The organism is uncultured Bradyrhizobium sp., from assembly GCF_964252615.1.
GTDB lineage: Bacteria > Pseudomonadota > Alphaproteobacteria > Rhizobiales > Xanthobacteraceae > Bradyrhizobium.
This window is the reverse complement of record NZ_CAXUNQ010000014.1, coordinates 1-89714: the sequence shown is the minus strand read 5'-3', so window position 1 is coordinate 89714 and position 89714 is coordinate 1. Positions and strand designations below refer to the sequence as shown.

Annotated in this window: 76 protein-coding genes, 1 tRNA gene, 1 other RNA gene and 1 pseudogene; 51 read left to right on the top strand and 28 right to left on the bottom strand. The window is 61.5% G+C overall.

Going from position 1 to position 89714, the window contains the following annotated elements:
• Positions 1–1045: 1045 nt before the first annotated feature.
• Complete coding sequence (locus ACFE72_RS10430) at positions 1046–2356, bottom strand: tyrosine-type recombinase/integrase (RefSeq protein WP_375413011.1); 1311 nt, start codon at positions 2354–2356, stop codon at positions 1046–1048.
• A gap of 313 nt (positions 2357–2669) precedes the next feature.
• Between ACFE72_RS10430 and mobC the strand changes: the two genes are divergently transcribed.
• Together mobC and ACFE72_RS10420 are read left to right on the top strand one after the other, a co-directional pair.
• Positions 2670–3122 (top strand): plasmid mobilization relaxosome protein MobC, encoded by a 453-nt coding sequence (gene mobC, locus ACFE72_RS10425; RefSeq protein WP_375413010.1) that lies wholly within the window; start codon positions 2670–2672, stop codon positions 3120–3122.
• A complete protein-coding gene (locus ACFE72_RS10420) occupies positions 3119–4390 on the top strand; it encodes a relaxase/mobilization nuclease domain-containing protein (RefSeq protein WP_375413009.1) in 1272 nt (423 codons plus the stop codon). The genes mobC and ACFE72_RS10420 overlap by 4 nt, the downstream gene beginning before the upstream one ends.
• 217 nt (positions 4391–4607) lie before the next feature.
• On the opposite strand, the gene ACFE72_RS10415 is transcribed toward ACFE72_RS10420, so the two are convergent.
• Complete coding sequence (locus ACFE72_RS10415) at positions 4608–4979, bottom strand: hypothetical protein (protein ID WP_375413008.1); 372 nt, start codon at positions 4977–4979, stop codon at positions 4608–4610.
• A gap of 535 nt (positions 4980–5514) precedes the next feature.
• Here ACFE72_RS10415 and ACFE72_RS10410 point away from each other — a divergent pair.
• Both ACFE72_RS10410 and ACFE72_RS10405 read left to right on the top strand, forming a co-directional pair.
• On the top strand, positions 5515–6840 hold the full coding sequence (locus tag ACFE72_RS10410; RefSeq protein WP_375413007.1) for a type IV secretory system conjugative DNA transfer family protein: 1326 nt from the start codon (positions 5515–5517) through the stop codon (positions 6838–6840).
• 57 nt (positions 6841–6897) lie between these two features.
• On the top strand, positions 6898–7752 hold the full coding sequence (locus tag ACFE72_RS10405) for a hypothetical protein (protein ID WP_375413006.1): 855 nt from the start codon (positions 6898–6900) through the stop codon (positions 7750–7752).
• A 457-nt stretch (positions 7753–8209) separates the two neighbouring features.
• Here the strand turns inward: ACFE72_RS10405 and ACFE72_RS10400 are convergent, their stop codons facing one another.
• Positions 8210–8335, bottom strand: a complete 126-nt coding sequence (locus ACFE72_RS10400; protein WP_375413005.1) for a hypothetical protein — start codon at positions 8333–8335, stop codon at positions 8210–8212.
• Positions 8336–8704: 369 nt separating this feature from the next.
• Positions 8705–9301, bottom strand: a complete 597-nt coding sequence (locus ACFE72_RS10395; RefSeq protein ID WP_375413004.1) for a tyrosine-type recombinase/integrase — start codon at positions 9299–9301, stop codon at positions 8705–8707.
• Positions 9302–9585: 284 nt separating this feature from the next.
• On the opposite strand from ACFE72_RS10395, the gene ACFE72_RS10390 reads away from it, so the two are divergent.
• Complete coding sequence (locus ACFE72_RS10390) at positions 9586–10359, top strand: outer membrane protein (protein ID WP_375413003.1); 774 nt, start codon at positions 9586–9588, stop codon at positions 10357–10359.
• A 78-nt stretch (positions 10360–10437) separates the two neighbouring features.
• Here the strand turns inward: ACFE72_RS10390 and ACFE72_RS10385 are convergent, their stop codons facing one another.
• The 5 genes from ACFE72_RS10385 to ACFE72_RS10365 all read right to left on the bottom strand — a co-directional run bounded on the left by ACFE72_RS10385 (position 10438) and on the right by ACFE72_RS10365 (position 20684).
• On the bottom strand, positions 10438–13410 hold the full coding sequence (locus ACFE72_RS10385) for a type III restriction-modification system endonuclease (protein WP_375413002.1): 2973 nt from the start codon (positions 13408–13410) through the stop codon (positions 10438–10440).
• A gap of 10 nt (positions 13411–13420) precedes the next feature.
• Positions 13421–15424: a site-specific DNA-methyltransferase gene (locus ACFE72_RS10380; RefSeq protein ID WP_375413001.1), complete on the bottom strand. Its 2004-nt coding sequence runs from the start codon at positions 15422–15424 to the stop codon at positions 13421–13423.
• Positions 15425–15433: 9 nt separating this feature from the next.
• Positions 15434–16189 (bottom strand): DUF4391 domain-containing protein, encoded by a 756-nt coding sequence (locus tag ACFE72_RS10375; protein WP_375413000.1) that lies wholly within the window; start codon positions 16187–16189, stop codon positions 15434–15436.
• Positions 16186–19401 carry a helicase-related protein gene (locus ACFE72_RS10370; protein WP_375412999.1) on the bottom strand — a complete coding sequence of 1072 codons (3216 nt, stop codon included), beginning with the start codon at positions 19399–19401 and terminating at the stop codon, positions 16186–16188. Before ACFE72_RS10370 ends, ACFE72_RS10375 begins: the two co-directional genes overlap by 4 nt.
• A 683-nt stretch (positions 19402–20084) precedes the next feature.
• Positions 20085–20684 carry a hypothetical protein gene (locus ACFE72_RS10365; RefSeq protein ID WP_375412998.1) on the bottom strand — a complete coding sequence of 200 codons (600 nt, stop codon included), beginning with the start codon at positions 20682–20684 and terminating at the stop codon, positions 20085–20087.
• A 306-nt stretch (positions 20685–20990) separates the two neighbouring features.
• Here ACFE72_RS10365 and ACFE72_RS10360 point away from each other — a divergent pair, with 306 nt between their 5' ends.
• The gene (locus ACFE72_RS10360) at positions 20991–21335 is read left to right on the top strand and encodes a hypothetical protein (protein WP_375412997.1); all 345 of its coding nucleotides are present in this window, start codon (positions 20991–20993) and stop codon (positions 21333–21335) included.
• Positions 21332–22330, top strand: a pseudogene (locus tag ACFE72_RS10355) (recombinase family protein); the annotation flags it as partial. The gene ACFE72_RS10360 and the pseudogene ACFE72_RS10355, both read left to right, overlap by 4 nt.
• 541 nt (positions 22331–22871) lie before the next feature.
• Here ACFE72_RS10355 and ACFE72_RS10350 read toward each other — a convergent pair.
• Together ACFE72_RS10350 and ACFE72_RS10345 are read right to left on the bottom strand one after the other, a co-directional pair.
• Positions 22872–22948, bottom strand: a tRNA-Arg gene (locus tag ACFE72_RS10350).
• A gap of 201 nt (positions 22949–23149) precedes the next feature.
• Complete coding sequence (locus ACFE72_RS10345; protein ID WP_375412996.1) at positions 23150–24613, bottom strand: ATP-binding protein; 1464 nt, start codon at positions 24611–24613, stop codon at positions 23150–23152.
• 388 nt (positions 24614–25001) lie between these two features.
• On the opposite strand from ACFE72_RS10345, the gene rpmH reads away from it, so the two are divergent.
• From rpmH to dapE, 10 genes are all read left to right on the top strand, one after another.
• Entirely contained in the window at positions 25002–25136 is a 135-nt protein-coding gene (gene rpmH, locus ACFE72_RS10340; protein ID WP_006609582.1) for a 50S ribosomal protein L34, read from the top strand.
• A 24-nt stretch (positions 25137–25160) separates the two neighbouring features.
• Positions 25161–25523 (top strand): ribonuclease P protein component, encoded by a 363-nt coding sequence (gene rnpA / locus ACFE72_RS10335; protein ID WP_375412995.1) that lies wholly within the window; start codon positions 25161–25163, stop codon positions 25521–25523.
• Between the two features lie 17 nt (positions 25524–25540).
• Entirely contained in the window at positions 25541–27415 is a 1875-nt protein-coding gene (gene yidC, locus ACFE72_RS10330) for a membrane protein insertase YidC (RefSeq protein ID WP_375412994.1), read from the top strand.
• A gap of 156 nt (positions 27416–27571) precedes the next feature.
• Positions 27572–28222, top strand: coding sequence for a ribosome biogenesis GTP-binding protein YihA/YsxC (gene yihA, locus ACFE72_RS10325; protein WP_375413014.1), 651 nt, complete (start codon positions 27572–27574; stop codon positions 28220–28222).
• A complete protein-coding gene (locus ACFE72_RS10320; RefSeq protein WP_375412993.1) occupies positions 28222–28608 on the top strand; it encodes a DUF423 domain-containing protein in 387 nt (128 codons plus the stop codon). Before yihA ends, ACFE72_RS10320 begins: the two co-directional genes overlap by 1 nt.
• Before the next feature lie 65 nt (positions 28609–28673).
• Entirely contained in the window at positions 28674–29570 is an 897-nt protein-coding gene (argB, locus tag ACFE72_RS10315; protein ID WP_375412992.1) for an acetylglutamate kinase, read from the top strand.
• Between the two features lie 29 nt (positions 29571–29599).
• Positions 29600–30697, top strand: a complete 1098-nt coding sequence (locus tag ACFE72_RS10310; RefSeq protein ID WP_375412991.1) for a DUF1036 domain-containing protein — start codon at positions 29600–29602, stop codon at positions 30695–30697.
• 61 nt (positions 30698–30758) lie between these two features.
• A complete protein-coding gene (locus ACFE72_RS10305; RefSeq protein ID WP_375412990.1) occupies positions 30759–31457 on the top strand; it encodes a pyrimidine 5'-nucleotidase in 699 nt (232 codons plus the stop codon).
• A gap of 212 nt (positions 31458–31669) precedes the next feature.
• Complete coding sequence (gene dapD, locus ACFE72_RS10300; protein ID WP_375412989.1) at positions 31670–32515, top strand: 2,3,4,5-tetrahydropyridine-2,6-dicarboxylate N-succinyltransferase; 846 nt, start codon at positions 31670–31672, stop codon at positions 32513–32515.
• 14 nt (positions 32516–32529) lie between these two features.
• A complete protein-coding gene (dapE, locus tag ACFE72_RS10295; RefSeq protein WP_375412988.1) occupies positions 32530–33684 on the top strand; it encodes a succinyl-diaminopimelate desuccinylase in 1155 nt (384 codons plus the stop codon).
• A 47-nt stretch (positions 33685–33731) separates the two neighbouring features.
• Here dapE and truA read toward each other — a convergent pair whose 3' ends face one another.
• From truA to def, 3 genes are all read right to left on the bottom strand, one after another.
• The gene (gene truA, locus ACFE72_RS10290) at positions 33732–34469 is read right to left on the bottom strand and encodes a tRNA pseudouridine(38-40) synthase TruA (protein WP_375412987.1); all 738 of its coding nucleotides are present in this window, start codon (positions 34467–34469) and stop codon (positions 33732–33734) included.
• A gap of 122 nt (positions 34470–34591) precedes the next feature.
• On the bottom strand, positions 34592–35521 hold the full coding sequence (gene fmt, locus ACFE72_RS10285; protein WP_375412986.1) for a methionyl-tRNA formyltransferase: 930 nt from the start codon (positions 35519–35521) through the stop codon (positions 34592–34594).
• A gap of 136 nt (positions 35522–35657) precedes the next feature.
• A complete protein-coding gene (gene def / locus ACFE72_RS10280) occupies positions 35658–36185 on the bottom strand; it encodes a peptide deformylase (RefSeq protein ID WP_375412985.1) in 528 nt (175 codons plus the stop codon).
• A gap of 196 nt (positions 36186–36381) precedes the next feature.
• On the opposite strand from def, the gene ACFE72_RS10275 reads away from it, so the two are divergent.
• Complete coding sequence (locus ACFE72_RS10275) at positions 36382–37590, top strand: DNA recombination protein RmuC (protein ID WP_375412984.1); 1209 nt, start codon at positions 36382–36384, stop codon at positions 37588–37590.
• Between the two features lie 44 nt (positions 37591–37634).
• Here the strand turns inward: ACFE72_RS10275 and polA are convergent, their stop codons facing one another.
• The 3 genes from polA to ACFE72_RS10260 all read right to left on the bottom strand — a co-directional run bounded on the left by polA (position 37635) and on the right by ACFE72_RS10260 (position 43021).
• The gene (gene polA, locus ACFE72_RS10270; RefSeq protein ID WP_375412983.1) at positions 37635–40700 is read right to left on the bottom strand and encodes a DNA polymerase I; all 3066 of its coding nucleotides are present in this window, start codon (positions 40698–40700) and stop codon (positions 37635–37637) included.
• A gap of 181 nt (positions 40701–40881) precedes the next feature.
• Positions 40882–41493, bottom strand: a complete 612-nt coding sequence (locus ACFE72_RS10265) for a recombinase family protein (protein WP_375412982.1) — start codon at positions 41491–41493, stop codon at positions 40882–40884.
• A gap of 466 nt (positions 41494–41959) precedes the next feature.
• The gene (locus ACFE72_RS10260; RefSeq protein ID WP_375413013.1) at positions 41960–43021 is read right to left on the bottom strand and encodes an acyltransferase family protein; all 1062 of its coding nucleotides are present in this window, start codon (positions 43019–43021) and stop codon (positions 41960–41962) included.
• Between the two features lie 313 nt (positions 43022–43334).
• Here ACFE72_RS10260 and ACFE72_RS10255 point away from each other — a divergent pair, with 313 nt between their 5' ends.
• The 4 genes from ACFE72_RS10255 to ACFE72_RS10240 all read left to right on the top strand — a co-directional run bounded on the left by ACFE72_RS10255 (position 43335) and on the right by ACFE72_RS10240 (position 49847).
• On the top strand, positions 43335–44645 hold the full coding sequence (locus ACFE72_RS10255; protein ID WP_375412981.1) for a UDP-glucose dehydrogenase family protein: 1311 nt from the start codon (positions 43335–43337) through the stop codon (positions 44643–44645).
• Between the two features lie 166 nt (positions 44646–44811).
• Positions 44812–47289 carry an ATP-dependent helicase HrpB gene (gene hrpB / locus ACFE72_RS10250; RefSeq protein WP_375412980.1) on the top strand — a complete coding sequence of 826 codons (2478 nt, stop codon included), beginning with the start codon at positions 44812–44814 and terminating at the stop codon, positions 47287–47289.
• Between the two features lie 210 nt (positions 47290–47499).
• Positions 47500–48012: a TIGR02281 family clan AA aspartic protease gene (locus ACFE72_RS10245; protein ID WP_375412979.1), complete on the top strand. Its 513-nt coding sequence runs from the start codon at positions 47500–47502 to the stop codon at positions 48010–48012.
• A 335-nt stretch (positions 48013–48347) separates the two neighbouring features.
• Positions 48348–49847: a phosphomannomutase/phosphoglucomutase gene (locus ACFE72_RS10240; protein ID WP_375412978.1), complete on the top strand. Its 1500-nt coding sequence runs from the start codon at positions 48348–48350 to the stop codon at positions 49845–49847.
• Between the two features lie 30 nt (positions 49848–49877).
• On the opposite strand, the gene ACFE72_RS10235 is transcribed toward ACFE72_RS10240, so the two are convergent.
• From ACFE72_RS10235 to ACFE72_RS10220, 4 genes are all read right to left on the bottom strand, one after another.
• On the bottom strand, positions 49878–50384 hold the full coding sequence (locus ACFE72_RS10235) for an Lrp/AsnC family transcriptional regulator (RefSeq protein ID WP_375412977.1): 507 nt from the start codon (positions 50382–50384) through the stop codon (positions 49878–49880).
• Positions 50385–50445: 61 nt separating this feature from the next.
• Positions 50446–51414, bottom strand: coding sequence for a sugar kinase (locus tag ACFE72_RS10230; RefSeq protein WP_375412976.1), 969 nt, complete (start codon positions 51412–51414; stop codon positions 50446–50448).
• A gap of 82 nt (positions 51415–51496) precedes the next feature.
• Positions 51497–52447 (bottom strand): NAD(+) diphosphatase, encoded by a 951-nt coding sequence (gene nudC, locus ACFE72_RS10225; protein WP_375412975.1) that lies wholly within the window; start codon positions 52445–52447, stop codon positions 51497–51499.
• Positions 52448–52450: 3 nt separating this feature from the next.
• Positions 52451–52867 carry an HIT domain-containing protein gene (locus ACFE72_RS10220; protein WP_375412974.1) on the bottom strand — a complete coding sequence of 139 codons (417 nt, stop codon included), beginning with the start codon at positions 52865–52867 and terminating at the stop codon, positions 52451–52453.
• A gap of 192 nt (positions 52868–53059) precedes the next feature.
• On the opposite strand from ACFE72_RS10220, the gene ffs reads away from it, so the two are divergent.
• The 5 genes from ffs (at position 53060) to ACFE72_RS10195 (ending at position 56564) form a co-directional block, all read left to right on the top strand.
• An RNA gene (ffs, locus tag ACFE72_RS10215) (signal recognition particle sRNA small type) lies at positions 53060–53156 on the top strand.
• A 159-nt stretch (positions 53157–53315) separates the two neighbouring features.
• A complete protein-coding gene (locus tag ACFE72_RS10210; protein WP_375412973.1) occupies positions 53316–55163 on the top strand; it encodes a DNA polymerase III subunit gamma/tau in 1848 nt (615 codons plus the stop codon).
• Positions 55164–55184: 21 nt separating this feature from the next.
• Positions 55185–55505, top strand: a complete 321-nt coding sequence (locus ACFE72_RS10205) for a YbaB/EbfC family nucleoid-associated protein (protein WP_375412972.1) — start codon at positions 55185–55187, stop codon at positions 55503–55505.
• A gap of 1 nt (position 55506) precedes the next feature.
• The gene (gene recR, locus ACFE72_RS10200; protein WP_375412971.1) at positions 55507–56112 is read left to right on the top strand and encodes a recombination mediator RecR; all 606 of its coding nucleotides are present in this window, start codon (positions 55507–55509) and stop codon (positions 56110–56112) included.
• Between the two features lie 20 nt (positions 56113–56132).
• Positions 56133–56564: a hypothetical protein gene (locus tag ACFE72_RS10195; RefSeq protein ID WP_375412970.1), complete on the top strand. Its 432-nt coding sequence runs from the start codon at positions 56133–56135 to the stop codon at positions 56562–56564.
• A 192-nt stretch (positions 56565–56756) separates the two neighbouring features.
• On the opposite strand, the gene ACFE72_RS10190 is transcribed toward ACFE72_RS10195, so the two are convergent.
• Positions 56757–58118 carry an MFS transporter gene (locus ACFE72_RS10190; protein ID WP_375412969.1) on the bottom strand — a complete coding sequence of 454 codons (1362 nt, stop codon included), beginning with the start codon at positions 58116–58118 and terminating at the stop codon, positions 56757–56759.
• A gap of 188 nt (positions 58119–58306) precedes the next feature.
• Positions 58307–58930 carry a glutathione S-transferase family protein gene (locus tag ACFE72_RS10185; protein ID WP_375412968.1) on the bottom strand — a complete coding sequence of 208 codons (624 nt, stop codon included), beginning with the start codon at positions 58928–58930 and terminating at the stop codon, positions 58307–58309.
• Positions 58931–59112: 182 nt separating this feature from the next.
• Here ACFE72_RS10185 and pyrE point away from each other — a divergent pair, with 182 nt between their 5' ends.
• Positions 59113–59676 (top strand): orotate phosphoribosyltransferase, encoded by a 564-nt coding sequence (gene pyrE, locus ACFE72_RS10180; RefSeq protein WP_375412967.1) that lies wholly within the window; start codon positions 59113–59115, stop codon positions 59674–59676.
• A 307-nt stretch (positions 59677–59983) separates the two neighbouring features.
• Positions 59984–60751: a DUF2865 domain-containing protein gene (locus ACFE72_RS10175; RefSeq protein WP_375412966.1), complete on the top strand. Its 768-nt coding sequence runs from the start codon at positions 59984–59986 to the stop codon at positions 60749–60751.
• Positions 60752–60791: 40 nt separating this feature from the next.
• Here the strand turns inward: ACFE72_RS10175 and ACFE72_RS10170 are convergent, their stop codons facing one another.
• On the bottom strand, positions 60792–61223 hold the full coding sequence (locus ACFE72_RS10170; RefSeq protein ID WP_375412965.1) for a hypothetical protein: 432 nt from the start codon (positions 61221–61223) through the stop codon (positions 60792–60794).
• A 490-nt stretch (positions 61224–61713) separates the two neighbouring features.
• On the opposite strand from ACFE72_RS10170, the gene ACFE72_RS10165 reads away from it, so the two are divergent.
• Together ACFE72_RS10165 and ACFE72_RS10160 are read left to right on the top strand one after the other, a co-directional pair.
• Positions 61714–64230 (top strand): glycogen/starch/alpha-glucan phosphorylase, encoded by a 2517-nt coding sequence (locus ACFE72_RS10165; RefSeq protein WP_375412964.1) that lies wholly within the window; start codon positions 61714–61716, stop codon positions 64228–64230.
• A 176-nt stretch (positions 64231–64406) separates the two neighbouring features.
• Positions 64407–65231: an acyl-CoA thioesterase gene (locus tag ACFE72_RS10160; protein ID WP_375412963.1), complete on the top strand. Its 825-nt coding sequence runs from the start codon at positions 64407–64409 to the stop codon at positions 65229–65231.
• A gap of 110 nt (positions 65232–65341) precedes the next feature.
• On the opposite strand, the gene ACFE72_RS10155 is transcribed toward ACFE72_RS10160, so the two are convergent.
• Complete coding sequence (locus tag ACFE72_RS10155) at positions 65342–66958, bottom strand: phosphoenolpyruvate carboxykinase (protein WP_375412962.1); 1617 nt, start codon at positions 66956–66958, stop codon at positions 65342–65344.
• Between the two features lie 181 nt (positions 66959–67139).
• Complete coding sequence (locus ACFE72_RS10150) at positions 67140–67880, bottom strand: HugZ family protein (RefSeq protein WP_375412961.1); 741 nt, start codon at positions 67878–67880, stop codon at positions 67140–67142.
• Positions 67881–68091: 211 nt separating this feature from the next.
• Here ACFE72_RS10150 and ACFE72_RS10145 point away from each other — a divergent pair, with 211 nt between their 5' ends.
• The 5 genes from ACFE72_RS10145 (at position 68092) to ACFE72_RS10125 (ending at position 72075) form a co-directional block, all read left to right on the top strand.
• Positions 68092–68793: a response regulator transcription factor gene (locus ACFE72_RS10145; RefSeq protein ID WP_029587720.1), complete on the top strand. Its 702-nt coding sequence runs from the start codon at positions 68092–68094 to the stop codon at positions 68791–68793.
• Positions 68794–68887: 94 nt separating this feature from the next.
• Positions 68888–70708: a stimulus-sensing domain-containing protein gene (locus ACFE72_RS10140; protein ID WP_375412960.1), complete on the top strand. Its 1821-nt coding sequence runs from the start codon at positions 68888–68890 to the stop codon at positions 70706–70708.
• Positions 70705–71211: an HPr kinase/phosphorylase gene (locus tag ACFE72_RS10135; RefSeq protein ID WP_375412959.1), complete on the top strand. Its 507-nt coding sequence runs from the start codon at positions 70705–70707 to the stop codon at positions 71209–71211. The genes ACFE72_RS10140 and ACFE72_RS10135 overlap by 4 nt, the downstream gene beginning before the upstream one ends.
• Positions 71212–71341: 130 nt before the next feature.
• Positions 71342–71743, top strand: coding sequence for a PTS sugar transporter subunit IIA (locus tag ACFE72_RS10130; RefSeq protein WP_327566872.1), 402 nt, complete (start codon positions 71342–71344; stop codon positions 71741–71743).
• Positions 71740–72075, top strand: coding sequence for an HPr family phosphocarrier protein (locus ACFE72_RS10125; RefSeq protein ID WP_375412958.1), 336 nt, complete (start codon positions 71740–71742; stop codon positions 72073–72075). Before ACFE72_RS10130 ends, ACFE72_RS10125 begins: the two co-directional genes overlap by 4 nt.
• A 132-nt stretch (positions 72076–72207) precedes the next feature.
• Here ACFE72_RS10125 and ACFE72_RS10120 read toward each other — a convergent pair whose 3' ends face one another.
• The gene (locus ACFE72_RS10120) at positions 72208–73818 is read right to left on the bottom strand and encodes a glycosyltransferase family 39 protein (protein ID WP_375412957.1); all 1611 of its coding nucleotides are present in this window, start codon (positions 73816–73818) and stop codon (positions 72208–72210) included.
• A gap of 114 nt (positions 73819–73932) precedes the next feature.
• On the opposite strand from ACFE72_RS10120, the gene lepA reads away from it, so the two are divergent.
• From lepA to modC, 10 genes are all read left to right on the top strand, one after another.
• Positions 73933–75738, top strand: coding sequence for a translation elongation factor 4 (lepA, locus tag ACFE72_RS10115; protein ID WP_375412956.1), 1806 nt, complete (start codon positions 73933–73935; stop codon positions 75736–75738).
• A 538-nt stretch (positions 75739–76276) separates the two neighbouring features.
• Positions 76277–76486, top strand: a complete 210-nt coding sequence (locus ACFE72_RS10110; protein ID WP_375412955.1) for a DUF2283 domain-containing protein — start codon at positions 76277–76279, stop codon at positions 76484–76486.
• A 256-nt stretch (positions 76487–76742) separates the two neighbouring features.
• Positions 76743–77921 carry an acyl-CoA dehydrogenase family protein gene (locus ACFE72_RS10105; RefSeq protein WP_375412954.1) on the top strand — a complete coding sequence of 393 codons (1179 nt, stop codon included), beginning with the start codon at positions 76743–76745 and terminating at the stop codon, positions 77919–77921.
• A gap of 116 nt (positions 77922–78037) precedes the next feature.
• Entirely contained in the window at positions 78038–78388 is a 351-nt protein-coding gene (locus ACFE72_RS10100; protein WP_375412953.1) for a plasmid stabilization protein, read from the top strand.
• A gap of 234 nt (positions 78389–78622) precedes the next feature.
• On the top strand, positions 78623–79576 hold the full coding sequence (gene mepA / locus ACFE72_RS10095; protein WP_375412952.1) for a penicillin-insensitive murein endopeptidase: 954 nt from the start codon (positions 78623–78625) through the stop codon (positions 79574–79576).
• Between the two features lie 277 nt (positions 79577–79853).
• On the top strand, positions 79854–80063 hold the full coding sequence (locus ACFE72_RS10090) for a molybdopterin-binding protein (protein WP_375412951.1): 210 nt from the start codon (positions 79854–79856) through the stop codon (positions 80061–80063).
• A 2-nt stretch (positions 80064–80065) separates the two neighbouring features.
• A complete protein-coding gene (locus ACFE72_RS10085) occupies positions 80066–80569 on the top strand; it encodes a hypothetical protein (RefSeq protein ID WP_375412950.1) in 504 nt (167 codons plus the stop codon).
• A gap of 189 nt (positions 80570–80758) precedes the next feature.
• Positions 80759–81544: a molybdate ABC transporter substrate-binding protein gene (gene modA / locus ACFE72_RS10080; protein ID WP_375412949.1), complete on the top strand. Its 786-nt coding sequence runs from the start codon at positions 80759–80761 to the stop codon at positions 81542–81544.
• Positions 81545–81693: 149 nt separating this feature from the next.
• The gene (modB, locus tag ACFE72_RS10075) at positions 81694–82389 is read left to right on the top strand and encodes a molybdate ABC transporter permease subunit (protein ID WP_375412948.1); all 696 of its coding nucleotides are present in this window, start codon (positions 81694–81696) and stop codon (positions 82387–82389) included.
• A 2-nt stretch (positions 82390–82391) separates the two neighbouring features.
• Positions 82392–83075: a molybdenum ABC transporter ATP-binding protein gene (gene modC / locus ACFE72_RS10070; RefSeq protein WP_375412947.1), complete on the top strand. Its 684-nt coding sequence runs from the start codon at positions 82392–82394 to the stop codon at positions 83073–83075.
• Positions 83076–83099: 24 nt separating this feature from the next.
• On the opposite strand, the gene ACFE72_RS10065 is transcribed toward modC, so the two are convergent.
• Positions 83100–84896 (bottom strand): potassium/proton antiporter, encoded by a 1797-nt coding sequence (locus ACFE72_RS10065; protein ID WP_375412946.1) that lies wholly within the window; start codon positions 84894–84896, stop codon positions 83100–83102.
• A 324-nt stretch (positions 84897–85220) separates the two neighbouring features.
• On the opposite strand from ACFE72_RS10065, the gene ACFE72_RS10060 reads away from it, so the two are divergent.
• The 5 genes from ACFE72_RS10060 to ACFE72_RS10040 all read left to right on the top strand — a co-directional run bounded on the left by ACFE72_RS10060 (position 85221) and on the right by ACFE72_RS10040 (position 89475).
• Complete coding sequence (locus tag ACFE72_RS10060; RefSeq protein WP_375413012.1) at positions 85221–86531, top strand: mechanosensitive ion channel family protein; 1311 nt, start codon at positions 85221–85223, stop codon at positions 86529–86531.
• Between the two features lie 155 nt (positions 86532–86686).
• Positions 86687–87076, top strand: a complete 390-nt coding sequence (locus tag ACFE72_RS10055; RefSeq protein ID WP_375412945.1) for an avidin/streptavidin family protein — start codon at positions 86687–86689, stop codon at positions 87074–87076.
• Positions 87077–87309: 233 nt separating this feature from the next.
• Positions 87310–88131, top strand: coding sequence for a type I methionyl aminopeptidase (map, locus tag ACFE72_RS10050; protein ID WP_375412944.1), 822 nt, complete (start codon positions 87310–87312; stop codon positions 88129–88131).
• A gap of 189 nt (positions 88132–88320) precedes the next feature.
• Entirely contained in the window at positions 88321–89031 is a 711-nt protein-coding gene (gene radC / locus ACFE72_RS10045; protein WP_375412943.1) for a DNA repair protein RadC, read from the top strand.
• Positions 89032–89121: 90 nt separating this feature from the next.
• Positions 89122–89475: a hypothetical protein gene (locus ACFE72_RS10040; protein ID WP_375412942.1), complete on the top strand. Its 354-nt coding sequence runs from the start codon at positions 89122–89124 to the stop codon at positions 89473–89475.
• Positions 89476–89714 lie beyond the last annotated feature (239 nt).

Here is an 89714-nt window from a genome sequence, read left to right as displayed (position 1 = left end):
ATCGAGATGGAGCTAAAAGCAGCTTAAACATGTCCACTTTTTCGGGGGAAGATCAGTATTTGTCGTGTCCAAAGTGCCCACTAATCCGAATGCTCCTTTAACCGATACGCGTTCGGAAGGATTGGCCCGTTCTGAACCAAAAAAATCCTATCGTATTCCTAAGGCTGACCAGAAGGCAGTGTCCGCACGTGCGCCTGGGACGATACAAGAGATAAACCTTAAAGGTGACGATCTCAGTCATGATGATCTGGATCATGTGATAATCTCGCCGACGCACGCGGCGCGGGAGTTATTTGGACCACGGCGGCTTCTTGATCCAACTCTGCGGCATTTGCTCAATCCAAATAATGAATAGTTGCGAGCGAAAAGATTACTCGCTTGCCAGAGGGTCAGCGGCGCGTTGAGCGTGGGCGACAGCGGTGACGATTGAGCGCGTGTCTGCTTTCAGATGTCACGCGCGTGCGCAAGGCCGCGCACGGCGCATCGCTTAAGTCCAGCCCGGCGCAGAGGAACCGCGCGAAATTCGGCGACCAACTCTTCCATGGCATACCATTTCGTCGCAAAACATTTCTGATCAAAGCTGCGGTCGAACTGGGCCGTCTCGCAGCGAATACTCCGAATGCTCCGAGTCTATCATGTGCGCGTTCCTCCCTAACGCGAACGCAGCAGACGGTAAGCGTATCGAAAAATGCTCGTAATCAAATTTGCAGTAGTGCACCGGATAGACGGTGGCATAACTTGCTTGAGCTCTTTCGTCGCGGAATCTTTGCGAAGCTGTGTTTACAGATTGAAATCCACTCTGTTGCTGTGCCGACGATAGATCATTTTACGAGGGACAATTAATTGACGACTGACTCATGGCTATACGAGAATCACGGGGTCTTAAACCTATTGAGCGCACAGAACGTGCATTGCTGCTTCTCGCGTATTTCATCGACTTGGACGGCGACGTTCACCTTCCAATGTTCGAAAAATTCGAAGCCGAACTAGCCGAACTCAAACAGGCGGAGACGGCGCGCCAGCGAGCACGCCGTCTACTAGACGCTTACAGTCGTGACGGAGGCCGAAAGGCGGTCGCCGACAAGAACTTGAGCTTTAATTCAAGCGACGGTCCCTTGCCATATTTGGGTTTGCCGGTGCGGTGACCCATAAGGCTGTCGATCAGACTGTCGGGGGCCTCGGCGGCAATCAAGCGATCTTTGAAGCTGTGCCGGAGCGAATACAGCGAGTGTTGTTTTGTAGGACGCAGGCCGTGCCCCTCAAAATACTTGTTTACCAACGCCGAGAATGATGCCGACCTGTCCCGATAATGAGGGAATCCGCTTGGCCTTAACTTCATGGCGGCCAACGCAGCGCCGACAAGAGGAATCTCGCGCTTGGAATCTTCCGTCTTGAGCACTCGACCGTCCGGAAGGATTTCCACGTATGGGATAGGCGCATCCAAGTGGATCGCGTTAGGCTGAAGGTTCAAGGCTTCGGAGGGCCGCAAACCGGTGTCGGCAAGCACATAGATGATCAAGCGCGCGTCCTCGTTCAATCCCTCGAGCGCTCCATCAGCAAGCAGACTATTTTGAATGAACGACGGTTCGAAGGGGCTTCTCACATTATCGACCTCGCCCTTAAGCCGAAGTCCTTTAAAGATATCAGGCAGATTTTGACGGCGGCGGATGCTCATCTCCTTCAGCATCCGGCTCAGCATGCCCATCGATTTGTTGGCGGACTTTGCGGTGCACTCCCCTGTTACGACGCGCTCTCGCCACCATTCGCTGTAGTCGATCGCATCGTCATGAGTGAGTTCGGCGATGGGTTTGTCGCCGACCAGATCGACCAGCTCACCCACCACGCGCCTGCGGCCGCCCCGCCAGACCCGTAGCTGGTTGCGCGAGAAGTTTTTCGTTTCATCCTTAGTGGTCGTTTCGTATTCATCAAACAGTTTCGAGAGCAAGATCGAGGGCCGCTGCGTCGTGCCAAGCAGCGCAGTGCGCGCTCCCTTATCGTTTTCCAGACCATTTGCGAGAATGGCTTCCAGACGCTCGACACGCTTCTCCCATGGCGCCAACAGGAGCTGCGGATTGTCGAGATATTCGAACCCGAGGGATCGGGCACGCCGCCGGGCCTCGTCGTAGGTTCTGATCGCCTCGTCGCACCCGTTCCCGGCAAGCTCGCGCCAATGGGCCTCAAGCTCGCTATTCAATCGATCGGCAACCCGCGTCGCCCTTCGGCCTGTTCGATCGTTTGCAACGCGAACCTTGGTTGAGTGCCGAACAATCCCGCGCCGGTCGAACTCTGCGAACTCGACGGGAACGCGGCGAACGAAATGCCAAGTGCCATCGCGCCTTGTGAGGAAATCAGGCATGACCCCCTCCCAGGTTGGACGTTTTGTTAGACGTTTTGTTGGACGGACGGGCGGGCAGCGGTGCTCTCCAAGCCGAATTGCTCGGCCGGATTTTACCCCTGCGCTCCTGCTGACAGGCCGTAATTCTTGATATTTTCAACTTTTGTGCCTCCGGTTGGAGGCACTTCGGGCGGCGGTTGCTCAAACCGAATGGCGGAGGGGATGAGCATCGAATGGCGCACTCAGAAGATGAGTGTTCGAACCTTTTCCAGGCGTTAGAGGACTGGAACCATCAGCTCAAGCAGGCGAAAAAAGACTTCGGAGGATTGCATTTATGAGCAATCCCCCATCAGGACGGCGGGAGCGCTCTGCGCCGCTGTCTATCCGTTTCACGGAAACCGAAAAGGCCCGCCTTCAAGATAAGGCCGGTAGCGTCCCACTCGGAACGTTCATCCGCCAGACGATGCTGGACGACGGTATGACGCCGCCGCGTTGGTCCCGGCGGTCATACCCCGTGAAGGACGGCGAGGCCCTGGGTCGGCTTCTCGGGCTGCTGGGTCAATCCCGCATTGCCAACAACCTGAACCAACTAGCCAAGGCCGCGAACCTTGGAACCTTGCCGGTTCTCAAGGAGACGGAAGACAGCCTGAACGCCGCCTGCGCCGGGGTGCTGGAGATGCGGCGGTTGCTGCTGACGGCGCTCGGCATCGTCATCATGGATCAGGCACGAAGCGGTAAACCGTTGTCCGCTTCCTTTGCCGAGAAAGCCGACGGGAGCCGGTCGTGATTCTGGTCGGCTCCCAACGCGGCGGCGCGCGGCAGCTCGCCGCGCACCTGCTCAACGACCGCGATAACGACCACGTCACGCTGCATGAGCTGCGCGGCTTCATGGCGGACGATCTGCAAGGGGCGGTAGATGAAATCCGCGCCGTCGCCAAGGGCACCCGCTGTACGCAAGTCCTGTTCTCCCTGAGCCTGAGCCCGCCCAAGGACGCTGCGGCGGGAATCGACGACCTGGTCGATGCGGCCGACCGCGCCGAACAGGCGCTTGGTTTGGCTGGTCAACCGCGTGCTTTGGTAATTCATGAGAAAAACGGCAGACGGCACGCGCATGCCGTCTGGTCGCGCATCGATGCAGCAGAAATGAAGGCGGTCAACCTGCCGTTCTTCAAGACCCGGCTCAATGAGCTCTCACGGGAATTGTATCTCGAACACGGCTGGGAATTGCCGGACGGGCATAAGACCAACGGGTGGAAGAATCCGCTTAATTTCACGCTTGCGGAATGGCAGCAGGCAAAGCGCATCAGTCTCGACCCGCGCGAGATCAAGCAGCTATTCCAAGAGGCTTGGCAGCAATCGGACAATCTGCCGAGCTTCAAGAACGCGCTGGAAGATCGCGGCTACTTCCTCGCCAAAGGTGACCGGCGCGGATTCGTGGCGCTCGACATTCACGGCGAAGTCTTCGCGGTGGCGCGCTGGGCCGGGATCAAGATCAAGGACGTGCGCGCCAGACTCGGCGAGCCGGACTGTCTGCCTGATGTCGATGCCCGGCGCGACGAAACCCGCAAGCGCCTGAACGCAACCCTGCGCTCCCATTTGGCAAAGGACAAGCACGCCAAACAGGCGGAGGTAGGGTCTCTGTTGAGAGCAAAGCAGGCCATCGTCGTCGCGCAGCGCAACGAACGCCTTAGACTGGATAAAGGCCTACGCGACCGCCACCAACGAGAGACCAAAGAGCGAGCCGGCCGTTTCAAGCGGGGATTGGGCGCGGTGATGGATTTCCTGACGGGCAAGACCGCAGCGACAAAGCGCGCAAACGAAGCGGAAGCCTATCGCAGCTTCGTCCGGGATAAAGCCCAGCGCGAAGCGCTGTTCGGCGCACAGATGAAAGAGCGACAGGCGCTGCAACAGTGTCTTGACCAGACCTGCGCCCGGCATAGTCAGGAACGGATGCGGTTAACGCGGCAGATTACACACGTGCTCAAGGCACCCATACGATACGAACAGGAAGCCCAGCGATCGAACCACTTGCGCGGATTTGAGATGGATCATTAGCAACGGTGAAGGAAGATGAAGATAAACATTCTCGTTCTGATGATTTCAACGATGCCACAACCTCCTCAGACCCGCATAGTCGATCGTCCGTTCGGCACTGCGCTTGGCAATCCGGCATGCGCTGCCAACCCCCTATCATCATGGCGATCCTGATCAGATTCGATAGAGAATAAAGCTTATATATTCTTTTTGAACTATAGCGGAGCCGTCGTAACGCTCACATTTCGAAATCGTCACCTAGTTCTTTGGACTTCTTTGCGTATTTACCCATCAAAAGCTTCTGCGCATCATACTTCTCGTTGCGTGCGAGCTGGCAAGATTCCTCTTTGGCTATCTGCGCTTTCGCCTCCTTCAATGGAGTAGGTTCCAGCCGATCAAACTCTTTAGGCTTTACTTTTTCGGGAGTGATGTTTCGTAAACTTTTCGTCGGTGGACGAGGTGGATTAAAGGAACTTTGCGTCCCCATTCCCATAGTAGGAGCGGCAATGCCCCGAGGCGTCGCATCTCTGCGGGCCGCGAATGAAGGTTTAGGGTCGTGACCGGCGTTTCCATGGAGTTGCTTCCCGTTTTCAGGATCATCCTCCGGCATGCTTACGTTCCTATACTAGGTCCTAATTGCCTTAGCGCTAGGAACTCTCAACATACCATTGTACGAGCTAGATGCAAGTTCTAGTCGCCTTCGGGAATGGCCTCTGGCATCCAGTCTGGACGGGGTAACCCCTCATTTTCCCGATGCTCTACTGCCCAATGTACCCACCAAGCTAACGCGTTCGAAAGAGGGGTATCCCCGCGCATTAAGTCGCAGTCTACGATGTATGCTTCTACATCAGCACCTCGATCAGCCAGCCAATCGAGGTAGTCCCAATAAATATGCCAGAGCACAACGATTTCCGCCTGACCAAGAGCGTTCTTGACCGTACGGCCTACAAAGGCTTCACTCTCTGTCACTCCCAAAGCTTCCACATTTCAGTTTATCACGCTTTTTCATCGGTTCGCAACTTACGGGGTGATCTATGAGTGTGCCCTTTCCCCCTCGTGGCAGCGGTGATCCCGCCAGGCAAGAAACGGCACCCGCGGAAATCTGGGGGCATCCAGGTTCGTTAGGAGCGAGTTGGAATTGGCGTTTGGGAAAACTTCTTCTCGGCTGCCATGAAGATAGGCTCATCGGCGACCCCGACAGAAAAGACTTTTCGGGGAAGGTTGGAGAGGGCGATGATCGTCACGTGGTTACAGTCGCTGGCTCTCGATCTGGAAAATCATCGACAGTCTTAATCCCGAACCTGCTTCGATATCCGGGCTCTGTGATCGTCATCGATCCCAAGGGCGAGTTGGCAACACGGACGGCACAAGCAAGAGCCTCTATGGGTCAACAAGTCTTCGTTCTTGATCCGTATGAAACGTCAGGCTTCCGTTCAGGAAACTACAACCCGCTAGACGAACTCGACCAATCTTCGGCGACATTTATCGATGACGCGGCCCTTGTCGCTGACGCGCTGATTATTGGCAACGAAAAGGACCCTTACTGGACAGATGCGGCCCGAAATCTAATAGACGCATCCATTCTTTACATGGCGGCGACCAAGGGGGAGCTTTCACTTCCACGACTCCGGCGTTTGTTGCTGGGCGGAGAGGGAACACTTGGACGCCCCGAGTCGGATCGGGACAATCCCGACGACTACTTGTTTGTTCGCATGGCCGTGATGGATGCGTTTGACGGATTGCTCGCTCTTTTAGGCCGCGCTCTATTGCAAAAAACAGAAAAGGAGATGGGTTCCATCCTGTCGACGGCTCGTGAGCAGCTTAAATTTCTTGATTCGCCATTAATGGGCGCGGTTCTCAAATCATCGGATTTGCGAATACAATCTATCAAGCATTGCCCGACAACTGTGTATCTCTGCCTGCCCGCCAGTCGGCTTGCAACTCACTTCCGATGGCTTCGACTTGTTGTCACGCTTGCGCTCATCGAACTCGAACGGGACCCCACAGTGCCGGTGCACCCGGTATTGTTTCTGTTAGAAGAATTTGCTGCCTTGGAATATATGCGTCCCATTGAACGCGCTGTGGGTTTCTTGGCCGGCCATGGTGTTCGCCTTTGGGCTGTCTTGCAGGATTTATCTCAGCTTCGGACCGCCTATCCAAAGTCCTGGGAAACATTTCTGGGAAATGCTGGCGTACTGCAGGCGTTCGGCAATTCGGACCTTACTACGACTGAGTACTTGTCGAGGCGCCTCGGTCAGACGCAGTATCTTCACATGGAACGAGGCCGCACCTCCTCGGCAGGAATTGCCTCTGGAAACATGGGATACAATGAATCTTTACGCGACGCACCGTTACTGGCTTCCTCAGAAATAACGTTCCATCTTGCACGCGAGACAAACAGACAAATGTTGCTCGTACCCGGACGTCCTCCGATCTACTGTGATAGGCTTAGGGCGGAAACAATCTCATAATTCGAATATACCTGAAGGTGCCTTGTGACCGTCGCTCCGTGGACAACAGGAATCTCTATGACTGGTATTGGCACGAATGGGCCTGAGCTAGGAAGCGGGCAGCGGACCGGTAAGATCGTCATAGTCGGGTCGGCGCTTACTGTTCTAATCATAGGAATATTTCTAGACCCGATCCTGGTGTTGATCGTGCTTCCTTTCGCACTGGTAGCAACTTCGTATTTTAGCCATTTTGCAGGGTGGCCGCTGCTACAGAAAATCTGCGCTTTGGTCGCCGCAGTAATTCCGATTGTGCTGGCATCAGTTATATTTTTCAGAACCGGAAAATTTCCGTTTCTGCCATTGCTTTTAACCTCTCTAATTTCCTGGGGATGTGGCGTTTTAGCTTATAAGCCTGAAATATTACAACATTTCACCGGCAAATTAGCATTCGCAATGAAAGCTCTTCTGTTTCGAGAGGATCAATCAAAAACTGCCTCTGGTTCACGGAACAATTTTACTCACCACATTACCTCGCCCAAGCTTGATCCAAACCCATCCTACAGGCCTGTTTTTGCAAACACTTCACGTCACGCTATTGAAGGTGTCGGGACCGTTTTCAGTGTTTCATGGACGGACTTTTCGCAGTTACGTTTCGCAGATCGCTACCACCTGTTGCCTATTTCACTTGTTTCCAGCGGGTATGCATTGGTTGTCGGCCTTCCATCAGCCATGTACTTCGGCATTACTATGCAGAGCGTATTTATCGCGATTATAGTCGCGACAATAGGATTATGGACTTACAAATTTGTTCATGAACGCTATCGCTTCAGCTCCAGATCAATTTCGTTTTTCCCCGACGGATCAATTTCGTTCCGCAACCCTCCTTCTTATCAGGCGGGACGAACTGTGAATGGCAAAGATTTCAACATCTAGGATGGATTGAAGCGGATCACTTCGATCGAATATACGAAAACAACAGATTGGCTTTGGGTTGAAGCCGACCGCGTATTCGGGATCGATCACTGGTACGAAGTACATATTTTTCTGGGAGATGAATGGAGAATCTCCGTCTCCCGTAATCTTGGGTCTAGAGATCATGCTCATCAGGTTACTGCCCATCTAAACAAGCTTTATTCTCATATTACACGCCCGCAGCCACGGGCGGCCGGGCCATCTAATCGGGTTGTCGATTAGCTCAGCACTTTAGGGGGTGTTGGCAACGCGTTGACAGATATTCTGCACCTCGCTTCGTCTTCTCGCGTCAGGTCCGGAAGTTAAAGTTAGCCATAAGAGGGTCATTGATGCCCACCTGTCTCAGACATCTGGTTCCTGCCCGGAATTCTGCGCATGCTGACTCGGCCTGCGATCGGATAGGCATCAAACCGGAGGTTCATGCCCTGCCGTCCTTGTTGGCCCAGCCCGCGCCGACGCGAATCCATTTCGCGGTCTCGCCTTCGCCGATCACCTGCCAGATCAGGTGGGTGGGTTGGCGTCCGGAAGTGTTCTTGCTGGTCATCGGTGTCTCCTTGCTTCGGTTTGCTCGGCAGGCCCTTTGCCCGTCCTTGATGGGGGCCACTAAAGCCGGGACCAATGGCCGGGCGTCACACGCTTGCGCGTCAGCGCAACCGCAAGGGGCGGAGCTGCACAAGGCGTAAGCCGCGGAAGCGAGCCGCGTTGACGGACGGACGGTCCCGGCTAGGACCGCATCCTGAAGGGACGGACCAGGGACGATCGGGGCCGATTCGAAGACGCCGTGTTAACTGCGACTACTTGCGCCAATACAATCTGGATTCTTTTCATGGCAGATGGCGACAGCAAGACGTTCGATCCTGAGTGCCTGGCGATCTACATCACGCAGCGCCGGTTCGGACTGCAAATCCATCCATCAGTCCGCCCACATTCTGATAGCGATTTGACGTTCCTCTTCGCCCATGGCCTGGAGATAGATGGCGGTCGTTTCCATGCGCGCATGGCCGAGCCAGCGCTGGACGAGATTGAGCGGCACGCCCGACCGGATCGCGTGAAGGCCAAAACCGTGCCGCAGGCCCTTGGGCGTCGCATGCAGGCCGTGCGTGATGCCCGCGTCGTTCATGACGCCCTTGATCAGTCGCCACGCGCGGCAGCGCGAATAGGGCCACAATCGCGCCTCTCGGCTCGCCGCGTCCAGGCCGTGGACCCGGTAAAGACATGCGATCAACGCGTCCGGCACCGGGATCTCGCGGATTACGATCGCCCTGGTCCGCTTCTTCAAGGAGCGGATCGCGATGAACCCGGCCGACGCTTCGACGGACTCTCCCGTCAGTGCCAGCGCCTCGGAGATACGCGCGCCGGTATAGGCCAGGGTAAGACAAAGGGTCATCACGTCCTGGCGTTCGCAACGGCGCGCGGCTTCCACGAATCGCGTCCGTTCGTCCTGGGTCAGGTATTTGCGCCGGCCTGATCCGCCGTAAAGGCTGCCCGCGCGCAGAGCATTCGCGGTCATGGCCGTCTCTCCGGCGGCACTGACGCACCGCATTGTAGCGAAACACTTCTCGTTATTCTGTCACCTTGGTTGCAGCCCTTCGTCTGCAAGGAGTTTGCCGGTGTGTCTTTTGGCGCACATCGGCTCCCATGCCCCGATTGGGTCAGAAAACCCTATAAAAGCCAACATGTTAAACAGAATAACGAGAAGCGTTTACCGTCCGTCCTGCATTGGCTTCGGGACGAACAACCGATTTCCGGTCTCCCGATTGAGCCTTTTCTGTTGGCAAGATAGGGGACTGAAGGATGACGATGATCTCGAAAAACAGGCGTCTGCGCGTGGGCCTGGTGTTCGCCGCGGTCGCGGGATGCGGGCAGGCGCAAGCCGCTGACATGCAGGCGGCGCGGCCCTACGCCAAGGCGCCGGTCGCCGTGAGCACCGTGTATGATTGGAGCGGCTTCTACCTGGGCGGCATGGTCGGCGGCCTTGGCGAGCGCAACGAGGCGACGACGCCCAATGGCGAAGTCACCGGCACCTTGCGCAACTATGCAGCCCGTTTTACAGGCGGCGGCTATGCCGGCTACAATGTCCAGTACGGCGGGCTGGTCCTCGGCGTCGAGGGCGACATCGCAGGCATTCTCGGCGGTCGGGCAGTCTCCTCCGTGCAGCCGACGATCGTTCCGGGCTTCACCGCATCGACCGCCTCCGATCCGCAATGGATCGCGACCGTCACCGGCAGGGCCGGTTTCGCGATCGACCGTTGGCTGGTCTACGGCAAGGGCGGCGGAGCCTGGGAAGGCACCCGCTACACCGGCAACGTCATCGATGGGGGCGGCGCGCTTTTCGCGACCCAGACACTGTCCACAACGCGCAGCGGCTGGCTGGCCGGCGGAGGCGTTGAATACGCCTGGAACCAGAACTGGCTGTCGCGGATCGAATACAACTACGTGGATTTCGGCACGAAGCGGGTTAATTACACCCTCGTCGGCGTCAACAACGTCGATTACCGCAACACCAGCCACATCGTGAAGGCGGGTCTTTCTTACAAGTTTGGAGGCTCTCCAGTACCGCAGTTTTGAGCGGCTGACGGACGGACCGGAAGGCAGAGGCCTGCGGCGGGGGCCTCTGCCTTCTATTTTTTGTTCGAAGCGGGCCTACTAGTTCTTCAGCACATCGTCAAGTGACGTTGCGACCACGTAACGCGCGGGATTATCGTTCACGGCCAGCGCTTTAAAATGCGCCTTGCCGCAGGCGATTTTCGCGCCTTCCTTATCGCGTAGGTCGTCCTTGAACAGGCTGCCTTTAGTCTCGACCACGAAGTAGAGACGTTCGACCCCATCCTTCTCGATGAGCACGGCCCAATCGGGGTTGTACGTCCCGAGCGGCGTCGGCACTTTGAACCAGCCCGGCAGTTTCGCGTAGACTTTGACGGCTTCGTTTTTCTCAAGCTGCTCGGCGAAGCCTTGCTCTATTCCCGCCGAGTCATAGACGACGCGCTCAAATACGCTCTTCGAAACCTCAAGGCTTTGCTTGAGGTAGCCCATCAGCTCTTCGGTCTGAAACAACTCTTGCGCATAGTAGTGCTCGTCGCCGATCCGCTGATACTTAATGCCATCCACAAATGCGAGGCGCTTGCTGCGATTGATGGTTTCCGCCGCGAGCTCAATGAAGTCCTGCGGATTGCGCTTGAAATCGTCCAGGCGCGTGCTGTCTTTGAGAATGCGCACAATGCTGCGCCGCGTGAGTTGTGTCTTGTCCTGAAGGTCGGTCAAAAGGTCCGGCAGCTCGATGTCAGCTTCATCGAGCGTAATGGGCGCGGCGCCGCCGATCTCCTTCGCCTGGACGCCAGCTTTACCAATGGAGAGATCGGCCTTGCGAACGTGCACACGGGTCTTCGCGATGACAGGGCCATCCTTCAGCGTCTTGACACAATCGGCGATCAGCTTCTCGTTGTCGAAAGCAACACGGTACGTCGTCTTGTGCTTGATGCGCTCCCATAGCGCTTTGAAGCCTTCGCTTTCCAGCACAGCCTGGCGGGTCTGAATGCGCACGCGGTCATCGGCGTTCTTGATTTCAAGTCGCCCAGCCAGCTTGCGCAGAATCTCGGTAATCTGCGCCGCCTGCGCGGCATATTTCCCGGGGATCTTGAGCTTGCCATCCTTGAGGGCAGTGCGCAGCGTGTCCTGCACCTTGCCCTTGGCATCCACGTAGCCCTCGGCCTTGAGGTGCTGCCAAAGCGACTGCGATTCCTCGAACCCTAATGGCTTCGCGACGCCCGTGTCATCAGTGACCGATACGCCCGCAAACTGGTGCTCCTCGACGATGCCAAAGCGGATGCCCGTCTCGTCCTCGATCTCCTTCTGGAGTTTTTCGGCGAACTCTTCGTAGTCCTCATTGGCGACGACGGTAAGCGTGTTGATATCGAACCCGCGCAGCCGCTCGCCGTCTTGGTTGACGCACAATCGCAGACCGCGCCCGATGGTTTGCCGGCGCTCGCGCTCGGTGCCGATTTCGCGCAAAGCGCAAATCTGGAACACGTTCGGATTATCCCAGCCCTCGCGCAGCGCAGAGTGCGAGAAGATGAATTTGAGCTTGGTATCGAAGCTGAGGAGCAACTCCTTGTCCTTCATGATGAGATTATAGGCGCGTTCGGCGTTGTCGCGGTTGCCTTGATTGTTCTCCGCCGTGTCGCTCCAGGTGCCTTTCTTGTCGATTGAGAAATAGCCGTTGTGAACCTCGGCCGCATCGCTCTCCACATCCACTTCCTTGAACAAGACCTGATAGTCTGGATGTTTCGCGAGCCGCCGGTACTCCTCTTCGAACATCAGCGCATACTTGCCCTTCACGGGCTGCCCGTCCGCCGTGTAGCTGCGATAATTGGCAACTTCGTCAATGAAGAAAAGACTCAAGACCTTGATCTTGAGGGGAGCCAGACGCTTTTCCTTGTCGAGGTGTTCCTTGATAGTGCGGCGGATCATCAGCCGCTTGAGCGCGTCGGCGTCGACATCGCCGACGGCCTGTCCGGGGCGCAACCACTCCTCGCTGCCTGGGACTTTCAGCTCGACCAATTGATCGCTCTTGGCAGCCCGGATTTCACCGATGCGCATATCCTTGTAGAGGGCGCGCTCGGTGACTTGTTCCAGATCGTCACCGTCCTGCACATTCTTCGGCAAGCGCCGCACGCCCGACGCCGTCTGAACATCCACCTCGACCTTGGCCGTAATCGCACCGCGCCTGTTGCTGACCGAAATGAGCCGCAAATACGGCTTGTTGTGCGCGCCATCGACGGTCATGGATGCCACTTCAATCTGCTTCACAAGCTTCCGCTCATAGGCATCGACGGCGTCCAGCCGGTACAACATATGATGCTTGTCAGCGTGAGTGGCGGAGTAACGCAAGGTGCATAATGGGTTCATAGCCTCTAACGCAGCCTTCCCGGACCCGGAAAGACCACCGTCCACGCTCTGCGGCTCATCCACGATGACAATCGGGCGCGTCGCGCGGATGAGATCGATTGGTCTTTCGCCACCCGTCTGTTCGTTTGCGCCTTTCCCATAGATGTTGTTCACATCCTTCTTGTTGATGGCGCCGACAGTCATCACCATGATCTGAATAATCGAACTAGTAGCAAAATTGCGCACCTGACCGAGTTTGCTGGAGTCGTACAAGAAGAACTCAAAGGGTGCATTGGCGTAGATGCTGCGAAAATGATCTTCGGTGATCTGAAGTGTCTTGTAGACGCCCTCCTTGATCGCGACCGATGGGACGACGATGACAAACTTCCTGAACCCGTAATCTCGATTCAGTTCGAATATTGTGCGGAGATAGACGTAAGTCTTGCCCGTGCCCGTCTCCATTTCGACGGTGAAATCTCCGGACGCCAAATCTTCTGATGGCTTGAGGCCGTTCCGGAGCTGAACGTCCCTAAGGTTGGTCAACAGCTCGTCATCAAGTAGCGCCAACCGGTTACCGATACCCAGGTCGCTGTCGAAAGCCTCCATCTGCATGCCGAGCGCATTGCGCGTAACGGTGAACTCAGTTCTGCAAATCTCCTGACCTCGAAAAAGATCGGCGACGGCATCGATGGCCTGGCGTTGGAAGTCGAGATCGGGTTCGAAGTGCAACTTCATTGCGCGGTGCTCATAGACTACGCACGGTTTCGAGGCCGTGCTGCTGGAGGATCGCCGTCATGTTGGTCTTGGCAACATCATCCGCGAATGCACTATCCCGGAACACGATCTGGCTCTCGCCAGCCGGAGCGAGTGCCTTGTGCCAATTCGCAACGCCAAGCGCGAGCGGCTCAACATCCTTGGCATCGATCTTCTCCGCGAGACAGGCCAGCAAAACGCCAGCACCGATGCTGTGAACCGCCTTACCAGCTACCTTCCTCGTCTCGATGGGGACGGTGAGGTCCAACCCGAGCTTTAACAGAAGCTCGAAAAGGATGTCCTGTCCCGTGCGGTCGGTCTTCAGATGCTCCGCCGCTTCGTCAAGAGTCTCCGCAATGTCATCCCTATTTGGGTCCCACATATGAATATTGCTTGTGTCCAGCTTGAATACGCGAAATCCAACGTCGCCTTTGAAAAGACTGTTCTCCTCACGAACCCTCTGTGCCGATCTACGAAGTCTCTCTTTTGTAATTTCAGCAATATTCGTCGGACGCCCTAGCTTAGTCAGAAAGTTGAATCCGATGGTTTGGTCTTTATTGTCCGCAAGTATCGGCTCTGGAAGCTGAACAAGAATGAAACGTCTCTTTCCCAAATCTACTGCATTCTGCGCCATGGTCGCGTGGCCGGTGGTTCCAGATCCAGCGAAGAAGTCCAGGATAATATCGTTATCAGATGTGAAGTACCTTATGAGTCGAGCAATATCGTTCCAGTTCTTTGGGTTCTCAAAAACTCGTTCGCCCATCAGCTGGACAAAGTTCATGGTCGCTGTTTGAGCATAGCTGTAGAACACGGAGGGCATCACCTGTCCTTCGCCTTCGAACAGATAGCGAATTTGTCGAGGCAGAGTGCTTTCATCCTGACCAAAAACCACTCGGCCGGAATCATAGGCGGCCCAGAATTTCTCTTTCGTGGGGTAGACCCAGCCGCCTGCAGGTACTTTGCAATGCTTCTTGGTTTGTGGATGGAGCACTTCATATTTCGGGCCGCCACCGCCGGGCCACGAAATATCACCGTCGTCGCGAAAAGGGCCGCGAGGACCGACTTTCGTAAAGCGGCCAAGCTTCTTCCGTGGATCGTCTTCGTCTATCTCTGCGAAATGAGCGCGCCAAGACTCTTTGATTTTGATCCAGTCGTCTGAAAATTGTAAGCGCAGTGAGGTGAATAATTCTCTAGCCTCGTCGATCCCTTCCTTCGGCTCCCTTAACTTCAGGTCCATCTCGCGCAATAGCGAGCGATCTTTCGCATATACAAGCATGTACTCATGACCAACAGAGAATAACTTAGCGTCGTTCTTTCGGTTGCGATCCCAGACAAGAGTTGCAACATGGTTCTCTTCGCCAAATATACTGTCGAGTACGTGGGCGAGGTTTTTACATTCTTCGTCATCCACGCTGACAGCAATGAAACCATCTGGACACATGAGATCACGCGCGAGCCTCAGGCGCGGATAGATCATGCTTAACCACTGCGTATGGAAGCGCCCCGAAGACTCGGTATTCGAACTTACGCGTCTGTCGCCCTCTAGTTGACCCGTTAGCTCGAGGTAATTCTTGATGTTGTCACGAAAGTCATCCGGATAGACGAAATCGCTTCCTGTATTGTAGGGGGGGTCGACATAGATGAATTTGACCTTGGCGGCATAACTTTTCTGAAGAAGCTTCAAGACCTCCAAGTTGTCTCCTTCAATCATCAGGTTCTGCGTCGTCCCCCAATCTACACTGTCTTCAGGTGATGGCCGAAGTGTTCCGGCAGAGGGCGTGAGTGCCAGCTGACGAGCTTTGCGCTTCCCATGCCAACTCAGACCATATTTCTCCTCGCGCTCGTCGAGCGCGGCACCTAGAAGTTGCTTCAACGTCTCAAAATCGATTCGGTCTTCGGTGACAATTTCCGGAAACAACGCCTTCAGTTGTGCGATGTTGTCCGCAACAACGTCGGCGCTCTGTGCGATGGAGTCCGCCTCGTCAATCTTCTTCATATCGCCCCCTTAGAGCTTCTTTGTCGCAACGTGTAACTCATCCTCCAGCCGTTGAATGGCGAGGTTGATATCCACGCGGCGGTTGATCTGTTTTTCCTTGGCGGCCTTCGCCCGCATCCCGGCAATTTCACGCGTAATTCTGGCGTAATCGTCGAGCGCCTTTTGCCGGGCGACCGCCTCAGCCATAGTTTGTGTCAGCATGTACTGACCCGTCAAGCGGGACGCCGCGACAGCTTGCAACCGTTCGATCCAGCCGGTGTAAAGGGCCTGAAGGTCACTGTTTGGCTGGTCGGCGAGCCTCAGGCTGTCAACAAAGGCGGCCTGATTCTCTGGCGATTCACTGCCCATTGAAACTTCAATTACAGCCCCGTCGAGGACAACGGCTATGGCTTCCGCTTGTGATGCCCGCTTATGGGCCACTGAAAGCCCGACACTGCCTGCGTGCTCGGCGACAAGAAGCAACGGATACGGGATCGCGCGATGTATCAGTTCAACCAGTCGAGTCACTTTAGCGGGCACACGGAACGACGCGATGAGCACCGCGATTTCCAGATATTCCCGCGCGTCATTCTTGAATGTGGGCACCCCGCAATTGGTAGGCTTGAGCGCCGCAACCCACATCACCTCTTCGATGCCGTCCTGGATTGCGCGCTTGTCTGCCGCCGTGGGCGCACCTTGTTCCAGAAAGAGCTTCTTCGGCACACGCTGATCGACGCGGGCGTCTGGCGGTAATGCCAGCGCAGCAATGATGTCTTGCGCCTTCACGCCGCCGTCCCGGTCTGGATGGCGGGCAGAACAACAAGATAAGCCACCACCTCGAAATCGTTGATCCCCGCGAATTCACCTTTCTGTGCGTGCGTGCCGCCGGGGGTGAACAGGCTCGCGACCGCGCGCTCTTCTTTCTTGCCGGTGATGGACGCGACCGCAGCTGCCAGTTGCTTCTGCACTGCGCCCATGTTCTCGCCGTTGCGCGTCGCCGCGTCGAAGCGTGCGCTGGCATCTTGGTTCACGGCGTCTGTGTCGATGCAAAGCTTCTTCAAGCGATCGAGGACGTGCTTGGCCTGTGTGTAGGACAACAGCACAGCTCCATCATCGCCGATGTGGAGGAGATAGTGCGGGCTCAGCGGATAGCCCGGTTCAATGCCTTTTATAGCGGTGTCACTCGCTGCCCGCAGACAGAAGATGGCACCAGGGGGTACAATGGCGGGGCCTGTCTGGCTATCTGCGGTGGTGATTGCAAAGGTTCCGAACGGAAGCGTTTCCAATTGGGTCGGATGCTCTTTGATGTATCCGGCGAGGTCAATGCGGAAATCATTGAGCGTGAGATCAGCAATGGATACGCCGCTCGACAAGTCCTCCAGATCGATGACGGCTTCCTGAAGTTTCATGAGCTGTTGGCGGCGATATTCCAGATCGTTCATCGGGTCGCCGGACTGTTGCTCGATAAGGTTCTCCTCTCCGGTAGCCGAGATATCGAGCAGCACCATGCGTCCGCTCACGCGCTGTTCAAGATTGATGTATTCCTCTAGCTCAATGTTCGGCCAAAAATTGACCAATTGAATGGCGTCGTTAGGGGAGCCGATACGGTCAATTCGTCCAAAGCGCTGAATAATCCGGACCGGGTTCCAGTGGATGTCATAGTTGATGAGGTAGTCGCAATCCTGGAGGTTCTGTCCCTCTGATATGCAATCTGTCGCGATCAGAAGCTCGATATCGCCTTCCGCCGCCATTTCAGGCGGACGCTCCTTGGAGCGTGGCGAGAACGCCGTCAGGATGCTGCCAAGGTCCGTGCGCAGCCCGGGCAGCGTCGTCTTGTTGCGGCCCGCGCCGGTTACAAGGGCGGTGTGCAGCCCGAGCGCGGACTGCATCCAGCCGGAGAGCTGCTGATACAGATATCCGGCGGTGTCCGCAAAAGCGGTGAATACGATGATCTTGCGGTTGCCCGGATTGATGGGATTGCGCACCTTCTCTTCGATCAACGCCTTCAGCCGTTCAAGTTTGTCGTCGCGCGCCGGTAATACCTGCCGCGCGGCGTTGAGCAATGTTTCGAGCCGGTCGCGATCTTCCACGAGGTCCTGACGCCAGCGGACGCGGTCCACATCCTGCAATAGTACTTTGACATTGCGGCCTACCAGCAACGTTTCGAAAGACGGGTCATCGACTTCGATGTCGTCGATGGAGATTTCTTGGATTGGGTCTGAATGGGTGTCGATCTTGTCCAGCACTTCGATAACGTCGGAGAGCTGCCGCTCAAGCGTCAGCGCGAAGGAGGTGACTGCGCTCTCCATCCGCTTGAGTATGTTCACGCGCAATAAATGGATGAGGCTTTGCTCGCGATCTGCCTGTTTGAAGACCCGCTCGCCGCCATGCAGTTTTGTGCTGTATTTCTCGTCATACGCCGCCTGCTTGTGCGGTAGGACGTATTTCAGAGGCGCGTAAGCGCTGAGATTCAAGCGCCTGATCTCATTGTTGATGTCGCGGATCGAGCGGAATTCGCCCGCACGGTCCACGTCCGCTTTGACGTTGATCGGTGCGAGCCTCTGCGGGAATTTCCCCGTTTCTTTGATGCCGTAGTACTTTTCGATGTGCTTGCGCGACCGTGCTATGGTCAGGAGATCGAGCAGCTTGAAGTAATCGAAACCCAGCATGTCGATGAGCCGAGCGGGTTTGCGTTCATCCTCATCGAAGGTAAGCCATCGATTGAACTGCGCCTGCGCAAGTCGCGTCGTCGCCTCAATGCTGGGAATGTTGTGTTCGGCGAGGGCAGTGTCCACGCCCTCTGTAACGAAGGCGATCTGGTTCTTCAGGTCAGCCAGGCGGTTGTTCACTGGAGTAGCCGAGAGCATTAGCACACGCGTCTTCACACCGGCCTTGATGATGCGCTGCATCAGGCGGTCGTACCGCGTCTCACGGCCCTTGTGCGCCGACTTGTTTCGGAAGTTGTGTGACTCGTCGATAACGACGAGGTCATAGTTTCCCCAATTGACGTGCGAGAGGTCGATGTCGCCCGATATCCCAGCATCGCGCGACAAGTCAGTGTGATTGAGCACATCGTAGTGCAAGCGGTCGCCGGCTAGACTGTTGCGGCGGTCGTTGGATTTGTAGAGCGTCCAGTTGTCCCGCAAGCGTTTGGGACACAAGACGAGAACCCTGTCATTGCGTAGTTCGTAATACTTGATGACCGCGAGGGCCTCGAACGTCTTACCAAGGCCCACGCTATCGGCGATGATACAGCCGCCGTGCCGCTCCAGCTTGTCGATGGCGCCGATGACACCGTCCCGCTGGAACTTGAAGAGCTTCTTCCAAACAATGCTCTCGCGGATGCCAGTCGCCGACTTGACGATCTTGTCTTCATCCATTTGCTCGCCGAGGTCGCGGAACAGATGTAACAGCATGAGGAAGTAAACGAGATTGGGAGGCTTGTGCGCCGCGAGCGCGTTCAGTCTTTCGAGGAGCTGCGCTTTAGCGGCATTCGATTCAGGCAAGCTCGCCCAAAGCTGATCGAACCACGCGCCCAGCGTGGCGCTCTCATCCGTTGTTTCGGCACATTGAATAAGGGCGAGCTGATCGCTTGGCGTTAGACCGAGACCGTCTGTCGTAAACGGGCAATTGCCCGTAATGACGCGTTGGCTCGCACCGTTTGAAAGTGCCACGAAGGATTGTGGAAGCGCTTTTGCCGTGGATCTCGCTTGGACTTTCGCTTCGATCCAATTTGCGAATTGCAGTGCCAATGCACGCGTGCCTAGCCGATTCCTAAAGGGGCGTTCCGACTCGGCCCCGAGTAGCCCCGCATCAATAATGGCTCCTTCTGACAGTACAAGACGGCACCTCGCTACGTTGGCTAGTGGTTTTGCAAGCTCTCCGAATGCGTGAAGAGATAGCGATGATGCAACCATGTTCATGGCCGTGCCTGCCATGAGCGCGTTTCGCAGCTCATCGATCACTCTGTCATTGCCGCTATTCTTGATAAGCTTCATGCGTCCTCGGCTAACCCAATGAACATGCTATATAAATTCCTTGTCTACAACTGGAGAATCCTTATCCCTGCGAGGCTAGGCGTTCGTTTTGCTGGAGCGGAAAAACTCCGCGACTTGCTCGTGGGTGCCGAGGCGGCGAAACGCTCTTCGGTCGATGGGGGCAGGGAGAGCGAAGTCTCCCGCGCGCGGTTCGGCGGTAAGCCGCTGACTTGGGGACTCGGGGTGCACGGAGCTTCCGAGCGCGATCGAACGGCGGACGTTCGTCCATGGTGCGGTGCAGGTGGAGAGGAAATATCTCCACGCCCTGCTCGTGGGTGCCGAGGGGCGGCGAGACGCTCCTCGTGTCGATGGGTGCAGGGAGTGAAATCTCCCGCGCGTAGTTAGGCGGCAAGATGCTGACCATGGGGTCTCGGGGAGCATGGAGGCTCCCTGACGTGGTGATGAAACGGCCAGACGTTTCGTTGGCGCGGTGATGGCTCGATGCCATGAACCGCGCCATGAGCCGGGGGGATGCAACGGGGGCGCGCCAGCGGGCCCCCCTTGCCAAGATGGTGCGGTCGTATGACCGCACACATCTTGCGATCAGCGCGAAGCGCGCCGGTTTGCTATTTCCCTGCAATCAGATGCTCTGGTGGTGCGGCAGCCTCCGACTTTGGCACGCCAAGCGGCATAGCTTTTGCAAGTCAGTCGGCATCGGGTTCGGGTAGTTCAACGTGCAAGGCTTCGTCCAGGCCAGCCCTTAGTTCCGGATTGGCAAAGCCCGGCGCATTGCGCAGAAACCACAGTATCTTCTGATCGACAAGCCGCGCGATGACGCGGCTGCGCGCAGCCGGATTTTTGGGGTGGCGGCCGATCGGCCCGGCCACGCGAATGATCGCCAGCAACTGCGCGACCATCATGTCATAGACGGAATCGGACGGACGCTCCCGCAGGATCATCGCAAAATCGAAACGCCACCAGCTCTCGGCGAGATGATAGTTCGGCGCGCCGGGTGTTTCGCGGACGCCGCGTCGGCTGCGCAACCGATTGCGGTGAAACCTGAGAAGGGTGCGTTCGAAATCTTTATGGTCGTCCGGATCGTAGCGTGCCGGGCCGGCGCCGCCGTAAAAATTCATGAACAGGCCGGCGTCGTAGAAATATATCCGAATCTTGCGGTAGAGATCGTTGACGCTGTTCACGCTTAGGCCGGTCATCCGTGCCGTCTCGGTGGCCGTGTGATCGCGCACGAAACAGGCGAGCACCTTGCGGAAGCGGTAATCGCTGATCTTGGCCGCGTGCTGCAAGCGGCTTCCGCCGCGTCGTTTTTTGGAAACGGCGCGCGTCATGAGACAGCCGATCTTCGCTGCAATCTCAACATCATGCACCGTGCGCGATGATCGAAATCGCGCCGTTTGCTTGGAAAGACCCGCGCGTCCGGCCTCGCTTCGCTTCCATTTCCGAGATTACATAATGGGAGAGCGTCGCGCGCGATACCCAAACTTAAGACAGATAAAAGTTGCAAATCTAGGAATAATGTCCTATCGTGAAGGCGTTCATTGCGCTTCGTCACGGCGAGCGGGACAGGTCAACCGCCGAACAGAAAAGGACCCATGGCGATGCACCCCACAGACGATTCATTGCCGGTCTCCGGCGACACCGCGGCATTTGCCGCCCTGAGCTTCAATCCCGCAGAATTCGCGGCGTACGTCGCAGACTTCGATTTGAGCGAAGCGCAGCAGCGCGAGCTGCTCGAAACCGTGTGGACGATGATGGTCGGCTTCGTCGATCTGGGTTTCCGTATTCATCCGGTTCAGCAGGTGCTGCCTGAGGATGACGTGAAGATTTCCCTTCAAGTGAATACCGCGCCGGCATTAGAATCCGATCATTCGACATCAACGAACACATCGATCCTCGGAGACCGCTTCGAGCGCGTCGCGGGAAGGACGGATTCATGAACAAATGGCTCGGCAATACAAGTCTCAAAGCGCATCCGATCCAGGCGGTGCTGTATTGCCGCATCTCGGACAAGGCCCAGGAGCGGCGCGGCAGCGGTCTCGCATCGCAGGAAGCGACGTGCCAGGAATATGCGCGCTTCAAGGGCTATCAGGTTGTCGAGGTTTTTCGCGAGGTGCTGACCGGCGGCGAGCAGAACCGGCCGGTCATGACATCGCTGTTGGCGTATCTGTCCAAGCACAAGAAGGAAGGCCGTGTCGTCATCATCGATGATATCAGCCGCTTCGCGCGGGACGTGCCGGGCCATTGGTTTCTGCGCGAGCAGTTGAAAGCGGCAGGCGGCATTCTCGAAAGCCCGCGTATCGAATTCGGCGACGATGCCGACTCGGTCTTCCGTGAGAATATTCTTGCAAGCTCCGCACAGCACCAGCGGCAGAAAAACGCCGAGCAGACCAAGTCACGAATGCGCGCAAGAATCGTCAACGGCCACTGGCCTTTCCCTCCGCCGGCCGGATATCGGCATGAAAGACGTTCAGGTGAAGGAATGGTGCTGGTCTGCGACGAACCCGCCGCATCCGTCATCAAGGAAGCCCTGGAGGGCTTCGCGTCCGGCCGCTTCCGTTCGCAGGCCGAGGTCTTGCGCTTCCTGGAGTCCAATCCGGATTTCCCGAAAGACCGGTCAGGCAAGGTTCGTTACAAGCAGGTCTACGATATCCTCACGCGCGCGCTGTATGCGGGCTATGTCGAGGCCCCGAAATGGAACGTGCCGCTGCGCAAGGGACGCCACCAGGCGCTGATCGACCTTGCGACGCACGAGCGCATTCAACAGCGCCTGAAAGAGGGATCAAAGGCGGCAGCCCGCGCCGACATCAGCGTTGATTTTCCGCTGCGTGGCAGCGTTGCCTGCGCCGCGTGCGGCAATCCGCTGACCGGCTATTGGTCTGAAAGTCATACCGGCAGGAAATATCCGTACTACATGTGTTACAGCAAAGGCTGCGCGCGCTACCGCAAGTCCATCGGTCGCGATCGTGTCGAAGCCGCGTTCGAAGCCATGCTGGCAACCCTCACGCCGTCGAAGCGCCTGTTCGATCTCGCCGGCGCGATGTTCAAGCGCGCATGGGATCAGCGCCACGCACAGGCCAAGGTCATGGCGCGGTCGTGTGAAAAGGAAGTGCAGCGGATCGAAAAAGAGGTCGCGGTTCTGCTCGACCGCATCGTCGAGACGCAATCGGGCGTGGTGATCGCCGCCTACGAAAACCGGATCGGCGCGCTTGAGAAAGCCAAGCTCCTGGCGACCGAAAGACTCGCGAAAACGGACCAACCGCGCGGCAGGTTTGACGAGATGTTCGAACTCGCGATGCGCTTCCTCGCAAGCCCTTCAAAAATCTGGGAAAGCGGAAAAATCGAAGCGCGCAAGATGGTGCTGCGGCTCGTGTTTGCTGACAGGCTTCCGTACTCTCCCGAGCAAGGGTTTCGAACCCCAAAAACCACCATGCCGTTCAACGTGTTAGACGGTCTCAACAAGGGAGATAACATGATGGCGCGCCCGAAGAGATTCGAACTCCTGACCCCCAGATTCGTAGTCTGGTGCTCTATCCAGCTGAGCTACGGGCGCGTGTTTCGCTTGAAGTATCGCGGGGCGCACGGTGCCCCCGATGCCGCAATCATTCCCGAGACTAGGATATGCCGCGAAAGCGGGCCATAGCTACCGGCTCCGGCGGGGCTTGGCAAGGTCCGCAAACGCCATCGGCCGGTCGGCGGCACCGGCACATTCGCACCGAAACCGTTCGAAATGCGCCGGATGCCGCGATCCGGCCTACGCCCTTGCGCGCTCGCTGCGCACGGTCTGCAATTCCACCGGGCGGTCGGGAATCGATATCCGGAACGTCGCGCCGATGGTGCCTTCCACCAAATGGATATCGCCCCCATGCGCGCGGACCAGTTCGGCGGCGATGGCAAGGCCGAGCCCGCTGCCGCCGGGCCGGCCGGAGGCCTGGAACGCCTCGAACAAATGGGCGCGGGCCTTGGCGGGAACGCCGGGCCCGGTGTCGGAGACTTCAACGATGGCAACCGCGCCTTCGCGGCGACCGGTGATGCGGATCTGCTGGGCCGCGGTGTCGCTTCTGGGCCGGCCTTCCAGCGCCTGGGCCGCGTTGCGCACCAGATTGAGCAGAATGCGAAACAGCTGATCGGGGTCGGCGTCGATGAGGAGCCCGCGCTCGATCGCGCTGATCCAGCCGATCGAGGCGTCCGAGGCGAGGCCTGCGGATTCGCGCACCTCGTTCACGACAGGCTCGATCGCGATCATGCGGCGGTCCGGTGCCGCCTCCTGGGCGCGGCCGTAGGACAGCGTCGACTGGCAGAAGGCGATGGCGCGCTCCAGCGAGCGCATCAGTTTCGGCGCGAAGCGCTGCACGCGCGGGTCCGGCACGCTGGCGAGCTGATCCGACAGCAGTTGCGAGGATGCGAGAAGATTGCGCAGGTCGTGATTGATCTTGGATACCGCAAGCCCAAGGGCCGCCAGCCGGCTCTTCTGGTGCAGCATCGACACCAGATCGCGCTGCATGTCCGATAATTCGCGTTCGGCAACGCCGATTTCGTCGCCGCGCTGCGACGGCACGATGATGCGCGCGGAGCTTTCGGGATCCTGATGGAAGCCGACCAGACTCGCCGTGAGACGCCGCATCGGCCGCACGAACAGATAGTGCAGCGCCAGATACACCAGCGCCGCGGTCAGGCTCGCAAATGCCAGCGACAGCAGCAGAAGATTGCGGGAGAACCGGTACATCGCCTGCCGTAACGGAAGCTCGTCAACGACGACCTCGATGAACTGCGCGCCGCCGGGCGCGGGCCCGACGATCCGGATCGACTGGTTGCCGCTCTCCAGCATCACCTCGAACGCGTCGACAATCGCCGACCACACGGTCATGGAGCGCATGTCGATGTCATGATCGATCGCCGGCGGCAGGTCGGCGCTGGCCAGCAGGCGACGCTGCTGCCCCATCTTGATGGCGACCGCGCGGGCGCCGATGCTGCCGAGGATTTGCCGCGCCAGCGAATCCGGCACCATGCCGGAGGGGGCGGCGTCCAGCACCAGCGCTGCGGTATTCGCCGCCGCCAGCCGGTCGTTCAGCCGGTTGACCCGGAAGTTCGCAATTGCCGGCACGTAGATCAGCACTTCGGCGATCATCACCAGCGGAATGGTGAGCAGCAGCAGCTTGCCGGACAGGCCGAGCCGCCGTTGCGGTCCCACTTTTGCCTGTTGCGCCACGCCTGACACGATATCTGCCTCTGATCCAACGTCTTTCAGGATGCGTCCTGTTCGGAAACTGGTCAAATTACGGATCGCTAATGTCGGTCAGACCCGCATCTAGGGAGCGCGTCCGGACGCACCAAGGGCCCGACCATGCCTGCCGCGTCGCGATTTCCTGAGAACACCGCGAAACCCGCATTATTCGGGGTAATTGCGCCCTTTCGAGAAACCTCGAAACGGGGCCGAGCAAGATTGACGGAAACGGGTCGCTCCCGTATAAGCCGCGCCAACTGTCCGCGATGGCCCGGTCTGACCGGGGCGGCTCATTTGGGCTGGAACGGCCTGTGTTTGGGGCCGGCATCTAACGGACTCATCTCATTATCAGGCGAATTGCCCGGTCAGCGGAGAACGACCCGTGAAGCGGACTTATCAACCCAGCAAACTGGTGCGCAAGCGCCGCCACGGCTTTCGCGCCCGTCTTGCGACGACCGGTGGCCGCAAGGTTCTCGCTGCGCGGCGCGCGCGCGGCCGCAAGCGTCTGAGCGCCTGAACGGGCACTTTAAGAGATCTCACCATGGATCGGCTAAGGCAGCGGGCGGACTTCCTCGCCGTTGCCAATGGGCCGCGGATGAACGGCCCTGCCTTCGTGGTGCAGAGCCGCGTCCGCGGCGACGGCGGCGAGATCCGCGTCGGCTTCACCGTGACCAGGAAGGTCGGTACCGCGACCGAACGCAACCGCGTCCGCCGCCGGCTTCGCGAATTGGTGAAGCGGCTGGATGCCGGTTCGATGCGACCGCACAGTGATTATGTGCTAGTCGGCCGGCGTGCCGCGCTTACGCGCGACTTCGCCGCCATGCTCGACGATCTCCGCTCGGCGCTGCATCGCCTCGACCGGCAGCCCCTGAATGTTTCGCGGCAAAAGCCGCAGCCCAATTGAATGACGAGACCTGAACGATGACCGACAATCGCAACACCATCCTCGCCGTCATTCTGTCCGGCCTGGTGCTGATCGGCTGGCAATATTTCTTCAACATTCCGCAGATGGAAAAGCAGCGCGCCGCCGAGCGGGCGCAGAGCGAAATGGTCAAGCCCGCGCCGCAGGCCACGCCGGGGAGACCGCAAGCCGGTGCGACGTCCACGCCATCGGCCAACGCGCCTGCGGCAAATCAGCCCGGGTCCATGGCGGTCGTCAGCCGTGACGCCGCGATTTCCGCCTCATCCCGCGTCAGAATCGAAACTCCCAGCATAAGCGGCAGCATCTCGCTGAAGGGCGCGCGTATCGACGACCTGTCGCTGGTAAAGTTCCGCGATACGGTCGATCCGTTGTCTCCCGCGATCGTACTGTTCTCGCCCTCGAACACGGCCGAGCCTTATTACGCCGAATTCGGATGGGTCGCCGCGTCAGGTTCGACGGTGCGGATTCCCGACCAGAATACGCAGTGGCAGCAGGAAGGGTCGGGCAGCCTGACGCCGTCGAGCCCGGTGACGCTCAAATACGACAACGGCGACGGCCTCACCTTCCGCCGCACCATTTCGGTCGACGACCGCTATTTGTTTACGGTCAAGGATGACGTGACCAACGTCGGCAATGCGCCGGTGACGCTGTATCCGTTCGCCCTGATCTCGCGGCACGGCACGCCGCAGGTCGCCGGCTATTACATCCTGCACGAAGGTCTGGTCGGCTATCTCGGCGAGCAGGGCCTGCAGGAATACGGTTACAAGAAAATCGACGACGCCAAGGCGGTCAATTTCAAGGTCACCAATGGCTGGCTCGGCATCACAGACAAATACTGGGCGTCGGCGCTGCTGCCGGACACCAATGCGCAGTTGCAGGCACGGTTCTCATCCAATCTGGTCGGCACCACCAGAACCTATCAGACCGACTACCTGCAGGACCCGCAGACCATCGCCATCGGCGGCACCGGCACGGCGAATGCGCGGCTGTTCGCCGGCGCCAAGGAAGCCAGCGTCGTCGGCATCAATTTTCCGGGCTTTGGCCTTGGCGGATACAACAAGCAGCTCGGCCTCAACCACTTCGATCTTTTGATCGATTGGGGCTGGTTCTACTTCATCACCAAGCCGATGTTTCTGGCGCTGGACTGGTTCTATCACCTGGTCGGCAATTTCGGCATCGCCATTCTTCTGGTCACGGTGCTGGTGAAACTGATCTTTTTCCCGCTTGCCAACAAGTCCTATGCCTCGATGGCCAAGATGAAATCGGTGCAGCCGCAACTGGCCGCTCTGAAGGAACGCTATCCCGACGACAAGGTCAAACAGCAGCAGGAGATGATGGAAATCTACAAGAAGGAGAAGATCAACCCGATCGCCGGTTGTCTTCCGGTAGCATTGCAGATTCCGGTGTTCTTCTCGCTCTACAAGGTGCTGTTCGTCACCATCGAAATGCGGCATGCGCCATTCTTCGGCTGGATCAAGGATTTGTCGGCGCCCGATCCGAGCAACCTGTTCAACCTGTTCGGCCTGCTTCATTTCGATCCGACCGCGGTGCCGCTACTCGGGCATTACCTCGTGCTCGGCGCGTGGCCGATCATCATGGGCATCACCATGTGGTTCCAGATGAAGCTCAATCCGACCCCGCCGGATCCGACGCAAAAAATGATTTTCGACTGGATGCCGCTGATCTTCACCTTCATGCTGGCAGGCTTCCCGGCCGGTCTGGTGATCTACTGGGCGTGGAACAACCTGCTCTCGGTGCTGCAGCAGAGTTTCATCATGCGCAAGAACGGGGTCAAGGTCGAGTTGTTCGACAATCTCAAGGCGACGTTCGCCAAGAAGCCGCCGGTCGAGAAACCCGCGAACAAGACGACGTAGGATTCCGAAGGCCATCGCCTCGAAGCGGCGGCGCAAGAATTTTAAACTCGTCATGTCCGGCCTTGTGCCGGGCTTCCACGTCTTGCGGCGTTGGCGAAAAGGAAGACGTGGATGGCCGAGACGAGCCCGGCCATGACGATGAACTGGAATCTTCGCATGACCATGCACACCGATGCGAAGCTGATCGAGCAGGGCCGCAAGCTGTTTGCCGGTGACTGGCAATTCATCTGGGCGTCGCCGTCGATCGAGACGCTGCCGCCGATGCAGGGCATGGAAGTCGCGTTCGCCGGTCGCTCCAACGTCGGAAAATCAAGCCTGATCAACGCGCTGACCGGCCGCAATACGCTGGCGCGGACGTCGCATACGCCGGGCCGCACCCAGGAATTGATCTTCTTCGAAGGGCCCAGGGATTCAGGCTTCCGACTGGTCGACATGCCCGGCTACGGGTATGCATCGGCGCCGAAAGCCAAGGTCGCATCCTGGACCGCACTGATTCACAAATTCCTGCAGGGCCGCAGCAGCCTGGCACGGGTCTATGTGCTGATCGATGCCCGCCACGGCATAAAGGATGTGGATAGCGCAGTCTTGACGACGCTGGACAACGCCGCGGTGAGCTATCAGGTCGTCCTGACCAAGGCCGACCAGGTAAAACCTGCCCAACTCGAGGCGTGTACCGAGGCCACCTCGACCGCGCTGGCAAAACATCCCGCGGCATTTCCCGAATTGCTGGCGACGTCATCGCGCACCGGCGCGGGCATGCCTGAATTGCGCGCCGCGATGATTCGGCTGCTTGAAGAGCGCCGTTGATGCCGCGACCCGGCCTGTTCAGGATTCTGGTTGTCCTCGCCGGATTGATGGGCGCTGCCGGCGTCGCTCTGGCCGCCGTGGCGGCACACCAGCCGGATGCGTCGCGCCTCGCGTCGGCATCGTCGATGCTGCTGTTCCATGCCACCGCCGTCCTGGCGACGCTGCTGTTGACCGAGCGCCGCATCATCCACATGCCGCTTGGGCTGGCGGCTGCCTTCGGCTTCGTTCTCGCCACGGCACTATTCGCCGGCGACCTGACGCTGCGGCAATACGCCGGACATGCCGTGTTCCCGATGGCCGCTCCGGTCGGCGGAACGCTTTTGATCGCGAGCTGGCTGTTGCTCGCGGCGGCGGCGATCTGGCCGCGGCGCGTGCCCCGAAATTAGCGCATGCGCCCTGCCCGCCAATCAGATAGAACCCGCTCCGTCCTGCCGGTAACGAGACCCGCTTCATGACCGACGCGCCTTATATCAGTGCCCTCGATCAGGCCCGCATCCTGTCCGAGGCGCTGCCGCACATGCAGCAATATGACGAGGAAACCATCGTCATCAAATATGGCGGCCATGCCATGGGCGCGGAAGAACTCGCCAAGGCGTTTGCGCGCGACATCGTTCTTCTGGAACAGACCGCCGTCAATCCGGTGGTGGTGCATGGCGGCGGCCCGCAGATCGCGGCCATGCTGCAGCGGCTCGGCATCAAATCGGAATTCGCCGCGGGCTTGCGCATCACCGACGCGCCGACCATCGAAATCGTCGAGATGGTGCTGGCGGGCTCGATCAACAAACAGATCGTGAGCTACATCAATGAAGCCGGAGGCAAGGCGGTCGGGCTGTGCGGCAAGGACGGCAATATGGTGAAGGCCTCGAAGGTGACCCGCACCATGGTCGATCCGAGCTCGAATATCGAGAAAGTGGTGGATCTCGGCTTTGTCGGCGAACCGGAAAAGGTCGACCTGACGCTGCTGAACCAGTTGATCGGCCATGATCTCATTCCGGTGCTGGCGCCGCTCGCGACTTCGGAGACCGGACAGACGTTTAACGTCAACGCAGACACCTTCGCCGGCGCCGTGGCGGGCGCCCTCAAGGCAAAACGGCTGCTGCTGCTGACCGACGTGCCCGGCGTGCTCGACAAGTCGAAGAAACTGATTCCCGACCTGTCGGTGAAGGACGCGCGCAGGCTGATCGCCGACGGCACCATTTCCGGCGGCATGATTCCGAAGGTCGAAACCTGCATCTATTCGCTGGAGCAGGGGGTGCAGGGCGTGGTCATCATCGACGGCAAGATCCCGCACGCGGTTCTGCTCGAACTGTTTACCAATCAAGGTACCGGTACGCTGATCCACAAGTGACCCGCACGGCCTCACCCATCAGAACCGTCATGGCCGGGCTTGTCCCGGCCATCCACGTCTTGTTTGCAGGCCCTGGTGCAGACGTGGATGCCCGGGACAGGCTTGGGCATGACGGTTTGAATGGTGTCCGATCACTTTCGTTCGCGCTGATTCCGGCATTGACCGTGCTGCTTGCGAGCGCCACGCCGGCTTACGCCGATCTGAAACTCTGCAATCGAATGAGCTATGTGATCGAAGCCGCCATTGGCATCGACGACAAGGCCGCCACCGCCACCCGCGGCTGGTTCCGCATCGATCCCGCGGCGTGCCGCGTGGTGGCCCAAGGTACATTGACCGCCGACCGCATCCTGCTCAATGCGCGCGCGCTCGGCGTCTACGGTTCGTCCCCGGTCCCGCAGAACGGCGCCGACACGCTGTGCATCGCGCCGGACAATTTCGTCATCGCGGCGGCGCGCCAGTGCCGCGCCGGCCAGACGCCGGCGCCTTTCACCGAGATCAGGCCGACACCGACTGACGACGGCAATCTGGTGGCGTATCTCGCCGAAGACAGCGAATATGACGACGAGCAGGCAAGGCTTGCCGGCATCCAGCGCCTGCTGGTGATTGCAGGCTATGACGCGGCCCCGATCGACGGCGTCGACGGACCGAAGACGCAAGCAGCGCTCGCGGCGTTCCTCAAGAATCGCGGGCTGACGCCCGAACTCGTGCAGGCGCCGAATTTCTTTACGACCATGATCGACGCGGTACAGTCGCCTTCCTCCGCCGGGCTCACCTGGTGCAACGATACGCCGCACAAGATCATGGCCGCCGTCGCTACCGACGATGGCAAAGCCGTCGCCAGCCGGGGCTGGTATCGCATCGAGCCCGGCAAGTGCCTGCATCCTGATGTCAGCGGCCAGCCAAAAAAGATTTTCAGTTTCGCCGAGGCCATCGACAGTGACGGCCGCGCCATCAAGTTCAAGGACAAGCCGTTGAACTGGGGTGGCGCCGTACAGCTTTGCACGCGCGAAAGCAAGTTCGAGATCAACGAGCAAGGCGATTGCGCCACCCGCGGCCTCGCCGCTACCGGATTTGCACCGGTCGATATGAGCGGCGGCGGCAAGACGCTGCGCTTTGCAATGCCATAATCCTTCCTTCGTCGCCCCCCGCGAAGGCGGGAGCCTATAACCTCGCGCCTCACCTACAGCAATGACAAAAACATCCCGCCGCTTCACCCATATCGACACCTGGGTGTTCGATCTCGACAACACGCTGTATCCGCATCACGTCAACCTGTGGCAGCAGGTCGATACGCGGATCGGCGAGTTCGTCAGCGCCTACCTCAAAATATCCGCCGACGAGGCGCGCCGTATCCAGAAGGATTATTACCGCCGCTACGGCACGACCATGCGCGGCATGATGACCGAGCACGGCGTCAGCGCCGACGATTATCTCGCTTACGTGCATCGGATTGATCATTCGCCGCTCGAGCCTAATCCCGCCATGGGCGCGGCGATTGCGAAACTGCCGGGACGCAAACTGATCCTCACCAACGGCTCGACCGATCATGTCGGCAAGGTGCTGGAGCGGCTCGGCATCGGCTCACATTTCGACGCGGTGTTCGACATCGTCGCCGCCGACCTGGAACCGAAACCGGCGCCGCAAACCTATCAACGATTTCTTGCCCTCCATGACGTCAATCCCGCCAAATCCGCGATGTTCGAAGACCTCGCGCGCAATCTGGTGGTGCCGCACCAATTGGGCATGACCACCGTGCTGGTGGTACCTGACGGCAGCAAGAACGTCGTGCGCGAGGACTGGGAGTTGGAAGGCCGCGATGCTGAACATATCGATCATGTCACCGATGATCTCACGGGGTTTTTGCAAGGGTTGAGCGAGACACGGTGAGTTCGGCGCTCCCATTGCGACACGTCGTTCCCGCGAAGGCGAAGACCCATAAACACCGGCTTCATGGTGCCGCGGCAACTACGGTAACCTACCATAAATCGGAGGTTATGGATCCCCGCCTTCGCGGCAACGAGGTGTCGTGAGTCTTGACTCTGTCCCTCCAAATCCCGACAAACGCCTTCCCGACCGCCGCTGCAATCCAGGAAACTTCGATGTCCATGCCCACCCTCGAATCCACCATCACCGCCGCCTTCGATGCGCGCGACAGCATCAGCACCGCGACCAAGGGTGACGTCCGCGAGGCGGTCGATCAGGCGCTCGATCTGCTCGACAAGGGCGAGGCCCGCGTTGCCGAGCGCGGCGCCGGCGGCAAGTGGAAAGTCAATCAATGGCTGAAGAAGGCGGTGCTGCTGTCGTTCCGCCTCAATGACATGGGTGCGATTGCCGGCGGTCCGGGCAAGGCATCGTGGTGGGACAAGGTGCCGTCGAAATTCGACGGATGGGGAGAAAATCGTTTCCGTGACGCCGGATTCCGCGCCGTGCCCGGCGCCATCGTCCGCCGCTCGGCGTTCATTGCAAAGAACGTGGTACTGATGCCGTCCTTCGTCAATCTCGGGGCCTATGTCGATGAAAGCACCATGATCGACACCTGGTCCACCGTCGGCTCCTGCGCGCAGATCGGCAAGCGCGTGCATATTTCCGGCGGCGTCGGCATCGGCGGCGTGCTGGAGCCGCTGCAGGCCGAGCCCGTCATCGTCGAGGACGACTGCTTTATCGGCGCGCGCTCGGAGGTCGCCGAAGGCGTGATCGTGCGCAGGGGAGCGGTGCTGGCGATGGGGGTGTTTCTCGGCCAGTCAACCAAGATCGTCGATCGCCAGACCGGCAAGATTCATATCGGCGAGGTGCCGGAATACGCCGTGGTCGTGCCGGGCTCGATGCCCGGCAAGCCGCTGCCCGACGGGTCACAAGGGCCGTCGCTCGCCTGCGCCGTCATTGTCAAGACCGTCGATGAACAGACCCGCTCCAAGACCAGCATCAACGAGTTGTTGCGGGATTAAGTCAGACTTGCCCAATGACCGACGCGCTCTCCATCGCCCGCGACCTGCTGCGCTGTCCCTCGGTAACGCCGGATGACGCCGGTGCACTCGGCGTGCTCGAAAGTATCTTGAAAGCCGCCGGCTTCGACGTGCATCGCGTGACCTTTAGCGAGCCCGGCACCGCCGATATCGATAATCTTTACGCCCGCATCGGCAGCGGCGCACCGCACATCACCTTCGCCGGGCATACCGACGTGGTGCCGGCCGGTGACGAGGCTGCCTGGACGCACGGCCCGTTCTCGGGCGAGGTGAAGGACGGATACCTGTATGGCCGCGGCGCCGTCGACATGAAGGGCGGCATCGCCTGCAGCGTCGCGGCGGCGCTCGATTATCTGGCGGCGAATGGCGGGCAATCGAAAGGTTCTATCTCGTTCCTGATCACCGGCGACGAGGAAGATATCGCTGTCAACGGCACCGTGAAACTATTGCAGTGGGCGGCGGCGCGTGGGGAAAAATTCGATCACTGCGTGCTGGGCGAACCCAGCAACGTCGAGCAACTCGGCGACGGCATCAAGGTCGGCCGGCGCGGTTCGCTGTCGGGCACGCTTACCGTCGACGGCGTCCAGGGCCACGTCGCCTATCCGCACCGGGCGTCAAACCCCGTGCCGGATATATCGGCGTTGATTATGGCGCTGAGCAACGAGCCTCTCGACCATGGCAGCGCACATTTCCAGGCGTCCAACCTCGAATTCACGTCGGTCGATGTCGGCAACACTGCGAGTAATATAATCCCCGGGCAGGCGCGCGCCAAGTTCAACATCCGCTTCAACGACCACCACACCCGTGACTCGCTGCGCGCATTGATCGAGCAGCGCATGACTAAGGCGGCGGGCAACCGGATACGTGCGCGGATTGCGTGGGAGCCGTCGAACGCCGACGTGTTCGTAATCAAGCCGGGCGCGTTCACCGATCTTGTTGTCGCGGCGATTGAGGAAGTTACCGGGCGCAGGCCCGACCTCAACACCGCAGGCGGTACATCGGATGCCCGCTTCATTACTCGCTATTGTCCGGTGATTGAATTCGGTCTGGTCGGCCAGACCATGCATCAGATCAACGAACGCACTCCGGTCGCCGATCTGGAAAAGCTGACGAAAATCTATCGCGGCGTGCTGGACCGGTATTTTGGATGACATCTCGGGCTGTCATCCTGCGCGAACGCGGGTGATCGGCCGGGCGACTAATATTCCACCCGCACCAGATACAGCCCGTCGGGCGGCGCGACCGGGCCGCAGGCGGCGCGGCGGCGGGTGGCGAGCGCGGCTGCGAGGTCATCGGCGCTCCAGCGCCCCTCGCCGACCCATACCAGCGAACCGACCATCGAGCGCACCTGGCTGTGCAGGAATGACCGCGCCGAGGTGACGATGTTTACATTGTCGCCGTCGCGCGCAACATCGAGCTGGTCGAGGGTCTTTTCCGGCGATCTGGCCTGGCACTCCGTGTGGCGAAACGTGGTAAAATCGTGCTTGCCGATCAGGCGTTGCGCGGCATCGTGCATCGCGGACGTATCCAGCAGCTTCGGCACGCGCCAGACATGCCCGGCATCGATCGCGAGGTTGGCGCGGCGATTGACGATGCGATAGAGGTAATGCCGCCGGATCGCGGAGAACCGCGCTTCGAACATATCAGGCACGATCTCCGCGCTGAGTACACCGATCGGATGCGGCCTTAAGTGCGCGTTCAGGCCGTCGCGAAGCCGGCCCGGCGCGAAGTGTTTTGCGATGTCGCAATGCGCCACCTGCGCCAGCGCGTGCACGCCCGCATCGGTGCGGCCCGCGCCGTGGACGCGGACGTGCTCGCCGCAGATCGCTTTGACCGCGGTTTCCAGCGCACCCTGCACCGACGGTCCATTCTCCTGGATCTGCCAGCCGGAGAACGGCGCGCCGTCATATTCGATGGTGAGCTTGTAGCGGGGCAATGGTCTATCTCGTTGTCATTGCCGGGTGTGACCGGCAATCCATCCTCTTTGAAGAGTCTTGTTTTCGAGATGGATACGCGGGTCAAGCCCGCGCATGACAAAATCGAATTTTGGCGGGCGCGTTAACTCATTTGGGCGGGTGGCTTGAGCGGGGTGCCGCGCAGAAAATCCGCCGCCTTCATCGGCTGCTTGCCGGCGCGCTGCAGTTCGATAATGCGGATTGCGCCCTCCTTGCAGGCGATGGTCAGGCGATCGTCGAGCAATTCGCCTGGCATGCCCGGACCCTGGGCGAGTTTGCAGCGCAGGATTTTCACCCGCGTCTCGCCTTCGATCGGCATTTCACACCACGCACCGGGAAACGGCGACAGTCCGTGGATATGTCGCAGCACCGCGCGCGCGGGCTTGTCCCACTCGATCCGGGACTCGGCTTTCTCGATCTTGGCCGCGTAGGTCACGCCGACTTCGCCTTGCCGGGTGAGCCGCAGTTTGCCGCGCTCGAGCGCGTCCATCGCACGCACCATCAAACCGGCGCCGAGCGGGGCCAGCGCGTCATGCAGATCGGCCGCGGTCATCGCGTCCGTGATCGCGATGTGTTCGGCCATGGCGACGCCGCCGGTATCGAGACCGACATCCATCTTCATTACCATCACGCCGGACTCGCAATCGCCAGCCATGATCGCGCGGTTGATCGGCGCCGCGCCGCGCCAGCGCGGCAACAGCGAAGCGTGCAGGTTAAAGCAGCCGAATCGTGGCGCATCGAGAATAGCTTGCGGCAGGATCATGCCATAGGCGACCACCACTGCTGCGTCAGCCTGGTGCGCCGCAAATTCCTGCCGTGCTTCCTGGGTCCTTAAAGTCGTCGGAGTGAGCACGGGAATGTCGCGCGCTCCAGCTTCCAGCGCTATAAGCGACGGTTGTAATTTCAGGCCGCGTTTCGCCGGCTTGGCCTGCCGGGTATAGACCGCCACAATCTCATGCCCGCGCTCCGCAAGCGCGCGCAACGTCGGCACCGCGAATTCGGGCGTGCCCATGAAAATCAGACGAAGCGGCATTGTTTGAAGGTGTCCCGCAAAAATATGGTTTACGCGTCATGGCCGGGCTCGTCCCGGCCATCCACGTCTTGCTTGCCCAGGCCAAAGACCTGGATGCCGGCACACAGCCGGCATGACGGGCTGAAAGTCCGCGTTCCTACTCCGCCGCCCGTTTCGCAGCCTTGGTAAATTTCTTCAGGACCCGGTCGCGTTTCAGCTTCGAGAGATAGTCCACGAACAGCACGCCGTTGAGATGGTCGATCTCGTGCTGGATGCAGGTGGCGTAAAGGCCGTCGGCGTCTTCCTCATGCATCTTGCCGTCCAGGTCCATGAAGCGCACCCGCACCCGCGCCGGCCGCTCCACCTCCTCGTAGTATTCCGGGATCGACAGGCAGCCTTCCTCGTAGGTCGACCGCTCTTCCGACGACGACAAAATCTCGGGGTTGATGAACACCCGCGGCCGCGGCTTGCTCTCACCGTCGTCTTCCTTCTTGGCGAGGTCCATGGTGATCAGGCGAACCGGTTGCGCGACCTGGATTGCCGCCAGCCCGATGCCGGGCGCGTCGTACATGGTCTCGAACATGTCATCGGCGAGCTTGCGCAGCTCCGCGGTGACCTTCGCGACTGGCCGGGAAACGAGCCGCAACTGCTTGTCCGGAAGGACGATAATTTCACGGATTGCCATGGCGGGCGATTTAATCTGCTGCCTTGGCGGGGTCAATGCGTCCGGCGCGGGCAATTAACCCCGTCTTAACCATGAAAATCAGGCCGCCGTTAACCATCAAAATCAACCTCGCATTAACCATAAAAATTATCCTTTTATTCACCGCAAATGTTCCCTCTTCGTTCGTCGCGGCGCCCGAATCGGTTACAACGGCGGAATGAACGACATTCTTTTCATGATCGGCGATGCGCCGGTCCGCACCGGCGCGGCGCTGATCGGCCTCGGCGCGCTGGCGCTCATCCTGCTTCTAACCATCACGGTCGCGATCGCGCGCTCCGGCAGCCTAGGCGCCGCGCTGGCGATGGCGCAGGCGATTCGCGCCGACGAACTGGAGCAGCGCCTCGGCGAGATGATGCGCATCCAGAACGAGTCCACCGGGCGCGTTCATGAGATGGGACAGGCACTGGTGGGCCGGCAGGCGGAAATGGCGCGGGCCGTCAATGAGCGGCTGGATTCGGTGACCCACCGCGTCGGGCAGTCGATGGAGCAGACCACGCGCAACACCATGGACTCGCTACGCGCGCTGCACGAGCGGCTCGGCATCATCGACAACGCCCACAAGAATCTCACCGACCTCACCTCGCAGGTGACGACGCTGCGCGACGTGCTCGCCAACAAGCAATCGCGGGGCGCGTTCGGACAGGCGCGGATGGAGTCCATCGTCCAGGATGGCATGCCGAAGGACTCCTACGCCTTCCAGCACACGCTCTCCAACAACAAGCGGCCGGATTGCGTGGTGTTTCTGCCCGACCAGCGTCCGCTGTGCATTGACGCCAAATTCCCGCTCGAGGCAATGACCGCGCTGCACGACGCGCGATCGGACGACGAAAAAAAATCGGCCGCCCAGCGGCTGCGCGTCGACGTCATGAAGCATGTCACCGATATCGCCGAAAAATACCTGATCCCCGGCGAAACCCAGGACACCGCGCTGATGTTCGTGCCGTCGGAATCGGTCTACGCCGAAATCCACGACGGTTTCGACGACGTCATCCAGAAGGCCTATCGCGCCCGCGTGGTGCTGGTGTCGCCGTCGCTGCTGATGCTGGCGATCCAGGTGATGCAGCAGATCCTGAAGGACGCGCGGATGCGCGATGCCGCCGACCAGATCCGCACCGAGGTCATGCATCTCGGCGACGACTTGAGCCGCCTGCGCGAGCGCGTGCTGAAGCTGCAGAACCATTTCGGCCAGGTGAACGAAGACGTTCGGCAAATCCTTATTTCGGCCGACAAGATCGAAAAGCGCGCCGGCCGGATCGAGGAACTCGATTTCAGCAAGACCGACGCGCCGGAGCCGCCGCGCATCGTCAAAACCGACGGTCCGGGCCTGTTTCCACGCCTGCCCCGCAAGCTGCGGGCCGGCGAGTAGGTCTCAACGCTCAGCTAGAGCGAGCCCGGAATGACGGACGCGGTTCAATGCGCCTCGTCCCAGTTATTCGCCGCCCGTGCGTCGACCTGCAGCGGCACCGACAGCAGCACCGCGGGAAACGGCGCGTCCTGCATGGTGTGCTGCACCACCGGCAGCGTCGCCGCCACCTCTGCGTCGGGCACCTCGAAGATCAATTCGTCGTGCACCTGCAGCAGCATCTGCGCCGAGAGTTTCTTCTCCGCCAGCGCGTCCTCCATCCGGATCATGGCGCGGCGGATGATGTCGGCTGCCGTTCCCTGCAGCCGCGCGTTGATGGCGGCGCGCTCGTTGAAGGACCGCACCGAGGCGTTGCTGGCCTTGATGTCCGGGTAATGGCATTTGCGGCCGAACAGCGTTTCGACATAGCCGTGCTTGCGGCAGAAATCGCGCGTTTCATCCATATAGGCGCGGATCCCGGGAAAGCGCTCAAAATATTTCTTGATGTAAGCCGAGGCTTCCTCTCTGGGAATGCCGAGCTGGTTGGCGAGGCCGAACGCCGAGATGCCGTAGATGATGCCGAAATTGATCGCTTTGGCCCGGCGGCGCACCTCGTTCGGCATGTCCTTGACCGGCACGCCGAACATTTCTGAGGCAGTCATGGCGTGAATGTCGAGCTTGTCGTGGAACGCCTGCTTCAACACCGGAATGTCGGCGATTTCGGCCAGCAGCCGCAATTCGATCTGCGAATAATCAGCCGACACCAGCTTGTGGCCCGGCGCCGCGATAAAGGCGCGGCGGATTTTGCGGCCGTCCTCGGTGCGCACCGGGATATTCTGCAGGTTCGGCTCGTTCGATGACAGCCGCCCGGTGGTGGTCGCCGCCAGCGCATAGGTGGTGTGGACGCGATGGGTCTGCGGGTGCACATAGGTCGGCAGCGCGTCGGTGTAGGTCGACTTGAGCTTCGACACCTGCCGCCATTCAAGGATCTTTTTCGGAAACTCGTGGCCCTGTTCGGCGAGTTCGTCGAGGACCTGCGCGGTGGTGGACCAGGCGCCGGTCTTGGTCTTGCTGCCGCCGGGCAACGCCATCTTGCCGAAGATGATGTCGCCGATCTGTTTCGGGCTGCCGACATTGACCAGCTCGCCCGCGATCTCCTGAATCTCGGATTCGACTCGCGCCGCGGTCTGCGCGAAATCGGCCGACAACCGCGACAGTACCGGGCGGTCGATCGAGATACCGCGTCGCTCCATCCGCCCGAGTACGCCGACCAGCGGCCGCTCCAGCGTTTCATACACCGCGGTCATGCGCTCGGCGGCGAGCCGCGGCTTCAGCACCCGCCATAGCCTTAAGATGACATCGGCATCCTCCGCAGCGTACGCGGTCGCGCGATCGATCGCGACCTGGTCGAAGCCGAGCTTGTTCTTGCCGCTGCCGGTGACCTCGCCATGGCTCAACACGGCATGACCGAGCCGGCTTTCCGCCAATGCATCGAGCCCGTGCGAATTGCGGCCGGCGTCGAGCGCATACGACATCAGCTGCACGTCGTCATGGTTGCGCATGAAAATGCCATGCTGCGCCAACATCACGGCGGTGAATTTGACGTTGAACCCGATCTTCAGAAACCCTGCCGATTGCAGCAGCGGCCGCAGCGCGTCGAGCGCATCGGAGATCTTGACCTGCTCCGGCGCCAAGCCCGCGGCGAACAATCCGTCACCGTCGCCGGACTGCTTGTGGCCGAGCGGAATATAGCAGGCGTCGTTGGGCGCGAGCGCCAAGGCGATGCCGCACATCTCCGCCTGCATCGGATCGATCGAGGTCGCTTTGGCGTCGATGGCGACGTGGCCGACATCGTACGCGCGCGCAATCCATGCCTTGAGCTGATCGAGGCTGCGGATAGCCTGGTATTTGCCGCGATCGATCCTCGCCTTGCGCGCGGCTTCTCCCCGCGAAGCCGCAAGCGCTTGCGGCGTCAGCGCAATGACGGTGCCGCGGTCTGTTTTCACGGTCCCGGGCAGGCGTTTCTGAACACCGGCGTCGCCGAGCGCGGATTCGCCGGCGCGCGCCGCGAAATTGGTTCCCTTTGCTGCGGCGTCCGGCTCACCGCCCAGCGACGCCGTGGAGGGCGAATCCGACGGTAGTTCGCGCGAGGCGAAGGGGCTTTTCAAGTCCGTCGCGGCGTCGATATCCGACGGGTCGACCTCAGCATATTCGGCAACGCGCCGCGTCAGCGTCGAAAACTCCATCGCCTTCAGGAACGCGATCAGCTTGCGCGCATCGGGTTCATGCACCGCCAGTTCGTTCAACGGCACCTCGAGGTCGACCTTATCATCGAGCAGTACAAGCTGCCGCGAAATGCGCGCCTTCTCGGCATGCTCGATCAGCGCCTCGCGCCGCTTCGGCTGTTTTATTTCACCGGCGCGCTGCAGCAGCGTTTCGAGGTCGCCGTATTCGACGATCAGTTGCGCCGCAGTCTTGACGCCAATGCCGGGCACGCCTGGCACGTTGTCGGTGGAATCGCCGGCCAACGCCTGCACCTCGACCACTTTATTGGGGGGGACGCCAAACTTCTCGATCACTTCGGCAACGCCGAGGCGGCGGTCTTTCATGGTGTCGTACATGGTGACGCAGTCGGTCACGAGCTGCATCAGATCCTTGTCCGAGGAAACGATGGTGGCGGTGGCGCCGCGCTCGCACGCGATGCGCACATAGGTGGCGATCAGGTCGTCGGCCTCAAATCCGGCTTGCTCCAGGCACGGCAGGTCAAACGCGCGCACCGCCTCACGGATCAGCGGAAATTGCGGGATCAAATCGTCCGGCGCAGGCGGGCGATGCGCCTTGTAGTCCGGATAGAGCTTGTTCCGGAAGGTGATTTCCGATTTGTCGAAAATGATGGCGAGATGGGTCGGCCGGTTGTCCGGCGGCATGTCGCGCAACAGCTTCCACAGCATGTTGCAGAAGCCGAGCACGGCGTTGACCTGCAGCCCGTCGGATTTGCGATTGAGCGGCGGCAGCGCGTGATAGGCGCGGAAAATATAGGAGGAACCGTCGACCAGAAAGACATGGTCGCCCTTGCCGGGGGTTTTGACGGCAACGGGCTGCTTGGCGGCGGATTTTTCTGATGTTTTCGGCATGCCCGCAATTTAAGGATTTTTGCGCAGATTCACAGCCTTTGCAGTGCAGATGTGCGCTGGTTTTTCAGCATGCCCGCGTGTCGCCCGGTCGAAAAACTTCGATTAGCTGCGTCGCGACGCGCAGGCCAAGCGTACTCTTGACCACCGCGGCGAACCCAGGGCGCGACAGAGACAACGGGCATTACATCGCGCCGTCACCGCCGTCAGGCGTACTGCTTGAATGTCCCGCAGTGTCAGTGACGACGGCCGCATTGATGCGCAAGATCGTCGAATCCGACACGTTGAATGCCTTGGCTATCGAGGCTACCGCTTCGCCGGCACGCTTGCGCTCACAGGCTTGCCGACGCTGCTCGTGATTGAGCTTCGGGCGCCGGCCAAGCCGCACACCCATGGCCACCGCCCGCGCGCGCCCTTCGGCCGTCCTGGTGCGTATCAGTTCCCGTTCGAATTCGGCCAGTCCGCCTAAAACGGTCAACATCAGGCGGCCGTGCGCCGTTGTGGTGTCTGCCCATGCATCCCCAAGGGAGCGGAAGCCGGCGCTCCGATTGTTCACCCGGGCAAGAATGTTGAGGAGATCGCGGGTAGAGCGGGCGAGACGATCGAGCCGCGTCACCAATACCAGATCGCCATTGCGAAGCGCGCGCAGCAGCTTTTTGAGTTCGGCGCGCTCGGTTTTTGCGCCGCTTACCTTTTCGCGGAATATGCGGCCGCATCCCGCCGCCTCCAATTGCGTTATCTGGGCGTCCAAAGCTTGGCCATTGGTGCTGACCCGTGCGTAACCATAGAGGTTCATGACCGGACAAATTCTTGATTTCTGCCGGTCTGTTAAAGCACTGAAAATACTAAATATTTGCTAAACTACCTCAGTGAGTTCCCTTCATCGCAGCACAACCGAATTTTGTTTTTTAAGCTTGCCTTTTTTAATTTTTCACCGTTTTCTCAACTGCGTCTTGCAGAAATCAAGATTTTTGCATTAATCTCTAAAAAGTTGTATTTTTGGAGACTGCACGTGAAGATTCGTATCCGAACTCCGCTCCCTTTTGAGTGTGAAGATGTGGATTGCGGAAAGTCCTTAGACAAAGGCGGCGTTATGTCGCCGGACGACCGAGTGTTCTGTGACTACAGTTGCGCGATGCGAGACTTCCTTCGGCATCATTTTCTGACTAGGTGTCATTTGGCACACCCGGTTCTCTCGACCTTCCAGCCGAAGACGCGCCACTAGCTTCGCTTGCGTCGTTAGTCTCTATACCGGCGCCGCATTACTCCGCCGCCAGCAGTTCCGCACGCGCCTTGTTCGGCACGATCCAGAACGCGGCAGGGCGCTCGAACAGGAAGTTCGCCCAGGTACCGCGCGCGATCCACCAGATCGCCAGCGCGCCAACCACGCCGGCGATGGTTACGATCAGCGAAATCACGCCGATGTCGTGAATCAGGCCGAGACGCAGCAGCGCCGTCCGCGTCGCCGCCATCGGCAGGAAGAACGCCAGATAAATGACGATGGAATGGCCGCCGCAGTAGCGCAGCCAGTCAAGCCGGTGCGCCTGCGCCAGCAGCGTGCCGATGACGACGATCGCGCAGGCGCCGGCCAGGCCCAGCGCCAGCGAGATCATCGGCCATTCACTGAAGCCGGAAACCACCAGCCCGCCGTTGATCAGAAGCCACAGCGCCAGTCCGGCGATCGCGACGGCGGGGCGAGCCCGCGCGCGATCGGACAGCGCGAATACATATGCCGCGAACAGATAGCCGGAATAGAAATAAACGAAGCGCGCGCAAAACTCGTCGATCACGGTCCAGCCGGTCGCGACGTGCATCATCTCAAGGGCGGCGGCCACCAACCAGACCGCCAGCGGCGGAGCGCGCCGCGTCATCCTGGTGACGACGAAGAACACCGGCAGCAGATAGATGAACCACAGCGTGCCGAACGGTTCGATGAAAGATTCCAGATACAGCATCCCAACATGGGCCCAACTGGATTCAGCCGCAAAGGAGGGTGCCTTGAAGCCGAACTGGATCGTCACCCATAACACATAGAAATACGCGAAATGCGCCACCTTGCGATCGAAATAAGTGCGCCAGTCGCGGCCGATCACGACCGACAGGAACAGCCCGGAGATGAGGAAGAAATCCGGCATCCGGAACGGTTTGGCAAAGGCGACCAGGCCATGCATGAAGCCGGTCTGGCCGGCGGCAGCCTCGACGCCCAGCACCGAATGCATCATGACCACCATGACGATGCAGATGCCTTTGGCGTAGTCGACCCAGTCGATCCGCCCTGATGGCGCGGAGCGCCCGGCGACCGCGGAGAAGCCGTTTATGGTCATCGGTGCATGTTTTCGGCGCAGCATGGCCGCATCATCGGATGGAATCGGTTTCATTCTCCTTTATTCATTGAAATGATGTGCCGGCTTTCCCGCATGATTTCCCGCCATTCCGGGACGCGCGCCTTCGCGCGGGCCCGAATCCGGCGGTTTTCGATTACATCCGGATTCGCGGTTCGCCCGCGAACCGCGCGGGCGCCCGGCAATGACGGCGCTGTGTTGGTCGCGATCCCTTCGGTTTCCCCTGGACACGAAATGCTCTAAGACCCCGCTCAAGATCGCGCCTTCGCGTTAACCATCATCGACAGGCTGTTTCATGCGAATTGCCATGATTGGCACGGGCTATGTGGGATTGGTGTCCGGCGCCTGCTTCGCCGATTTCGGTCACAAAGTCACTTGCGTGGACAAGGACGGCGACAAACTCGCCGCTCTGCGCCGTGGCGAAATCCCGATTTTCGAGCCCGGTCTCGACGCGCTGGTCGCCACCAATATAAAATCCGGCGGCCTGGATTTTGCCACCGATCTCGCCGCACCTGTTGCAGAGGCCGATGCGGTGTTCATCGCGGTCGGCACGCCGTCGCGGCGCGGCGACGGCCACGCCGATCTGAGCTACGTCCACGCCGCCGCGCGCGAGATCGCCACCGCATTGAGGGGTTTTACGGTGGTCGTCACCAAATCGACGGTACCGGTCGGCACCGGCGACGAGGTGGAGCGGCTGATTTACGAGACCAATCCGTCCGCTGACGTCGCGGTCGCGTCCAATCCGGAGTTCTTGCGTGAGGGCGCGGCGATCCGCGATTTCAAGTTTCCGGACCGTATCGTGATCGGCACCCATGACGAACGCGCGCGCAAGGTGCTCGGCGACATCTACCGGCCGCTGTCGCTGAACCAGGCGCCGCTGATGTTCACCGCGCGGCGCACCGCGGAATTGATCAAATATGCCGCCAATGCGTTTCTCGCCACCAAGATCACCTTCATCAACGAGATCGCCGATCTCTCGGAAAAAGTCGGCGCCGACATCCAGGAGGTCGCGCGCGGCATCGGCCTGGACAACCGCATCGGGTCAAAATTCCTGCATGCCGGGCCGGGCTATGGCGGCTCCTGCTTTCCCAAGGATACCCGCGCGCTGGTGAAGATCGCACTGGATCACGACGTGCCGTTGCGGATTGTCGAGGCTACCGTGGCGGTCAACGACAACCGCAAGCGCGCGATGGCGCGCAAGGTTTCCAATGCGGTCGGTGGGTCGCTGCGCGGCAAGACCATCGCCGTGCTCGGCCTGACCTTCAAACCCGACACCGACGACATGCGCGAGGCGCCGTCGATCCCGCTGGTGACCGGGCTTTTGGACATGGGTGCAAAAGTGCGCGCCCATGATCCCGTCGGCATGGAGCAGGCGCGCCGGGAATTGCCGGATGTCGAATATTGCAACGATGCTTACGCCTGCGTACGCGGCGCCGATGCCATGGTAGTGGTGACCGAATGGGTGCAATACCGCACGCTGGATCTGGCGCGGCTGAAACGCGAACTGGCGCAGCCGGTCGTGGTCGATTTGCGCAATATCTATGTTCCTGCGGACATGGCGGCGCTCGGCTTCAGGTATGAGAGCGTGGGGCGGGCGGGCGTTTGACGCAGCGCATGCAACGCACCCTTCGTTGTCCCCGCGAAGGCGGGGACTCATACTCCCGGTGGTCGTGATGTGGAAGGACCATTGTTGCACTTTCCTTGCTCAATAACCTACGCCAGGGGTTATGGGTCCCCGCCTTCGCGGGGACGACGAGTCATGTGAGGCAGCGTTGACTCGTTCCTTCGACACCCCCCTTCCCATCGACGCCGTGCTGGACGATCTCGCGCGCGCGCTCGCAACCACCAACGCCGCCGTGCTGGTAGCGCCGCCGGGTGCGGGCAAGACCACGCGGGTGCCGCTGGCGCTGCTCGATGAACCGTGGATCGGAGCCAAGAAAATCATCATGCTGGAGCCGCGGCGGATCGCGGCGCGCGCCAGCGCCGAGCGGATGGCGAAGACGCTTGGCGAACGCGTCGGCGACACCGTCGGCTACCGCGTCCGCTTCGGCTCTAAGGTGTCGCGGGCGACCCGCATCGAGGTGGTGACCGAAGGGATTTTCTCGCGGCAGATTCTCGACGATCCGGAACTGACCGGCATAGCGGCGGTGCTGTTCGATGAATTTCACGAGCGCTCGCTCGATGCCGATCTGGGCCTTGCGCTGGCGCGCGATGCGCAAACCGGACTGCGCGAAGACCTGCGTATCCTGGTGATGTCGGCGACACTGGACGGCGCGCGGGTCGCAAAACTGCTGGGCGATGCGCCGGTCATCGCCAGCGAAGGCCGTGCTTTTCCGGTCGAGACGCGCTACCTCGGTCGCAAGCCCGATGCGCCGCTCGAGCGGCAAATGGCGGACGCGATCGCGATGGCGCTGCGTGCCGATCCCGGCTCCGTACTGGCATTCCTGCCGGGGGCCGCGGAAATCCGCCGAACCCACACTTTCCTCAGCGAGCGCATCCAGGACACAGGCATCGAGATCGTGCCGCTGTTCGGCGCGCTCGACCCCGGCGCGCAGGACCGCGCCATCGCGCCGGCGCCAAAGGGCGGGCGCAAGGTGGTGCTGGCAACCTCGATCGCGGAGACGTCGCTGACCATCGAGGGTGTGCGTATCGTGGTCGATTCCGGCGTCGCCCGCGTCCCGCGCTACGAGCCGGATATCGGCATCACGCGGCTGGAAACCGTGCGCGCCTCGCGCGCCGCGGTCGATCAGCGCCGCGGCCGAGCCGGCCGCACTGAGCCCGGAATCTGCTATCGGCTATGGGACGAGCCGCAAACCGCGTCGCTGGCAGCTTACACCCAGCCGGAGATTCTCAGCGCCGACCTGTCGTCGCTGGTGCTCGATCTGGCGCAATGGGGGGTCAACGATCCCGCGTCGCTGGCGTTCCTGGATTCGCCGCCCGCTCCGGCTCTGAACGAGGCGCGAAATCTGCTGCGCGAACTCGGTGCGCTGGATCATGGCGGCCGGATCACCGCCGAAGGCAACAGCCTGCGCGCGCTGGCGTTGCCGCCGCGGCTGGCGCGCATGATCGTGGATTCGCACCGGCTCGGTGGCGGCCAGCAGGCTGCCGAAATAGCGGCCGTGCTGACCGAGCACGGCCTTGGCGGCGACGGTGTCGACCTTGACGCGCGTATCGATCACTTCCGTCGCGATCGCTCGCAGCGCGCGGCGAGCGCGCGCGGCCTCGCGCAGCGCTGGGCGTCGCAGGTGGCCGCCATCGAGGGGGCGCCGTCTTCAGAAGATGCGCCGTCAACCGGCGTAATGCTGGCGTTTGCGTTTCCCGACCGGGTCGCGCGCAACCGCGGTACCGGCAGCTTCGTGCTTGCCAATGGGCGGGGGGCCGCCGTCGATCAAACCTCGGCGCTGGCCCGCGCACCCTATATCGCGGTCGCCGAACTCACGGGCACGGCGGCGAGCGGCCGCATCCTGTTGGCCGCGCCGATCGCGCAGGCAGACATTGAATTGCGCTTCGCCGGGCAGATCGCAAGCATCGACGAGATTTCGTTCGACCGTAATGCGATGGCATTGCGGGCGCGGCGCAAGCGGATCCTGCACGCCATCACGTTGTCGGAAGCCCCATTGACGCTGGCGCCGTCGGCCGAAACCGCGCGGGTGCTGGCGGACGGCCTGATCGCCGCGGGGCTGAACCGGTTGCCATGGTCGAAGCCGCTGAAGCAATGGCGCGACCGCGTGATGTTTCTGCGCAAGGCCGAGGGCGAACCCTGGCCGGACTTTTCGGATGACGCGCTTGCGGCGCAGCGCGAGTCGTGGCTGGTGCCGGCGCTGTTCGACAAAACCTCCCTGAAAGACATTTCGGCCGGCGATCTGTCGGACGCGCTGATGGCGCGGCTGCCGTGGGAGCTGCGGACGCGGCTGGAACGCGAGGCGCCGACGCATTTCGAGGCGCCGACCGGCACCATGCTCGCCATTGATTACGAGGCCGAACCGGGACCGACCATTGCAGTCCGGCTGCAGGAGCTGTTCGGGCTGAACACCCACCCGTCGATCGCCAAGGGCGAGGTGCCGCTGGTGCTGGAATTGCTCTCTCCGGCGCAGCGGCCGGTGCAGGTAACGCGCGACCTGCCTGGTTTCTGGCGCGGCAGTTACACCGCGGTGCGTTCCGATCTGCGCGGACGCTATCCGCGGCATCCCTGGCCGGACGATCCCGCCAATGCGACGCCGACGCGGCGGGTCAAGCCGAGGGGGACATAGTCCTCATTGCCGGGCTTGACCGGCAATCCATCCTCGTCGAACGGCGCCGCCGGCGAGGCGGATGGATGCGTGGGTCAAGCCCGCATATGACGGCTTCCATTAATACTTCACTCATCCTTTTCGCCGAAATAGCACGCTGCTGCGCTCCCGTTAGTCGCAGCTTGCCGGCCGATGTGGTGAACTCGCCGGTCTTCGGTGTGAGTATGCGTGATGCGTAATATCATGATTATCGCGGCATTCCTGGTCGGCCTCGGCACCATCATGGCGCAGATGGCGGACAAGATGACCGCGGCGCCCGCGCTCGCCAGAACCGCCTCCGCCAAGGCCGCGCCGGACATAGCGCCAGCCGGCAGCCGCAGCCTCAGCATCCCTCGCGACGCCCGCGGCCATTTCCAGGCCGAAGGTCGCATCGAGGGCCAGCGCATCGGCTTCATGGTGGACACCGGCGCGTCCGTGATCGCGCTCAACGAGTCGTCCGCGGCGCGCTTTGGCCTGCGCCCATCCCGCGGCGATTACAACGCAACGGTCTCGACCGCCAACGGGACCATCAAGGCCGCACGCACACGGCTCGCCATGGTCGAACTCGGCGGCCTCATCGTGCGCGATGTCGAAGCCATGGTGCTTCCGGACGAAGCGCTGTCGGAAAACCTGCTCGGCCTCTCGTTCCTGTCGAAGCTGAAGCGGTTCGAATATGCGGGCGGCAAGCTGGTGCTGGAGCAGTAAATTCTCCACTATCGTCATTGCCGGGCTTGACCCGGTAATCGATATCGTCATGGCCGGGCTGACCCTACTGGATGCACACATCTCATCGCTTGACCTACCATACGCACACATCTCGCCGTCATTGCCGGGCTTGACCCGGCAATCCATCCCTTCGAAACGACTCTTCCGAAGATGGATGGATACGCGGGTCAAGCCCGCGTATGACGAGATGTGTGAATCCAGTAGGGCTTGACCCGGCAATCCATCCTTTTCAAGAAGATGGATGCCCGGATCACGTCCGGGCATGGTGCCGGTATGTGTTGCCACAATCGCTTACCTTAAGAAGGCCCTCCAAGATGTTTCCGAAACCGAAGCCTTTGCTGATGCCGAACACTTACGCCTACGAATCCGAGCCGATGGTGAAGGCGACCGGCTTTCGCGAATACGACGCGCGCTGGCTGTTCGGCAAGGAAATCAACCTGATGGGCATTCAGGCGCTGGGCATGGGGCTCGGCGCGCTGATCGGGGAACTCGGGCAGCGGCAGGAGATCGTCACCGGGCACGACTTTCGCAGCTATTCGGCGTCGATCAAATACGCGCTGATTTCAGGTCTGTTGGCATCCGGCTGCAGGGTGCATGACATCGGCCTCTGCATGACGCCGATGGCATACTTCGCGCAGTTCGAACTGGATGTGCCTTGTGTGGCGATGGTGACGGCGTCGCACAATGACAACGGCTGGACCGGCGTCAAGATGGGCGCGAATCGTCCGCTGACGTTCGGACCGGACCAGATGAACCGGCTCAAGGAAATCGTGCTCAACGCCGATTTCACCAACAAGGCCGGCGGCTCGTATGAATTCCACGAGAATTTTCCGGCGCGTTACGTCGCCGATCTGACCCGGCATCACAAGCTGAAGCGCAAGCTGAAAGTGGTGGTCGCATGCGGCAACGGCACCGCCGGCGCGTTCGCGCCACACGTGATGGAAGCAATCGGCTGCGAGGTAATCCCGCTCGACACCGAACTCGACCACACCTTTCCGAAGTACAATCCGAATCCGGAAGACCTCGAAATGCTGCACGCGATCCGCGACGCGGTGCTCGCGCACAAGGCCGATATCGGCCTCGGTTTCGACGGCGACGGCGACCGTTGCGGCGTGGTCGACAATACCGGCGAGGAGATTTTCGCCGACAAGGTCGGCGTCATGCTGGCGCGCGACATGTCGGAGATCACCAAGAATGCGCAGTTCGTGGTGGACGTGAAATCGACCGGCCTGTTCGTCACCGATCCCGTGCTGCAACGCCAGGGCGCGACAACCACCTATTGGAAAACCGGCCATTCCTACATGAAGCGGCGCACCAACGAACTCGGCGCGCTGGCGGGTTTCGAGAAATCCGGGCACTTCTTCTTCAACGCGCCGCTCGGCCGCGGTTATGACGACGGCCTGATCTCGGCGATCGCGATCTGCGAAATGCTCGACCGCGCGCCGGACAAGTCGATGGCGGATCTGAAAAACGCACTGCCGAAAACCTGGTCGTCGCCTACCATGTCACCGCATTGTCCGGACGAAATCAAATACGGCATCGCCAAGCGCGTGGTCGAGCATTTCGAGGCGATGCAGAAGAAAGGCGGAAAAGTCGCGGGCCAGGCGATCCGCGATCTCGTCACCGTCAACGGCGTGCGCGTCACGGTGGAAGATGGCAGCTGGGGGCTGGTACGGGCCTCATCCAACAAGCCCGAACTGGTGGTGGTGGTGGAAAGTCCGGTGTCGGAACGGCGCATGCGGGACATGTTCGAGGCGATGGATTCTGTCCTTCGCACGCATCCCGAGGTCGGGGAGTACAATCAGAAGATTTGAACTACACATTCCTAGGTGATCGCCGCGGAGCTACGCCGACGCGGCCGGAATCGGCAGCGCCGTTACCGACTTGATCTTTTCCATCGCGAACCGCGAGGTGACGTTCTTGAGCGACACTGCGCCGATCAGCTTCTTGTAGAACACGTCATAGCTTTGCATATCCGCCACCACCACGCGCAGCATGTAATCGACATCCCCCGCCATGCGGTAGAATTCCATCACCTCCGGCATTGCGCTGACGGCGTCGGCGAATTTCTTCAACCAGTCCTCGGAGTGATCGGAACTTTCAACCGAGACGAAGACCGAAAGGCCTAATCCGATCTTGTTCTGGTCAACCAGCGCCACCCGGCGAAGGATGACCCCGTCGGTCTCCAGCCGCTGGATCCGCTTCCAGCACGGCGTCGACGACAGCCCGACGCGGTCTCCGATTTCGGCGACCGACAGCGAGGCATCCTCCTGGAGCACCCTCAAAATCTTGCGGTCGATGGCGTCGAGACGCCGGCTGGGCTCAACGGCGTGGACGGCGAGATCGGTCATGTGCAGAACTTTTTTCCATATATAAGGGCGATATCTCTGATATATAGCAAATTCTTCTATATCAAGCCGATTCTCCGGTCTGCTCGCCACAGGCGGCGCGCTCGTCGCTCAAAAGTGCTTCCACTTCAGTACGTTGCGGACAAGCAAAGGCGCCGCCGAAGCGGGTGCATTTCAGCGCGGCGGCAGCGGATGCGAAGCGAAGCGCGCCGGGTACCTCCTGTTTTTCAGTAATGGCGAGCGCAAAGGCGCCGTGAAACACGTCGCCCGCGCCCAGCGTATCCACGGTGTGCACCGGAAAGGCCGGCGTTTCCCGAAGCTGGTTTTGCTGGTCGAGCCAGATAGTGCCGCGCGGTCCGCGCGTACCGGCCAGGAACGATGGCGTCAGCTTCGCCATCTTCAGCAGAGCCTCGGCGTCGTCGGTAATACCGGCGGTGGCCTGCAAAGCCTCGCTGGAAAAGATCAGGTGCGACGACGCGGTCAAAAGCCCCTCGCGCATCGACATCGCCCGGTCAACATCGACCACCACCGGAATGCCGCGCCTGCGCGCTTCGGCGCACAGATCGGTACAAAATTCCGCGCAACGGTTTTCGGTCAGGATCGCGTCGCAGTCGTTCAGCAGCATGTCCGTGTCGGGCAGATGCACCTTCCACAAATCCGGATCGCGGAAAGTGACGATGGTGCGCTCGCCGCTGGGATCGATCATGATGTTGGAGATCGGCGTCACCAGACCCGGCATATGCACGATGTGCTTGGTGCCGATTCCCTCATGCGCCAACTTCTCGAAAATATAACGGCTGGATATTTCGCGGGCGTCCCCCATCGGGCCGCAGATCGAGGCGCGACCGCCAAGCCGCACGATTCCAATCGCGGCATTGAGCGCATTGCCACCGGCAATCTCGTCGAAATGACTGGCGTTGACCTTAAGACCGCGGCCGGGCAGTTCCTGAATGCGAAACGTCAGGTCGCGCACCGGCATGCCGATGCATAAGATGTGCGGAGGAGTTTTTGGGACGGCAACGTGAAAATTCATCGGAGCCTCCATTACGTCGGCGCTGTCGTTCGACGGACCCGAAGCCCCATTGTCAATCGATTGAACCACGGCCAAGTTCCCGCTATCCGGGCAAATTAGACGAAGCATGCACCCAACGGCCGAGCAGATGGTGTGCAATGGCAAAAGGATGCGGACCGGCCAACCCATCTGGGTGTTGACGTTTCAGCATCAGCGTGGCCTCGTCGCGGTCGAACCAGCGCGCGTCTTCGAGTTCCGTCCGGTCGACGACAATATCCTCGTTGGTGGCGCGAGCCGAGCAGCCGATCATCAGCGATGACGGATAGGGCCAAGGCTGCGTCATGTAATAGGTCACATCGGTGCAGCGAATCCCGGATTCTTCGAAAATTTCACGGCGCACCGCATCTTCGATGGTTTCCGCGACCTCGACAAATCCCGCGAGACACGACCACATTCCATGTGGAAACTGCTTCTGCCGCCCCAGCAGGCATTTGTCGCCCGAGGTCACCAGCATGATCACCACCGGATCGGTGCGCGGAAAATGCTCGGTCTTGCAGTTCGGGCAATCGCGCTTCCAGCCGCCTTGCGTCATCGCCGAGCGCGTGCCGCAATTGGCGCAAAAGCCGTGGCGCTGATGCCACGTCACCATCGATTTCGCCGTCGCGATGGCGGAAAGCTGGTCCGGCGGAACCACGCCCTGCATTGCCATCCCGCGCAGTTCGGTGACGGCCACGTCGCTGCGCGTCAGTAATTTCTCCGCCGCGGCGGCGGAAATGCCCATGCCGAATACCGCCGCGCCGCCGCGCAAGCCCAAAAAAATCGTGCCGGGGTTGGCGCCGAATGTCAGCGCCTCATCGAGGGTCAGCAGCGCGCGCGGACCCCGGGCTTCCTGCTTCACCACAAGCGAGTCGCGATACACCACATAGGCGCGGGCGTCGCGGTGGCCTTCCAGCGTCAACAACTTCTGCTCATCGGCGCGCAGATGCGCGGCGCGATCGAGGATATGCGTGATGAAGGCCGGCTGCCCCAACGGAAACGAATCGAATGCACTCATGAATCAACCAAGCCAGATCTTGCGGCGAAGCGCGGAGATGAACGTTTGGACTTCTTCGGCGTCGTGCGCGAGCGGCGGCATCACGCCCCAGACCGGTCGCGGCCAGGCAACGTCGCTCGAGCGGCGCGCGATGACATGCACGTGCAGTTGCGGCACCAGATTGCCGAGCGCTGCGATATTCAGCTTGTCGCATTTGGTGATGTCTTTAAGCGCGCGGCCGACGCGGCTGATCTCGGTCATCAACTGCGCCTGTGCGACCTCGTCGAGATCGATGATCTCGGTGACCTCCGGCCGCCGCGGCACCAGCAGCAGCCACGGGTAATGCGCGTCCTTGATGACCAGCACCCGGCACAGCGGCAGATCGCCGATGTCGATGGTGTCTTGCCCAAGCCGTGAATGCAGCGACCAGTCGGAGCGCATCTATCTTCCTTGTCGTGACCGGGCGGTCCCGGCCATCCGCGTCTTATTTCTGCCTGACCAAACAAGACGCGGATGCCCGGCACAAGGCCGGGTATGACGGCAACTAATGCCTTTTTGGGGTTTCCGCACAAGCCCCGCGAAGCCGTTTCGCCGCGCTTGCTTTCCGGCGCTTTTGGCCCCAAATAAAGACCGGGAGATTGGCGGTGGACGAGCCTCTCGCCAACCGGGTCAGGTCCGGAAGGAAGCAGCCCTAACGAGGTCCGGATCGGGTCGCTCGTCAGTCTCCTACCGATTTTTTCGAGCCAATCGCGCCAATGGGTGCGTTCCTTTTCGCGCTTGGTTCGCTTTTGCGCGTGTTCCGCAAAGCGGGACCCGATTTTGCGATCAGAATACCCGCAAGTTAAGTTCCGCAATCAGGCCTGAGAGACAAACAATTGCGGATCGATCGATGACCGACGATGGCATCCCCGTAGTTTCCCCAAACGATCACGACGCCTCACAGGGCGGCTTCGAGCTCGGCGCCGGGCGAAGTCCTCCCGCGAGTCCCGCCGCGCCTTACCGCGTGCTGGCGCGAAAATACCGTCCCGCCAGTTTCGACGACTTGATCGGCCAGGAAGCGGTGGTTCGTACCGTTTCGAATGCGTTCGAAACCGGGCGAATTCCGCAAGCGTGGATTCTGACCGGCGTGCGCGGAGTCGGCAAGACCACTACGGCGCGGATTTTGGCCCGCGCGCTGAATTACGAATTGCCGGACGATTCGATCAGGGCCCCGACCATCCAGATGCCGAAACTCGGCGTGCATTGCCAGGCGATCATGGAAAGCCGGCATATGGACGTGCTGGAAATGGACGCCGCCTCCCATACCGGCGTCGATGACGTGCGCCAGATCAACGACAGCGTGCGCTATGCGCCGGCCAGCGCGCGCTACAAGGTCTACATCATCGACGAAGTGCATATGCTCTCAACCGCGGCTTTCAACGCGTTTCTGAAGACGCTGGAAGAGCCGCCCGAGCACGCCAAGTTCGTGTTCGCCACCACCGAAATCCGGAAGGTTCCGGTTACGGTGCTGTCGCGCTGCCAGCGCTTCGATATGCGCCGGGTCGATGCCGACGTGCTGATGACGCATCTTGCCGACATCGCGCGCCAGGAACATGTCGATGCAGAGCCGGAGGCGCTCGGCATCATCGCGCGCGCGGCGGAAGGCTCGGTGCGCGATTCGCTGTCGCTGTTCGATCAGGCGATCGCGCATGCCGCAGGCTTGGTGCGCGCCGATGCGGTGCGGCAGATGCTTGGCCTTGCCGATCGCACCCGGGTGATCGACCTGTTCGAGCAGCTCACGCGGGGCGACATCGCCAGCGCGTTCAAGGAATTCCGCGAGCAATACGACACCGGCGCCGACCCCATCGTGGTGCTCAGTGATCTCGCCGAATTCGTCAATTTCGTCACCCGCGTCAAGATCGTGCCGGCGACAGCGGACAACGTCGCATTCGGCGAAACAGAGCGCCGGCGCGCCCGCGACTTCGCTGCGAAGCTGTCGATGCGGGTGCTGTCGCGGATGTGGCAGATGCTGCTCAAGGGCATCACCGAAGTTCAGGCCGCAACCCGGCCCGCCGCCGCGGCGGAAATGGTGCTGGTACGCATCGCGTATGTCGCCGACATGCCGACGCCCGACGAGGCGATCAGGATGCTCGAACAAAACGGCATCGCTTCGCCGGTGATCGGCAGCACCGCGCCGCGCAACGCGCCGGTTGGCCCGTCGTCCTCCATGCCGTCGTCGACGCCGCGTGCATCTTCCGCCCCCCGCGGCGCCGCCGAAGCCTCGGTTCGTCCGCACATCACCGAGCCTGCGGCGGAAGCACCCCCGCATCTTAAGCTCAACAGCCTTGCCGAACTGGTGGCGCTCGCCGCGGAGAAGCGCGACCTGATGACCAAAGCGGCGCTCGAGGCCGACATTCGACTGGTCCGCATCGAAGACGGCCGGCTCGAGGTCGCGCTGGAGCGGAGCGCGGCGCGGATGCTGGTCAACGATCTGTCGCGCAAACTGGAGCAATGGACCGGCCGGCGCTGGACCGTCATCGTCTCCAACGAAGCGGGACAGCCGACGCTGCGCTCGCAGGCACAGCTTAAGCAGTCCGAGCGGGAACGGTCGGCGGAATCCGATCCGCGGGTGAAGGAAGTCCTGGCACGCTTCCCCGGCGCGAAAGTCGTGGAGGTGCGAAAGCTTGCCCCCGAGCCGCCGGAATCCGATGCTAGCGGTGAAGACCCCGCCGAATCACCCGACAGCGACGATCGATGACACGCTCAAAAGGAACGAATCATGGCTGATTTTCTCGGGATGATGAAACAGGCCGCCCAGTTGCAATCCAAGATGCAGGCCATGCAGGAGGAACTCGATCACGTCGAGGTCGAGGGTATGTCGGGCGGCGGCCTCGTTACCGTGCGCATGACTGCGAAAATGGAAGTGAAGGCCGTCAAGATCGATCCGTCGCTGGTGAAGGCGGACGAGCGCGAGATCCTCGAGGATCTTCTGGTCACGGCACTTGGCGACGCGCGCCGCAAGGCCGAAGCTGCGATGCAGGAGAAGATGCAGGCGCTGACCGGCGGCCTGTCGTTGCCGCCGGGTTTGGGCCTCGGCTGACATGCCCGCTGCCGTTGCCGGCCCCGAAATAGAACGCCTGATCCAATTGCTGGCGCGGCTGCCCGGTCTCGGCCCGCGCTCGGCGCGGCGCGCCGCGCTGCATCTGATCAAGAAACGCGAGGCGCTGATGACGCCGTTGTCGAGCGCGCTGCAGGTGGCCATCGACAAGATCGAGGTCTGCAGGACCTGCGGCAATATCGACACCCAGAATCCGTGCACGGTGTGCACCGACCTGAGGCGCGATCCGGCCATTATCGTTGTGGTCGCCGATGTCGCCGATCTTTGGGCGCTGGAACGCGCGCATGCCGCAAATGGTTTCTATCATGTGCTCGGCGCCACCTTGTCGCCGCTCGACGGCGTCGGTCCGCAGGATCTCACGATCGACGCACTGGTGGCGCGCGCGCATGATCCGCGGGTGACGGAAATCATCCTGGCCCTGAACGCCACCGTCGATGGCCAGACCACCGCGCACTATATCACCGACCTGCTGCAAGACGCCGGCGTCAAGGTAACGCGGCTCGCGCACGGCGTGCCGGTCGGCGGCGAGCTCGACTATCTCGATGAAGGCACGCTGTCGGCGGCAATGCGGCAGCGAACGTTGTTTTGAAACGGGAAATGGGAAAACTTATGGCTGGAAGCGGCTTCGGTAAATGTTTTGCATTCGGCGTTCTGTCGATTGCGTTTGCAGGCGCAGTCGGCGCGCAGGCGCAGCAGGTCGAACCGCCTGCAAAGGCGGGCAAGCTGATCAATGCGGGCGAAATCCTGTCGGGACAACTGAACGCGATGCGGGTGCGCGGCGGCAACAAGGGCAAGCGCGTCAACACCTACCAACTGGTCACCGAGCCGCGGCGGCTGCCGCCGCCGGGAGGACTTTGCAACCTGGAAACCGGGCCGGAGACGTTCCAGATCGTCACCAGCAGCGATGCGCAGACCGCGCAGCTGAAGCGGTTTATCGGCAAGGAAATCTCGGTCAAAGTCGATGAGGTCTCGTGCGCGCAGGACGCCGGCGTGATGAGCGAGGCGGTGGTGACGAAATGGAGCGTGGTGACCAAGCATTGAAGTGCAACAATGACATGGTCGTCCCCGCGAAGGCGGGGACCCATACGCCGTGTCGCTGATGATGCGGAAGGCGTCAGTATTCTTGTTGGACTGCCGTGCAATTACCGTCACCGCCAGGGATTATGGGTCCCCGCCTTTGCGAGGACGACGCTGAGGATGTGGCACCGCTTCCGCAACTACGATCGCTGCGGACTACACCCGCACCGTCCCCAATCCCTCAAAATGCCCGCGGCGCTGCAGCCAGGCCAGCAGGATCAGGCTGGGCACCGCCACCACAACGCAGATCGCGAAGAACAGCGGCCAGCCTGTTGCCTTTGCCACATAGCCCGCGCCGGCCGAAAACACCGTGCGGCCGAGCGACGCAAACGCGGTCAGCAGCGCGTACTGAGTCGCGACATGGAGCGGGTTTTTGCAGAGCGAGGACAAGTAGGCCACGAAGATCACGGTGCCGATCGCGCTGGTAAAGTTCTCCACTGTAATGGCCAGTGCCAGGGCCCAATGGTTCATCCCCACAAACGCAAGCCAGGTGAACGACAGGTTTGCCGTTGCCTGAAGCACGCCGCCGATCCACAAACTCACCGGCAGTGAGTAGGCCCGCGCCAGAAATCCTCCGGCAAACCCACCGAGCAGCGTGGCTGCGAGCCCAACGCCCTTCACGATCTTGGCATAGTCGGTACGTTCAAAGCCAAGATCGAGCACAAACGCTTCGGTCATGACGCCGGAAAACGCATCGGTGAATTTATAGAGCACGACGAAAGCGAGCGAAGCGATCGCCATGTCGCGCGACAAAAGGTCTGAGAACGCGCCATACGCCGTCCGAAACACACGCGTGGCCGGATTGCTGGCGACGGTCGCGTCCTCCGCTTCGGCGCGTTCGGTCGGCGCGCGCGCCAGCAGCACCGCGATCATTCCGATCACAATCAGCGCCGCCATCGCGATGTAAGCGCCGGTCCATGCCGGACCCCGCGCAAGCCCGAATTCTTCAAGGCCGCTGACGATATAGAGGGCTCCCGCCGTGGAGACCAGATTACTGATACGGTAGGCGGCGACGTAAGACGCCATGCCGGCAGCCTGCTCGCTCTCGTCGAGACTTTCGATACGGAATGCATCGACTACGATATCCTGTGTCGCCGACGCGGTTGCCACCAACAGCGCGACACCGAATACGATGTACCAAGGCGTGAAAGCGGGGCTGCAGAGTCCGAGCAGCATAATCGCCGCGATGAGTGCGAGCTGAGACAGGATCAGCCAACCGCGCCGTCTCCCCAACCATGCCGAGAGGAGGGGAACGTCGAGCGCATCGACAAGCGGCGCCCAGATGAATTTGATGGTGTAAGGCAGGCCGACGAGGGCGAATAATCCGATGGTCTCCAGGTCGATGCCCGATTCGCGCATCCAGAACCGCAACGTGGACCCCGACAACGCCAGCGGCAGTCCGGACGAAAAGCCGAGCAGCAGCACGATCAGCACCCGGCGCTGCAGGTAAACGGCCCATCCTTCACGCCAGGAAGCACGAGGTTTTGGAACGATCGAGGCGTCGGGAGCGCTGGTCATGGCGCAGTGCTAGCAGATTCGCGGGTATCTCGTGCCCCGGACGCAGCGCAGCGCGCCGTTCTTCACGGCGTGGTGCGCTGCAGATCCGGGGCCCCGGTTTACTTGCTGCTCAAAGAAACCGGGGTCCCGATTCTGCGAAGCAGCGCTCCGCGAAGGGCTCCGCGCTGCAGCGCGTCCGCGACACGATCTCAATCCAGCTTTGCCTCCATGCCGCGCTTGACGGCGGGGCGCGCCATCAGCGCGTCGTACCAGCGTCCGACATGGGGGAAATCCGAAAACGACACCTTGTGGCGCTCGTGCCGCCACGCCCACCCGAGAATCGCAAAATCGGCGACCGACAGGGAGCCGGCGACGAACGCGTGATCCGCCAGACGCCGATCCAGCACGCCGTAAAGCCGCCGCGTCTCCGCCGAGTAGCGCTTCAGGCCGTAGGCGCGGTCCTGCTCGTTGGTCAGCGCGATGAAATGATGCACCTGACCGGGCATCGGCCCAAAACCACCCATCTGCCACATCAGCCATTCCAGCACCGGGATGCGCTCGATCAGCGGTTGGGGAAGGAATTTGCCGGTCTTCTCGCCCAGATACAGCAGGATCGCGCCGGATTCGAACACGCTGACGCGGCGGCCGCCGGGTCCATCGGGATCGACGATGGCCGGAATCTTGTTGTTGGGGCTGATGGCGAGAAAATCCGGCGCCATCTGCTCGCCCTTGGTGATATCGACTGGAAAAACCTTGTACGGCAGGCCCATCTCCTCCAGCGCGACGCTGATCTTGCGACCGTTCGGCGTGTTCCAGGTGTGCAGTTCGATCATGTTTGGTCATGCCCCCGCGAAAGCGGGGTATCCAGTACCCGGAACGTGTCGGCCTTACAACCGCCCTTTCCGCGGGTCATTCCGCAAAGGGGGGACGACAGGATGTTGATGGCGCGACATAAGCTCTGGAATGCGCAGGCGCAGGCCGATAGATTGCGATGGCCCACCACAAGAGAATTCATTTGTCCAGGTCAGCCTCCCGCGCCCGACTCGCCGAGATCATCCGCAAACGCTCGTTCGGGCGCGGCGAAATCACCCTGGCCTCGGGACGCAAAAGCGATTTTTACATCAACCTCAAGCCGACCATGCTCGACCCCGAGGGCGCGGCGTTGCTGGCGGAATTGACCTTCGACGCGTTGAAGGACGACCAGTTCGATTATGTCGGGGGCCTGGAGATGGGCGCGGTGCCGATCGCCGGCGCGATCGCGCAGCTTTCCTGGCTTAAGGGCCACCCGATCGCCGCGTTCTTCGTTCGCAAGAAGCCGAAGGAACACGGCGCCCGCCTCGCGGTCGAAGGATTGGCCAAAGGCGAGAGCCTGCAAGGCAAGCGCGTCGTGATCGTCGAGGATGTCACCACCACCGGCGGCTCGGCGATCAAGGCGGTCGATGCGGTGCGCGACGCCGGCGGCGAGATCGCGCTGGTGTTCACCATGGTGGACCGCGAAGAGGGCGCCACGGAAAATTTTGCGCAGGCCGGGCTGCCGTTCCGCTCGCTCTACAAGGCGCGCGAATTTTTGAAGGGATGACTCCCAAGCGTCATGCGCGGGCTCGACCCGCGTATCCATCCATTTTCGCAAGAGCGACTTCGAAGGAGATGGATTGCCGGATCAAGTCCAGCAATGACGGCAGAGATGTGTGAATTCAGCAGGGTCAAGCCCGGCAATGACCGAGTTCGTGATCGTATCTGCATTTCTTTTAGGCCACCGGGCGCGCGGTCATCGCTCGTTTACCATCCCGCCTTATGGTGAATCATGGATGAAGCGTCGACCGCTTCTTTCGGATCGTTGCGTCAGGGTGGAGTTCGCGTTGCGTAAAGAGTTGCGTTGTAAGCGCATGCGCCGCATGTTGCTCGTTGCCGCCGTGGTGCTTGCAGGACCGGTCGCGCTTATCCCGCGCGCGGCGTCCGCCGAAGGCCTGTTCGACTTCTTCTTTGCCCCGCAAAAGCAGCAGCAGCGCCAGCCATCCGGCCCGGCCAGTTTCTTTACCGATCCGTTCGGCCTCAACCAGCCCGCGCCTCCGCCGCGTCCGGTGGCCGTGGCCGGGGCGGGGCCCGCGTTCTGTGTGCGCAGTTGCGACGGCAAGTATTTCCCGCTGCTGGCGCGCGGCGCGATGAGCCCGGCGCAGATGTGCCAGGCGTTTTGTCCGGCAAGCGGCACCAAAGTTTTCTTCGGCAGCAGCATCGAGGCTGCGTCGTCCAGCAGCGGCGAACGCTACGCCGACAGTGAGAACGCCTTCGCCTACCGCAAGGCCCTGCGCGCGGACTGCACGTGCAACGGCCGGGACCCCGCCGGTCTTGCGCCTGTGGATCTTACGCTGGACACCTCGCTGCGCCCCGGCGACGTCATCGCCACGACCAGCGGACTGGTAGCCTATTCCGGCACCCGGCCGGGCGCCAACCCGGCCGCAGAATTCACGCCGGTCGCCTCCTACCCGGGCCTCACCGCCGACGTCCGTGCGCGGCTCGGCGAAATGAAGGTAGCGCCGGTGACGGCCGACATCGTCTCCAATGACGCGCCGCTCGCGGATGCGGGCCGCGACATGCCGGTGACGGTAGTGCCGAAAGCCTCCCCGCCAAGAGCAAAACGCGCGGAAGTGAATTGATCGTGGGCGTCATTCCCGCGCGCTTGCGCGGGAGAACCGGTCACCGGCTGACGATGACGCCGATCACGTTGGGCGCCAAGAGATATTTGTCCTCGATCGCCGCGCGCGCCGCCGCCCGGTTCTCTGGCGTAAGCAGACCGCGCTTCTCGGCCAGGATCATCCAGCAGTAGCCCCACCAGTCCGTCAGCATGCCGTTATCGTCGACCAGATCGTAGCCCTGGTTGGCTGCAAAAATCCGCGCCTGCGCTTCGTCGAGCGAATCGAGCCAGGCATGATCGGCCGTGGAGAACAGGTCGTCGCTGACATCGTCGGTCGTGTAGCCCCACACCGACAGGCAGACGGCGTTGAATTCGCGGTCGAACTGGTCGTCATCGACCGGCCGCCGGCGCGAAATGGCATGCAGGTAAGACAGCGACCGGGCGAAGTCCGCGATGCGCGTGAGTGCGAATTGATCGAAGGCGATGGTGGACATGTAGTCCTCACAAGCTTGAACAGACCATAGATATTGTGTCGGCAAGGCACCGAATCACTATGATATATCAAAGGCTTGCTAAAGTGTTCTTAATTTGTTCCAGTTTATGCGGTTTACCCGCCCCGGGAGAACGCCGGGGACCACGGGCTGAAGTCCTGCCGTCATGGCCGCAAGCCTCACCGGCAAGGCTAGCGCTGTGGCAAGGCTAGCGCTGTGGCAAGGCCGTCGCCACTCACATCGCACACAGCATCTTGTCGCCGCAGGTGTTTGCATAGAATGGTCAGTCTCATGGCACGCGCTCCTGCGAGCTGTCCCGGCCACGTCTTCGGATGCCGTCATAGCAGCAATCGACGCGAACCGCAGATGGTCGAAAGCGGCCCGCTCCTTGCATAAAAGCCACGCATTGCAGCGCACAACCGGGCTTAGGGCGGGTATCGATGCAAGCTTAATCCGCGTATGATTCCGTACGGCGCAACTCCGGGATCCCGATTTGCCAGATCAATCGCAGCCGACAAAATACCCTTCGCTCAACGCCCCGGTCGATGAACTGGCGCTGACGGATATCAAGAGCGCGATTCTCGCCAAGCTGACGCTTGCGATCGGCAAGGACGCGGCGATGGCGACGCGGCATGACTGGTACAAGGCGGCGGCGCTGGCGCTGCGCGACCGTATCGTGCACCGCTGGCTGATGAGCGAAAAGCAGAGCTACGACGCCGGCCGCAAGCGGGTCTATTATCTGTCGCTGGAATTTCTGATCGGCCGGCTGTTCACCGACGCGCTGAACAATATGGGACTGCTGCCGGTTTTCGATGCAGCGCTTGGCGATCTCGGGGTCGGGCTGTCGGAATTGCGCAAATGCGAGCCCGATGCCGCGCTGGGCAATGGCGGCCTCGGGCGCCTTGCGGCCTGCTTCATGGAGAGCATGGCGACACTCGCCATCCCCGCCATCGGCTATGGCATCCGCTACGATTTCGGCCTGTTCCGCCAGATCATCTCGCACGGCTGGCAGCAGGAATATCCCGACGAGTGGCTCGGCTTCGGCAACCCGTGGGAATTCCAGCGGCCGGAGGTGGTCTATCATGTCCACTTCGGCGGTAACGTCGAACGCGTGACCGATGCCAAGGGCCGCAACCGCAACACCTGGCACCCGGCGGAGACGGTGCAAGCGGTTGCCTACGACACCCCGATCGTCGGCTGGCGCGGCGCGCACGTCAACGCGCTGCGGCTGTGGTCGGCGCGCGCCCCCGATCCGCTCAAGCTCGACGTCTTCAACACCGGCGATTATCTCGGCGCCAGTGCCGAGCAGGCCCGCGCGGAATCGATCTGCAAGTTCCTGTATCCAAACGACGAGAGCGCCGCCGGGCGCGAGCTGCGGCTGCGCCAGGAATATTTCTTCGTTTCGGCGTCGTTGCAGGACCTGATCAAGCGGCACCTCGATTCTGAAGGCCAGTTGCGCGGGCTGGCGCAGAAGGCCGCGGTGCAGCTCAACGATACCCACCCCAGCCTCGCCGTCACCGAATTGATGCGTATTCTGGTCGACCTGCACAATTTCCGCTGGGACGAGGCATGGCAGATCACCACCGCCGTGCTGTCCTACACCAACCATACGCTGCTGCCCGAGGCGCTGGAAACCTGGCCGGTCGAACTGTTCGAGCGCGTGCTGCCGCGCCACCTCGACATCATCTACCGCATCAACGACGCTCACCTGGCGCTGGCGGACGCGCACTGTCCGGGCGACGTCGAATTCCGTGCTTCGGTGTCGCTGATCGACGAAAAATCCGGCCGCCGTGTACGCATGGGACAACTGGCATTCGTCGGCTCGCACCGCATCAACGGCGTGTCGGCGATGCATTCCGACCTGATGAAGGAAACCGTATTCCACGATCTCAATCATCTTTATCCCGGCCGCATCACCAACAAGACCAACGGCATCACCTTCCGACGCTGGCTGATGCTGGCCAACCCCAGGCTTACGGGACTGCTGCGCGAGGCCTGCGGCGAAGCCGTTCTCGACGATCCCTCGCAGCTTTCCGAGCTGGAACCCTTGGCCGGCGACAGCGCGTTCCAGCAGCGGTTCCGCGTCGTCAAGCATCAGAACAAGATCGCGCTGGCGCGGCTGATCGGCGAACGTCTGGGTGTGCAGATCGATCCAGGTGCGCTGTTCGACGTCCAGATCAAGCGCATCCACGAATATAAGCGGCAACTGCTCAACCTGCTTGAAACCGTCGCCCTTTACCACGCGATCAAGGACGAACCGCAACGCGACTGGGTACCGCGGGTAAAAATCTTCGCCGGCAAGGCGGCGGCGAGCTATCGCTACGCCAAGCTAATCATAAAGCTGATCAACGACGTTGCGGAAGTGATCAACAACGACCCCGCAATCGGCGGCAGGCTCAAGGTCGCATTCCTTGCGGATTACAATGTCAGCCTTGCTGAAATCATCATTCCCGCCGCCGATCTCTCCGAACAGATTTCGACCGCGGGCATGGAAGCCTCCGGTACCGGCAACATGAAGCTGGCGCTCAACGGCGCGCTGACCATCGGCACGCTGGACGGCGCCAATCTCGAAATCCGCGATCATGTCGGCGCCGATAATATCGCGATCTTCGGCATGGAGGCGCTGGAAGTGGTGGTGCGGCGCAAGCAGGGGCTGGACGCCACCGACGTCATTACGCGATCGCCGCACCTGTCGCGCGCGATCGCCGCGATCGCGAGCGGCGCGTTCTCGCCCGACGATCCCTACCGGTTCGAATCGGTCGCGCACGCGCTGCGCTATCTCGATCACTACATGGTCAGCGCGGATTTCGACGCCTATTTCGATGCCCAGCGCGGCATCGACGCGCGCTGGCAGGTGGTTCCGGCATGGACGCGGGCCAGCATTCTCAACGTCGCGCGGATGCCATGGTTCTCGTCGGACCGCACCATCCGCGAATACGCGGAGGATATCTGGGGCGTTCCGGTGCAAACCGTGGCGCAGCTTTCGACGATGCGGCAGGCGAAGGGTTAGACGTCCTCGGCGCCCGTTTGATTAGCGCACCTAAATTTGCAATCGTCATTCCGGGGCGCGCGAAGCGCGAGCCCGGAATCCATAACCACGACGGAGTGTATGGATTCCGGGCCTGCGCCAGAAGGCGCATCCCGCAACGACAACAGATCAAGCCTCGCCAAACCATACGGAAACGAATGCTTACCAAGGCACCGCATCTGTTCGACGACGCGACATCCGTCGCCGCTGGCGACAGCCGATGGACCGGCGCGACCAGCGACGATTACTGGGCCTTCGTCGGCCCGTTCGGCGGCGTCACCGCGGCAACGATGTTGCGGGCGATCCTGGAGCATCCGCAACGCGCCGGCGATCCGCTGTCGCTCACCGTCAATTTCTGCGCGCTGATCGCGCAAGGGCCGTTCGATCTCGACGTCCGCCTGATCAAGGCCAACCGTTCCACCCAGCACTGGTCCGTCGAACTCACGCAGGGAGGCGACGACGTCGCGACCTTTGCGACCGCGGTGTTCGCGGTACGTCGTCCGTCATGGTCGTATCAGCCAGCGCAACATTTGCCAGCCACACCGTTCGGGCAAACGCGGCCCTATCCAAAAAGCGGCCTCGGAATGTCGTGGGTGAAGCAATACGATTTCCGCTTTGTCGAAGGCGAACCGCAGTTCGGCGGATCGCCTCATCTCACGCCTGCCAGCGCATTCTCCAGATTATGGATCGGCGACACCAAACCGCGTCCGGTCGACGTCCTTTCGCTGATGTCGATGTCGGACGCGTTCTTCGGCCGCATCTTTCATGTCCGGAACGAATTCGTGCCGTTCGGCACCGTATCGCTGACCACCTATTTCCACACCGACGCGGACGACCTCGCCGCCGAGGATATCAGCCACGTTCTCGCCGTCGCCGACGCCAGGATCTTTCACAAGCGTTACGGCGATCAGAACGGCGAACTATGGTCGCCGAACGGCCGCCTGCTCGCGACCACGACACAGATCGCGTATTTCAAGGCTTAGTGTTTCGTCATTCCGGGATGCGCCCTTGGCGCAGGCCCGGAATCCATAAACTCCGATGGTGGTTATGGATTCCGGGCTCGCGCTTCGCGCGCCCCGGAATGACGAAGTTATTACTCCGCCGCCAGCTTCATGTCCGGCGCGGCGGCGCGGACGTCGGCATCGACGTCCTTTTCGAACTTGGCGAAATTCTTAGCAAACATGCCGACCAGCGCGCGGGCGGTCTTGTCGAACTCGGCCTTGTCGGCCCAGGTCTTGACCGGATCGAGAATGTGCGGCTCGACACCGGGCAGCGAGGTCGGCACCGCGAAGCCGAAATACTTGTCGGTGCGGAAATCGGCTGATCGCAGCGAGCCGTTCAGCGCCGCGGTCAACAGCGCGCGCGTCACCTTGATCGGCATGCGCCGCCCGGTGCCGTATTTGCCGCCGGTCCAGCCGGTGTTGACCAGCCAGCAATCGACCTCGTGCCTGGCGATCAAGTCGCGCAGCAGGTTGCCGTACACGGACGGATTGCGTGGCAGGAATGGCGAACCGAAGCAGGTGGAGAACTCCGGCTCCGGATCATTGCCGAGGCCGCGCTCGGTGCCCGCGACCTTGGCGGTGTAGCCGGAGAGGAAGTGGTACATCGCCTGCGCCGGCGTCAGTTTGGCGATCGGCGGCATCACGCCGAAGGCGTCGGCGGCGAGCATGACCAGATTCTTCGGATGACCGGCCCGGCCGGTCCTGGAAGCGTTCGGAATGAAGTCGAGCGGATAGGCGGAGCGGGTGTTTTCGGTCTTCGAGCCGTCGTCGAAATCCGGCGCGCGGGTGTGCCCGTCAAGCACCACGTTTTCCAGCACCGCGCCAAAACGTTTGCTCGCGGCATAGATCTCGGGCTCGGCTTCTTGCGACAGCTTGATGCATTTGGCGTAGCAGCCGCCTTCGAAATTAAAGATGCCGTCCTTGCCCCAGCCGTGTTCGTCGTCGCCGATCAGCGTCCGTTTCGGGTCGGCGGACAGCGTGGTTTTGCCGGTGCCGGAGAGGCCAAAGAAGATCGCAGCATCGCCGCCGGGCCCGACATTGGCCGAGCAATGCATCGGCATCACGCCCTTTTCCGGCAGATAGTAGTTCAGCGTCGTGAACACGCTCTTCTTCATCTCGCCGGCATAATAGGAACCGCCGATCAATACGATCTTGCGGGCGAAATCGATCGCGACCACGTTCTCCGAGCGCACGCCATGGCGTTTCGGATCGGCCTTGAAGCTCGGCAGGTCGATAATCGTCAGTTCGGGCACGAAGCTTGAAAGCTCCGACACTTCGGGACGAATCAGCAGCGTGCGAATGAACAGCGAATGCCAGGCGAGTTCGGTGTATACCCGGGTCTTGATGCGCAGGGTGGGATCGGCCCCGCCATAGAGGTCCTGCGCGAACAGCGTCATGTCCGCGGTATGGTTGAGAAAATCCTGATAGAGCGCCTCGAACTGTTCCGGGGTGATCGACTGATTGCCGTCCCACCACATGTTCTTGTCGGTGGTCGCATCGCGAACGGTGAACTTGTCCTTGGGGCTGCGGCCGGTGAAGTCGCCGGTATCGGCACACAGCGCGCCATCCGCCGACAATACGGCTTCGCCGGCGCGCAGCGCGTGCTCGTACAGCTGCGGCGCGCCAAAATTCCAGTTAACGGCCTTGAGATTTTTTAAGCCGAATTTGTCGGCGCCAAAAGCACCGTTGTATATGCCCGTCTCTTGCACGGAAGCTTCCTCCTCGAACCCGCGGTTCTTTACGCGCGATTGCCGCAAAACGCGCCTTATGTCGCGGTAACCATCAATGTAGCCTTCCGGCCCCAGCCCGGTGACCTAATACTGATGAACGTCGGGCTTGCCAAGCCGATCCTCGGAAAATTGGTTTATTCAAAGAGGGTGTCGATCCGGCTCAATCGCCTGCTGCGGCGCGGGCTTGCACGGCAAGTTCTTTCAACACCTTCTGCAGTGCGGCAGGGGTGACAATCCGCCGCGGGAAATCCAGCCGCAACGTTTTGAGGCCGGCCTGCATGTCCATGCCATCCGGGTCGCAACCGGTGCAACGCCAGCCCGATTGTTCAGCACCGAGCAGCCTGGCGGCGTAGAGATTCATGGTCTCGCGGTGATCGGCATTCATGTGTTCGACGGCGCCTTGCTCGGCCCGAAGCAGCGCGTCCGCACTCGATACGTCGGTCAGAAACTGCTCGGGCGCGAGATCAACGATCCGCCCGAAACCGCCAACCAGATGCGCGGTCGTGGGGCGAATCGAGAAGAACGAAAAATCCTTAAAATTTACAAAGACTTCGGCCGAAGGATGGGCGTTGAGGTAGCGCCGGCGCATTACCTCTTTGCCGGCCTCATCGGCCTGTTCGGCCCGCCCCGCCAGCATGATCCGCGCGCCCTCCAGCGGATCGCCCTCGGCCCCCTCATCCAGCATCAGCGAAACCCTGGGATCGCTCAGGATATTCAAGGTATGCAGCGCGAGACGCGAAATCAGCAGGATTGGCGAGCCGTCGCAATGGCTTGCGATATTGACCAGCGAGCAATAAGGCTCGCCGCTGCCGCGCATCAGGGTCGCCATGGCACCGTGCCGACTGCGACGCAGCAGCGAGCGGGCCAGTTTCGGGGCACTGAAATCGGCGGTTTCCGGCATCGGTTAAATCCAGCATCTCGTTGCAAAAAGGGCCTTATTTGGGCTAAAGCGGTGCCTATATGGGTTGGAACGCGCGAACCATTCATGCGTTGTGCGGGAACTCGGTCACACTTCAGCCCAGCTTGCATTGCTCGTTGATCGAGTTCGAAGCCCACTTATACGGCACGTTACTGGATTGCCGTCGCTCCAAGCATTTTCGGAAAGCAGGCTCATGCCCACAATCGCTTTGGTCGACGACGACCGCAACATCCTCACATCCGTCTCGATCGCGCTGGAAGCCGAGGGCTACCGCATCATGACCTATACGGATGGCGCCTCGGCGCTGGATGGTTTCCGCACCAGCCCGCCGGACCTCGCAATTCTCGACATCAAGATGCCGCGCATGGACGGCATGGAAACGCTGCGCCGGCTGCGGCAGAAGTCCGATCTGCCGGTAATTTTTCTTACCTCCAAGGATGAAGAGATCGATGAATTGTTCGGCCTCAAAATGGGCGCCGACGATTTCATCCGCAAGCCGTTCTCGCAGCGCCTGCTGGTGGAACGTGTAAAAGCCGTGCTGCGCCGCGCCGCGCCCAAGGATCCGACCGCGGTGCCGAAGGAAACCGACGCCAAAGCGCTGGATCGCGGCTTGCTGCGGATGGATCCGGAACGCCACACCTGCACCTGGAAGAACGAACCGGTCACGCTGACCGTCACCGAATTTCTGATCCTGCAGGCGCTGGCCACCCGCCCCGGGGTCGTGAAAAGCCGCAACGCCTTGATGGACGCGGCTTATGACGATCAGGTCTATGTCGACGACCGCACCATCGACAGCCACATCAAGCGGCTGCGCAAGAAATTCAAGGTTGTCGATGACGATTTCGAAATGATCGAAACCCTCTACGGCGTGGGCTATCGGTTCAAAGAAACCTGATAGACTGTCATTCCGGGTTCGCCGGCGCAAAGGCGCGGACGCGCCGGAATAACGCTGGTAAATCGGCGGAGTAACCTAACGGACGTTTTGGCCATTGCTTGATCGAACCCAGCCTGATCCGGGCGTGAACGCCGAAGGCACCTCGCCGTCGCTCGCGCTGGACGATATTGCCGCTGCCGACGGTGCGCGCGCGCAGGGCAAGCAGCGCGTGCTCGGCTGGCTGCGCCGGACCGGACGGTTTTTTTTCGCACTCAGCTTTTCAAGCCTGACCCGGCGCATCGTTTCGCTGAATCTGGCAGGCCTGATCGCGCTGGTGGCGTGCATTCTCTATCTCTCGCAGTTTCGCGCCGGCCTGATCGATGCGCGCGCCGAAAACCTGTTGTCGACGGGAGAAGTCATCGCGCGCGCCATCGCCGCGACGGGTACTACCGAAAACAACGGTCTAACCATCGACCCGGAGCGCCTGCTGGACCTGAAGCCCGGCGAAACCTTTGGCCCTTCCGACGATGCGTTGTCCGGTCTGGATTTTCCGATCAATCCGGAACGCATTGCACCGGTGCTGCGCGGCCTGATTTCGCCGACCAAGACGCGGGCCCGGATTTACGACCGCGACGGCGTGCTGATCCTCGACAGCCGCAGCCTGTACGGTCGGGGCGACGTCATGCGTTTCGAACTGGCCCCGCCCTCGGCCAGCACACCCGGAATCGCCGAGCGCGCGACCATCGCCATTCGCACCTGGCTCAATCGCGGCGACCTGCCGCTCTATCGCGAACTCGGTCCGGAGAACGGCAAGGGTTACAACGAAGTTTCCCGCGCCCTTGACGGCATCAAAGGTTCCATGGTGCGCATCAACGACCGCGGGGAAGTCATCGTCTCGGTGGCGGTACCGGTGCAGCATTTTCGCGCCGTCAACGGCGTGCTGCTGCTGTCGACGCAGGGCGGCGACATCGACCAGATGGTGACCGCCGAGCGGCTTGCGATCCTGAAGATTTTTGCGGTCGCAGCCGTGGTGATGATCGTGCTGTCGCTGCTGCTCGCGAGCACCATCGCCGGCCCGGTGCGGCGGCTTGCCGACAGCGCCGAACGCGTGCGTCGGCGCATCCGCACCCGGGTCGAAATTCCGGATTTCACCGGCCGCCGCGACGAAATCGGGCATCTGTCCGGCGCGCTGCGCGACATGACCGACGCGCTGTATAACCGCATCGAGGCGATTGAGATGTTCGCCGCGGATGTCGCCCATGAATTGAAGAACCCGCTGACATCGCTGCGCTCCGCGGTGGAAACCTTGCCGCTTGCCAGGAACGAGAACAGCCGTTCCCGGCTGCTCGCTGTCATCGAACACGACGTCAAGCGGCTCGACCGGCTGATCTCGGACATTTCGGATGCCAGCCGTCTGGATGCCGAGCTGCAGCGGCAGGACGAGGCGCCGGTGGATCTGCGCCGCCTGATCACGACGCTTACCTCCGTCGCCAATGAAACCCGGCTCGGCCACGATGTCGGCGTTGAAGCGCGCTTCGAAGGCAGCCCGAGGGATACGTTCTCGATCCCCGGCCATGATTCGCGGCTGGGACAGGTGATCTCCAACCTTCTGGTCAACGCGCAATCGTTTTCCGACCCCGGCGGCAAGGTCCGCATCGTCTGCCGCCGCGTGCGCTCCGAAATCGAAATCATCATCGATGACGACGGTCCCGGCATTCGCGAGGACGCGCTGGAGAAAATCTTCGAGCGGTTCTATACCGACCGTCCGCATCAGGGCTTTGGCCAGAATTCCGGCCTCGGCCTGTCGATTTCGAAACAGATCATCGAAGCCCATCGCGGACGCATCTGGGCCGAGAATCGCGCCGGCCCCGTCAATGCCGATGGTGAGGCTACCGTGGCCGGGGCGCGCTTCGTGGTGCGGCTGCCTGCGCCATGACGGCATCCGGCGGCGACAGCATCCACGCCTCCGCCGTGCTGGTGGGGGACCGTGCGGTGCTGATCCGCGGTCCGTCGGGATCCGGCAAATCACGCCTCGCATTCGACCTGATCCTCGCCGGGCGCGCGGGACAAATTCCGGCCGCCATGCTGGTCGGCGACGATCGCGTCTATCTGGAGGCCGCGCAAGGGCATCTGCTGGTACGGCCAGCCCGCGAGCTGGCCGGGCTGATCGAAATTCGCGGGCTCGGCATCCGCCGCTGCGATTTTGCCGAACCGGCGGCGGTGGGCCTGGTGGTGGATTTGGCGGCGGCCGACGCCGAGCGAATGCCCGTGCCTGATGCCCTGGCTATAACCGTATGCGGTGTTATAATACCAAGAATTCCGGTAAGTTCGGCCTTTCAGCCGTTCTCCATGGTGGCGGCCGCGCTGTGCACCCAACCTTCTGAGGATTGCTCTAAGGGAATTGGTAACCATATAAGGACCACTATCGCCACCCGATAGACCGGCGCCGGCTCCCCCCAATCCTGCTAAATCCGGGAGAATCCCGAAGATCCCCTCTTGCGCAGGGGCTCCGGATGGTCAAAGTGGCCCGTTCGTGCGGTGCACCAAAAGCACCCGCGAGGAGTTTCCGATGATTGGTCTGGTACTTGTGACCCATGGGCGCCTTGCCGACGAGTTCAAGGCGGCGCTCGAACATGTAATGGGTCCGCAAAAGCAAATCGAAGCAGTTACGATCGGCGCCGAGGACGATGCCGATCTGTGTCGGAGCGACATCATTGAAGCCGTCAATCGCGTCGACTCCGGCGATGGCGTCGCCATCCTCACCGACATGTTCGGCGGCACCCCATCTAACCTCGCGATCTCCTGCATGAGCCGGCCCAAGGTCGAAGTACTTGCGGGAATCAATCTTCCGATGCTGGTAAAACTTGCCAAGGTGCGCGAGGAGCGGCCGCTGCCCGACGCCATCGCGATGGCGCAGGAAGCCGGCCGCAAATACGTCACCATCGCCAGCCGGGTGCTCGCCGGAAAATGACCGACGACGCGGCTTCGCCCGGCGACAATGCGGCGGCTGATGCCCCATCATCGCCATCGGGTGCGGTAACCAGAGAAATTCCCATCATCAACAAACGCGGGCTTCACGCGCGCGCTTCCGCCAAATTCGTGAAGATGGTCGAGCAATTCGACGCCGAGGTCCTGGTCACCCGGGGCGGCGAGACCGTCGGCGGCACCTCGATCATGGGGCTGATGATGCTCTCGGCAGGTCCAGGCACCACCATCATCGTCTCCGCAACCGGCGCACAAGCTGAAGCCGCGGTGGCGGCGCTTGCCGAGCTTGTCGGCAAAAAGTTCAACGAGGAAGAATAGCTTTTCCACCGTCCCCGCGCAGGCGGGGACCCATAACCACCGTGCGCGCGGCTCTGCACGATGGTTGCAACGTCTCATTCCGATCGAGAATCCTGGGCGTATAGGTCCCCGCTTTCGCGGGACGACATTGCGTTACTTCCCCGGCGGCGCGATCCATATCTTCCACAACGTCGATGGCCCGGCGTGGCCATGGAAGAACCGCTGCGTCGTGATCGCCATCCGCTCGGCATTGGGCGCATTCGCCGCCATCCAGGCCTCGCAGGTCGGCAGCCGATAGTCGGTGGTATCGCAGACGCCGATGAAGCCGAGCCGTTTTGCCTCATCAAGCGATGTCAATCCGGATGACCACACTTCGCCGGGCGTGAAGGGCGCCGGATGATCGGCACTGTAGAACGTCATCGGTTCGCCGATTTCCGTGGTTCCCGCCACCACCGCCCAGCGCGTCTTGAAGCGCGCGCGCCACGCCTCGGTCAGTTCGCGCGCCAGCCCGGACCGCGACGCATAGGTCGAGGACGCATTTGGGTTGCGCTCGATCTCGGCTGCGGCGATCAGCGGCGACGCGCCGAGTGCCGCCAGGGTGACTGCAAGCCAGATCGCGGCAATATGAAACAGCGCGATCTTCTGCAGGCGCAGCGCCGGTATTGCGATCAACGCCAGCGGCGTCAGGAAGAACAGCGACATTCCCCAGTCGGTCTTCATATAGACGGTGAAGAGCAATGCGCCGAGCGGCGGCCCGACCGCGACCACGGCCTGGACGATCCAGATGTTGAGCGCCTGCGCCGCATTCACCCGCGCGTTCGCGCCAGCCGACCAGCTCCGCGCGACAGCCGCCAAAGGCGTGCGCCATCGCGCCGGCCAGCACAGCGCAAGCACGGCGAGCGCCACCGGCGCCGCCAGCAGGCCGAGATTGTGTCCGATGTAGCCAAGCACCAGCCGGACGTTTTGCGCGCGGCTCTCGAGGCCATAGACGTCGCCGGCATAGGTCAGCGGCACAAAGTCTACGTCCTGGAGCCACACCAGATGCGGAATCATCGCGACGACGAGGGTCGCAATCGCCACCCAGGGCGCCGGCGAGCGCAGGAACAGCATGCGGGCGGGATGAATCAGCGCCGCCAGTCCGATGGCGCCGATCATGGTCAGCACCCAGTATTTCGTCATCAGCGCCAGCGCACCGGCGAGCCCGAGCCACAGCCCTGCGCGCGCGGTGCGTTTCTCGAACGCGTGCAGATACGCCAGCACCAGCAGCGGCAGTGTCACCAGTTGCAGCAGATCCGGATTGTATTTGAAGCCCTTGAAATTGAAGACCGGATAGAGCGCCAGCATCACCATCGTGAAAAAGGCGCGGCGGCGATCGACCACGCGCAGCGCGATTCCCCAGCAGATGACCAACCCACAGCCCAGCGTCGCCATCGCCAGCGCATAGGTGGACCAGTCCGCGACGGGAAAGATCCTGAACCAGAGGCCGGCGATCCAGCCCGCGAGCGGCGGATGCTTGCCGTAGCCGAACTGGAATTTCTGGCCCCAGGCGAAAGCTTCCGCGACATCCATATGGACATCCTGCGCCGCCTTGAGGTTGGACAGAATGAGCGTCCACAGTGCCGCATGCGCGGCGGCAAAGCCGCTCACCAGCCGCAACCCGGCGTCGGGATCGGTCGCCGACGCCGCGACCCACGCCGCGAGCCGCCTCAGACCCGGCCGGCGGCGCACGCGCGATGTTGCGGGCAAAAATGAAGCAGCCGTCATGCCCGATTGCGTAGCGCGTTTTGCGCAGAAGTGGAATCGGCTTGACGTGAGATGAGGCCACCAAATCGCCCTAATAAGGTTGCTGGACCCCGGCGCGAATGCTATCCCGCGCCCATGACGTCAGGCCCTCTTTCCAACATCCGCAATTTCTCCATCGTCGCGCATATCGACCATGGCAAATCCACGCTCGCCGACCGCCTGATCCAGACCACGGGCGGGCTGCAGGCGCGCGAGATGAAGGAACAGGTGCTGGATTCGATGGATATCGAGCGCGAACGCGGCATCACCATCAAGGCGCAGACCGTGCGGCTGAATTACCATGGGCAAGACGGCAAGGATTACATCTTCAACCTGATGGACACGCCGGGCCATGTCGACTTTGCCTATGAAGTCTCGCGCTCGCTGGCGGCCTGCGAGGGCTCGCTGCTGGTGGTCGACGCCAGCCAGGGTGTCGAGGCGCAGACGCTGGCCAACGTCTATCACGCGCTCGATGCCGGCCACGAGATCGTGCCGGTGCTCAACAAGATCGATCTGCCGGCCGCCGAACCCGACCAGGTCCGGCAGCAGATCGAGGACGTGATCGGCATCGACGCCTCCGACGCGGTGATGATCTCGGCGAAAACCGGCCTCGGCATCGACGAGGTGCTGGAAGCCATCGTGCACCGGCTGCCGCCGCCGCAGGGCGACCGCGATGCCCCGCTGAAGGCGCTGCTCGTGGATAGCTGGTACGACGTCTACCTCGGCGTCGTGGTGCTGGTTCGGGTAGTCGATGGCGTGATGAAGAAAGGCCAGCGCATCCGCATGATGGGCACCAACGCCGCCTATGAGGTGGAACGCGCCGGATTTTTTACGCCGAAGATGACGGCGGTCGACGAACTCGGCCCCGGCGAGATCGGCTTCATCACGGCGGCGATCAAGGAAGTCGCCGACACCCGGGTCGGCGACACCATCACCGACGACAAGAAGCCGGTCACCGAAATGCTGCCGGGCTTCAAGCCGGCGATCCCGGTGGTGTTCTGCGGATTGTTTCCGGTCGATGCCGACGATTTCGAGACGCTGCGCGCGGCGATGGGCAAGCTGCGCCTCAACGACGCCAGCTTTTCGTTCGAGATGGAGACTTCCGCGGCGCTCGGCTTCGGCTTCCGCTGCGGCTTCCTCGGACTGTTGCATCTGGAAATCATCCAGGAGCGGCTGAGCCGCGAATTCGATCTCAACCTGATCGCGACCGCGCCGAGCGTGATCTACAAGATGCATCTCACCGACGGAACGGTGATCGAGATCCACAACCCGATCGACATGCCCGACGTGGTGAAGATCGCCGAGATCGAGGAACCGTGGATCGAGGCCACGATCCTGACCCCGGACGAATATCTCGGCAGCGTCCTGAAACTGTGCCAGGACCGCCGCGGTTCGCAGAAGGAGCTGACTTACGTCGGCAACCGCGCGATGGTGAAATACGACCTGCCGCTCAACGAGGTGGTGTTCGATTTCTACGATCGCCTGAAATCGGTTTCCAAGGGCTATGCCTCGTTCGACTATCATCTCACCGACTACAAGCCGGCCGATCTGGTCAAGATGCAGATCCTGGTCAACAACGAGCCGGTCGATGCGCTGTCGATGCTGGTGCACAAGACCCGCGCCGAGGGCCGCGGCCGCGCCATGGTGGAGAAGATGAAGGAACTGATCCCGCCGCACATGTTCCAGATCCCGATCCAGGCCGCGATCGGCGGCAAGGTGATCGCCCGCGAAACCGTCCGCGCGCTGCGCAAGGACGTCACCGCCAAATGCTACGGCGGCGACATCACCCGCAAGCGCAAACTTCTGGAGAAGCAGAAGGAAGGCAAGAAGAAGATGCGCCAGTTCGGCAAGGTCGACATTCCGCAGGAGGCGTTCATCGCGGCGCTGAAGGTGGATAGCTGAGGCGAAACGTTACTTCCCTCCCCCGGGAGGTTCATCATCACCCGGGCGCTTTGAATTTTCTGCTTCTGCGGTAATCAATTGCCTGATCATCGTATGCTTGAACTCCCTATACAACTCGCGAAATACGAGACTATAGTTCCAAGCTTCGATTTTTGCAGAAACGAGCGGTTTGCCGAACTCACCAGATAATTGCTGTGAAGAAAGAAAACGGTCTTATTAATACTTAGATTTGGGGCTGCTCAACACCGGAATTTACTTCACAGTTTGATCCGTATGAGCGTGCCCGTGGAAAAGAAATTGGTCCTTACCGCGCACGCCCGGATCAGGTTGCACGGCCGCCATATCGATCCAGGCTGGATTGAAGAAACCATTTTTGACGCCGATTGGATTGAACCCGACCCCAGAGACCCGGCCGTTGAGCGCAGATTTCGAGCAGTCCCACAATTCGGTGGCCGTATCCTCCGGGTGGCGTGTGTTGAGACAAATCGAGCATTCGCCTTATAAGTGTGATGTTCGACCGGAACGCGAGGCGAAAGCCATGACAGACATGACTTACGATACCGAAGCCGATGCGGTGTATATCACCGTCGGACGTGGCACGGTTGACCGGACAGAAGAGTCCGGCCCGTTCATCTATGACGTAGACGCCGATGGCCGTATCGTCGGTATCGAAATCCTGTCCGCGAGCAAGGTTTTGGTGCTCGGAGACTGGAAAAAAAGCCAGCCCACCGGGCAAAGCACGCGTTAGCGCAGCCGAGTAACCATTCAGTGCACTGCCTGATGCGAACTGTCCGGGCAGCTAGATGCAACCCGGAGTTTTTGGCAGCTACGCCGCGAAGCCGAAATGACGCGACATCATCCTGAAAGCGATGCGATCGACGGCTGGATCGAGGCCATCTGCGATCAGGATCGTTTCGATTGGCCGCCATTCTGATCGTCTTGATCGATGCCGCCAGATGCCTTACCGCTACCATCGGCCAGCTAAAAACAAAGCCGAGGAAGCCATGAACAAGCCGCCCGGTTTCGACCTCGTCGCGCGTGCGCGGGCGTTGGCGCCGCTGATCGCGTCCGAGGCGAACGAGATCGAGCGGACGCGGCGCCTCACCGCGCCGGTGGTGTCCGCGTTGATCGAGAACGGGCTGTATCGCGCGCTGCTGCCGAAAAGCACGGGCGGCGCGGAGGCGCCGATCGAGAATTTCATGCAGATGCAGGAAGAGATCGCCAAGGCCGATGCGTCGACGGCGTGGTGTCTTGGCCAATGCGCCGTCTGCGCCATGACCGCGGCCTATCTCGATCCGGAAACCGCGCGCGAGATTTTCGGCCCCGCCGACGGCATCCTGGCCTGGGGCGCGATCGCCCATGAGGCGCGCGCCGTTCCCGGCGGCTATCGCATTTCCGGACGCTGGGATTTTGCGAGCGGCTCGCGCCAGGCGAAATGGCTCGGCGCGCATGTGCGGATCGTGGAGGCCGACGGCACGCCACGGCGCAAGCCGGACGGCGCGCCGGAGGTGCGCACCGTCCTGTTTCCGCTGAGCAGCGCCACCATGTACGATGTCTGGGACGTGATCGGCCTCAACGGCACCGGCACCGACAGCTATTCGGTCGATGACCTGTTCATTCCGGACCGGTTCGCGGCGCTGCGGGACGACCCCGCGGCGCTGCGCGAACAGGGACCGCTCTACAAGCTTCCCACCTACTTCGCGTTCAGCCTCGGCTTCGCCGCGGTGTCGCTCGGGGTGGCGCGCGCCACCCTCGATGCCGCCACCGATCTGGCGCGCGGCAAGGCGTCGTTCGGCATCAAGCCGATGCGCGACAACAACGCCGTTCAGGGCGCGATCGGCCGCGCCGAGGGCGATCTGCGCGCGGCGCGCGCCTATCTCTATGCGACCGCCGGCGAGGTCTGGCGCGATCTTCCGTCCGGCGGCCTCACCGGCGAGCACCGCATCGCGTTGCGTCTGGCCTCGACCTGGACCATTCACCGCGCGGCGTCGGTGGTCGAGGCCGCCTACCGCATGGCCGGCGCCACCGCGGTGTTTCGCGCCAATCCGTTCGAACGCCGCTTCCGCGACATGCATGCGATCACGCAGCAGATCCAGGCCCGCGATACCCATTACGAGGACGTCGGCAAGGCGATCCTGAGCGGCGGCGCGGACACCCCGCTCTCGACGTCGCAGCGGGCCTGATCCCGCCCCGGCCGACGCGCTGACCTCTCCCTTTAGCAGAAAGCTGCGGCCGCCGGAACCTGCGCATGCGGACGTGCGTTGCGATCCCACGTCGGCACTAACATCGGGAGAGCACCATGCCGCGCGGCGACAAATCGAGCTACACCGACAAGCAGAAGCGAATGGCCGAACACATCGAGGAGGGCTACGAAAAGCGCGGCGCCAGCAAGAAGGAATCCGAGCGGCGTGCCTGGGCGACGGTGAACAAGGAAACCGGCGGCGGCAACAAGAGCGGCTCCGGGCGCGGCATCGCCGATACCAACGTCTCGGCGAAAAAAGGCGGCCGGATCGGCGGCCCGCGCGGCGGCAAGGCCTCCGCGAGCAGGCCGGCGGCGGCACGATCCCGCTCCGCGAAAAAGGCGGCGGCGACACGCAAGCGCACCGCGACCAAGCGGTCGGCGCCGCGCAAGACCGCGCGGAAGCGGTAAGGCTGCGCCATTCGCCTCGGCGTTGACGCGACGTCTCGCTTTTGCAAGGAGCAAAGCGGCGACGCGATACAGCGTGGACCGGCCACGATCCGCTGCTTTCCACGCCATCGGCGACGGCAGCGGCGGCGAAGCTTCGCGCCGGATCAGAAACTTCGCGCCGGATCAAGCGATTGGGTCGGCACATCGCGTCTCCGCTGCTGATTTCACGCATCACTTGCGTTATAGAATGCGCCGATGAACTGCCGCCTGATTCTTCCCTTGATTTTCGGCCTGTTTCTGATTCCGGTTACCGCCGCCCCCGTCGCGATGGCGCAGGAAAAGGGCAGTCTCGACCCGAAGCCGCTGCCGCCGCTCGCCAATCCCGGCGATCCCAATATCGCCGCCAAGGAGCTGTTCGGCCGCAAGCTGCTGCCGGCGGCGATGCCGACGCGCGTGGTCGGGTTCTATGCCAAGGGTTGCATCGCCGGCGCCGAGGCGCTGCCGATCAACGGCGACACCTGGCAGGTGATGCGGCTGTCGCGCAACCGCTACTGGGCGCATCCCGACATGGTCGCGCTGCTGCAGCGGTTGTCAGCCAGGGCGCGCAAGGACGCGGGCTGGCCGGGACTGTTGATCGGCGACATGTCGCAGCCGCGCGGGGGCCCGATGATCACCGGCCACGCCAGCCACCAGGTCGGACTCGATGCCGATATCTGGCTGACGCCGATGCCGAAGCGGCGACTGTCGCGCGAGGAACGGGAGGAAATGTCCGCGGTGATGACGGTGCGCGCCGACCGTCTCGACATCGATCCCAAGGTCTGGACGCCGACCCACCTGCCGGTGATCCGCGCCGCAGCGCAGGAACCGAGCGTCGAACGTATCTTCGTCAACGCCGCGATCAAGAAAGCGCTGTGCCGCGAAGCCGGGGGTGACCGCGGCTGGCTTTCCAAGGTGCGCCCGATGTACGGCCACGATTATCACTTTCACGTCCGCATCAAGTGCCCGCCGGGCGGCGGCGAATGCGAAAGCCAGCCGGCGCCGTCCGACAGCGATGGCTGCAGCGCCGGCGATCTCGCCTACTGGTTCAAGGATTCGGTGCTGCATCCAAAGCCGCCGAAAATCCCGCCGAAACCGACGCCGCCGATGACGCTCGCGCAACTGCCTGCGGCGTGCAAGCAGGTGTTGACGGCGCCGGACGCAAAGCAATAACCGTTCCCCCCATCGGTGTTCGGACGCGCGCTTCGCACCAACCCGGAATCCGGCTCCTCGCATTCTCCTGACTCCGGGTTCGCTCGCGATGCGAGCACCCGGAACGGCGCACAGGCACCAAATGGATTTCTTCGGCTCCGGAAATCTGCTAAAGTCGGGCATCGCGGCGCCGTAAGCGCGCGCAAATGTCTGGGACGGCGGTCCCGGCTTCTTATCCAGCCATCTGTCAGCACAGGTGCGTAGCGTTGCCGCGCGCGCCGTAACGCAAGGCTTCATCATGCGCATCAGTGCACGCAACCAGATCAAAGGCACCGTCGTCGACGTCAAGAAAGGTGCGACCACCTCCCATGTCCGTGTCGATATCGGCGGCGGCAATATCGTGACTTCCGCCATAACCAACGAAGCGGTCGATGAACTGGACATCAAGGCCGGCGGCAAGGCCACCGTCCTGGTGAAGGCGTCCGACGTCATGATCGCGGTGGATTGACCATGCGTACGCCCCTGCACATCACGTTAATGTTGCTCGGAGCGGCTCCCGCCTGGGCGGACGAACCGAGCGGCTGCGACAAATTCAAATGGCCGATCGAGCGCGAACGCGCGGCGCTGACCGCGCCGGATCGCATCAAGCTGACGTCGGGCGCAGAGCTTGCGGCATTGCCGCCAACCGGCGTCACGCTTGGCTTGCGCGCCCCCGCCGAGGCCAAATTACCCTCGCCGCCAGAGCGGGCGCCGAAGGAAGGTACCTTTGCTGGCTTCGCGAGCTTCAAAAACCCGCCAAAGGCCGGCGTCTATACCGTCAGCCTGTCGTCGGGCGGCTGGATCGACGTCGTACAGGGCGGCAATTTTCTCAAGCCGAAGGCGCATAGTGGTGCGACCGACTGCGACGGCATCCGCAAAACCATGAAGTTTGAGTTGGCGGCAAGTCCCTTTGTGATCCAGATCAGCGGCACGAAGGAGGATTTGGTATCGATGGCGATCCTGCCGTCCGAATAGTGCCGATCTGAGACGAACGGTCACTTTACCCGCAGCGTCAGCCTGTTATGTTCGTGCTGCGACCTCCCGGGCCTGCCGTAAGCGCGCCTGGGACGGCCGGAACGGCGCTTCCGCCTGTCGCTTTCATCGACCACCAACGCCTGATTTGCACGCGCCGGAAGCGCGTGCGAACACGTACGGAGCGCCATCATGCATCGTCTCGCCGTATTTTTCGCCGCCCTCACCGTCCTGTTCGGATCGGCCCATTCGCCCGCGCCGGCGCAGGACAGGACGCTTACCGTGTTCGCCGCGGCTTCGATGAAGAACGCGCTTGACGACATCGATGCCGCCTACACGGCGAAAACCGGCGTCAAGATCGTGGCAAGCTATGCCGCAAGCTCGGCGCTTGCCAAGCAGATCGAGCAGGGCGCGCCGGCGGATATTTTTATGTCCGCCGACACTGACTGGATGGATTATGCAATCGGAAAACGCAACATCAGCGAGTCAACGCGCGTCAACCTGCTCGGCAACGCCATCGTGCTGGTCGCGCCGAAGGATTCTTCGACCGACAATGTGACGATTGCACAAGGCTTCGATCTCGCCAGGCTGGCCGGCGACGGCAAGATCGCGACCGGCGACGTGAAAGCCGTACCGGTCGGCAAATATGCCAAGGCCGCATTGGAAAAGCTCGGCGCGTGGACCGCGGCTGAACCGAAATTCGCGATGGCCGAAAGCGTACGCGCGGCGCTGACGCTGGTGGCGCGCGGCGAAGCGGTCCTCGGCATCGTCTATTCGACCGACGCCAAGGTCGAGCCGGGCGTCAAGGTCATCGGCACCTTCCCCGCGGATTCGCATCCTGCCATCATCTATCCGGTTGCGGCGACCACGATCGCCAAGCCGGAGGCCGCCGACTATCTCGCCTTCCTGCGCTCGTCGGCGGCCAAGACCATCCTGGAAAAATACGGCTTCAAGTTTCTGGTCAGCCCGACGACATGACATTGTCCTATCGTCATTGCGAGCCACCGGGTCGCGCGAATGCGCGCCCGATGATAAACGCCGCCGAAGCAACCCGCAGACCGGCCAAGACTGGATTGCTTCGTCGCAAACGATCCTGGCAATGACCGAAGCGCAATTGCCGGGGTCTCATGTTTGACATCTCCCCCGCCGAATGGACCGCGATCCTGCTCTCGCTGCGGATCGCGGCGGTCGCCACGCTGATATCGACACCCATCGGTATCGCGGTGGCCTGGCTGCTGGCGCGGCGCGAGTTCTGGGGCAAGCCGGTCGTCGACGCCCTGATCTATCTGCCGCTGGTGCTGCCGCCGGTGGTGACCGGGTATTTCTTGCTGCTGACATTCGGACGGCGCGGCCTGGCCGGGGCGTGGCTGGCCGATCATCTCGGCATCGTGATCGCGTTTCGCTGGACCGGCGCCGCGCTGGCCTGCGGCGTGATGTCGTTTCCGCTGCTGGTGCGGCCGATCCGGCTCTCCATCGAGGCGATCGACCGCCGGCTGGAGCAGGCCGCGGGCACCTTGGGCGCCGCGCCTTGGCAGGTGTTCACCACGGTGACGCTGCCGCTGGCGCTGCCGGGGGTGCTGGCCGGCATGGTGCTGGGCTTCGCCAAGGCGATCGGCGAGTTCGGCGCGACCATCACGTTCGTCTCCAATATTCCCGGCGAGACCCAGACCATTTCCTCGGCGATCTATTCGCTGATCCAGAGCCCCGGCGGCGACACCGCGGCGCTGCGGCTGGCGATCGTTTCCATCGTTATCGCGATGGGCGCGCTGATCGGCTCCGAATTTTTCGCGCGCCGCGCCACCCGGCGCCTGCATGGAAGTTGATCATGCTGCGCGTTGACGTGTCCAAGCGGCTCGGTGAATTCTCCATCGAAGCTGCTTTCACCAGCGAAGGCCGGGTCACCGGACTGTTCGGCGCGTCCGGCGCCGGCAAGACGTCGCTGATCAACATGATCGCCGGATTGCTGAAGCCCGACCGCGGGTTCATCGCCATCGACAATGAAACGCTGGATGACACAGCGAAACGGGTGCACATTCCACCCTATCGCCGCCGCGTCGGTTATGTGTTCCAGGACGCCCGGCTGTTTCCGCATCTCGATGTGAGCCAGAATCTGGACTATGGCCGGCGCATGAACGGTCTTAAGCGCGATCCGCTCAGCGAAGCGCGGATCACCGATCTGCTCGACATCGGCGGCCTCAAGGATCGCCGTCCCGGTCAATTGTCCGGCGGCGAACGTCAGCGCGTTGCGCTCGGCCGCGCACTGTTATCGAAACCAAGGTTGCTGTTGCTCGATGAGCCGCTGGGCTCACTGGACGAGGGCCGCAAGGTTGAGATCCTGCCCTACCTGGCGCGCTTGCGCGACGAGGCCGGGATCCCGATGGTTTATGTCAGCCACGACGCGGCCGAATTGCGCCAGTTGGCGACGCAGATCGTGATGCTCAGGAACGGACGGGTAACCGCACTTGGCGGAGTCAAGGTGCTGCAAGCCGTCATCCCGGGACGCGAGTGAAGCGCGCGAAACCGGAATCCTCCGTCATCCTATTCCCGTCACCGACGCCCACATCCGCGCCAGCCTGCGCTTGAGCGCCGCCGCGCGCGTCAACGGCACAACCTCTTCCTCATCCTCGGGCAATCGCAGTCCGACGACATTCACCCTGCCGCCGCCGAGGCTGCGGGCGACGAGAACGATGGAATCCAGAGCAAGTTCTGCGCCTTCCTTCGGCGCATGGTCGAGATGAATGTCAAAGTAATCCGCCAGCGTCAGTTTCGCCTGCTCTTCATCCACCGCCACGCCGTAGATCTCGGCAAGCTCGCCCAGCGTATGTTCACCCGATACCATGAAATCGCCGAACAGATGCGGATCGGGCGCCGAACTCGGCGCCATGTCGACAAAGAAGCGATCCAGCGCCTCGGCTTTTTCCGGCGGCGCCAGCAGATAGATATAGTCGCCGGCCGCGACCGGTTCGGCCTCCGCGGGTGATAAAATCTTCTGGTCGCGGATCACCAGCGTCGGCTTCGACCAGGATGGAATGAGGCCGCGGCGCAAATACAGGCTTTTGGGACGAACGGCGTAACCGACCAGTTGCTGCTCGAGCTGGCCGGGCAGATCCAGCTCCACGCGTCGCGGCCCGCGGTCCGCGCGCGGCAGCGCGACATGGAGACGGCGCGCCGCGGCGGCCAGCGTCCAGCCCTGCAGCAGCAGCGAGATGATGACGACGACGAAGGCGACGTCGAAATAGAGATAGGCCTTCGACAGTCCCACCAGCATCGGGATCGAGGCCAGAAAGATCGCGACCGCGCCGCGCAGGCCGACCCAGGCGATGAACGCCTTTTCCCGCCAATTGAACTTGAACGGCGCCAGGCAGAGCAGCACCGCGACCGGCCGGGCCACCAGCATCAGCACCAAGGCGACCACCACCGCCGGCGCAAGGCTGCCGACCAGCCGCTGCGGCGATACCAGGAGGCCCAGCAGCACGAACATCACGATCTGCGCCAGCCAGGTCGCGGCATCGAGAAACGCCACCACCGAATTATGCGCGCGGGTCGGACGGTTGCCGATGATGATGCCGGCGAGATAGACCGCGAGGAATCCCGAGGCGTGTGCGATCTGCGCCGCGCCGAAGATCACCAGCGCCGCGGTGGTGACGAACGGCGCGTGCAGTCCCTGCGGCAGGGCGACGCGGTTCAGCGCCAGCACCACCAGCCGTCCGCCGACGATGCCGATGACGGCGCCGAACGCCGCCTCGCGGGCCAATTCCAGCATCACATGCGCGACCGAGCTTTCGCCGACTGAAATCAGCTCCACCAGCATCAGCGTGAGAAACACCGCGAACGGATCGTTGGTGCCGGATTCGGCCTCCAGGGTCGCGCCGACGCGCGGACGCAGCCGCAAGCCCTGGGCATGGACCAGCAGAAACACCGCCGCGGCGTCGGTCGACGCCACCACGGCGCCGACCAGCAGCGCCTCGGTCCAGTTCAGGTCGAGCGCGTATCGGGCGACCGGCGCCGTGATCATCGCGGTCAGCAATACGCCGATGGTCGCCAGCACCACCGATGGCGCCAGCACCGTGCGGATGCTTGAAAACCGCGTCTTCAATCCGCCGTCGAACAGGATCAGCGCCAGCGCCACCGACCCCACCAGATAGGTGGTGCGCACATCGTCGAACCGGATCTGGCCGGGGCCGGAATCGCCGGCCAGCATGCCGATAAAAAGAAACACCAGCAGCAATGGCGCGCCAAAGCGCAGCGCGAGCAGGCTGGACAGGATGCCCGCCATCACCAGGACCGCGCCGAGCAGGATGGCTATGCTGACCGAATCGAGAGAAGCCATGAACCTCCGTAATGGTCGCAAAACCTCGCGATTGCATCCTTATCGTCGCCACAGTTAGACGCCAACCCATTTTTGCCGCCTTGAGCCGCAGCCACCGTAGGGTAGGCAAAAGCCGCTCTTGCGCCATGTTCACCGTCTTGCCACCGGCAGATCAGGGCGGGCACGCTTGCTTACCCACCCTGCTCCGGTTTTCGTCACTGCCGGGCTTGACCCGGCAATCCATCTCTCTGAAGAGTCGCGCAACGAAAATGGATGCGCGGGTCACGCCCGCGCATGACGCTTCGGCACGGCGCCGATCGCGGTTGAAACGAGATTCTGGCGATGATGGAATTGGACGAAGTCTATGAACTGCTGCAGGGCGCGGCGCGCTCGGTCGGCGCCGAAGTCACCTCGCCGTGGTTTTATCTGCAGCTCGGCCTGATCCTCGCCGGCGCCGGGATTGCGTTCGGCGTCGGCGCGGCGGTCCGCTCCCGCCTCGACATGACCTCGCTCGCCATGGGCTGGCCGGCGCCGCTGCGGCTGTTCATGCGGGTGCTGGTCGGCAGCGCTTCGACGGCGGCGTTCGCGGTGCTGATGATCGCAGCGCGCGGGATCATGCTGGCATCGACCTGGCCGAGCCGCAGCTATCTGCTCGAGGTCTCCGCCAAGCTCGCCGCCGCCTGGCTGATCATCCGCCTCGTCACCAGCTTGATCCGCAACGAATTCGTGGTCCGCGTGGTGTCGCTGGCGGCATGGCTGGTCGCGGCGCTCAGCATCATCGGGCAGTTGACGCCGACCCTCGATGCGCTGGATTCGGTCGCGATCGTGCTCGGCGGCCTGCGGCTGACGCCGCTGCTGCTGATCAAGCTCGGCGTGCTGCTGGCGACGGCGCTCTGGCTGACCAACATCGCCAGCAATTTTCTTGAAGCCCGCATCATCCAGTCCCGGGACCTCACGCCATCGATCCAGGTGCTGCTGATCAAGATGATGCGGCTCGTACTGATGATCCTCGCGATCACGATCGTGATGAGCACGGTCGGCATCAACCTGTCGGCGCTGGCGATCTTCTCCGGCGCGGTGGGCGTCGGCATCGGCTTCGGGCTGCAGAAGATCGTCGCCAATTTCATCTCCGGCGTCATCCTGCTGGCGGATAAATCGGTAAAGCCCGGCGACCTCGTCACCATCGGCGACAGTTCGGGCCGCATCAGCGCGATGAACACGCGTTATATCTCGGTCGCCGCCGGCGACGGCCGCGAGTTTCTGATTCCGAATGAGGACCTGATCACCCAGAAGGTGGTGAACTGGACTTACACCGACAAGAATGCGCTGGTCAAAGTCAACTTCAGCACCAATTACGAGGCCGATCCGCGGCTGGTCTGCAGGCTCGCGATCGAGGCGGCCGAGGCGTCGCCGCGCGCCACCAAGGGCAAGCCGCCCAATTGCCTGATTAACGAATTCGCCGAGGTCGGCATGAAATTCACGCTGACATTCTGGATTTCCGATCCCGACGGCATGGACAAGGTCAAGAGCGACGTGATGCTGACGCTATGGGATGCGTTCAAGCACGACGGCATCCGCGTGCCCTATCCGGTCCGCGAAATCCGCATCCGCGGCGGCGCGCTGCCGGTGGAAACGACGGTGGAAGTGCCGGGGTGAGAGCGCTCGCAGGCTTTACTCCGGCTTGATGAGCAGGGCGCCGGAAAGCGGGCGTATGAAGCAGCGCACGATCACAGGTTGATCGCCGCGACGGCTGATGATAGGACTAGGCAAAAACACCAGCCGCGTCTTTTCTTATTAAGGAAGGAACCGTCATGAAACGAATTTTATTGGCCTTTGTCGTACTGCTCGGGTTTCAAACTTACGCGTTTTCTCAGGCGCTCCCTTCAGGGTCGCTCTGGCGGAACCAACGAGGTTCGACGCTGGAGGTATTTTTTGCGGATCCCTCCGGCTCGTTTCAAGGCACCTTCATCAACCAGGCGGCCGGGTTTCAGTGTAGAGGCACGCCTTATCCGGCGACGGGCACGGCCCAGAATGCTGCGGCGGTTTTCGCTGTGACGTTTGTTCAATGCACCTCGCACACGACATGGTATGGCACGGTGATCGGCAATACGATGAGAACGAATTGGGTTCTTGTCTACATCCCGCCAAGTGGTCCGCCGCAAACGGTCCGTGGCTCGGACGTATTCACTCGGGTTCGCTAGCGCGGGTCCGTTCACGGCAGGCTACCACATCTCCGCGGCCTAATTCGCCGACCGTCGCCGGTGGTCGTCGCGCTGATGGCGTCAGGGCCGGTTCACATGGCTTGGGACCTTTCCGGCGGAACGATGGCACCGCCGAGATCGGCCATCGGCACCGGTAGCTTGCACCGCCGGCGCCAATCATTAGATTAGGGCGCGAGTCACCCGCGCAATAGCTGCAGAACCCAGCCCCGCCGATGAGCTACGTCGAAGCCTCCGAAACCTCGCAGCGCAAGACCGGGCAGATCAAGCTGCACGGCGCTGCCGGCTTTGCCGGCATGCGCAAGGCCGGCTCCCTGGTGTCGGCCTGCCTCGATGAACTGACCGACATCGTCAAACCGGGGCTGCCGACCTCCGTAATCGACGATTTCGTGCGCGATTTCGCCTTCAGCCACGGCGCCTACCCCGCCACCCTGATGTATCGCGGCTATCGCTATTCGACCTGCACCTCGATCAATCACGTGGTCTGCCATGGCATGCCGGGGGACCGGGTGCTGAAGGACGGCGACATCGTCAATATCGATGTGACCTTCATCGTTGACGGCTGGTACGGCGATTCCAGCAGGATGTATGCGCTGGGCGGGATCGCGCGAAAAGCCGAGCGGTTGATCGAGGTGACCTACGAAGCCATGATGCGCGGCATTGCCGCGGTGAAGCCGGGTGCGACCACCGGCGACATCGGCCACGCCATTCAGAGTTTTGTCGAACCGCAGGGCATGAGCGTGGTGCGCGATTTCTGCGGTCATGGCCTGGGGCGCATGTTCCACGACGAGCCGAACATCATCCACATCGGCCGCCCCGGCGAAGGCGTGAAGCTGAAGCCCGGCATGTTCTTCACCATCGAGCCGATGATCAATCTCGGCAAGCCGCATGTGAAGATCCTGTCGGACGGCTGGACCGCAGTGACGCGCGACCGTTCGCTGTCGGCCCAATTCGAGCATTCGGTGGGCGTGACTCAGAACGGCGTCGAGATTTTCACGCTGTCGAAGCGCAGCGGCGAGAAGCCGCTCGGCGCATAGAAACGCCATCGTCATTCCGGGCACGCGTCGTCGCGGACCCGGTATCCAGGTCCACGGTATCCCGTTTCCGGGTTCGCGCGCCTCCGCCCGCGCGCCGGAATGACCATTTGATTTCCGTTAGCTGAAATCGCAGGAGCCACAACCTGCCGTCGGTTGTAAATGCTGCCAAGCACGGCATTGTTGTCCCCGATGTCCGCAGAAGTCAGCACCGAGCCGGGATTTGACGACGAGCCGCATTATCATGGCCATCGCGAACGGCTGCGCGAGCGCTTTCGCAGCGTCGGACCCGATGCGCTCAGCGACTACGAACTGCTGGAGATGGTGCTGTTCCGCGCGCTTCCCCGGCGCGACGTCAAGCCGCTGGCGAAGGCGCTGATCCGCAAGTTCGGTTCGTTCGCCGAAACCGTCCATGCGCCGGCCGCGCGGCTGCGCGAAATCAGCGGGCTCGGAGAGGCCGCGATCACGGAGATCAAGCTGATCGCGGCGGCCGCGAGCCGTGTCGCCAAAGGGCAATTGAGCGCGCGCACCATGCTGTCGTCATGGGCAACACTGATCGATTACTGCCGGACCACGATGGCGTTCGCCGACAAGGAGCAATTCCGCATCCTGTTCCTGGACAAGCGCAACCAGTTGATCTCCGACGAACTGCAGCAGATCGGCACCGTCGATCACACCCCGGTGTATCCGCGCGAGGTCATCAAGCGGGCGCTGGAACTGTCGGCGACCGCGATCATCCTGGTGCACAACCATCCCTCCGGCGATCCGACTCCGTCGCAGGCGGATATCCAGATGACCCGCGCGATCGTCGACATCGCAGACCCGCTCGGCATCGTCGTGCACGACCACATCATCGTCGGCAAGAACGGCCATGCCAGCCTGAAGGGGCTGAAGCTGATTTGAACGCGGCCTGGCCAACTTGAGGTTGCCCGACCGGGAATGTAGGCTGCCGGTGCCCGGCGCTGGTTCGCGAACGGGTCAGGGAGGGAGACGATGGCAGATGCATTTCCGGCAACCGGTCACAAATACCTGGTCCACTTCACCGCCGACGACGGCGGCGGGCAGTTCAGGGTCCAGCTCGATTTTCATTCGCTGACCTCGCTCACCTACACCGGGGTCAATTCCAGCGGAGCGCCGGTCGGCCCATCCGAGACGGTCGACATCACCGTCGAGTCGATCAGGGACATGCTGTTTCTCGTGACTTGGAAAGAGCAGCAGGGAACCACCGTGGTACATCTGGAAGACTACAAGAACAACATGATCATCACCACCATCACCGATCCGACCAACGATCCGGCCAAACCGAAGTTTTCCAAGTATCACGGCACCATGACACAGATTCCGTAAGGGCACCGTGTCCCACGCAATCACATCACCGCAAGTCCCGCGACGGCGGGGATGTACATATCCCGTCATACGCGGGCTTGACCCGCGTATCCATCGGTCTTCGGAAGGATTTTCCAAGCGGATGGATTGCCGGGTCAAGCCCTACTGGATTCACACATCTCATCGTCATGGCCGGGCTTGACCCGGCAATCCACGTCTTTGCTCCACATCAGGAAGAAAGACGTGGATGCCCGGCACAA

Excerpts from the sequence above, each read along its gene's own strand:
- def (WP_375412985.1), bottom strand. The coding sequence starts at position 36,185 with ATGGCAATCCGTGAAATTATCGTCCTTCCGGACAAGCAGTTGCGGCTC.
- ACFE72_RS10060 (WP_375413012.1), top strand. The coding sequence starts at position 85,221 with ATGGAATTGGACGAAGTCTATGAACTGCTGCAGGGCGCGGCGCGCTCG.
- ACFE72_RS10380 (WP_375413001.1), bottom strand. The coding sequence starts at position 15,424 with ATGAAGAAGATTGACGAGGCGGACTCCATCGCACAGAGCGCCGACGTT.
- fmt (WP_375412986.1), bottom strand. The coding sequence starts at position 35,521 with ATGCCGCTTCGTCTGATTTTCATGGGCACGCCCGAATTCGCGGTGCCG.
- ACFE72_RS10305 (WP_375412990.1), top strand. The coding sequence starts at position 30,759 with ATGACAAAAACATCCCGCCGCTTCACCCATATCGACACCTGGGTGTTC.
- ACFE72_RS10085 (WP_375412950.1), top strand. The coding sequence starts at position 80,066 with ATGCGTACGCCCCTGCACATCACGTTAATGTTGCTCGGAGCGGCTCCC.
- ACFE72_RS10160 (WP_375412963.1), top strand. The coding sequence starts at position 64,407 with ATGCTTACCAAGGCACCGCATCTGTTCGACGACGCGACATCCGTCGCC.
- lepA (WP_375412956.1), top strand. The coding sequence starts at position 73,933 with ATGACGTCAGGCCCTCTTTCCAACATCCGCAATTTCTCCATCGTCGCG.
- ACFE72_RS10100 (WP_375412953.1), top strand. The coding sequence starts at position 78,038 with ATGCCGCGCGGCGACAAATCGAGCTACACCGACAAGCAGAAGCGAATG.
- radC (WP_375412943.1), top strand. The coding sequence starts at position 88,321 with ATGTCCGCAGAAGTCAGCACCGAGCCGGGATTTGACGACGAGCCGCAT.
- ACFE72_RS10415 (WP_375413008.1), bottom strand. The coding sequence starts at position 4,979 with ATGCCGGAGGATGATCCTGAAAACGGGAAGCAACTCCATGGAAACGCC.
- yidC (WP_375412994.1), top strand. The coding sequence starts at position 25,541 with ATGACCGACAATCGCAACACCATCCTCGCCGTCATTCTGTCCGGCCTG.
- ACFE72_RS10175 (WP_375412966.1), top strand. The coding sequence starts at position 59,984 with ATGCGCCGCATGTTGCTCGTTGCCGCCGTGGTGCTTGCAGGACCGGTC.
- rnpA (WP_375412995.1), top strand. The coding sequence starts at position 25,161 with ATGGATCGGCTAAGGCAGCGGGCGGACTTCCTCGCCGTTGCCAATGGG.
- ACFE72_RS10135 (WP_375412959.1), top strand. The coding sequence starts at position 70,705 with ATGACGGCATCCGGCGGCGACAGCATCCACGCCTCCGCCGTGCTGGTG.
- modA (WP_375412949.1), top strand. The coding sequence starts at position 80,759 with ATGCATCGTCTCGCCGTATTTTTCGCCGCCCTCACCGTCCTGTTCGGA.
- ACFE72_RS10360 (WP_375412997.1), top strand. The coding sequence starts at position 20,991 with ATGGCGATGCACCCCACAGACGATTCATTGCCGGTCTCCGGCGACACC.
- ACFE72_RS10220 (WP_375412974.1), bottom strand. The coding sequence starts at position 52,867 with ATGCGCTCCGACTGGTCGCTGCATTCACGGCTTGGGCAAGACACCATC.
- dapE (WP_375412988.1), top strand. The coding sequence starts at position 32,530 with ATGACCGACGCGCTCTCCATCGCCCGCGACCTGCTGCGCTGTCCCTCG.
- ACFE72_RS10195 (WP_375412970.1), top strand. The coding sequence starts at position 56,133 with ATGGCTGGAAGCGGCTTCGGTAAATGTTTTGCATTCGGCGTTCTGTCG.
- ACFE72_RS10370 (WP_375412999.1), bottom strand. The coding sequence starts at position 19,401 with ATGAAGCTTATCAAGAATAGCGGCAATGACAGAGTGATCGATGAGCTG.
- ACFE72_RS10235 (WP_375412977.1), bottom strand. The coding sequence starts at position 50,384 with ATGACCGATCTCGCCGTCCACGCCGTTGAGCCCAGCCGGCGTCTCGAC.
- ACFE72_RS10275 (WP_375412984.1), top strand. The coding sequence starts at position 36,382 with ATGAACGACATTCTTTTCATGATCGGCGATGCGCCGGTCCGCACCGGC.
- recR (WP_375412971.1), top strand. The coding sequence starts at position 55,507 with ATGCCCGCTGCCGTTGCCGGCCCCGAAATAGAACGCCTGATCCAATTG.
- argB (WP_375412992.1), top strand. The coding sequence starts at position 28,674 with ATGACCGACGCGCCTTATATCAGTGCCCTCGATCAGGCCCGCATCCTG.
- ACFE72_RS10190 (WP_375412969.1), bottom strand. The coding sequence starts at position 58,118 with ATGACCAGCGCTCCCGACGCCTCGATCGTTCCAAAACCTCGTGCTTCC.
- ACFE72_RS10110 (WP_375412955.1), top strand. The coding sequence starts at position 76,277 with ATGACAGACATGACTTACGATACCGAAGCCGATGCGGTGTATATCACC.
- ACFE72_RS10310 (WP_375412991.1), top strand. The coding sequence starts at position 29,600 with ATGGCCGGGCTTGTCCCGGCCATCCACGTCTTGTTTGCAGGCCCTGGT.
- polA (WP_375412983.1), bottom strand. The coding sequence starts at position 40,700 with ATGCCGAAAACATCAGAAAAATCCGCCGCCAAGCAGCCCGTTGCCGTC.
- mepA (WP_375412952.1), top strand. The coding sequence starts at position 78,623 with ATGAACTGCCGCCTGATTCTTCCCTTGATTTTCGGCCTGTTTCTGATT.
- ACFE72_RS10055 (WP_375412945.1), top strand. The coding sequence starts at position 86,687 with ATGAAACGAATTTTATTGGCCTTTGTCGTACTGCTCGGGTTTCAAACT.
- ACFE72_RS10255 (WP_375412981.1), top strand. The coding sequence starts at position 43,335 with ATGCGAATTGCCATGATTGGCACGGGCTATGTGGGATTGGTGTCCGGC.
- ACFE72_RS10430 (WP_375413011.1), bottom strand. The coding sequence starts at position 2,356 with ATGCCTGATTTCCTCACAAGGCGCGATGGCACTTGGCATTTCGTTCGC.
- ACFE72_RS10040 (WP_375412942.1), top strand. The coding sequence starts at position 89,122 with ATGGCAGATGCATTTCCGGCAACCGGTCACAAATACCTGGTCCACTTC.
- ACFE72_RS10210 (WP_375412973.1), top strand. The coding sequence starts at position 53,316 with ATGACCGACGATGGCATCCCCGTAGTTTCCCCAAACGATCACGACGCC.
- nudC (WP_375412975.1), bottom strand. The coding sequence starts at position 52,447 with ATGAGTGCATTCGATTCGTTTCCGTTGGGGCAGCCGGCCTTCATCACG.
- ACFE72_RS10405 (WP_375413006.1), top strand. The coding sequence starts at position 6,898 with ATGACTGGTATTGGCACGAATGGGCCTGAGCTAGGAAGCGGGCAGCGG.
- ACFE72_RS10170 (WP_375412965.1), bottom strand. The coding sequence starts at position 61,223 with ATGTCCACCATCGCCTTCGATCAATTCGCACTCACGCGCATCGCGGAC.
- ACFE72_RS10125 (WP_375412958.1), top strand. The coding sequence starts at position 71,740 with ATGACCGACGACGCGGCTTCGCCCGGCGACAATGCGGCGGCTGATGCC.
- ACFE72_RS10145 (WP_029587720.1), top strand. The coding sequence starts at position 68,092 with ATGCCCACAATCGCTTTGGTCGACGACGACCGCAACATCCTCACATCC.
- modC (WP_375412947.1), top strand. The coding sequence starts at position 82,392 with ATGCTGCGCGTTGACGTGTCCAAGCGGCTCGGTGAATTCTCCATCGAA.
- mobC (WP_375413010.1), top strand. The coding sequence starts at position 2,670 with ATGAGCAATCCCCCATCAGGACGGCGGGAGCGCTCTGCGCCGCTGTCT.
- ACFE72_RS10400 (WP_375413005.1), bottom strand. The coding sequence starts at position 8,335 with ATGACCAGCAAGAACACTTCCGGACGCCAACCCACCCACCTGATCTGG.
- ACFE72_RS10240 (WP_375412978.1), top strand. The coding sequence starts at position 48,348 with ATGTTTCCGAAACCGAAGCCTTTGCTGATGCCGAACACTTACGCCTAC.
- dapD (WP_375412989.1), top strand. The coding sequence starts at position 31,670 with ATGTCCATGCCCACCCTCGAATCCACCATCACCGCCGCCTTCGATGCG.
- ACFE72_RS10185 (WP_375412968.1), bottom strand. The coding sequence starts at position 58,930 with ATGATCGAACTGCACACCTGGAACACGCCGAACGGTCGCAAGATCAGC.
- ACFE72_RS10245 (WP_375412979.1), top strand. The coding sequence starts at position 47,500 with ATGCGTAATATCATGATTATCGCGGCATTCCTGGTCGGCCTCGGCACC.
- yihA (WP_375413014.1), top strand. The coding sequence starts at position 27,572 with ATGACCATGCACACCGATGCGAAGCTGATCGAGCAGGGCCGCAAGCTG.
- ACFE72_RS10385 (WP_375413002.1), bottom strand. The coding sequence starts at position 13,410 with ATGAAGTTGCACTTCGAACCCGATCTCGACTTCCAACGCCAGGCCATC.
- ACFE72_RS10230 (WP_375412976.1), bottom strand. The coding sequence starts at position 51,414 with ATGAATTTTCACGTTGCCGTCCCAAAAACTCCTCCGCACATCTTATGC.
- map (WP_375412944.1), top strand. The coding sequence starts at position 87,310 with ATGAGCTACGTCGAAGCCTCCGAAACCTCGCAGCGCAAGACCGGGCAG.
- ACFE72_RS10120 (WP_375412957.1), bottom strand. The coding sequence starts at position 73,818 with ATGACGGCTGCTTCATTTTTGCCCGCAACATCGCGCGTGCGCCGCCGG.
- ACFE72_RS10390 (WP_375413003.1), top strand. The coding sequence starts at position 9,586 with ATGACGATGATCTCGAAAAACAGGCGTCTGCGCGTGGGCCTGGTGTTC.
- modB (WP_375412948.1), top strand. The coding sequence starts at position 81,694 with ATGTTTGACATCTCCCCCGCCGAATGGACCGCGATCCTGCTCTCGCTG.
- ACFE72_RS10260 (WP_375413013.1), bottom strand. The coding sequence starts at position 43,021 with ATGACCATAAACGGCTTCTCCGCGGTCGCCGGGCGCTCCGCGCCATCA.
- ACFE72_RS10105 (WP_375412954.1), top strand. The coding sequence starts at position 76,743 with ATGAACAAGCCGCCCGGTTTCGACCTCGTCGCGCGTGCGCGGGCGTTG.
- ACFE72_RS10205 (WP_375412972.1), top strand. The coding sequence starts at position 55,185 with ATGGCTGATTTTCTCGGGATGATGAAACAGGCCGCCCAGTTGCAATCC.
- ACFE72_RS10395 (WP_375413004.1), bottom strand. The coding sequence starts at position 9,301 with ATGACCGCGAATGCTCTGCGCGCGGGCAGCCTTTACGGCGGATCAGGC.
- ACFE72_RS10065 (WP_375412946.1), bottom strand. The coding sequence starts at position 84,896 with ATGGCTTCTCTCGATTCGGTCAGCATAGCCATCCTGCTCGGCGCGGTC.
- ACFE72_RS10150 (WP_375412961.1), bottom strand. The coding sequence starts at position 67,880 with ATGCCGGAAACCGCCGATTTCAGTGCCCCGAAACTGGCCCGCTCGCTG.
- ACFE72_RS10320 (WP_375412993.1), top strand. The coding sequence starts at position 28,222 with ATGCCGCGACCCGGCCTGTTCAGGATTCTGGTTGTCCTCGCCGGATTG.
- ACFE72_RS10265 (WP_375412982.1), bottom strand. The coding sequence starts at position 41,493 with ATGAACCTCTATGGTTACGCACGGGTCAGCACCAATGGCCAAGCTTTG.
- ACFE72_RS10130 (WP_327566872.1), top strand. The coding sequence starts at position 71,342 with ATGATTGGTCTGGTACTTGTGACCCATGGGCGCCTTGCCGACGAGTTC.
- ACFE72_RS10090 (WP_375412951.1), top strand. The coding sequence starts at position 79,854 with ATGCGCATCAGTGCACGCAACCAGATCAAAGGCACCGTCGTCGACGTC.